This is a genomic window from Lacibacter cauensis, from assembly GCF_007830055.1.
GTDB classification, from domain to species: domain Bacteria; phylum Bacteroidota; class Bacteroidia; order Chitinophagales; family Chitinophagaceae; genus Lacibacter; species Lacibacter cauensis.
The window spans coordinates 402843-516665 of sequence record NZ_VLLE01000005.1; the positions used below are offsets into that span (position 1 = coordinate 402843).

Here is a 113823-nt window from a genome sequence, read left to right on the forward strand (position 1 = left end):
ATGGGCTCCTCGCTGGGCCTTTATCATTTGCTGGTACAGCTTGGTCATACGGTGCAGGTTATTTCGCCCACTAACTGGGCTGCTTTTTTAGACTGGATGCCCGGCTGTGAAAAAGTACTCAATTACGAAGTAACCATCGACAAGAGTAACACCATTATCCGCAATGCAGACTGGATCTTCTGTCTGGACTTTAATGCGCTGAACCGTTTGAAGAAAATGGGGCAGGTGGTTGCAGAGGCAAAAGGGCAAAGGGTATTGATTGATCATCATCGTGAGCCACAAACCGAAGTGTTTGCCTATGGTGTGAGTGATGTAACCAAGAGCTCTACCTGCGAAATGGTGTATGATTTTATTGTACACAGCGGCCATGCAGATAAGTTGAACATGGACATGATGCAATGCCTGTATGCTGGCGTAATTGGCGATACCGGCAGCTTCCGCTTTGCATCGGCTTCGGCAAGTGTGTTTGAAATGGTGGCCGACTTTAAACGCCGTGGGCTGCAGCATACTGCCATTCACGAAAATATTTACGATAACTTCCTCGAAAACCGTTTCCGTTTTATCGGTCATGTGCTCAGCAACCGGATGGAAATTGACTACGAGTTAAATACCGCACTTATTTGGGTTACCAAGCAGGATTTGCTGCGTTACCAGATAAAAACCGGCGATACTGAAGGGCTCGTAAATTATCCGCTTGGCATACAGGGTATAAAACTTGCATGTATTGTGATAGACAGGGACGAAAAAAGAAAATGGAGTTTCCGCAGCAAAGGAGACTTTGATTGCAATACATTTGCCCGGACTTATTTTAATGGTGGCGGTCATTACAATGCGGCGGGTGGCGAAACCGACGATAGTTTGGAAACCACGGTGAAACAGTTTAAAAAAGTAATTCAGCTATACAAAGAACAATTAGAAACGATTTAAATACAAACAATGAAGACAATTCAATCAATTTTTACTGGCTTGTTGGCGGTTGTAATGCTGGCGGGTTGCGGAGGCGGCTCTTTCAAAAAAACCAAGGGTGGCTTGCTCTACAAAATCATTTCCGACGATAAAGGAAAGAAAATTGCACATGGTAAGTTTTTCGAACTCCAGTTTGGCGAAACGAAGTTTACAGGTGCAGGAAAAGATACCTTGCTCTCAGATCCGACAAATGTGATGAGCCAGATCGTTCCTCTCGATTCGCTGCAGTTACCTCCTGATTACTATGCAATCTTCGCTCAAATCAGAAAAGGAGACAGCATCATCATCCGTCAGTCTGCAGACAGTATTATTAAAAGCAGCCAGGGTAATGTGCCTCCGTTCATCAAGAAGGGTGGTTTTATCGTAAGCTCATTTAAAGTACTGGATGTATTAGATACAAAAGAAGATGCTGAAAAAGCAAACATTGCTATCATGGAAAGAGCAAGAACAAGAGACTCTATCCGTGGTATTGAGCAAACTAAGAAAGACGATAAAGTAATTGCTGAATATCTTGCAAAAAACAAGATCACTGCAACTAAAACTGCATTGGGTGTTTATGTAGAAACAATTGCTCCCGGTGCTGGTGAAAAACCTGCAGCTGGTCAGCAGGTGTCTGTAAAGTATACAGGTATGAACCTGGAAGGCAACAAATTTGATTCAAACGTTGATACAAGCTTTGGCCACATCGATCCTTATACATTTGTGATCGGTCAGCAAGGAAGCATTGCCGGTTTTGAAGATGCTGTGAAGCAACTTTCAAAAGGCGGTAAAATCAAAGCGTACATTCCTTCGGCACTTGGCTACGGAGCACAAGGTTCACCTCCCCGTATCAAAGCAAACGAAATTTTGTTATTTGAAATTGAGTTGCTCGATATTACAACTCCGAAACCACAACCAACTGCACCTCCTGCACCACAAGGTGGCAAACAATAAGAAGAAGTATTTCGATATAGAAAAGCCGCAAACAAACTGTTTGCGGCTTTTCTTTTAGTCCTTCATGCATCAAGCTTTTTTGTATGCAGCAAACAGCTTTGCCGTTTCTACCGCTTCTTTTACATCGTGCACACGTAAAATAGTTGCGCCTTTTGTTAAGGCAATCGTATTCAAAACAGTGGTACCGTTAAGTGCTTCATCGGCAGTAATGTTCAGCGTTCGCCAGATCGTTGATTTTCGGCTGAGACCTGCGAGTATAGGTAGCCGGAATATTTGCATTGCTTCCATTTGTTTCAGCAACTGAAAATTATGGGCAATGGTTTTACCAAAGCCAAAACCGGGATCGAGAATAACATCCACAATACCGGCTCCTTTGCATTGTGCAGTTTTCGCAATAAAATAATCCACTACTTCTTTTGCAATGTTTTCGTAATGCGGATTTTGCTGCATGGTATCCGGATTGCCCTGCATGTGCATGGCAATAAACGGAACCCGCAAGCCGGCAACCGTTGCAAGCATAGTTGCATCCAGTTCGCCGGCACTGATGTCATTCACAATATCGGCTCCTGCCATCACCGCTTCTTTGGCTACGGCTGCATAGTACGTATCAATCGAAATAAATACAGCAGGGAACTGTTCTTTAATGGCTTTAATAGCAGGAACTACCCGTGTCGTTTCCTCTTCGGCTGAAATACGTACGCTCCCCGGGCGTGTACTTTGTCCGCCAATATCGAGGATGGCAGCGCCATCGGCAATCATCGCTGCTGCTTTTTGCAACACTTCGTCTGTTTGCTGCACACGGCTACCGCTATAAAACGAGTCGGGTGTAGCGTTGAGGATACCCATTACAAGCGGTTCATCAATGGTCAATAATCTTCCTTTGCAGTTGAGCGTGTACATCTTATTTTTGAGAACTTTGATAGAAGTACGAATTAACGAAACAATTTTCAACCTTTCATGAATACAATTGAGCAATACAGCAAGGCCGTGCAGGAATGTATGGATGTGTTTAAAAAGAAGACGATCGACTATGGCACTTCCTGGCGTGTATACCGTACTATTTCTATTGTTGACCAGATCTACATTAAAGCCAAGCGCATCCGCACCATCCAGGAAAAACAACAACAGAAAATTGGCGACACCATTGCATCAGAATTCAAAGGCATTTTGAATTATGGTATCATGGGGTTGATACAATTGGAATTACCTGCAAGTGAAGGAGAGGAATTGTCGGTTGAGCAAGTGATGAACCAGTACGAACAAATAGTAACGAATGCCAAAGCATTGATGCTGGATAAAAACCACGATTACGGTGAAGCATGGCGTGAAATGAGTCAGGAAAGTTTTGTTGATCTGATTCTGGCCAAGCTGCAGCGTATCCGTCAGATTTTGCTGAACGATGGTAAAACACTCATCAGCGAAGGGATCGATGCCAACTATTACGATATCATCAACTATGCTGTGTTTGCATTAATATTGATTGATGAAGGACAGCATAAAGGATGAGGTAGAAGTAGAAGTAGAAGTAGGTATTCATTACTCAACATTCACCATTGACCACTCACAATTCACCACATGAATAAATCGCTTACAGTTGCCCGTTGGTTTGTTGGGTTATTGTTTATTTTTTCCGGTTTGGTAAAAGCCAACGATCCGTTAGGGCTCAGCTATAAAATGCAGGAGTTTTTTGAAGCATGGAACCTTACGGGTTTTCATGATTATACGCTTGCATTGTCTGTGCTGATGAACGCCTTTGAAATTATTGCAGGTGTTGCAGTGATTATTGGCTGGCGTATGCGTTTGTTCAGCTGGTTACTGTTATTGCTCATTATTTTTTTTACGTTTCTTACGGGTTATGCATGGCTGGCGAAAAATCCGGATGGTATGCCCAAGTTTGCTTCCTGCGGTTGCTTCGGCGATTGTTTACCGTTAACACCGGTACAATCATTTTTAAAAGACTTGCTCTTACTTGTATTGATTGCGTTTATTTTCTTTAATAGCAGTAAAGTAAAGTCCTTGTTTAAAACAGCATGGTTGAATGTATTGAAGATTGCTGCAGCGGTTGTATTTGCTTTTGGTTTACAATGGTACACGTTAAAGCATTTGCCCATTGTGGATTGTTTGCCGTTTAAAAAAGGGAATAATATTGTAGAGCTGCGTAAGCTGCCTGCCGATGCAATACCCGACAAATACGAATACCAGTTTATTTATGAGAAGGATGGCAAGCAGCAGGCTTTTGCCATGACCAATTTACCCGACAGCACATGGAAGTTTATTGACAGAAAACAAACCCTTGTAGCAAAAGGAAAAAACAACGAACCGAAGATCAAAGATTTTGATTTAAAGAATATCGACGGCGTGGATGTCAGCAGCGAAGTGCTTGAGCAAAAAGGAGCGTATTATCTGTTGTTTATTCAACATTTCAATCAACTGAAAACTTCTGATGCATGGGTAAAGCAAATGAGCAATCTTGCAAAAAAGAATAAGCTGATAGTTATTACAAGTGTACCCGATGAAGCCAAAGATTTTTTGGCAGCAGATGTTATCCTCAGCCAAATGCAACTACTCGTTTGTGATGTTACGGCAATTAAAACTGCAGCCCGTGCAATTCCAACCTTGTACAAAATGAAAGGAGCTGTTGTAGAAGCAAAATGGAGTGCGGCCGATTTTGCTAAAGTAAAATAAGGTTGTTCTCTTTTTTGCTGAGCAGCGGAGAGGGTGTTCATCAACCTGAATATGCACTGTGCATCTTTATTTGTGTCCAAAACAAAATAACCGATCTTTAAAACGTGGCAACGTATTTTCTCCGCAAACTGTTTTATGGATTGCTCGTGTTAACGGGCGTAGTAACGGTTGTGTTCTGGATGTTCCAGGGCTTTGGCGATCCTGCACGATTGGTGATGGGACAAACCGGCGACAGTGCCACCATCAACAATATCAAAAAAGAATTATACCTCGATCAGCCAAAGTGGAAACAGTTTCTGTTATATGTAAACGATGTATCGCCTATTGCTGTTCATTCGCAAACAGATATTGAAAAGAAGCAACTGAAAGGGTTGTTTGTTGGCGGCGAACATAAACTGGCCTTCAAGTGGCCCTACCTCCGCAGAAGTTATCAAACAAAAAAACAAGTTGGCGAAGTGTTGCTGGAAGCATTGCCGGGCACGATTATGTTAGCAGTAGCTGCGATGTTGCTGGCAACTGTGCTTGGTATTTTTTTAGGTGTTGTTGCGGCTGTTAAAAAAGATACCTGGATGGATACATCTGCTGTGTTCAGCAGCATTATCGGTATTTCTGCACCATCGTTTTTTATGGGTATCCTTATAGCCTATTTTTTCGGATTTGTGTTGAGCAAATACACCGGGTTAAATATGACCGGAAGCTGGTTTGATATTGATGTGCAAACAGGGGAGCATTATTACACACTTCAAAATCTATTGTTGCCTGCGCTTACGTTGGGTATTCGTCCGTTGGCGATTATTACACAGCTTACACGTAGTTCTATGCTTGATGTGTTGAACCAGGATTATGTGCGTACCGCTTATTCAAAAGGATTGAGTAGCCGTGCAGTTATCTGGAAACACGCATTACGCAATGCACTCAACCCGGTTATTACAGCTGTTACCGGATGGTTTGCTGAGCTGCTGGCCGGCGCTTTTTTTGTAGAATATATTTTTGGCTGGAAGGGTATTGGCAAGGTAACGGTTGATGCGTTGGAGAAACTCGATTACCCGGTAGTAATGGGCAGCGTACTGTTGAGCGCATTTATTTTTGTGCTCATAAACATTCTTGCCGATTTGTTGTATGGTATTGTGGATCCGAGAGTGCGGGTAAGCTGAAGCTGTTACGAAATACGAAGTTCGAATTACACACCGTCTATCGCCCTCGTCTGACGGATGATTAAAACAACTAAACCAAATCTATATGCGATTGATTCTTCTTCTGCTGCTTTCAGGTTTCTTCCTGTTTTCCTGCAAGGAAAAACCAACAGCGCCAACTGTTGCAGAGTATTTTAATTACGGCGACAGTGGTGTACGATCTGCAGGAATTAAAATGATTCCTATTCAAACACCTGTTGGTACGTTTAAAGTATGGACCAAACGCTTTGGCAATAATCCACGTATTAAAGTGTTGTTACTGCACGGAGGTCCGGCAATGACGCATGAATACATGGAATGTTTCGAAAGTTTTTTTCCGCAAGAAGGGTTTGAATTTTATGAGTATGATCAGCTGGGTTCGTACTACAGCGATCAACCCAAAGACAGTAGTTTGTGGACGACAGAACGTTTTGTTGAAGAAGTAGAGCAGGTACGCAAAGCCATTGGGGCAGACAGTACAAATTTTTATATCCTCGGTAATTCGTGGGGCGGCATACTGGGCATGGAGTATGCGTTGAAATATCAACACAACATGAAAGCGTTGATTGTTGCCAATATGATGGCCAGTGCACCTGAGTATGGCCGTTATGCACAGGAAGTATTGGCCAAACAAATGGACTCGGCTGTATTGGCTGAAGTACGGGCTATTGAAGCCAAAGGCGATTTCAGTAACCCCCGGTATATGGAATTGCTGTTGCCGAATTTTTACAAACAACATTTGTGCAGACTCGAAGAATGGCCCGACGGTTTTAACCGGGCAATGAAACATGTGAATGGAGAAATTTATACGATGATGCAGGGGCCGAGTGAATTTGGTGTAGGTGGCCGTTTAGCACAATGGGATATTAAAGCAAGATTAAAGGAAATAAAAATACCAACGCTGATGGTTGGTGCCAAGCACGATACCATGGATCCTGCAGCGATGGAAGAGCAGAGTAAGCTGGTGCAGAAAGGTCGCTATCTCTATTGCCCCAACGGAAGTCATTTAGCGATGTGGGACGATCAGCAGGTGTTTATGAATGGCGTCATCACATTCATCAAAGATGTTGATGCAGGTAAGATGTAAACGAAAACAGTACATAAAACCAAGAGCCGCCTGGAAAGGCGGCTCGTTTTTTAAAGATTAACAGCTGACCGAATGCACAGCCAGTTATTTTAAGGATCTACATCCATTTGCTGAGATAGAGCTTGAACTCATCTCTTAATTCGTTGATTACTTTTTCGAAACCATTAAATTCTTCTTTCAGCGCATCGTGGCCAACTACCTGCTGCGTTTCAATATGTCCCGCATGTAACAGCACGTCTCTTGTTACTTTACCTTCATGTTCGTGAATGTAATGCCGTAGTTCGTCGATGGTATTGCGTTGTATAATAAATTGGTTCTGGAAATGCTCTACGCCCTTCATTGCTTCTTCGCCGTTGTTTTTCTTTGCAACTTCTGCCAAACGTTCTTCCAGTATATCCAGTTCGTTATCGTAAAAGTCAATTGCTTTTAACCATTCCTGGTGATCGGTGCCGCAATGGGCAACAGTAGTATAGCTCATGGCAAAATATTTTAGCTGTTTGAAATCTGATTGACAGTTTCAAAGTTTCTTCATTATCAGCTCAAAAAGGATGATGAACGTTAGCAATTGGGATGAGAGTTCTCAGGGCTGTGGAAGATTATTGAAAATAGTTGTATCGGTCTGACCACACTAAGACGTGGGCCGACCTAGGCCTCGTTGTTTGGTAAAATATTGCTTACTTAATGATCACTTCTTTCACCGCATGTTCATTGAACAATTCGTTAATACGATTGCGGATTTTTTCTTTCTGGAAGAGTAATTCCTGTTTCAGCGGAGCAACACTGGTGCTGATGATGAGTTGCTGGTTAACGAGTTTGATTTCATCGGTGTACTTGGCAATGGTTTTGCCCATCAGTTCTTCCCACACGTCGGTGATTTCCAAAGCACGTACCCGTTGTTTGAGTTTGCTTTGGTTGAGGAACTGTTCCATTGCCTGTTGTATACTCATTTCACCCATAGTACGAAGGTAGGAAGAATGATGGAGGATGTCGGGTTTAGGATGTATGATTTGGGATGCTGGTATCTGAAATTATCCAAGTTCTATTAATTGCAACGGAATCTGCATATCGGCAAAAGCATTCTTCATGCGTTCAGGGTGGGTGTCGGTTAAAAATACCTGTCCACCAAACTGCGAACATACATAGTTGAGCAAATTGTGCATTCGCTCCTGATCCAGTTTTTCAAACACATCATCTAACAGCAACAAAGGAGCAAAACCTTTCTGCTGCTTCAGAACTTCAGCTTCGGCCAATTTCAAACTAAACAATAAGCTCTTCCGTTGCCCCTGCGATGCCGTTTGTTTAAAGGGTTCATCATTCATTGAAAAGTACAAATCATCCCGGTGAACACCTGTGGTACTTCGCTGCAACTGGTAATCTTTTTCCCGGCACTGTTGCAGTAAATTTTCAAGCGACGTCTCACGCAATTTACTTTCGTAAGTAACAGCAACAGGTTCGGCTTTGCCGGCAATAGAACTGTAGAACTGCAGTACCTGTTCGTTAAACCCGGGCAAAAAATCGTTACGCTTGGTGAAGATATAAGTACCGGCAGCAATCAGCTGCTCATCCAATACATCCAGCAACGCATTGTTCCGGGTTTGTGTTTGGGCACAGGATTTCAAAAAGCTGTTCCGTTGCTGCAATATTTTGTTGTAGCTAATGAGTTGCTGCAGGTAAACCGCATCCATTTGCGAAAGTACCGTGTCCAGGAACGAGCGGCGCATTTCGCTGCCGCCAATGATCAGCTCCACATCATCCGGCGCAATCATTACACAGGGAAAACGACCGATGTGATGCGAGAATTTTTCGTACAAGGATCCATTGCAGCTCACTTCTTTTTTACCGGTTTCCCGAAGCACAATACTAACCGGTAATGCTTCGCCGGCAAGTGTAAACTGTCCTTCGATCCGGAAGCCCTGCATACCATGCTGTACGTTCATGCCATCGCCCGATTGAAAATAGCTTTTGGTAAAACAGAGATAGTGGATGGCATCGAGCACATTCGTTTTACCGATACCGTTAGCGCCTGTAATAGCTGTAACAGGCCCTTCGAACCGAAAGGTTTGGTGGCTGTAATTTTTAAACTGGACGAGTTGCAGCGATTGCAGGAAAAGCATGCTGCAAGATAAGGCAAGGCAGCTTGTTAAAGCAGGCCGTTTTCTTCACACAAAAATCATACAGGTGGCCCGCTATTTGTTATACCTTACTGATTCATTTTTTATCATTTTAAATGTTACAACTATGGAAGAAAACAACAATACCCAACAGCAGGGCGAAAGCTGGAAAGATAAAGCGGAAGATAAATTGCAGGAGTTAAAAGCAAAGGCTTCGGAATTTGCAGACAAAGCTGAAGATAAACTGGACGAGCTCAAGGATAAGGCCGAAGATAAGTTTGATGAATTGAAAGATAAAGCTGAAGTGAAATTCGATGCGTTGAAAGATAAGGCAGAAGATATCGCCGGTGATTTGAAAGAAAAAGCTTCGGGACTTTGGGATAAGGTAAAAGATAAATTCGACGGCGATGATGATAAGGCCAAACAAAATCCCGGTAATTAATTCAACAGGGCTGCAGACATTGCAGCCTTTTTTCTTTCTTTGTTTGTATGAATGCTGTTTTTTTAGCGTACGATTTAGAAAAAATTGAAAAAGAAATTTGGCAATTGTTGGAGCAATCTGCACAATCGCATAAAGCTCCGTTTCATTCTGGTGTTGTGGCTACAGCAGAAGATGGATTGCCCCAGATGCGCACAGTTATTTTGCGCAGGGCAGAAGCTGAGGTACGTAAACTCTATTTTCATACCGACGTCCGCTCACCAAAGGTTATGCAGCTGAAGCAGGAGCCTCGTATGAGTTGGTTGTTTTACAATGCCGAGCTGCGTGTGCAGTTGCGTTTACAGGCCACTGCAGTTGTACATTATGATGATGAAGTTGCTAACCACGGATGGGAGCGTTCGAGATTGGCAAGCCGCCTGTGTTACACCACTTCATCAGCTGCTGGTACGCTTTTAGCCACGCCCGAACTCATCAATGTTAACAGAACAGAAGTGGAACCGGAATTGATTGAAATTGCCTGGAAAAATTTTTGTGTTATTGAAACGGTTGTACAAAAAATGGACTGGGTGTTTTTAAATAAAGAAGGCAACAGAAGAGCATTGTTCGATTACAGTAATAACAATTATCAATGGATACAAGTGTAAAATTCAGTGCTGAAGAATACGTTCGGCTATTGCAGTTGGAGCCACACCCCGAAGGTGGTTTTTATAAACGAACTTACGAAAGTGAATTGCAACTGAAAGCGTCTGCATTACCCAACTCATTTGCCGGCGACAGGTATGCATCTACTGCGATTTATTTTTTGCTGGGCGGCAACGATTTCTCTGCTTTTCACCGGATTAAAAGTGATGAGCTCTGGCATTTTTATGATGGCGGCGGTTTGCATATTTATGTTATCCCTCCAAATGGCGAGGGCGATGTGCTGAAGCTGGGAAATGATTTGCAAAATGGTTACTCTTTTCAACAGGCAGTAAAAGCCGGTTGCTGGTTTGCATCAAAGCCTGTTGCTGAAAATAGTTTTAGCTTGGTTGGCTGTACCGTTGCACCTGGTTTTGATTTTGCTGATTTTGAAATGGCGGAGAAGGAAGAGATGTTGCAGGAATATCCGCAACATGCAAGTTGGATTATGAGTTTTTGCAGATAAACATGCCAAATTCGATTCGTAAATCGAAACATTGCAAAAAGAGAATACTCAATAGCTCGCAGAGTAGACAAAAAACAGTTTATGTAATTAGAACTGAAGTTTCACAAATTTCAAATGTATTTTTTTGCCTTCCTTGTTTTGAAGTGTAATGAAATACAAACCGGAGATGAGTTGCTCTGTTGCTATTGTAATTTTTGTGGCATTGCGTACCGAAATTGTTTTTAAATATTGTCTTGAGTTTATTCCTGTAATTATACATGTTTCCCATTTGTCGGCTAAATTCAGTGAATCAATAATGATGAAATTGGTAGCCGGGTTAGGATATAATTTTACAAAGACATTACGTAGATTGTTGTTTAAGCCGGTTGCGGTGTTAACAGTAAACAATAATGTATTACTTATTACCGATTGTGGTCGTGCGCAGAATTCATTACTGGTAAGGATACATCGTAATTTGTAGCCTGCGCTGATTGGAGCATAATTTATCGTAGGTGCTGTTGCGTTTGCAATATTTTGCCAATTGCCTGTGCTATAACTTTCCTGCCATTGATATGAGGGTTGTATGCCGCCATTTACTGATGTGGCAGATATTAACGAAGATTGCCCGGCCAAGATCGTAGTGTTGCCGGAAATCTGTATTGAAGGAGTTACAGAAGTATTGGTATTTACCGTAATCAAATTACTATAAGCAGTGGGATCACTTACACAGCGTTCATTATTGATCATTCTTACCCAAAATTGACTTCCGGAGGTAAAATGGCTTGTCGGAACTCTGAATGTAGTAGATGTGCCACTTTGATAAACAACACCGCCGATGATAAGTGTATAAAATGGGTTAGATCCACTGTTTACAGGAGTTGCCACAATAGTTAGTGTATCTCCCGTGCAAATAGGGGATGGTTCGATCTTGATGGAAATTGCAGGGGTAATTAAAGGCGTTACATTTATCTTAATTGTATTGCTTGTAGCAACAGGTGAAGAACAAGTGGAGCTGCTCGTCATTATTACACGCACAGAGTCTCCATTGTTGAGCGTATTGCTGCTGAATGTTGATTGGTTGGTTCCCGTATTAAGGTAATTTATTTGCCATTGATACGATGGAGTGTCGCCGCCATGCACATTTGCTGCTGTGAAGACAATATTGCTTCCCTGGCAAATTGAGGTTGCCGAGGCTGTAATGGCAACGGATGAAGTAAGTGTAGATTGCGGTGTAACAATTATGGTATCTTTTGTTGTTTGAATTCCATTACTTACTTCCAGAAAATAGGTTGTAGCAACTGATGGGTTTACCTTAGGGGTGATTTCAGATGAGGTAAATCCTATTGGATCAGATGACCATTTGTAGGTATGCTTTGGATTTCCGGGTTTTCCAATTTGTGCAAATGTCCCAATACAAATGGAGGTGTCTCTACCCGCATTGGCAACTGGCATATTTTGATATTCATAGGCTCCTGCATCTACCGTGTCATTAATTATTCTCTGTGCGAAAGCCAGATCCCAAGGTAAATTCTCTACCGGGGTATTATTCCCAAAATTAATTGCAGCCGAATTGTAATTTGGAATGAGGCCGTCGTCAGCTGTCATCCATTTTTGATCAATCCCTTTAGGATTAAGTGAATCGATAAATATTTCTGAAGCGTATAATATTTTTAAAGGGGAAGTATACAGTCGAGGCTTTTGTAAAATAGTTTGCGATACAGTGTTGTAATTTCCATTCCAATCCATATCGGGGTAGGAGCCTTGGCCAGGGCTGCCTGTACTATTTCCGCTGAAAATACAATTCTTAACAACCGTTTTCAAAATTTGATTTGTATACAAACCGCCTCCGTAAGCCAGGGTGTTTTGGGTTTTGTTTTCACGAAAAGTACAATTATTGATTGAGCCGAAGCTTAGATTAGACGCAGCCCATACAGCACCGCCAGCCCCAAGTAGATTTGTGCCAATTGTAAAATTTTGATAGAATACCGAATTACTGATATTGAAAATGCCGGAAGTTAATTTAATGGCGCCACCCTCTCCAAAACTGTTGTTTTTCTCAAATACAGCGTTTGAAACAATCAGTGAGTCGCCCGAAAAATGAATGGCCCCGCCATAGTTTGAAGCGTTGTTATTGAAAAAGAGGGAACCTGTTATTTTACAGGTAGTATAGTCCTCTACTGCAATTGCGCCACCAAGTCTTCCGGTATTATTTAAAAAGTTGCAATTTCGTATAATAGTGTGGTTGTTATAAGTATAAATACCCGCACTGCTGCCAGTTCCAAAAAAAATGCCGCCATTGCTGTTAAATCCATTTTTAAAAGTAAATCCATCAATAACCACACTATCCTTTGTTCCAACTATTACCAGCAATGTTCTTGAATTGTCGGTTGAATCATTCTGACTTCCAATATTGCCATCAATGATAGTAGTATTCAAATTAGCATCTCTTAAATCTTCAGCTGGGTTACCGAACGAAGGGTAGCCGCCAAGCATTGTAATTGGTCTGTCAATATAAAATGAACTGTCACGTGTTGTGGTAGCAGGATAGTATGTTCCTGCGGCAACACGAATAGTATCGGCACAAACATTACATACCGCAGCTTGTAAGGTGTTGTACGAATTTATCCAGTTTACACCTGTGTTATCTCCGGTAGCAGTTGCGTTTACAAAAAAGCTATTATTTAAATTCACCTGACCTTGAAATTCGTATGCTCCAATGTCAATGCTGTTGCCGAAAATTCGTGGTTGGTTTAGAATATCTCTGGATAAGATTGTACCTGCATCGGAAGTTCCGCTATTTATAGCAGGGGAGCAGTTGGCCAGCCTGATGCCATCGTCTGCTGTAAACATTATATTATCCGGGCCATCCGGATCTGTGAGCTGTACAAACCTGGGGTTCTCTCCAACGATATTGCCATTAATACCGTTAGTGCCATATGTTCTCGTAATACAGTTTGTTAAAATAGCTTCTGACGTGCCTTGTAAAGTTTCATTTAATATTTCCTGTTTGCCAAGAGTTTGCTTGAATGTCCAGAAAATGGTGTTGTTTGCTCTTACTGTTGTGCTGTCGTTACTGGTTATTAATTCTTTCTCTGATCTTTGTTGTGATCCTGCAATAGAGCTGATAAATGTGTTGACAATAGTTGAGTTGTTAATGGCAGGAAAACTTTTCGTGTTTTTCATGAACTGCCCATTTATACTAACACAATTATTAAAAGTAGGAGCTGATCTGTTTATGTTTTCGATCATCAGTCCTGAACTATCGAATAAGCAACGGTTAAATATAATACTGCTGTTGTCATTGTAAATTAAAGCTTTGCTCGAGAATACATTGTAATTTTTAAATATACAATTACTAATTACACCTGTTGTTTTACTGTTGTTTTTAATCAGTATATCAGAATTAGTCTGAACATCTCTGAATATGCATGTATTTATGTCTAATAAACTATTATTGCTGACGATAAAATTGCCGCTGCCGCTATAAGGAATTTTCCAAAATTGCGTACTATCCATTATTAGCTGACTATTTGTTAAGCTAATAGAAATTACAGGGGTTTGATTTATAGTTGTTCTAATACCGGCTGTATCTCCCAAAAAAGTACAGTTTCTTATTGTAAGTGTCGATTCGTAACATGAAAGAGCTGTGCCACCCCTGTAAGAATTGTAGGCACTAAATCTGTTGTTAAAAAATGAAGGAGAGCTTTCTCCTCTTACGGTTACGCCTGTTCTGGTGATGCCTTTTGATGGAGCGATAACGAAATTGCAGTTTTGTATTATAGGGTTCGAACGGTAATTAATAAGCAATGCATCAGGATTGGTTCCTCGTGTTGGATCGTTTTCTCCATTATTAAACGAAATTCCATCAATAATTGTAGTGCTGTCTGTATAATACATTTTGATAACAGGAGAACGGGTTGTTTGATTAAGGCCGGGAAATTTACCTTGCAGAATACTTAAATATAAAAATGGATTTCTTTCGTTGTCAGACGGGTTTCCAAATGATGGGTAGCCGCCTAAAAGCACCTTTTTATTTTCAATATAAAAGATACTGTCGCTGTTTGAGTTTGATGTTTGATAAATCCCTTCCGCAATTTTAATTGTGTCGGCACAATAAAGCAAAGCTTCTTGCAGTGTTGGAAAAGCATTTTGCCAAGAACTGCCATCATTTGTACCTGTATTGACATTGCTTTTAACATAAACGGTTTTGAATGTAGTTCCGGGTATAGCTTGTCTTTCATATGCTCCCATATCTACTGTACCATTATTATATACTCTTGACTGTCCGAGGATATCGGTTGTAATTGTATCTAAAAATGAATTGCTTCCGCTGTTTAAAGCTGGAGAACACGGTACGGATAGTTGTAGTCCGTCATCTGAAGTAAAATATCGGTTATCGGGTCCGGCAGGGTTAGCAATATTTACGAATCTTGGATTAAATGCGGTTAATAATCTTCCGCTAGAGGCGTTAGTGAATGTTTGCGTAATGCAGTTGCTGATAAGTAAATTATGACCATTGGTTTCTATGTCTGTGTCTTCGGTATAATTATTTATTGATAAGTTGCCGGCGAAAATACAATTTCGAATGTTTGAAGTGCCAGTCCCATTTCCATAAAAGACTGTTTGTCTATTACCAACAAGTGTACAATTTATAAGTGAAAGATCGCTGTTTATATTACTAATAACACGCACATTGTATAAACCGTTATAAGTAAATAATGAATTGGTAATTGTTAATTTCGAATTGAGGCTGTTTAAAACAGCGCTTCCGTTGTTAGTAAAAACACAATTGATAAATGAAACAATGCTGTTAGTAATTTGAAGGGCTGTATTGCGATGGTCTTCAAAAACTGAATTCCTGACAATAAAGTTTTTTGTGTTTTCAATTCTTATTCCTGCATAAGTGGAAGAGTTAAACAAAAAGCCATCTATTAAAGTCATGCCGATGAAGTCATTTACCGTCATCAAATAATCTGTGTAAATACCTTCTCTTCTGCCACTAAGTATCGTATGATTTGCTGCCCAATTTCTTTTTGCATCTGTAGTATCTCCTTTCAAAAAGGAATATCCTCCCAATAGTGTTATACTGTCTTTGTAAAATTGTGTGATGTAATAGACGCCTGCCCCAACTTTTATCGTGTCTCCAGCTTTTGAAGAATCAATAGCAACTTGCAGGTTATAGAATGCATGTTTCCATGAAGTGCCATTGTTTAATCCTTCAGCCGAGTATTCACTTTTTACATGTAAAATTTCTGAAAAACCAGTTGTGAAAAAACAAAGGAAAATGATTAAAAGTAACAGGCGCATACAGGTGTAAAAGGCTTATTGTTGATTGATACTTTGAATTAGTGGTAAAAATATGTTGCTCTTTTATATTGCAATGCAAACATGATATAATCTTTTCAATATTATTTACGTGAAATTGAAACCGTTTAAATCATAATTATAAACAGGTGAGAAGAATTGAGTATAGGTGTGAATTATAGCAGGATAAGTGCAGCGCATTCGTAAATTGCTCCAAAGAACTAAGTTTTAGTAAAATTAAGAAATAGCCGATTCGGTTTAAAAATGATGTCGGAGCTTGTTTTTTCTGAACATAGCAGCAGCATTTTTTTTGACCTCATTTTTTGACGAGAATTCTGTTATTCTTGTAAAGAGTTATAGGGCTGCGCAATATGCTTATAAAAATGGAGAAAAGAATGTATAGCTATTCGTTTTTTCCCTTAGTGATACATGTGTCAGAAACGTGAGAATTTAAAAGAATGGCATCATAGTCTTACTGTCCATTCCTCATCTTATGAATCACCAGGTAAGCCAACACTATCAATACCAAAACCAGAAATGTAGAGATGATCACCAGCGAAAGATTAGGGATTGGTTTGTGTTTGCGTTTGCGACGTTGTTGTTGCAGCTGCTGCGCAAGTTTGCGGTTAATATCGTTAACAGCAAAGGTTGTTTTGGCAGCATCGGCCATACGTAAGCCTTCTTCAGCATCACTCATCATTTCACTATCGGCCAGTTTTTCTTCAACTGCACGGCGTTCTTCGGGTGTAAGATTTCCCTGCAGGTAATTGAGTAATTCCTGTTCAGTGAGGTCGTCACGCTGTTGCAATATGTCGAGCAGGTTATCGCTCATGTTTTTGTTGTTTCAGCAAAATCATTTTCAAGTTACGCTTTCCATTCTGAATATAACTTTTCACCTGCATCAGGGAATATCCTGTAACATCAGCAATTTCGGTATAGCTTTTCTTTTGCAGGTAAAACAGTTCTATACAGATGCGTTGTTCCGGTATCAGTTCGGTTACTGCTGCGGTTAATTTTTCAAGCAGTTCATCTTTCTGCAGCAGCTCTGTTTTGTTGGGCTCTTCCGCAGGTGTTGCAAGCATTTGCTCACTTAATTCTTTCGGAAGCTTGCCTTTATCCCGCAGCTGCATCAGGCAATAGTTTTTGGCTACCATATACAGCCAGCTCTTCACATAATCCACTTTGTATTTGCCCAGCTCTTTCAGAGCTTTTTCAAAAACCTGTTGTACGGCATCTTTGGCCTCCTCCTCATTTTTCAGGTATTTCATACAAACACCAAACAGCAACAGAGTATAACGTTGGAACAAAATGCCCAGCCATTTATTATCGCCGTCATTGTAAAAGCGTTTGAGCAGATCCTGATCGGGTATGGTGGAGTAAGATGAATTCACAAACAGGGTTCGTTGGGCAAGTTAGTTATTTTACACCTGAGATGCACAGGCAATGGAAATTCCATATATTCATAAAAATGTTTTTTCTGTATGAATAATGCATTATGTATTGTTCCGGTTGCACCTCTCCGTAAGGAACCCCGTCATGAAGCAGAAATGACCTCGCAGTTGTTGTTTGGTGAGGCTGTTGAGTTGCTGGCCAATCATGGCGATTGGGTGGAGTTGCTTTGTTTGTACGATGGTTATACCGGTTATTGCATGCGCAATCAACTGGTAGAAGTAGAAGAAGGGATTGCCTTACTGGACCAGGTGCCGCTTGTGAATACATGGAGTGGTGTGATGCTTGTAAACGATGTGCCGATGCATGTACCTTTTGGAAGTGCGGTACCGGGCTTACAAAACGGTGAAACGGTTTGGAACGACCAGTGGATTAAAAGCAGCAGCAAGCTGGTAATGGAAGGTGCTTATGTGTTTGATGAGGAAAGTTTGCTGCAGGTTGCGTTTTCGTTTTTAAACACATCTTACCTGTGGGGAGGACGTTCGGTTTTTGGTGTAGACTGCAGCGGATTTACACAAAACCTGATGCGGTTTTTTGGAAAGAAACTACCACGTGATGCGGCCAACCAGGCAATGGTGGGTGAAGATATTGGCTTTTTACAGGAAGCCCGTTGCGGCGATCTTGCTTTTTTTGATAATGAAGATGGAAAGATTATTCATGTTGGGCTGTTACTGAACGATCATGAAATTGTGCATGCTGCAGGTAAAGTGCGCATCGATCATATTGATGGCGCAGGAATTATTCATCGCCGAACAGGAGAGCGAAGCCATCGGCTACGAACAATTAAAAGACTTTAAATAAAAAAGGTGATCGTTATCGATCACCTTTTTTATTGCTGCGCTTACAATTTATCTCTAAACTTGTCTTTATATAAATCGATTGCTTCATTGATAATTGTAAACGCTTCTGCCTTGCTTTGGAAGTTATCGATCTCCACTACTTTATTCTCCAATACTTTGTACTCTTCAAAGTAATGCTTCAGCTCGTGGAAAAAATGCTCGGGCAATTCATCAATATCTTTGATGTGCTTAACAGTAGGATCGTTACTTGCAACTGCAATAATCTTATCATCATGCTCGCCCTGGTCAATCATTTGCATATTGCCGATTACGTTCGCTTCCACCAAACACAATGGTTGTATCGCTTGTGAGCAGATGACTAAAATATCCAGCGGATCACCATCATGTCCCAACGTTTGCGGAATAAAACCGTAGTTAACGGGATAGATGAATGAAGAGAAAATAACACGGTCGAGTTTAAGCAAACCAGTGTCTTTATCAATTTCATATTTACTGCGGCTGCCTTGCGAAATTTCAATTAACGCATTTACTGTTTCAGGTGCTTTCGGGCCAAAGTGGGCACCGTGCCAGGGGTGAAGTACTGTAATCATATCTTTTAAATAAAGAATTCTGCACCGAAGGTAATAAGATTTGCCTGAGGCTGTAAAAAAGAAAAGCAGCGGAGAAGAATAGGCTAAACGATTAGGAGCTCTATTCGAAATCTTTATACAGAAGGTATTTTTTTCTCAGCGTTTTAAATTTCTTTAATGCAGGCTCCCAGCTTCTGCGTATTTCGTCTTCTGTTTTTCCGTCTTTAAGTTGTTGCATAAGCGTACTGTTGCCTGCCAGTTTATTAAAGAAAAAATCAGTAGGCTTGCCACTGGTAGCCGGTAAAAAGAAAGCATCCTTCTCCGGAAAAAGTTTGTACGCATCCAGCAGCCATTTTAACTGAATGCGGTTGTTCACTTTTTTCAACACTTCTTCTTTGGTGCCGCTTACATCCCAGCCGTAACAAAGTTTATCCTGCAACTTCGGTGTTTTGGCACCTTCCATACTTACAGGCGTAAAAGCTGTTAATGTTTTGGGTAAAGAGGGATGGCCAAAAATCTGGAATTGTTTGTTGGTACCTCTTCCTTCGCTCAACACAGTTCCTTCAAAAAAACAGGTTGATGGATAAAGCCAGATCGATTGTATGTTGGGTAAGTTTGGCGATGGCTTTACAGGCAGTTCATATTTTGTTGCGTGCGTGTAGTTGTTACAGGGAACAACCGTCATTTCAAATTTCCCATGCTTGCCGGCAATTTCATAATAACGTGCATCAATCCACTCTTCTTCATATATCATTTGTGCATATTCACCAATCGTCATTCCATAAACAATAGGAACAGGTTGCATGCCTACAAACGATTTGTACGGTGTTTCTAAAACAGGCCCGTCAACATAATGTCCATTCGGATTAGGTCTGTCGAGGATAATAAGGTATTTACCAAACTCCATTGCGGCTTCCAGGTAATATTCAAGCGAAGAAATAAACGTGTAAAAACGCACACCCACATCCTGTATATCAAACAACATCACATCAATACCGGCCAAGTCTTCTTTTGAAGGTTTGCGTTTGCTGCCATACAGCGAAATAACCGGAATGCCTGTTTTGCTGTCGGTATAGTTGCCCACTTTTTCGCCGGCATCGGCAGTACCACGAAATCCATGTTCGGGTGCAAAAATTACTTTGATGTTAACGCCCATTTTCCGAAGCGTATCCACCAGATGTGTTTTTCCGATAACAGAGGTTTGGTTTGCAAACACAGCAACGGTTTTGCCCTGCATCAGCGGAATATATTGCGCCATATTTTCTGCACCGGTTTTAACCCTTTCGCCATTAACGGTGCCACGGTTATAACCTGCACGTTTGTGTTTTATTTGCGTGTTGGCCGAAAGTGTTAAAAGAACAAAGCTTAAAAACAGGACGAGTCGCATGTGTTATTGGGTTTTGTTTGTCAAAATTGCACAAATACCGTGGTAAAAAAAATTATTGGCAGGGTTGGCATTTGCGGGTAATTTTGCTTCAAATTACAAATTATGCAACAGGCAAAAAAAGGTGATACCGTACGTGTGCATTACACCGGTAAGTTAACAACAGGTGAGCAGTTTGATTCAAGTGCGGGTCGTGAGCCGCTTGAGTTTGAAGTGGGAGCCGGTATGATGATTAAAGGTTTTGATGATGCTGTGGTAGGTATGTCAATAGGTGATAAAAAAACAATCAATATTCCGCCACACGAAGCGTATGGCGAACGCAACGACCAGATGGTGATTGATTTCCCCCGTGCAAATTTTCCTGATGATATGACTCCGGAAATTGGTATGCAGTTGATGATGAACAATAGTGCCGGTCAGCAGTTTCCGGTAACAATTGTTGAGGTAAAAGAAGAAGTGGTTGTACTCGATGCCAATCACATGCTCGCAGGTAAAGAACTGGTGTTTGATATTGAAATGGTAGAAATTGATTCGAAAGGATTGATCATTGTTCCTTAAGCGATTGAAGGTTATGGTTTGTAGTTTTTCGTTACAAGCCACGGAAGCAAGATTGGCGGCAGTAGAGTTCTATTCTTGTACAAAAAGTTCGATACGCAACATAAAAAACGGTTCGCATTTTTGCGAACCGTTTTTGTTTTATAACAACAAACCGGAAACTTATTTTCTGTTCATCCACCATCCCAGCCACAGGCCAACCAATCCCCATGAAACAATGGCGTCCATGAAGTATGCAGCAATATCGTGCTTGGGATACCAGATATGACCGGTATAGGGTCCGTTTGTAAAAGCAATAATACCAACGATGAGGCTTGCGATGATGTAGGTACTGAAGCTGCTATTCGTCATTTTTGCAAAGATCCAACAGAGACCGATTATGATGATCATGTTTGCAAGAAGTCCCCGCACCATGTTCATTCCCATGTTCAGATTCCAGGCTTTGTAGTAGCTTATCTGTGCCCATGGTTTACCATCCACTTCTTTCATAAACTTTTCCATTTCTTCCGATGAGCCTTCGTTTTGAAGACGAGGCATAAAATAAGTGCCTTCTTCTAAACCGGAATTGTTTAAGAACTGGAGAATTGTGTCTTGTTTAGGTGTATACGCCTGCCCTTTATCATGAAGATTAGCAATTGCAAAAGAAATTGTTTGCCATGCAAACAGTAACAAGCCGCCAACGAGGCCGCCGATAAGAATCTTCTTCATGTTGTTGGTTTTAGTGAAACAGCAAAGTAGAAAAACTGTTCAGCATTCGCAAGCCCTGCGAGTACAATTATTCAACAATGCTGTACTTACGCTGAAACAGGAACAAGAGAATAAGCGTTGTAATACTTAACACAAATGTGGCAAGCCAGGAGGCTTCCAGCCCGAATGCACCGCCTGTAAGTAATGTTGAGCCACGCAGGTTTTGCTCGAGCATTACAGGTAAATCAAGACCGCTTATTTCAAACCCCAGTACCGGCCCCTGAAAAAAGTTCCAGCTGAAATGAAAGCAAATGGAGAACCACAGGTTACGGGTAAAAATATAATTGCTGCCCATCAACACACCGGCGATAAAAATATTCAGAAAAGCAATGAGCGACATGCCCGGGTTTAATGCGTGAAAACCTGCAAACAAAATTGCCGACACAAGTAGTGCAGGAATTTTGGGCATCGATTGTAAAAGGTTGTTGAGTATATAACCACGAAACACCAGTTCTTCAGAAAAACTTACTAGGATTAAGATGAGTGATATTTGTATAATTTCAATCCAGTTAATGTTGGCAGTAAACCATTGCAGCAACTGCATGGCCCATAAAACAGTCGCAAGAATGGTAATGGTTACAATGCCTGTTAACATACCTGTGCTGCGCTCGCTGGTATAGCCCTTCCAGCGAAAACCAAGACTAGCAAATGTATCACGGTCAATAGCTTTTCTAAAGATCCACACACTTAAAAAGGCTGCAAGAAAAATTAGTACCGTGCCGCCATAGAATAATGCTGTATCAGCATTGGGTAAACCCAACATCAGCAAAACAATGCCTGCAAGTGAGCTTCCAAAAAAAGAAAGAAGGATAAAGAAAATAAGAAAGAGTACAACTCTCAGCCAGCCTTTTTTGATTGCAGCAGTGGAATCCATAGAACAGTTTTGGGTTGAGCGATGAAACGCTGTTATTTTACATGTTCAAAAATAAGCGTATGGCAGCAGAATACAAGTTTGGAACAGCAGAACGGTTGATGCGTTATGTACGGATAGATACACAGAGCGATCCGGAAAGTACAACAACACCCAGCACCGAAAAGCAGAAGGAGTTATCGGCAATGCTGGTAAACGAACTGCTGGCAATGGGTATTACGGATGCACAAATGGATGTGTATGGTTATGTGTATGCAACAATTCCTTCCAATACTGACAAAAAAGTACCGGTTATTTGTTTTTGCAGCCACGTAGATACTGCGCCGGATTGCAGTGGCGCTCATGTAAAACCTATCCTGCACCGCAATTATAATGGAAATGATATTGTATTACCCGATGATGCTACACAGATCATCAGCACTGCAAAATATCCTTACCTGCAACAACATATTGGTGGCGATATTATTACTGCCAGCGGTACTACTTTACTGGGTGCAGACGATAAAGCAGGTGTTGCCATTATTATGAGTTTGGCAAATTACCTCCAGCAACATCCCGAAATAAAACACGGTACAATTAAGCTATTGTTTACGCCAGATGAAGAAGTGGGAAGAGGCACAGATAAAGCAGACTTGAAAAAATTAGGTGCCGATGTTGCTTATACGTTAGATGGAGGCGAGCTTGGTACGTTGGAAGATGAAACATTTAGTGCTGATGGGGTAAAGATTGTTGTACATGGTGTAATAGCGCATCCAGGTTATGCAAAGGGTATTTTGGTAAATGCCTTGAAGATTGCTGCAGAAATTATTGAAGCATTACCAAAGCATGAGTGGAGCCCCGAAACAACTGAAAAGCGGGAAGGCTTTGTTCATCCCGTTGCTGTTAACGGCATAGCCGAAAAAGCTACGATTGAGTTTATTGTTCGTGATTTTACAACGGAGCGTCTGCAGCAACACGAAGAGCGTTTAAAAGCCATCGCAGAAAAAATAGTACAGAAATATCCGGCATGCAGCATGGAGTTTATTGTAAAAGAACAATACCGTAACATGAAGCTGATTCTTGATCAGCACCCGCAAATTGTAGCAAACGCTGTTGAAGCATACAAACGTTGCGGCCTCACTGTTGTAAAAGAGCCTATTCGTGGCGGTACCGATGGAAGCAGGTTAAGTTACATGGGCTTGCCTTGTCCAAATTTGTTTACGGGTATGCAGGCCATTCACAGCAAACACGAATGGATTGCAGTAAACGATATGGAACAAAGTGCAACGATGCTGGTAGAGTTGGTTCAGGTTTGGGAAGAAAAAGCCAACCATTAAATTCCTGCTCCGTATGCTGCAATGATAATGATAATGTAAAGTAGCAATACAAGCAGGTACACAAAGCCAACGATGCTTAGTATCAACCCAACTTTTGCAAGTGTTTTGTTGGTACTGTCTAATGTACCCGGTGCCAGTTTTTCTTTGTTGAGTGCAGCATTTGAAATGAAAAAGCCTGGAATCGATAAAAGAGGCAGGATAACTATGCTGCACAAACCAAGTATAAAACCGGTTATTGCTTGGTTATTGGCTTTCTTGGAATCAAACTCCGGTTCGGGTGTAATTTTTGTGTAGTACCATAAACCAATGCGTTCAAACAAACCCAGCTTACGGCCAATCTTCTTTTCTGTTGCTTTGCGAAAGCTTTTAAACGAACTGTGTTTTTCTTTCACGGTAACTTCTGTGGGGTCGTTATGTACAGGTAAAATTGGTTCCGCAGCGTAAGTAAGATTAGTGGCAGAAAAAATCAGTGCAAGTAAAACGGTTAGTAATGCATTCTTCATAAACGTAGTTTGGTATTCGGGATAAAGTTAAACGGAAGAAAGTTTACATGCGAATAAAATTGCTGTCGGTTTTCTCTTTTGGCCAAATGCGTAGCCCCCAATAAATAGGGAAGGCAATGCTGTTTACAAAAATGAATAACAGTACCCAGATGATTCGTTCTTCGGTTTTTACCTGGTTGTTGTTAATAGCGTGAATAATGAAAAAAACCATCAGCCCAAGATGTATAAGCCCCAGCACAACAGCACTAATGATAAAACCCGTCATGTTAAAAAAGAATGCCTCCGGCGGAATATTTCCATGGTATTCACTTTCTAACCGAAGCATTTCGGGCAAAAAGCTAATGAGCATGTAAATGATGAGAACAGCTGTGGAAATAATTGGTAAAAAGGCCAGGATGCCAATGAAGATTTTTTTACTGCGAGACATAAGCGTCGTTTCCCAGAAAGATACAAAATGTGTCAACAGATTCCTTCCTTTTATCGAAAGGAAAGTGCTACTTTGTATAAAAAATTAAACTGTTATGGCTGTCTTACTTAGTTATTGGTTTGTCTTCGTCATCATCTTTATCATCTTCAGCGGATTATTTACCGTAAACCAGGGAACAATGGCTGTTATTACCATGTTTGGAAAATACCAGCGTACAGTTGGGCCGGGTTTGAAGTTTAAAATTCCGCTTATTGAGCAGGTGTACAAGCGTGTTAGTATTCAAAACCGTTCGGTAGAGCTGGAGTTTCAGGCGGTAACCATCGACCAGGCGAACGTGTATTTTAAAAGCATGCTGCTGTACAGTGTGCAGAACTCCGAAGAAGAAACGATTAAAAAAGTTGCATTCAAATTTTTTAGCGATAAAGATTTAATGCAGGCATTGGTGCGTACTATTGAAGGGAACATCCGCAGTTATGTGGCAACCAAAAAGCAGGCAGAAATTCTTGGTCAGCGCAGAGAAATTGTTGATTATGTAAAAGCCGAAATCGATCATTCGCTCGAAGAGTGGGGTTATCATTTACAGGATCTGCAGATCAATGATATTACGTTCGATCAGGCAATTATGGAAAGCATGAGCAAGGTGGTAGCAAGTAACAACTTAAAAGCGGCTGCTGAAAACGAGGGTCAGGCTTTGCTGATTACAAAAACAAAAGGTGCAGAAGCAGAAGGTAATGCCATTAAGATTTCTGCTGAGGCAGAACGTGAAGCAGCCCGTTTACGTGGTCAGGGTGTAGCCTTGTTCCGCCAGGAAGTTGCAAAAGGTATGACGGAAGCTGCAGAGCAAATGAAGCAGGCCAATCTTGATACGAATGTTATTCTATTCAGTATGTGGACAGAGGCTGTTAAGAACTTTGCCGAATACGGAAAAGGAAATATTATTTTCTTAGATGGAAGTGCCGATGGTATGGAAAAAACAATGAAGCAGATACAGGCGCTGATGGTGAAGCAGGCAGGCAAATAAAATCAATAGATTTGAGCAATAAAAAACGACCACACTTGTGGTCGTTTTTTATTGCTGTCATGTAACGTATTGCTTAACTTTTTGCAGGTGGCGGAGGCGGGTTAATCTTTGCTTGTGGTACTACATTCTTCACCGGCTTGGTTGATTTGAGATAAGCGAAAATGGCACTTATTTCATCGTCCGTTAAATGCTTAAATGCTTGCCAGGGCATGGGCGGTAAAATAGGTCTTGTATTATCGAGGCCTTTGTATTTACCTTCTCTCAATACTTTTTTAAATTGTTCTTCTGTCCACATGCCGATGCCTGTAGAATCGCTGCTGATGTTTGCAGCATACGATTGTCCCCATGGCCCAACAACAGATGTAAAGTCGGGAGCAAACAAAACCCAGCCGGCTTTTAATGCATCTTCGTTGGCAGCAGGTAACGTTGCAGTAGACGGATGACCGCTTAAACGTAACTCAGGAATAATTTCCGGGCCTTGCGGTCCCATACGTTTGGGCGAATGGCAAATATCACAGTCGTGAACAGTCACCAGCCGTTCACCTTCTTTAATAATGTCTTCTGGAGATTTAGCAGCTGCTTCTTTAGAGGTGGCCTCGGGAGCCTGCTCGTTACAGGCATTCACGAAAAACATGAATAGCAGCACAGCACATAGCAATGGCAATGAATTACGCATGGTTGGTTGATTTGGGTTAAAAAATAAAAAGCAGTGAAAAGGATAGGAAGCGGTTGGTTGACAGGGGTATACGAACCTGTCAGAAATGTAGAGAGTTTCTGCGGTAATTCATAGCTTATTGCCAGATATTCACTAAATGATTTTAGCCGTTTGTGCGTATAACTTCCGGTTGCAGTAAGATTTCTTTTACAACATTGTGCAATTGCTGTTGCAAATCGTCGGCACTTTTGTAAATAACACTGTAGTCGCTAACACCGGAAAGTGTTGTAGAATGTTCCGATTCTTTATGCCGGAGATAAACAACCGGTTTTTGTTTGGCTTTTGCATAACCTGCTTCTATACCAATGCCAATGCCTTTGTGTGATGTTTCTGCAATGAGAATGTCGCATTGTTCAAGCGACGCAAGTGCTGCCTGCATCATTTCCCGTTCCTGTTCCGGCTCAAATTTGTGTTGATCAACAAAAACCAGCGATTCGATCTGGTGTTCTTCCAGCACCGTCATGATAGCTGTAATGGCGGTGTTTAAACTGCGGCGTTTTTGGTAACTGATAGAAATATAGGCTCTCATACACCTGCAAAATACGATTTGAAAAGTAAGATAGGGGAATCCCAACGGTTCTTAGCGAATAAAAAGTTAATCACATTTATGGGGAAAAATTTATGTACTTGTTAACTGCTTCGGTTACAACTAAAATGGCTTTTTGAAGCCTGCTAACACCTATAAGTTGTATTTGCCGATGTAGAAATTTTCTGTATAAGAGGGAGGGGCTGCCCGTTTATATTTCATTTTCTTTAAATGAAAGTTGCAGGTTTTCCAGATCCGTTTTTACTTTCCTGTAGGTAACGCCGGCTGTTTGTAACATGCGTTTCGAAGCCAGTGAAGAATCGGTTGAGCCATATTTATCTGAAAGAAAAATAACTTCCGTAATGCCGGCTTGTATAATTGCTTTGGCACATTCGTTACAGGGAAACAATGCGGTGTAAATTCTGCAACCATGCAAATCCATACCAATATTATTGAGTATGGCATTCAGTTCGGCATGGCATACATACGGGTATTTAGTTTCAAGAAAATCGCCTTGCTTATCCCAAGGGAATTCATCATCATTACAGCCGGCGGGTAAACCATTGTAACCCGCTCCTACAATTTTGTTTTTACTGTTTACAATACAGGCGCCCACTTGTGTTGAAGGATCTTTACTTCGCTTTGCAGAAAGCAATGCTATACCCATAAAATATTCATCCCAGGAAATATAATTGGTTCGTTTACTCATAATAGAATTTACAGGTGGTGAAGGTAATGTGAAACAGGCACTTAGAGGCAAATCGTGTTTTTACGAAGTAGTTTGTCTATTTACTTCATTACGAAGATTACTAATTTTACATCGAATTAGTAAGTGTTTTTGTCTATCCGATCCCAATGAAAATGAATAGCTGACTGCTGGTTACTCTTAATTCAGTTTCATAAGTATTTGCGGGATTTGATAGAAATGAATAAACCGAAGGATTGCTGATTACGTAAAGTTAAGCGTAAAAAGGCCAGGTGTTCATCGTATCAACACGTAACAATTCAGTTAATCTAATCTGTACTTATGAAACATTTTCTACCCTTAACAATTTTTCTTTTCATTAACGGCACCTATGTTAATGCGCAACTATCGAACGGTGGAACGCTTGCCAATTTTACAATTGATGCCGATACCAAAGTTGGCTATGCAAAATTTGGTACCACCACCTTACTTGCTTATAACAACGACGATTGGTTTTTACCCGGCTCCTATGCAGGAACCGGTAAGCCTGTTATTGATACAACAGGCGCTGCTGCTTTCAGAACACGATTGATGGCCGGTGATAACATCTCGTTCAGCCGCAGAATGAATGTAGTAAACAACACCATCGTAAACGGCAGAATTTGGGTAGATGGACTATATGTTAGAGATTATACGGGCAGTACGGTAGGTGCAAGTTATACTTATGATAGTACAACGTTTGGTAATGCGGCAAAAAACGCCGACAATCCTAATACCGGTTGGAATGTGAGTACACAAACTATTCCGGGAAAAACTGACCTGGTAGATGGGTTTGCGCATTTGCGCAGAGATGGTAGTTCACCTGGTGATTCTTTATGGATGAATTTCGGCATCAGTACGCTCGGAGTGTTGGGTACACGTTATTTTGATATTGAGCTTTTTAAAAAAACATGCGTTTATAATACCACTACAGGTTTATTTAGTACAGGTGGTACTGAAGCTGGCCATTCAGAATGGAAATTTAATGCCAGCGGGCAAATTATTCAAACGGGCGATCTGATTATTTCTGCTACATTCAGTCCCGGTTCAGCTCCTGTGCTGGATATAAGAATATGGGTATCGGCCACAACCTATAATAACGTTAATCCTGCTTTTTTTAATTTCAATTCAAATTTCGACATGCCTTCAGGAGGTAGTTACGGGTATGCACAAATTGTTTCAAATGCAAATACTACGGCCTTTGGTGCAGGTACGTCTAACTATAGTGGAATTGCTCTTACAGATACAACTTATGCTACACCTTGGGGAACTACAACGTACAATTCCTCCAATACGCAGCGTATCTGGTCGGCAAATTTTGATCAATTGCAGTTTGTTGAAACAGGTCTTAATCTAACACGTATCGGTTTAGATCCATCTTTATACACAGCATTAGGTATGGGCCAATGTTCGCCGTTATTTAAATCTGTATTTTTTAAGTCTCGTTCATCTGCCTCATTTACAGCAAACCTTCAGGATTTTATGGGACCATATGATTTTGGTGCATTACCTGCTGCATCAACTGTAGCTGCTTCATCTAATTTTCCCACATTGTGTCCCAACAATCCTGTAAGTACACTATTTGTAAATAATGCTGTCACTTCATCAATCTACGAATGGAGTACATCTAATGGTAATATCGTAACGAATCCTGCCATTGGTACATCAATTGACATTAACAGTGCAGGAACATATTATGTAGCGCAACGATTATTCAGCGGATGTGAAGTATACGCCATCGATACAATTCAGATTGTATACGCATCCGCAAGTTGTTCTGTTTTGCCCAGCAACAAAATAACAATCGACGGTAACAGAAAAGGTAGTGAAGCTGTTGTCAAATGGAAAGTGACACAGGATATGCTATCATCGGCTAACAGGTTTGTGGTTGAACGAAGCGCAGATAACAACGCTTTTGAAACAGTAACAGAAATAAAAGCAGATGTAAATAATGCGGTTTATTCTATTGAAGACAGGCTTTCAGCGCAGGCCGTAGGATACAGTTACAGAATCAGAGTTGTTATGAACGATTATTCTGCTGTTTATTCTCCATCCTTATTGTTAAAAGCTAGCCATACCGCCGGTGTGCTGAAGTTTTACCCCAATCCCGCCCGAAACGAATTGCGGTTATACACCGGTACAGCATTTAAAGATGCCAAGGCATTTATTTACGATTTATCGGGCACTGTAGTGCAACAAACTGTTTTCTCCGGCAGTGAGCTTCAGCTGAATATTGATTTATTGAAACCAGGCACTTATTATCTGCATGTGCAACCCAAAGCAGGAGGAACAAAACAAGTGCACAAATTTGTAAAACTCTGATGAGCTTGTTTGCTGGTGTATACAAAAACAGCCTTGAGAAATCAAGGCTGTTTTTGTATGGAGTATACTATTTGTTATCGTTGCATTTGCACCGGCTTGGGCATTTCTTTGCGTGGTAGCAGCCCATCACGCTGCGCAGTGTTGTACACAAAGCTGGCAACAATTACCGCCATCTGTTTCAAATCATCTGCAACCAGGTGATCGTAGCTGTCCATTGTTGTATGGTGTGTACGTGTGTCATATTCAATTTCATCCTGGATGAATTGAAAACCGGGAATACCCAATTCGTTAAATGAAATATGATCGGTACCTCCTGTATTTTGAAGGGTGAGGGTAGAAGCGCCCATTTCTTTAAACGGTTCCAACCATTTTGCAAAGATGGGTTGCACACCTGTGTTGCCTTCTAAATAAACGCCTCTTATTTTACCAGTACCATTATCAATGTTATAGTATGCAGAAATTTTTTGTTGCTCGGGTTTTACTTCTTTTGTTACACGATCGCCTACATAATTTTTAATCCAGCCACGAGAGCCAAGCAAACCCTGTTCTTCGCCGCTCCACAATGCAATGCGGATCGTACGTTTCGGTTGCAGGTTCAGTGCTTTAAAAATGCGCATCACTTCCATCATCACGGCACAACCTGCAGCATTATCCGTAGCGCCTGTTGCACCATGCCAGCTGTCGAGGTGTGCACCAATCATCACCACTTCATCTTTCAGTTTGGGATCGGTGCCTTTAATTTCACCAATTACATTGTAGCCTTTTACATCTTTATCGGTAAACTCCGATTGTACATCCAGTTCCATTTCCACTTTTGTACCCATGTTTACCAGGCGGTTGATGGTTTTCAGATCTTCATACGCCACAGAAATTTCTAAAACAGAAGGTTTGCCGTTTACAAAATCGTTACGGTTGCCTGCAGGGTTTTGTACAAAAATGGTTCCGTCGTGCGATGCTGTACTTGCCGTTAAAAATGCAGCAGCACCTTCGCTTGTAATGAGTTCTTTAATGAGTGTATTTAAACGTTGTGCACCTGCAAAACGTGCCATGTTTGGATTGCCACCCTGGCGTGGACCTTGCGGTTGCGTAGGAGGTTGATAGGCAGCCATTTTTTGCAACTCTTCTTCGGTATAACGGGTAGCATCGGGTTTAAAGCTGTGCTTGTACTCATCAGTTCGATTTACCAACACTACTTTGCCTGCAAGTTTTCCTTTGTATTGCATTAACTCTGTAGAGTCTTTTACGGTAATCACCACTACCTCTGCTTTTTGCAAACCCTTTGTACTTTGTGTCCATGTTTTCGGATAAGCCAGAATGGGTTTGTAATAAGGTGCGGTCATCGCCACATAACTTTTCTTCAGCTGCCAGCCTTGTCCAAATTCGCCCCATGGGTCGAGTGCAGCTTTGCTTAAGCCCCATTTTTTCATTTCGGCAATGGCATAATCAGCTGCACGGTAATAACCAGGGGAGTTGGTTAAACGTGGACCACTTACATCGGTTAAATGAAACGCAATATTCATCACCTGCGAATTAGTGGTACCTTCTTTAATGATTTTGTTAATGATGTCTTGATCAACTTTTTCCTCTTGTGCAAAACCCGAAAGGCTCAGCAACAACGAGGCAGATAACAGAAGCTTTCTCATACTGGTTGTTTAATTGGTTTGATGCTGAAAGTAAAGAACTCACAGAAAAAAAACAATGCTTTCTTGGCAGCGGTTGATAAGGTGGTTGTGTGGTAGCAGGAGCATTATTCCTGCTTTGTATAGGGAATGGCGGCCGGCGATTGATTAAACAATATCAGCACCTGGAACAGCTGTGTGGTTGTGGCTGTTTCAGGATCTTCGCCAAGCGTAAATGCATTTGATTGATGAAACGGAGATTCTTTTTTATTGAGCAGAAACAATACTGCTTTACTTGAGTTGAAATAAGGTTCCATTAAATCATAGTGGGTTACAGGTCCGGATAAAGAACCATTGCTTACTTTAAGATTGATGTATGCATTTGTTTTGCCGCTGCTGTCTGCCTTATTATTCCTGTTTGGAATCATGGCTTCGCCGCCATTGTAAATACTCATGAGCGATACCACACCTTTTACAGCATTTGCTTTAACAAGAATGGCTGCAAATCTCGGATCGCCGGGTACATCAAACTGTTTTACATGAAAACTGCCCATCAAGCCGATGATCTTTTCATCTTGAATGCCGTAGCGCTTTTTAGCGTATAAGAAATTATGGTACATCACCGAATCCCGCAGATCGTTGCGTTTACTAACGGCAATCTGTAGCCGTTGATTAATGTTATCGAGCAGGTGTTCGATATCTTCAAAATCTTTTCCAAGATGCTTTTTGTAAATGCGATCGTTCTTAATAAAACTGCTGTAAGCATTATTGAACTTTTGTATAAGCAGCGCAGCTGTATCCTTCACGGGATTCATTGTTGTAAATGGATTTTTCAAAGTGTCGGGTAATGCAGCAGGCAGGTTCCGCTGTATATACAGCAATGCATCACGGTAAGCAAAATCAAGATCAACAGTAATGATCTGCAGTTTGCTTTTTGCAGGCAGTTGCAGGTTGTAGTTGTACAGCTTTTGAAAAAACTGCAACAGCTGTTTGTTGTAGTAAAAGGTGTTGGGATGAAACTGAAAGAAACTGTCGAGCACCTGTTCATTACCTGTATGCAAATAACGGTTGAGGTAGAGTTGATCGAGAAACCCCAGCTCCAGTAGAATATACTTCAGCCCCACGGTTTGCTGCAGGTGTTTAATCAGATCGAACTGCAGTTCATTGTTGTACTGCGTGCCATGTCCTTCGCCTACGAGGAATAACTGGTTCTGCAAAATAGTTTTGGTAAAAACTTTTTCTGCGTTAGCAAAGCCATTGTTCCAGGTTGCATGGTTTTGCTGCAAATAATCCTGTGACTGTTTCGTATTCTGCGCAGATGCAGCTCGACATACGAGCAATGCACAAAGCAGGAGAGTAGTAAGCTGTTTCATTGTAAGGTTTAAGCGATAAGGTTTAAGCGATAAGGTTTAAGTGATAAGGTTTAAGTGATAAGGGTTATTCCGCTGCTGCGGCTATGTAAACTTACAATGATGTTTCTGACATGTTTATGTGGTTTGTATCAACGGCCTTAGAAGCGGTTTTCAGGAACGGAAATGAAAATAATCTGTCGGTATTATGCATACGTATTATCATAGCATGTATTTGGTTGCTACATAATTCTGTAATCTTCACATTTATGCGTAAGAGGATAGCATCAGACATAACCTTATTAAAAACAAAGCCCCGACATTTCTGTCGGGGCTTCTTTATCTTGTAGTCCGTAAATCGTTTTAATCACGGTTCAGACTGGTTAAATATCAATCGCTTCACCGTAAGCAGCAGCAGTTGCTTCTTTTACGGCTTCACTCATGGTTGGGTGCGGATGCACCGAGTTGAGGATTTCGTGGTAAGTTGTTTCCAGCTTACGGGCAACAACCACTTCCGCAATCATATCGGTAACACCCATGCCAATCATGTGTGCACCGAGGAACTCGCCATACTTTGCATCAAAGATTACTTTTACAAAACCTTCGGTAGCACCGGCAGCACTTGCCTTACCACTTGCCATGAACGGGAACTTACCAACCTTTACTTCATAACCCGCTTCCTTCGCTGCTTTTTCGGTATAACCAACGCTTGCAATTTCAGGTGTGCAATAAGTACAACCGGGGATGTTGTTGTAGTCCATTGCTTCCGGTGTGTGGTGGTATTTCTTTTCTAAATAAGCAATATGTTCTGCGGCATTAATACCCTCTTTACCTGCAACGTGTGCCAGGGCCTGACCCGGAGCCACATCGCCAATAGCATAAATACCCGGTACAGAAGTTTGCTGGAATTTATCTACAACAATCTTTCCTTTTTCTGTTTTAATACCGTTTTCTTCCAAACCAATGTTTTCGATGTTGGCAACCACACCGGCAGCACTTAGCAGAATGTCTGCTTCAAGTACCTGCTCGCCTGCAGCTGTTTTAACGGTTGCTTTTACACCTGCACCTGAAGTGTCCACTTTGGTTACTTCAGCGCTGGTCATAATGGTAATGCCTTTTTTCTTGAACTGCTTTTCCAGTTCTTTCGAAATATCTTCATCTTCTACAGGCACAACACGTGGCATAAATTCCACGATGGTAATTTTTGTACCCATGCTGTTGTAGAAATCGGCAAACTCCACACCAATGGCACCGCTACCAACCACAATCATCGATTTTGGTTGTTCGGGCAATACCATTGCTTCACGGTAGCCAATGATTTTTTTACCATCCTGCGGCATAGCAGGTAACTGACGGCTGCGGCCACCTGTAGCAATCACAATATATTTTCCTTCAACAATGCTTTTGCTTCCATCGGCAGCAGTTACTTCCAGTTTGCCTTTGCCGGCAACCTTACCGTAACCCATAATTACATCAATCTTGTTTTTCTTCATGAGGAAGGTAACACCCTTGCTCATTTTATCGGCTACACCACGGCTGCGTTTTACCACACCACCAAAATCGTGTTGTACACCTGTGGCAGCAATACCATAATCGGCACTGTGCTTCATGTATTCATATACCTGTGCACTTTTCAGCAGGGCTTTTGTAGGGATACAACCCCAGTTTAAACAAACACCACCAAGGCTTTCTTTTTCTACAATTGCTACTTTAAGACCAAGCTGTGAAGCACGGATAGCGGCAGGATAACCACCGGGACCACTACCAAGAACAATAACGTCGTATGCCATAGAAAGAATTTGAAAATTTGAAAATGCAGTAATTTGAAAATTATCGGCTGCGAAGGTAACTGAAGAACGGGAAACGGCAAAGAGGGAAGGCAAGGTAGAGGGTATAGGGTGTAGGTTGTAAGGAAGGAGGTTGAAACTAAGGACTTTTCTTCTTCCTTATGCCTTTTGTCCTCAACCTTCTGTTTTAGCTTTCCTCTAACACAAATCGTTAAAACATGGCTGCATATTTGACTGTGGAAAATAAACAGCAGCACAACACGTTCAATTGCTGTGCAAGATTTACATTTGACCGTCGGGAACGTTTGCGTTTCCGCATTACTAAAACCATTTGAACCGTATGAATTTTTTTCTTCTCCAGGTGCAGAATGCAGTTGATACATTGGTAAATGCTGCAACAACACAGGCCGTTCCCAAAAAAGAAATGCATTTGATTGATCTGCTGATGCAGGCAGGATGGATCATGATTCCCCTGTTACTGTTAAGCGTTGCCACTGTATATGTATTTGTTGAACGCTGGATGGCGATTAAAAAAGCAACCGAAGTGGATGATAATTTTATGAACATCATCCGGGATAATATCTTAAGCGGTAATGTAACGGCTGCCCGCAACTTTGCCCGTAACACGGCCAACCCGGTTGGACGGATTATCGACAAAGGCTTGCAGCGTATTGGCAAACCCATCGATTCTATTGAAAACAGCATGGAAAATGTGGCGCAGCTGGAAATGTATAAACTGGAACGGAACGTAAACATTCTTTCAGTGATATCGAAAGTTGCACCCATCTTCGGTTTCGTGGGTACACTGGTTGGTTTGATGCAGTTGTTCTTTAACATCAACGCCACCGGTGAATATGAACTGAGTACCATTGCTGGTGGTATCTATACCAAGCTCATTACTTCTATCAGTGGTCTGGTCATTGGTTTGATCGCTTACCTGTTCCACAATATTCTTTCTACACAGGTTGAAAAGGCAGTGAACAAAATGGAAGCATCTGCTGCTGATTTTCTTGATGTATTACAGGAACCTACACGTTAAAACAAGAACCCATGAAGCTGAGAAAGAAAAGAACAGAGTCGAGTGAAGTGTTTACAGATGCGTTGAATGATATCCTGTTCATCCTGTTGATGTTTTTCCTGATCGTATCCACGCTGGCAAACCCTAACGTGCGCAAAGCATCGTTGCCCAAAGCCAAAAGTAATACGACTGCTAAACAATCAGTGGCGGTAACCATCGATTCACTCAATCGTTTTTATGTAGAAGCAAAACCGGTCGATCCGATGGCGATGGACAGTGCACTGGCCCGCATCATTAATGCCAAAAGAGCGAACGGTGAAGAACCAACCATTGCCATTAATGCCGACCGTAACTGCAAGCTGGAAAGTTTTGCTGCAGTACTGCGTGCTGCAGATCGTTTAGGCGTAAAAGCTGTGATGAATGTAGATAAGAAAGGATTGCAGTAAATACAACGTTAGAAGTACGAAGTACGAAATACAGCCCGTCTGACGCCCTCGTCTGACGGGTTTTTAGTTTATGATTTGAGGTTTATTATTTTTTGTTGTTCAGCAATTGAACAGGTATCAACAGCATTGGCGTTGCAACCTTGTACAGCAGATAAATATTCTACAAAAGCAGGCAAACCAGAAACAATAAACTATAAACGATAAACAGCCTTGACCATTCGTTCATTACCACTCATGTCTTTCCGTAATTCAACCGTAAATCCTTTTTGCTGAAACAGCTCAACGGTTTCTTTGCCTAACTGTTGATTGATCTCCACATACACTGCTCCGCCGGGATGCAGATGCTGCAGTGCAAAATCAGCGATCTTGCGATAGAACAGTAATGCATCTTCATCGGGAACAAACAATGCTTTATGCGGCTCATAGTCCAGCACGTGTTTGCTCATGGTATTGGCTTCGGTTGTTTTAATGTAAGGCGGATTGCTGACGATGATATCGAATTGGCCAAGTGTGTTCCATTTGCTTTCATCTAAGAAATCGAGTAACAGAAAGTTGATCTCAGCTTCATTATTCACCGCATTGGTTGTTGCGGTATGTAAGGCTTCGCTGCATACATCAATAGCCGAAACTTCGGCATCAGGTAAGTTCTTTTTTAGAGAGATGGGAATACATCCGCTGCCGGTACCAATGTCGAGCAGGGTGAGTGGTGAGTGGTGAGTGGCGAGAGCTGCAGCCGTCCTTCGTACTTCGTACTTCTTACCTCGTACCTCCTTCACGATCCAATCTACCAGTTCTTCTGTTTCCGGTCGGGGAATCAACACACTTTCATTTACTTCAAACTTCAATCCGTAAAACCAGGCTTCGTTTAATACATATTGCAGCGGACGATGGGTGAGCAGTTGTTGCAGAATTTGTTGCAACTGCAGAGTTTCTTCAGTACGTACTTCTTCCTGCTTCAGTTGGCTGATCTTTTTTTTGCCTACATGTTCCACCACCAAAGCAGCAATGGCTTCGGCTTCGCCGGCTTCATGTACAGCGCTTAAGCTTTGCCGTAAGAGTTGATATTGTTCCTGCCAGTTCATTTATGCAAAGCTAATTCAGCAGGCGATAGGTATGCCATACTTATTGAATCCCTCCTGAAATTTATCAGACAACGGATGTGCGGCATACTTTTCACTCGCTCCGAAACCGTTACTTTTGCAGCCTTGCACACACACGAAACATATATGCTGCGTTGTATTGAGCTGGCCCGCAAAGGAACCGGTTCGGTAGCCCCCAATCCAATGGTGGGTGCTGTGTTGCTGTATAATAACGAGATCATTGGCGAAGGCTGGCACCAACGGTACGGCGAAGCACATGCCGAAGTGAATTGTGTAAGTCAGGCCGTTCAAAACGGCCAGACCGGTAAACTGCAAGAATCAACTTTGTATGTCTCACTCGAACCCTGTGCCCATTTCGGCAAAACACCGCCCTGCAGCGATCTCATCATCAAACATAAAATTCCGAAAGTGGTGATTGGTTGCAGGGATCCGTTTAAAGAAGTTGATGGCAAGGGCATTGAAAAATTAAAAGCAGCAGGCGTGGAGGTGGTTGTGGATGTATTGAAGGAGGAATGCATCGAACTCAATAAACGCTTCTTTACATTCCATCAGCAGCAACGGCCCTATGTGATTTTGAAATGGGCACAGACTAAAAACAACATCATCGGTTCGAACACAACTGAGCGATTGTTGATAAGCAATGAAATCACTAACCGTTTGGTACATCAGTGGCGCAGCGAAGAAGCAGCAATGCTTGTTGGTTCTAAAACGGCTTTGCTTGATGATCCGCAATTAACCAATCGCTATTGGTCTGCAGACAAACAACCGGTGCGTTTGGTAGTAGACCGGCAACTGCAATTGCCTCATTCATTAAACTTATTTAATGGTGAAGCAACAACTATTGTGCTGAATGAATTGAGGCAAACAAACGAAGGAGCAGTACAGTATGAACAGTTGAGTGGAAACGGATCGGTTGTGCAACAGGTATTGCAGGCATTGTATCAACGCAAATTAGACAGTGTGCTGGTAGAAGGTGGTGCCGAACTGTTGCAGCATTTCATCAACGAAGGATTGTGGGATGAAGCACGGATTATTACCAATGAAGCATTGGTTGTTGAAGCCGGTGTTAAAGCACCGCAACTGCGAAACGAACTACTGACAAATGAACAACAGCTCGGTAGTGATAGTATCTGCTGGTATAAAAATTCAACACCTGTAACTCATCACTGATTACTCATCATTCATTATGTTATTTCTCATCGGCAGTATCATCCTCAGTTCCTGGCTTACACTTTCATTCAAGTTAGTGGAACGGTTTGGTATCAATACCTTTCAGGCAATTGTATTCAACTACATAACCTGTGTTGTTACGGGCTCATTTGTAAACGGTGCTTTTCCTATGAATGCGTCGGCAGCTCAGGAGCCTTGGTTCAAATGGGCGATGCTCATGGGATGTATGTTTATTGTACTGTTTAATGTAATTGCAAAAACAGCACAAACAATGGGGGTGGCTATAGCATCGGTTGCCAATAAATTATCCTTGGTTATTCCGTTTTTATTTTCCATTGTATTGTATAAGGAAGCAGCTACAGGTTTAAAAATTGCAGGTGTATTACTGGCGCTTGTTGCAGTTGTATTTACCTGCTGGCCTTCTGCAGTACATACGGAGCCTTCGGGCAAAGTAGTAAAGTCGGCTTTTTTTCTTTTGCCTTTATTTTTATTTGTAGGTAGTGGCTTGCTCGATACGATCATTAAATACGTAGAAACAACTTTTGTAAACGACGCTAATCAAAACGCTTATCTCATCAGTTCTTTTGCTGCTGCGGCAACAATCGGCTCTGTTCGATTACTCATCGGTTTTACCGGCGGCAGTTTAAAGTTTGAACCCAAGGCTGTACTTGCAGGTATCATCATCGGTGTACCTAATTATTTTTCTATCTGGTGTTTAATGCATGTATTGAAAGCCTATGCAGGTAACAGTTCGGCTATCATTCCCATCAACAATATGGGCATCGTGCTCTTCAGTACGCTTGCAGCCTTTTTATTATTCAACGAAAAATTAACGAAGCTCAACTGGCTGGGTATTGTATTGTCTATTACAGCCATTGCATTGATCGCTTACGGTTAAACCTCATTACTATTTATAACATTTAATGAACGAAGAATTTTACTATACCATTTCACAGCCCGTTGTAGCCGAGTTTAAAGACCGTGGCAGCCGTTTCCTTGCACATGCTTTTCCCATTACAACAATTGATGAATTTAAAGAAAAGCTGAAACAGCTGAAAGAAGAACACCCGAAAGCAGTGCATCATTGTTTCGCTTATCGATTAGGAACAGATGGCAATACCTATCGTGTAAGCGATGATGGCGAACCATCGGGCAGTGCCGGTCGTCCAATACTCGGACAGATCGATAGCAAACAGGTGACCAATGTACTGGTGGTGGTAGTGCGTTACTTCGGCGGAACATTGTTGGGTGTGCCGGGTTTGATCAATGCATACAAAACCGCAACCACATTGGCGCTGCAAACAACACCTATTGTTCAAAAGCAAATTGAAGTGAATTATTTACTCCACTTCGATTATACCCGTATGAACGATGTAATGATGATTGTGAAGCAATACAACTGCAGCGTTGTACGGCAGGAACAAAATCTGTTTTGCGATGTGGAGATCAGCATTCCTAAAAACCGTTTGGAAGAAGTGCTGTTTAAGTTAGGAGAGATGCATACGGTGGAAACAAGGAAGAAGTAGGTTTTGGTTCATGGTTCATTGTTCATAGTGAAGAAGCTCTAAGTTACTAACCGCATCTCACGTCGTACTTCCAACCTCGTACTTTGTACTTGCTCTCACGCTTTTCCTGTCAACTTGTACACCAACAAGCCCACAACCTCTTTCAAGTAAATATCCCAGCCTGTAAATGCATTGTGCGAAGGGGTAATCGAACTGAGAAATTCCTGTGGGTTATCAATTGCATTAAAGTTGCAGGGGTAGGCAACCGTAGTAATGCCTGCTTTTGTAAATACCTCCTGCGAACGTTTCATGTGTATGGCCGATGTAATTAAAAGGTACGGTCCTTTTTCATGTGCACTGTCGAGCAGCTTTTTGGAGAACAATGCATTTTCGTATGTATTGCGACTTTGATTTTCCGTAAGAATATCCTGTTTGGGCACACCCATCTCCTGCAGTTGTAGCGTTACAAAATCGGCCTCCTTGTATTCCTGCCGTTTAATGCTGCCGCTGCCACCGGCGATGAGTATTTTTTTGATATGCCCCAACTTGTACAAACGCACAGCTTGTATAAAACGATCGGCTGCTGCACCATAAAAACCCTGCTTCGAACTGAATTCAAATCCAACAAATCCACTCAGCAAAATGCCCACATTGTATTGCTCGTTTGGCTGAAAGGTTTTTTGTTTTGCCTGCCAGTTAATGGTGAGTTTGTGAATGAGGTAGGGATTGGAAAAAAGCAAAAACCAGCAGCAGGTAAACATGATCCAGCGCTTTTTTCGTTTGGCGTCTTTCACAAAAAAACAAACAAGTACAAGCAAGAGCAGCCAGTTAAACGGCGATAACAGGAAATACAGCATTTTGGAGACGAAGAAAAACATGGGCCGAAGATAATTAACCGCCGTATTAAATGGTTTTGCAATTTGAAAGTTTAGCTTGAATTTTGCTGCTATAGCTATTGTGCCTGCTACAGTACGCTTAAAACATGATCATATGAAACAAACGCTCGTCCTTTTCTGCTTTCTTGCTTGCTCTCTTGCAGTTTCTGCACAGCTTAAAACCAAACCCGACTGCGGTTTAATTACAGTAGATATTCATAAAGGCTGGATCAACGAAGCCAAGCCCAATGCCGATCCCGAACAGATCAAAGCCAAGCTGCCTTGCTTTACATCGTTCGAAAAAGAAAGCAACGAATCGGCTTGTGGCGGCGGTGTGTATTACGATGACAAAGGCATCTGCTTTTACATACAGCGTGATTATGTAGTGATCACCGAAGCGTTCAAGGGAAAGTTTACCGTACCGGTGATGGGTGCTAAGTCAGACGATCTGTTTGTGAAATTCGGAAACCCCAAAGTGAAAGATGCCAATTGGGAAGCTTATCAAATGGCGTTTGGAATTATGATTGTGTATTACAACGCCAAAGGAACGATCAATAAAATTATCCTCAGTACAAAAGGGGTTGATGAGATTGACCTCTGCAACATCAACTGATGTCCGGTCATTTTTGAATAATGACTGTTGTACCTGCTTTCACATAAACGGCCAGATCATCAATGTGTGCATTCTTTAACGAAATACAACCGTTGGTCCAGTTGTAATAGCGATCAATAAAATAATCGTTACCGGTTTCCACACCATGTATGCCAATACCGTTGCCAATGCTGGCATTGGCAGGAACCTGTCCGTTTATTTTACGACTGTTGAATTTGCTGTAGCTTTCTTTTGTAGGATAGTCGAGCATGAGCATTTTACGCCATAGTTTGTGTTGTTTGTTGTACACCACTTTAAATATTCCCTCCGGTGTTCGGCGATCGCCCTGCATGAATTTATCTTCCAGTGGTTTTAAACCGAATACAACGGGGTAAGCAGCCAGTAAACCTTTACTGTCGTACACCCGCAATTCAAAATCCGATTTGTCAATTACAATTCTAACCGGGCCTGTTACCATGCCCTGTGGCCGGTTAAATTTCTGCATTGAACGTATACCCGATTTACTGGCAGTTGCAGGCGCTGTTGTTGTTTTCTTAACAGCTGTGGTTGATGTTGAAGAAGAAGAGGAACTATCGGAGTTAGAGTTGGCCGAACAGGAAATAAGCGAACCTGTCAGCAGAAAAGAAGCCGCAATAAAAAGTTTCATAGCATATTGTTGTTTACAGAAACAGTTGAAACATTTTTACAACAGCGGAGTTGGGTAAAGCTGCAGTAGTAACGTTGTGTTGTAAATGCTTATTGCGTCATGGTTAGTGAATTTGGAAAGACTGTGAATAGCAACAAAACAACAGGTAGTTCTACCTGCCGGGAGAGGGCGTGTTCGAATGCAGCAGTGCCTATAATTCCAGCAGCATGTCCTCATTCAGTCCATTGTATTCAAAAAAGCCCAGCAGGCGAAAACCGTTCTTGCGGTAAAAACGCATAGCTTTTTCATTGGAAGACTGTACGCCTCCCCACAAAACAAGCTGCCGGATATTTCTTGTCTGCATATTGGAGCATACAAAATTCAACATCAGCTGGCCAATACCTGTACTCTGCCAATCGTCTCTTACCGATGGCGCAAATGTGTAGGCTGCGTCGTACTGTAGTGGATAATGATACTGTTGTAAACGGGGCACATCGTGTTGCAGCAACCCTTTTTGTAAAACAGTATAACCAATCATTTCACCGGTTGTGGTATCAATGGCAACACAGGCTTCCGTTCCCTGCTGCGCATAAAAAGCAAGTAACTCCTGTGGATGAAAAGAGTGGGGTTGAAAGCGCTGTACCGTTTCCTGTTGCAGACTGTACAGGTAACGCATTAACCTGTCGAAATCGCTGTTGTTGAGTAAGCGGATCTGTACTTCTTTGTTGTGTTTTGTTAGGGCAAGCATCTTGAAAAAATGAAATTAGTTATTCATGATTGTGCTTTCCATTTCAGAAAGCGACTTACGGAATAAATCATCAAAAGAAAAGTCCAGACAATCCTTATAAACGAATTAAAACGATCTGCAGATGCGAATTGCCGGGCAGTGACAATAAGTAAAAAGATTGCCGCACAAAATGTAAATAGTGAAAGAAACAGCAAAGAAGTTTTTGACTTGAACACAGGTGTTGTTTTTGTAAAAATAACGAAAAGGCTGCAATCATTTTTGTTGCGTTGATTCCGGTCAGCGACACTAAGCAACCGGATGTTTTTGTACATGGAACTAAGGTTTGCAGGTTATGTAAAATAGTTGCTGAGCTTTGTTATTGTAAAGTACATAACCGGCCATTTGCCCGGGTATGCCTGTTGCTTTCTGTTGCATAATAAGTTGCATTTACATTTGCATTAATAGTTGCAGCAACAAAAAAAACAGCAGCATAAATTTCGTGGAAGTGCAAGTTGTGTTGTATTCTGTCGTCTGTAAATTGTATTTTTCAACTCTTCATTAACTATTAAAACAACTTGTCATGAAAATTTTGTTCAGCCTTTTATTTGTTATTGGCTTTGTTGCCGCCAGCCACGCACAAACCGGTATCGACGGTAACTGGAAAGGAAGCCGTGAAACGCCCAACGGCGTCATAGAAATTACGTACACGTTTAAAGTAGAAGGGAATGTATTGAAGGGTACCTGGAAAACCCAGTTTGGCGAGCGTGAACTGGAAGAAGGAAAAGTGGATGGTAAGAAATTCAGCTTTAAAGTTTCGTTCAATGAAATGAAAATCGAAAACACAGGAGAGCTGCTAAATGAAAATGAAATTGTATTGAAAAGTACAAGAGGCGAAATGAAGCTGGCCCGTGTAAAATCCTGATAGCAGTAAAGCTGTTAAAAAAAGCCTATGCTGCATGTATAGATGCAGCACAGGGTTTTTTATTAGTTATTTTTTCAGTACTGCATTCTTTGAAAGTGAATACCTGTTCAGTTTTTTGAAATCACTTTGCTTTTCGTTGTTTCCGCAGCTTCCACCACTCCCAAAGATTATCGGCGCCCAGAAATGTAAATGCTGCAAAGCCGAGTACTGTAAAGGTCTTTTCGTTTGCACTCATTGCATCGCTTTTATAAATGATTTCCGTAATTTTTAGTGCAATCCAAAGCAGGCAGAGTATTCCAAAGACTAATTTTTTAATTTCTGCTTTCATTGTGTAGCTGGTTGTTTCTGATTTTACTTTTGATTGAATTGTGGTATGTAAGCGAATCCTGCAATATACAGAAGGATGCTGGCTAAGTAAGTACTGCCGGCGGGCAGGTATCGCCGATGGTGGGGAAATAGAATTCCGTCCGCTGAAGACCGCTGCCTGACTTTTTGATAAAGTTAAATATTAAGAACTAAGGATGGGCTTTCTTCGTCGAACCCCTTCTGCTGTTATTGGCGTCCCCGCCAACTAACTTGATTTTTTAAAGTTGATGTCAATATAAGCCTGAACAACACTAAACTAATAAAAAAAGGACCTCTCAAAAAAGAAGTCCTTCTCTATTTATTTTTTAACAATCAATTACTCGAAAATCCTGCTTCCTCTGCTACTGTTACATCGCTGTAATCTTTTACAATGTTGTACAGTGTATCACGTTCAACCGGTTTGCGGTTTACCTGTTTAATGAGCGCTACGAGTTGTTCGGTTGTCATGGTAGGCGTTTGTTCTTCGCTGCCCGCCATGCTGTAAATTTTTGTTGTATCATCAATGGTGCCGTCAATATCGTTTACACCAAAGCTCAAAGTCATTTGTGCGTTGTGCCTTCCCAGCATGGGCCAGTATGCTTTCAGGTGCGGGAAGTTATCGAGGAACAAACGGGCCACTGCATACATCTTCATGTCTTCAACAATGGTGCTTTCGGCAATATTGCTCATATCGTTATCCTGGTTGCGGAACTTGAGCGGAATAAAAGTCTGGAAGCCTTTCGTTTCATCCTGCAAATTGCGCAAGCGGTTCATGTGATCAATACGATGTTCGTATGTTTCAATATGTCCGTACAACATGGTGGCGTTACTGTGCAAGCCTAATTTGTGTGCAGTAGCATGAATGTTGAGCCAGCCATCACCATCTACTTTGTCGGCACATATTTTTGTACGCACATCTGGGTGGAAAATTTCAGCACCACCACCGGGTATCGAATCCAGTCCGTGGCTGATCAATGTTTTCAAACCTTCTTCCACACTCACTTTCGCTTTGCGGAACATGTAATCGTATTCAACAGCTGTAAATGCTTTGATGTGTAAACCGGGGCGATGTGTTTTAATGGCCTTTAACAGATCGGCAAAAAACTGCAGATCCATTTTCGGGTGTACACCACCAACAATATGCACTTCGGTAACAGGTTGTCCATCGTACTTCTGTACCATGTGCAGCATTTGGTCAATGCTTAATTCCCAACCTTCTTCACGCTTGGCGTAAATTTTTGAATACGAGCAAAAGTTACAGCTGAACACACACAGGTTGGTGGGTTCAATATGAAAGTTGCGGTTAAAATAAGTGGTATCGCCATGTAAACGCTCACGCACAAAATTGGCTAAGGTGCCAAGAAAGGGGATGCTGCCCTGTTGAAACAAAACCAATGCATCGGCTTCGCTGATACGCTGGTTGTTATAAATTTTATCGGCAATGGTTTTTAATTCGGCTGAAATACGGTTACTGTTCAAAAGTTCAACAATTCCTGATTGCATATGCTGGTATTTAGTACTGGCGCTGTTATAAAAAAACAGCGTAACCTTGCAAAGTTACGCTGCGAATCGGTTCAATGTTGTGCCGTTAACTGCTAATGGGCAGATTAATTGTTGATCTTGATCACCTTAAATGTGTCTGTTTTTCTGGAGCGATAAACAATCTGCACATGATAAATGCCGCTGTTCAGGTTCCCTAAGTTCACTTCAATATAGTTGGGCGCCGTTCTGTTACCAGGCAGCTGGTAGGCTAAACGTTTTTGCCAAACCAGTTGACCAACCTGGTTGTACACGTTAATGTATTCGAGGTTTTGCGGTGCTTCGTAATACTGTATGGCAAAACTTTGTACAAACGGGTTGGGCGTAACCATTACACCTTTTCGTTTCAGATTCGGGTTTACATCTTTTGCGTAGATGTTGATATCGTCGATGTACAAATTGTTTTCGAAATTGGTTGTATTACGGAAAACGACCTGTGCATATTGAGCTGTTGCCGATGAAAAACTACCCAGGAAAACACTGTCTTTGCGCCATTGATTGGCTTGCGGCACAAATGCATCCTGCGTGGCAACCGCACCGGTTGTAATTAAATCGGTGCCCCATTTTTTGTAAACCGAACGGAGCGTTTGGCCGCAGTTGTCGGTTACAAAAATTTCCAGCGTATCAACAGGAACACCTACTGCATTTAACGGATCGGTATACATGGCTGCTGCCACCTGGAAAATAAGAAAGGCCGAATCTTTTCCTCTCAGTTCAAGTAATGGCGAAACCATCTGGTCCTGGCTGCCGTTAACATCGTATTCGTAATTGTTGATGAACAGTGATGCCAGTCCGGTTTTTGCGGCTGCTGTGCTGCGTTCCCATGTAAAGCCATTATCGGGGTTATTCCGTTGCCAGTTTGTTGGCGGGAAAGTTGTTGCTTCAAGCCCTTCGGTTAACGGAAGCGATGCTACCGGAAAGATGACTGCCGCTAACTTTCCGGTATCGTTTGCTACCCGTTCATCGGCACTGCCATTGGGGTTTGCTGTGTAAACAACCAGGTTGGCATTGGTGCCGGTTGCAAGTGGCATTGTTGTAAGGGTAATATCCGTTGTGCCCAGCGATGCAAGATTACCCGTCCAGTTGGTAACAACTGCAGCGCCTGTGCCAAAGCGTGCGGTAATCGTTAAGGCAGTAATGGCCGTTGTGCCGGCGTTCCTGATGCGTACAACAGGTTGGTATGTATTAGTACAGGTGTAAACAATGGTCTGGCTGTTGGTGCAAGGCCCTGCACTCGCATCAACAAAACGTACAAAACGTGCATCTCTGCCGGCAGCAGTTACAGGTGTGCAGCCATCGGATGTAGCCAATGTTTGCATCCATGTTATGGCAGTAAGGCTTGCTTCCATCTTTGCATGCTGTTGGGGTGTGTACATCACCATTGCACGGTCATCAACATAATCCATATAATTCATCCACATTACACCGGGAGCAGTGGGGGTGCAGATGTCGGTAATAATGCTATCGGCAGCAGGTGCGCCAAATGTGCAATCGAGTTGAGGGGGAGTATCTGCAACGCCATCATCATCACTGCAGCTTTGTGCTCCATCGCAGTTGTTGGGTCCCCAGATATGATCGAGGTCGAAGAAGTGACCAATTTCATGCGTAGCTGTACGGCCAAGATTGTACGGTGCCTGTGCTGTGCCGGTTTTACCAAAGGCCTGGTAGTTGTTTACAAAACCACGTTCGGCCAAGGGAACATCGTTTAGCGATAGCGAAGCCTGGTAAGCATAACCTAAAAAGCCATTTTCCATCTGGCATACCCAAATGTTGAGGTATTTGTTGGGGTTCCATGCATCGCTTCCGCCCTGGCAGGTATATTTTACCGGATCGCCATCGCCCGGTACAGATGCGGTAGATGATGCAACACGTACAATGCCGTTGGTGCCTTCGCCTGAGGGATCTCTCTTTGCTAAACAAAATTGCAGGTTGCCTTTTCCAAAACGGCTTTTAAAAGCAGCCGGTATACGGATGGAGTCGGCATTTTTTCCACCATAATCCGCATTCAGCGCATCTATCTGCGATTGAATTTGAGCGTCGGTTACCAACGAAGGATTTGACAACACCACATGCACCACCACCGGAATGGTTATGGTTGCCTGGGTTTGTAAAATGCGTTGCTGCTGCAGGACGGTAGTAAGCCGTTGATTGATGAGCTCTCGGCTTGCTTCCATCCGCAATTTTATTTTGGGGTCTTTGCGCACAGCTTCATCAAGAATAAACTGTGTACCGCAACGGTGAAAGGTTTTTACTCTTGTGGACGGCTTTTGTTTTTGTGCCGTGGCTGAAAAGAAAAAGGTGCTTACACAAAGCGCAAACAGAACGGGCTTCAACAGATGCATAGAAATAGTTGTACAGTGAAAATACGAACTCGGGCTGAAATTAGTTGTATCTGTTGGACGAACAGGACATTTTACAGTTTAAACCAGAAGAGGGGATGTTACAAAAACAGTTATCTTTCGTCTTTAATCCATTTTATTCAACTAAAACTATTGTTGATGAATCTGAAGTTTCGTCTTACAGTATTAAGTTTTCTGCAATTCTTTATATGGGGCTCGTGGCTTATTACCATCGGAGCTTACTGGTTTCAAACAAAACAATGGTCGGGTACTGAGTTTGGTGCCATCTTTTCTACCATGGGTATTTCTGCTGTGTTTATGCCAACGATTGCCGGTATTATTGCCGACAGGTGGATTAATGCCGAACGTTTACTTGGTATTTTTCATTTGTGTGCAGCCGTTGTGCTCATTGCATTACCACAGGTTGGCAGCCCTATTGCTTTCTTTTGGGTAATGCTGCTGAATATGATTTTTTATATGCCCACTATTGCATTGGGCTACACCGTTTCATACAATGCGTTAAAGAATAATGGCGGTCATGTGGTGAAAGATTTTCCGCCCATTCGTGTGTGGGGCACTATTGGTTTTATTGCAGCGATGTGGATGGTGAGTTTATTACACATTGAAACATCGGCCAGCCAGTTTTATGTAGCTGCAGCCGCATCGGTTTGTTTGGGTGTTTATTCATTTACCTTGCCGAAATGTGCACCCGGTTTAAAAATAAAACCGGGAAGCCCGTTGGTGGATGTGTTAGGTCTTCGTGCGTTCGGATTATTCCGTCAATGGAAGATGGCCTTGTTCTTCATCTTTGCCATGTTGCTGGGTGCAGCGTTGCAGCTGACCAATGCGTATGGCGATACCTTCTTACACGACTTTGCAAAAGTAGATGCATACAAAGATGCTATTGCAGTGAAGTATCCTGCGATCATCATGTCTATTTCACAGATTTCAGAAACAGTCTTCATCCTGGCTATTCCGTTTATGCTGCGCCGGTTTGGTATCAAGCAGGTAATGCTGTTCAGCATGGTTGCGTGGGTATTGCGTTTTGGATTGTTTGCGTATGGTAATCCTGGTAGTGGTTTATGGATGATTATTCTTTCCTGTATTGTTTATGGCCTTGCGTTCGACTTCTTTAATATCTCCGGTTCGTTGTTTGTAGAAACACAAAGCGAACCTGTTATCCGTGCAAGTGCGCAGGGTGTATATATGATGATGACGAATGGTTTTGGTGCATTGCTCGGCAGTTCGGTAAGCGGAATTGTCATTGACAAGTATTACACACTTGCCAATGGCGAAAAGGATTGGCATAGCATCTGGATTGCATTTGCAATATATGCACTGGTTGTGGCAGTGTTATTTGCAGTATTGTTCCGGCACAAACATGATCCGAAATCTATTACCAATATTGGACATTAAAAATAAACCCCGCCAACGGCGGGGTTTATTTTTTTGATGATTGCTCATTAATCGTATTCTTTGGCGCAGAGAAAGAACAACGCTGAGGTTTCGCAGAGTCAAGCGCTGCGCAGGATATCAACAGCTGTATTAACTCGTATTTCGACTTCGCTCAGGATTTCAGCATTATCCTTTCTTCACTTCTTTCGCCCAGGCATCTTTCAATGTTACAGTGCGGTTGAAGATGAGTGTATCTGCAGTGGAATCTTTATCCAAACAATAATACCCTTTGCGTAAAAACTGAAAACGATCGGTAAGTGTTGCAGTGCTGATTGATGGCTCTGCATAACCCTTCACCACTGTTAATGAGTTGGGGTTGATATAGTCTTTAAAATCGCCTTCCTCACTGGCCGGATTTTCTACCTGGAACAAACGGTCATACTCTCTTACTTCCACTTCAACAGCAGTTGAAGCATTCACCCAATGCAAGGTTCCTTTTACACTGATGCCGCTTGTATCGCTGCCACTTTTACTTTCAGGAATATACGAACAGTGAATAGCGGTAATGTTACCTGCATCGTCTTTCAGTACTTCATCGCACTTGATGATATAAGCGCTTTTCAACCGCACCATTTGTCCCGGTGCCAAACGGAAATATTTCTTCGGCGGATTTTCCATGAAATCATCTGCCTCAATAAATATCTCCCTGCTGAAAGGCAGTTCACGTGTACCACCGTTTACATCTTCAGGATTATTTTCTGAGTTAAGTAACTCCGTTTGTCCTTCGGGATAGTTGGTGATGATGAGTTTGATGGGGTTGAATACCACCATACGACGCAAAGCCACTTTGTTCAAATGTTCACGTACACAAAACTCAAGTAAACTGAATTCAATTAAGTTGTCACGTTTGGCTACACCTACACGCTCTGCAAAATCACGGATGCTCTCCGGTGTATAACCTCTGCGGCGCAAACCACTGATGGTAGGCATACGTGGATCGTCCCAACCACTCACATGCTTTTCGTTTACGAGCTGCAACAGTTTACGTTTACTCATTACCGTATAATTCAGATTGAGACGTGCAAACTCATATTGGCGTGAAGGGAAAATTTCTAATTGTTCAATACACCATTCGTACAACGGACGGTGCGGAATAAACTCCAGCGTGCAAATAGAGTGGGTGATTTTTTCAATAGAATCACTCTGGCCGTGTGCAAAATCGTACATCGGGTAAATGCACCACTTGTCGCCGGTGCGGTGGTGGTGTGCATGCTTAATCCGATAGATGATCGGGTCACGCATGTGCATGTTGGGCGACGTCATATCGATTTTTGCACGCAATACCTTTTCACCATCTTTATATTTACCGGCACGCATATCGGCAAACAGTTGCAGGTTTTCTTCAACTGTACGTTCGCTGTATTGGTTACGTGTGCCGGGTTGTGTGGGTGTACCTTTTTGTTTAGCAATTTCTTCACTCGTGCTGTCATCAACATACGCCAAGCCTTTTTCAATCAGCTTTACAGCAAAGCCATACAGCTGCTCAAAATAATCGGAGGCATAGAATTCATTGGCCCAGTTAAAGCCCAGCCATTGAATATCTTCTTTAATACTGTCTACATATTCCGTGTCTTCGGTAACAGGATTGGTATCATCGAAACGAAGATTGGTTTTGCCGTTGTATTTAATGCCCAAACCAAAATTTAAGCAAATACTTTTTGCATGACCGATGTGCAGATACCCATTCGGCTCCGGCGGAAAACGGGTGAGGATGCTTTGGTGCTTTCCGGTTTTCAGATCTTCTTCAATAATCTCTTCAATAAAATTCAGGCTTTTTTCTTCGCTCATGTCTTTCTTCAATTGAGGTGCAAAAATAAGGTTTCTAAGGCAGCCGATAGCCATAAGTAAAAGCCGATAGTCAGTTGCCTGCTGTATTTAGCGACCGACTATCGGCTACCGGCTAATGGCTTTGTTATTGAAGTACCTGTAAACTTTTCGCAATAATGCCCACGCATTCATAAATCTGCTCTTCGGTAATCACCAGCGGCGGTGCAAAGCGGATCTTGTCGCCATGTGTTGGTTTCGCCAGTAAACCGTTTTCTTTCATTTCCATACAAAGGTCCCATGCCGCTTCGGGGTTGCTGTGTTTAATCACAATGGCATTGAGCAAACCTTTACCACGAATAGTAGCAATAAAAGGGGAGTTGAGTTTTGCCAGTTCATTCCTCAACAACTGACCGAGTTTTTCGGCACGTTCTGCAAGCTGTTCATCTTTCAGCACCTGCAGCGAAGTCATGGCAACAGCACAAGCCAATGGATTGCCGCCATAAGTGCTTCCATGTTCGCCCGGTTTAATGTTGAGCATAATTGCATCATCGGCCAACACTGCACTTACAGGCAATGTGCCACCGCTGAGCGCTTTGCCCAAAATCAAAATATCCGGACGAACGTTTTCATGATCGCAAGCCAGCATTTTGCCGGTACGGCAAAGACCGGTTTGTATTTCATCGCCAATGAACAGCACGTTTGCATCTGCACAATATTGTTTTGCAGTTGAGAGATAACCTTCGGTTGGTACAACCACACCTGCTTCGCCTTGTATAGGTTCAACTAAGAAGCCACATACATTTTTATCTTCCAATGCTTCTTTCAATGCTACCAGATTATTGTAAGGAATAACAACGAACCCCGGCATGTAAGGACCAAACTTTGAATACGAAGAAGGATCGGTGCTGAAAGAAATGACCGTGCTTGTTCTTCCATGAAAGTTTTCCGCACAAACGATGATCTTGGCTTTATTGTCTTCAATGCCTTTTACTGCATAACCCCAACGGCGTGCAAGCTTAATGGCTGTCTCTACAGCTTCCACACCTGTGTTCATCGGCAACACTTTATCATAGCCGAAATAATGTGTGATGTACTCTTCATACTCACCCAGCAAATTGTTGTGAAATGCACGTGAGGTGAGTGTGAGTTTTTGCGCCTGCTCAATGAGCGATGCTACAATGCGTGGATGACAATGCCCCTGGTTTACAGCAGAATAACCGCTGAGAAAATCGTAATAACGCTTGCCGTCAACATCGTACATAAATACGCCTTCGCCACGTTCCAGCACCACAGGTAATGGATGATAATTGTGTGCACCAAACTGTTCTTCTTTATCGATAAAGTATTGTGTATTGGCAGAAACTGCTGCAATAGAAGTATGCATAGAAATGAATAATTAAAAATGGGGAATGAGGAATGAAAAAGGGTTGATCAGCGTTGCTGATCAGGAACAGCGGTACAGTACTCAGTGATTGAGCAGGTCGAGATTTTGTTTAAGAAAGGGAAGTTGCTGTTTCATTACGAAACAAATTTACTCTTTACCCTTTACATAAAAAAAAGAAAGAGCCAGCAGCTCTTTCTTTTTTGGGTTATTACAAACGGTTGTTATGTTATTTGTCTGTTTTGGGCAGTGCCTGCTCCCACAAAAGCTTACCCTTGGAATCGAAAAATTTAATACCGGAGAATACCTCTTTGTTCTGAAAAAAGGAACCGTTTTCTTTTGACATGCCAATGAGTAAATGGCCATTGTTGCCGGCGATCATCAGGCCTTTTGTTCCATCTTCAAGTGCAACAAGGTGCACCGCTTCTCCATTATCATCATCCAGTCCAACTACACTTCTCGATTGGCCATCTTCGGTGGTGTTAACGCCTGCACCGCCTCTTTCCCAACCTTCACGATCGTTCCAGAGTAAACCCGATGGTTCAAACATGCGACGGCCTGTATTGGGGTCGGAGAGTTTATCGCCCAGTTGCAAACGGTCGAACCCGTTTTCATTCATAATCACAATACCTTCTGCACCGTGGTAATAATCTTTATACCATTTCATGTATTGATCGGGGTTGCCAAAATTCTTTGCCCAGTATTTTCGTACCAAAGCTGTATCGGTTCGTACACGATTTTTTGAATATGGTATGGGCGAACCAATAAGAATACGATCTCTTCCAATGCTGTCTTCAATAATAATTCCTTTTGCCCTGATGATGCCAAATACTTCCTTTTGTTTAAAAGAAAAGCTAAGTGCACCTATAATAATCAGTGAAATAAATGCAAGAAAGCTGATGCGAAGTTGATGATAACGTTTCTCCATTTTCTTTAGACGGAGTTCTAATGCGGTGTTCATATTTTTAGTTTTCTATCGTACGGTTCACGGCAGTATTTGTTACAATCAGCTCAAAACTTTTAAAAGCTAAAAAGGAGCACAGGAGCCGATTGGTTATCTTTAAACTGATTTAAAATAATCTAAACAACAATAACATGCGTTACACTGTTCCTGCACAAACACGTATTGGACATGTGCACCTGAAAGTAGGTGACCTTGATCGTTCATTGGCGTTTTATCACGAACTGCTGGGCTTTGCAATAACACAACGTTATGGTACGCAGGCGGTGTTTGTTTCTGCAGGAGGGTATCATCATCATATTGGTTTGAATACCTGGCACAGCAAAGGGGCGGGACCTGCACCGGTGAATGTGCCGGGCTTGTATCATACAGCCATTCTATATCCAACACGCAAGGATCTGGCGGTGATCTTAAAACGTTTGCTGGAAGCGAAATATCCATTGGCCGGTGCATCGGATCATGGTGTGAGCGAAGCGTTGTATTTAGATGACCCCGATGGGAACGGTGTGGAGTTGTATTGGGACAAACCAAAAGAACAATGGCCGGTCGATGCAAATGGAAATTTGGAGATGGTAACGAAGCGATTGGATTTGGAAGGGTTGTTGAGGGAGGCGGAGTAACTACAGTTACGGATTAGGAGTTAAACGTTATGAGTGAAACACCGATAACAGTTGAAGAAGAATTGTATCAGATTAGTTGCAGTAAACATTTCTCATCAAATTTCAATTCCGGTTCTTTCTCAAATATCCCAAACACTGTACTGCCGCTGCCCGACATACTTGCATACACTGCACCTGCATCATATAACTGTTGTTTGATAGTAGCAATCTCCGGATGAGCTTTGCAAACGGGTGCTTCAAAATCGTTGGTGAGTTGCTGTTTCCAAGTGGAGATGGGTTGTTGAATGATTTGTTTCAAATTGGGGCGCTGCTCACTGTCTGGCCGCTTGGAACTGTCTGATTGTTTGTTGCTATCTGCTGAGCGGCCTGACAGATTCGCAAATGCCCATCCTGTGTTTACATGTATACCGGGATTCACAACAGCAAATTTGTAGGCCGATAAATCTAATTGAATTGGCTCCAATAGTTCGCCTCTGCCTGTTGCATAACAAGGCTTGTTGTGAATAAAGAACGGACAATCGCTGCCTAACTGTAACGCATAAGCGATCAATTGCTCATTGGTTAAGTTCAGCTGAAATTTTTCATTCAGCAGTTTCAAAGCGAATGCACCATCGGCGCTGCCGCCGCCCAAACCTGCACCCATGGGTATCGCTTTGTGCAAATGCATCAGCACAGGTGGGAGTGAAGGGAAATCTTTTTTTAATAAGTGGTAGGCTTTAACGCAGAGGTTGTTCGCTTGGTCACCTGCAATTTCTAAACCTGTTGAGGAAAAGATAACGTCGTTCTCTCGACTGCGCTCGATAACTCCAGCCGGCCCTTCGACTCCCGCCTTCGCTATCGCTTCGGAGGGCAGGTCGCTCAGGGTCTTGCTATCGTCTGTCGTCCATCGTCTGTCGTCTCTCCGCACTAGTTCCAATGCATCTTTTAACGGCAAGGGATAAAACACCGTCGCCAGGTTATGATAACCATCTTCCCGTTTGTTGAGGATCTGTAAACCGAGATTGATTTTGCAGTTGGGAAACGAAAGCATTCAGGAAATGAAAAATAAAAAATGAATAATGTGGAATGAAAAAGTAATGGAACCCAATTATCATTTATCCATTATCCACTATTTTTTTCTGTTCGAAAGTTCATCACGGATGGCGATGGCCTTGATGTAATCTTCCTGTTCCAGTACTTCGTTGAGCAGGTTTTGCAGTTCTTCGATGCTCATCTTTTTCAGGTCATCTTTTTCGCCGGGCTCGCCAGTGCTGGTTACAGGCACTTCTTCTTTTTTCTTCTCCTCATCTTCCATTAAAATACCGGCGCTTTCCAAAATGTGCTCGTAGGTATAAATGGGGCAGCCGAAACGAACAGCCAATGCCAACGCATCGCTGGTGCGGCTGTCAATTTCAACCGTATCATGATCGGTAGAGCAGAGGAGTTTGGAATAGAAAATGCCTTCCTGCAAATCGTTGATCACAATTTCATGCAGCTCTACATTAAAGGCCATCATGAAATTTTTCATCAGGTCGTGGGTAAGGGGGCGACTGGGTTGCATGCGTTCCAACGCCACAGCAATAGCCTGTGCTTCAAAACCACCAATTACAATCGGTAATCGGCGCATTCCGTTTACTTCTCCCAGCACCACAGCGTAGCTGTGCGTTTGGGTAATACTGTGCGAAAGGGCAACTATTTCCAGTTCGATCTTTTTCATAACCTGTCCGCAAATTTAAGGGCTTTGGGTTGAATAAATAGCTAAAAGCCGATAGCCTTTAGCCGATAGTCGTCAGTAAAATTCTAACAACTTTCAACCAAAGGCTATCAACTATAGACTATTAACTATCGGCTATCTTAAGCAACTCCTTTCATCTTCTTCACTTCTGCAATCAGCTTTGGTACCACGTCAAAGGCATCGCCTACAATACCGTAGTCGGCTGCTTTAAAGAATGGGGCTTCCGGATCTTTATTGATCACCACAATTACTTTACTGCGGTTAACACCGGCCAGGTGCTGAATGGCACCACTGATGCCAATGGCGATATACAGATTTGGCGCTATGGCTCCACCAGTTTGTCCCACGTGCTCATGGTGCGGACGCCAATGTGCATCGGCCACCGGGCGGCTGCAGGCCGTTGCTGCACCAAGCAGCGAAGCCAGTTCTTCCACCATGCCCCAGTTTTCCGGTCCTTTCAATCCACGGCCACCACTTACTACCAGTTCGGCTTCACTTAACGGAACCTGTCCGGTTACTTTATTGGTAGCTGTTACTTTTACTTTTGGTGCATCAACTGTTACGTTTGCAGCAACCACTTCTGCTGTACCACCAACTTCGGCCGTCTGGAAAGAGTTGGGGCTGAGTGAAACGATTTTGACAGCTGTATTGATGGCCACATTGGCAAATGCTTTTCCGCTAAATACGGCTTTCTTTACAACAAACGAACTGCTTGTATCGGGCAAGCCAACTGCACCGGTTATAACACCTGCTTTTAAGCGTGCACTCAGGCGTGGCGATACTGCTTTACCTGTTACATTATGCGAAAGAACGATCACTGTTGCACCTGCAGCAGTTGCCACATCGGCAATCGCTTTGGTATATACCTGCGCATCGAACCGATTCAATGCATCATTTGCAACATGATGAATTTTTGTAACACCATATTTGCCAAGGGCAGCGATATCATCACCCACTGTTCCCAACAGAACGCCTTCTGCACTTGTGCCTAATTGTTTTGCTAACTGTGCACCATATGTCAACGCTTCAAACGAAGATTTTTTTACATGGCCATCAGCAGCATCGATGAATATTAAAACGCTCATAATTGATAATTCTTTAATTGATAAATGATAATTACTTTAATCTCGATTTTGAAGTTTTTACACTTGCAGTCAGCAGTTTTAAAAGTTCTTCGCAATCTTTATTTATTGAATCAAACATCTTTTTGTTTATAAAATCGGTAGCAAAGAGTAAGTCCAGCCAGTATTTCGATTCGTTCGCTTCTTTTAGTCCAATCGTCAACTTGTGAATAAAGTCTTTCAAACTTTCGCCGTGTTCTGCTTCTCTTATTAATGCCCCGATTGAAGTTCCGCTTCTTACGATCTGCTGAGATAAAATAAACTCGTTATGTTCTTTTTTCAGAAACTTGTAGAGTTTTACAATCCGAACAGCAAAATCGAAACTTTTTGTTTTTAAGATGTTTTCTTTCATGGCTTGTTGATTTAATGGAAGTAAATTATAAATTATCCATTAAACCATTATCCACTATCAGATCACCTTGGCTTCATCATGCAGCAACTTAATCAACTCACCTGCATTTTCTGCATCCACTAGTTTCACCCCGGCTTTCGCAGGTGGTAATTCAAACGATGCAACAGAAGTGAGTGCATCAGCAGCAACCGGTTCTACTGCTTTCAATGGTTTGGTACGTGCACCCATAATACCTTTCATGTTGGGAATCCGTTGTTCCGCCATTCCTTTCTGGCAACTAACTACCACAGGCAGACTAACTTCGCAGGTTTCTTCACCACCTTCAATCTCACGATTGATGATAGCAACCGTTCCATTCAAATCAAATTTTGTTGCAAGGGAAACATAAGGTTGGTCGAGGAGTTCTGCTACCATGCCACCAATAGCTGAGCCATTGTAGTCGATGGTTTCTTTACCGGTGAACACTAAATCGTATGCACCTTGTTTGGCTACTTCTGCAATTTGTGCGGCAATGTAATAGCTGTCGTTGCTGTCGGCGTTTACACGAATGGCTTCATCGCCACCCAATGCCAATGCTTTTCGGATGATGGGGTCTGCATCAGCAGTTCCAACGGTTACAAGATGAATTATAACAGACGGATCTTTTTCTTTCAGCTCAATCGCACGCACCAGAGCATACCATTCATCGTAGGGATTAATGATCCACTGCACGCCATCCTGAGCAAACTTTGTGTTGTTATCGGTGAAAGCTATTTTTGCCGTCGTATCAGGCGTTTTACTAATACAAACTAAAATCTTCATGCAAGCAATTTTTGTAGAAGGTTAAAAATAGTTGTTTATGCAACTATACAAAGATAAAGGTTTGCAGTTTTCATTCCCTAATTTGTAACAAAAAATATTCATAAGAATGGAGCGGATTGAACAATTGCGGAAGTTTTTACAGGAAAGCCCCAACGACAGCTTTCTGAAACATGCATTGGCGCTGGAACATGTGAAGCTGGGCGATGATGAAACTGCCCGGCAGTTGTTTGAAGAATTACTGGCAGCCAACCCCGGCTATGTGGGCTCGTATTATCATTTAGGAAAACTATTCGAACGGATGGATGATTCTGAAGCGGCTGTTGCGTGGTACGAAAAAGGCATGCAGGTAGCAAAAGAAAAGGGGGAGCAACATGCGTATGGTGAGTTGAGAGGGGCGTTGGAGGAATTGACGTTTTAATAAAATTCCCTAATTTTGGGAATGTAATTTGGATGGAAGTTTATTTTGCAAATACTAACCTTGAAAAATTATATGCGGGCTTACATGTTGCCGGTAAGTTGAAGTATAGTAGGGATGTGATTGCAAAATTTCAGGCGAAAGTAGAGATATTAAAAAATGTAGAAAGCACAGTTGAGTTGCGATTGTTCAGGAGTTTAAATTTTGAAGCGTTAAAAGGTGATAAAAAGGGGCTGTATTCGATTCGTGTAGATCTGAAATACAGGCTTGAATTCCGTATAGAGAAAAACAGGATTACTGTGAGTGAGATTATTTTCATTGAAGACCTTTCAAATCATTATAAATAATGGGAACCTATAAAGTGATTGCAAAAAATGGAAAAGAACTTGTGAGCGATGTGTTACTGCATCCCGGAACTGTTCTTGGTGAAGAAATTGCAGCAAGGAACATTTCGCAGAAGGAATTTGCTGACTCAATTGAAATGCGCCCCTCACATCTGAATGAAGTAATTAAAGGGAAACGACATGTGTCGGCCTTACTTGCCTTAAAGCTTGAACAGCAGCTGGGAATCGGCGCTGCCTTCTGGATGCGCCTGCAGGTAGATTATGATTTGAAAGTAGCAAAAAAGCAACTGAAAGTTGCCTGATATTTACGCTATGCAGTTGTTACGACATTCCATATTAAAGGTGTCCGCAATTATCTTCTTTTTGGCGGCAGTGATTTTCTTTTTCTTGAACCCTTTTGGCTACGAAGAGTTTGAACTTTTGTTTTTACCTGCAGTTTTGGTTGTAGCGGCAGTGATAGTTATCGTTTGCGATATAATTATTCGTAAGTTGACCGATAAAGGGGGCAAGGGGTCTTATTTATTTGCCCAAATACTTACTTTGGAAATTGTCTTAGGCGCAATTTTCTTTCTTTTATTTTAAATTGGCTTGTTTTGATTCTTTCCCGTTTTCAACAGTACATTCAACAGCACAATCTTTTTCAACCCAAAGACCAACTGCTCCTTGCCGTTAGCGGTGGTGTAGACAGCGTAGTGCTGGTTGATCTTTGTGCAAAGTCAGGATATCACTTCAGTATTGCACATTGCAATTTTCAGTTAAGGGGCGAGGAGAGCGAAGGCGATGAACAGTTTGTTCGGTCACTCGGACAGAAGTACAATGTGGAAGTATTGGTGAAGAAATTTGAAACAGCCAAATACGCAACTGAAGAAAAACTTTCCATCCAGGAAGCAGCACGTGTGTTGCGGTATGAATGGTTTGAAGAATTGATGTTTCGTCAGACGCCCCCGTCGGACGAATTAACTGAGAACAAGTTTTTGTCCCGTCCGACGGGGACGTCTGACGGAGTGGCCATCACTCACGACTCACCACTCACGACTCAGGTTTTCACCATTCACCTTCTTACTGCCCACCATGCCGATGATAATAACGAAACATTATTAATGAACTTCTTCCGTGGCACAGGTTTGCATGGCTTAACAGGTATTCCGGTAGCTTACGGACACATCAAACGTCCGTTGCTTTCGTTTACAAAAGAAGAATTGCTGAATTATGCTGCAGCAAATAATTTGCAGTACAGGGAAGATTCTTCGAATCAATCATCGAAATACACCCGCAATTTTTTCCGCAACGAACTTATTCCGGCTATCGAAAACGTATATCCGCAGGTAAAACAAAATCTGCAGGATAATATTGAGCGCTTTAAATCTATTGAAGCTTTATACAAACTTTCAACACAGCAACTCATCAAAAAACTGTGTAAAGAAAAAGGAGCTGAAGTGCACATCCCCGCAAAACAGTTGTTGCAGTATCATAACCGGGCATTGATCTTTGAGATCATTAAACCCTATGGCTTTACCGAAAAGCAAATTGCAGAAGTGGAAAAGCTGGCCGTTGCAGAAACAGGAAAATTTATTACATCGCCTGTTCTTGCATTCCGCATCATTAAAAACCGTGCATGGCTGGTAATTGCACCGGCAGAAGATGCAGGGGTTGGACATGTAATTGTAGAAGGCCCGGGAACAATAGGATTTGTATTGGGACTGCTGGAAGTTAAGCAAACGTCAGTGTCCAATGAACAAACTCCAAATTCCAAACTCCAAATTCCAAACTCCAATACAGAAGCATTACTCGATGCCAAACACATTGAGTTTCCTCTGCTGCTGCGTAAATGGAAAACAGGCGATTATTTCTATCCGCTTGGTATGAAGAAGAAAAAGAAGCTGGCCCGTTTCTTTATCGATCAGAAATTATCAAAGACCGAAAAGGAAAATGTGTGGGTGTTGGAAAGCAATAAAAAAATAATCTGGGTTGTTGGTCACCGCATTGATGATCGGTTTAAACTGACCAACAGTACCACAACAGCGGTAAAGCTATCATTAAAAACGGGGATGCGTTAACTGCTCAATAAATCCTTGTAAGAGATCGGGTCTGGCAATAGCGGCAAATATGAAACCATACACGCCGCCCCACAGGTGAGCGTTATGCCCAATGTTATCGCCGCCACGTTTATCCATGTAGCTGGAGTAAGCAATGTAAGCAATACCGAAAATGATGTTGGGTAAACACAATGCCCTAATACCAAACAGGCAAATGTTTCTTGCCCATGGATCGACAATGATGGTTACAAACAATACGGCAGATACTGCTCCCGATGCGCCAAGGGAACGGTAATAGTAGTTGTCTTTATGTTTAAAGAAATCAAACATCGAAGATGCAACCAGGGCTGTAATGTAGAGGATAATAAAGGCGAATTTTCCGAGAATAGCCCCTTCAACATATGGTCCGAAGAAGTATAGGGTGAGCATGTTAAAGATGAGGTGCATATAATCGCCATGCAACACACCGTGTGTTAAAAAACGATAGAGTTCTTTTCCGTTTTTCATACGAGCTGGATAGAACACCATATTGTTGGTCATCTTTTCGTTGCCGAAAGCTGGTATCGAAACTAAACAGGTAAATGCAATTATGAGATAGGTAACAGGAATATCCATTTCGTTAATCGTTTATGTTCAAATCTAAAGAGAAATAGTCAATGGTGAATGATTTGAAGGTTATAGTCTCTGTGTTTTACATCAGACATCCTACATCAAAAATTTTTTCGTACCTCGTACTTAACTATGGTGGTATTTTTCATTCCGGTTAATACTGCATGCCCTGTAAACCTGTTCTGCTAATATTAGTCGTACCAGCTGATGTGGAAATACCAGCTGCGATAAACTCCATTTGTAGTTGGCCCTTTGCATCACTGCTTCATCAATACCATACGCACCACCAATCAGGAATACAAGATTCTTTGTGCTTTCGTTGGTGCGTTTCATCATAAACTCGGCCAATCCTTCGCTGCTCAGTTGTTTGCCACGTTCATCCAACGCAACCAGGTAATCATCTTTTTCCAGCATGTCCAGCAACACTTCGCCTTCTTTCTTTTTTAAACCGGCTTCACCAAGTACCGATGCATTTTTCGGCACCGGAATAATCGTCCATTCAACAGGATAGTAATTAGAGATGCGTTTCGTAAAATCTTCCACACCTGCTTTTACATATTGTTCATGCGGCTTACCAATACTCCAGAGTTTAATTTTCATATAACGTTATCTGTTTGGGCTGTAAATGTCGGAAGAACAAAACGTATTTCACCTGTTGTAAATGAAAAAGCCCCGGTTATAAAAACAGGGGCTTTGTGGTTGATAATAAAGTATGGTTATTGTGGCAAAAAGTCTTTACGGAATGCGTCGAGTGTTTTTTGATACAATTCAAGTTCAGGATTTAATTGTGCTGCTTTTTGATAATAGCGATAGGCATCAGCATAAAAACGGGCCGACTCGAGTAAGAATCCAACTCTGAAAAATTGTTCAGCTTCGGTTTCCGGTGCTTTTTGCAAATCACGCAGCTGTGTTGCAAAGTTTTCAAAAGCTGCTTTTTCCCAAACATAAATAACCTTACGTTTTTCAGGGTCTTCGTTTTTAACAGTTATCTGCCAGTAGTAAGGCGTGTTCGGTTTCAGCTTCGATGCAAAATCGGCAATAGGTACTGCTGTTTTCTTTACGGTTTTACTGTAAATGGCTTTGCCGCCTTGCTGTTGTTCGTATACTTCAAATAAAAACTCTTCGGTATCGGAGTAGCTCTTCCAGGAAACAGGGAAGGAGCCGGAGTAATAGTTGATGGTATCAAGCCTCGAATCAATCCAGATGCTCATATTGCCACGGCTTACTGCACCAACATTGTTCATGTAGCTTTTCCTGTTTTTTTCCGGACTGCCTTTGGGCGTTGTTAATTGGTTCCAGATAAACTTGAGGTAGTTGGATGTAATGGAGCTTTTGTTGGTTAAGCAGGAATCTTTAAACTGCTCCATAGAATATGTACCGGGCTTGGTAACAGAAAACAAACTGTTTTCGTTACAAATAATACTTACAAGCGAGTTGGCGCCAACTGTAAGTTTCGATTGATCGGTTAGCAGTTTGCCAATTTGTGCTTTGCCGGGTTTGTTGTTTTCGGTAATGGTAACAGATCCTTTCACAGAGTAAACAAGATAAGAGTTTGCTTTCTGCGCATTTACCGTTAATGTAAATACACATGCGAGAAGGAAGAGTTGTGTCGATTTCATATTTAGTGTGCTTTTGAGTGAAAATTGGTATGAAACCCGAATTTGGTATGCAGCCAAACAGCGAGCGCTTCATAGAAATAAATGATGTCGATTGCCAGGATAATTACAATCAACGAAATCTTGGTATCAATTTTTATACTGAACCAATCGAAGAACACGATGCCGATATAAACCGATAAAATGGCAAAGAAGATCTGGGCAAGTTTTGCCACCAGGTGAAACCAGATATGATCTTCAATATAGTATCGCATAAATAACGCAACGTGTAACCACGCAATAAGTATGGTAATGATCCAGAACAGCCAGGTTGGTATTTCACGGATGTAATTTGCATCCAGTATCATTGAAATAATGTTGGCATGTATAATAATTCCATACATATCGGGTGTTGACTTACCTGCAAACTTTTTATTTAAAGGTGTATAATGTTTGTCTTCCACATTGTAAGGATCGGCATTGATGTATCCCATCAAGATGATTTTATCCTTGAGCAACTCCGGTGCAATGTTGTCCTGTATTACATCTTCGCCGTCGAGCACCATGTATTGTTCAATAGTGCGGGTGTAATGAATGACCTCAAATGCACGCTTGCGCTGCAGTAAATGTTGGAATGCTTCTTTATTGGCTTTTTCTGCAATTGCTGCAGGAAAACTTTTGTACAGTCTATCGTTTGCTTTTTCAAAGGGAGAGAAATAACGGATGGTGCCACCATCTTCGCCAATCAGGTTTACGTACCCTGAGTTTTTTGTAAATATACCAAAGTATCCAACATCCAGCGGTTCTGTTTTATTTTTCCAGTCAAGCCGACTGGCCAACACCAATTCGGGAGTATTGCTAACCACGTAACGCATCAGCGAATCTTTCTCGGGTTCACGAGGGCCATTAAACTCCACATCAAGCCCAATGGCTTTTGGTTTGGCTGCACGGAGTTTTTCAATCATTAGAGCAAGTCCCATACGGTCGGCGTTGCCAATGTTTACAATAATGATGCGGTTGTCGATTGGGGTGCCGGCGTTTTTTTTAAGAACCGAATACGAAATATCATTAAAGTCGAGATCCTTCAACGCTGTTTTAAACGGGTTAAGGATACCGGTGTTGATGGGAATAAGGCCGAGCAAACCAATTACAAGAAACACCGAAATGGTTGCCAGGATGGTATCCCGTTTATATAAATACCGCAGGTAAAAATGATGCAGCCAGTGGAATGCTTTGCGGATAAGTTGGTACAGCTTTGTAAAAAACTTCCTGAAAACACCCGGAGTGCTTTTTGTTTTTTTTGTGGTTTTGGTTGGATGCATTTGAGTAGATGCTTGTCTGCTTAGAACTGAATTGCTAAATTAGTGCCCGAATATATGAGAAATTATACTGCTTTGGTTGTTCTGATCTGTGCATTTGTACTATTTCATCCACATTTAATACAAGCACAAACATCCTCCTCAAACGATACAGCAAAAGCCGTAACAGGTAAAAGCTATGCCATGATCATTGGCATTTCCAACTACAAACATATCCGTCCGCTTTCTTTTGCTGATAGTGATGCCGGTTTGTTTAAAGAATACCTGCAAACAAGAGGCGAGGCCAGTATACCCGACGACCGGATGTTGTACCTCGTTAACGAGCAGGCAACATCGGCTAATTTTTGGGTAAAAGGCATGGCCTGGCTGCGTTCGAAAAATCTGGGGCCTGGTGATCGCTTATATATTTACCTCGCTGGCCATGGTGATGCAATCAATCAGGATGAGTACTTTTTTCTTACCTACGATTGTAACCCCGCAGGTGATAAAAACAATTACATTGTAACAGGTAGTATTCAGCTGTACAATCTTAAAAGCCGTATTGGCGAACTGAGCCGTAAAAATGTTGAGATCTATTTAATCATGGATGCCTGTCGTACCAACGAATTGCCGGGCGGACAGGATGGGCAGCAGATTTTAAACTCAGCTATTTCCGAACGAAAGGCGGGCGAAGTAATTATGCTGGCAACAGGTGCCGGACAGGAATCGATGGAAGATGCAACCATCGGTTCGGGGCATGGATTATTTACCTATTACCTTATTGATGGATTAAGCGGTTTGGCTGATGGGTACGAAGGAAAGGATGGCGTGATAACATTGGTTGAACTACGTTCGTATGTGTTGGATAAAGTACCCCAGCTTGCATTAAAAAAGTATAAGCGAAAACAGGAACCTTTTATTTGTTGCGATGATAACGGGCAAAAGAATGTAGCTGTTGTGGACAGTGGTTTTCTGAAGAAATGGGAGATGGGAAAGAATGTGAGCAATGTTGCTATGGAAGGCGGCGATGTAAATGCGATGATGCGGAATGCAAGAGGAAGAGGCGCATTACTGGCCGATAGTAATATTGTACAGATCTATAACGAATTCAATCAGTCGATAAAAAAACTGAAGCTTACCGGCGACAGCTCGGCCGATTTCTTTTACGAGAAAATGCAGCGGCTTTATCCCGATGATGTGTTGACTGTTGATGCACGGCAAACATTGGCTGCAGAGTTCATCAACTTTGCTCAACGTAAAATAAATCTGTATTTGAGCGGTAAAGATGCTGCAGGTATTCAGCAGATACGTACGCAGTTAGATGATAACAGCCGCAGCGAAGAAATACAATCGGGTATTCAACGACTGGAATACATTGCCAGGCTCGATTTCAGTAAAGTAGCTGCAATGATGACAAAGGCCATCAATCTGATTGATCCATCGGATGAACCATTGATCAGGAGTTTAAGAGGTAAGCTGCTGTTTTTTAAAGCACGCAGTTTATTTGATGAAAAGAATAAAGTGCTGGATGTACAGGAAGCAAAGAATCTTATTTACCAGGCGTATGCACTCGATAGTAATGCTGCTTATATTCTGCACACCATCTCATCGCTGCACCTGCAGTTAAAACGCTACGACAGTGCAGTGTACTATAGCCTGAAGGCAATTAATAAAGCGCCACGCTGGCGTTATCCGTATACAACGGTAGCTTATTCGTATTTACAGCTGAAACGATTTGAGCAGGCAAGAGCGTATTACGAAAAGGCGATTGAAATTGATCCGAAGAATGCGGATGCGTATGTTGATTTTGGTTACTACGAATTTCAGCAAAACAAAACAGAACGTGCATTGGGTTTATACCAGAAAGCCTTGCAACTCGATCCCAATAATGTGTCGGCACTGAACAATGTTGGCTGGCTAATGAAAGAAAAGGGCCGGTACAAAGAAGCCATCCAATTCTTTACAAGCTGCGTAGAGAAAGATTCGTCTTTTGTGTCGGCTTACAATGGTCTTGCACGTGTATACGGTGCCATGAAGCAATACGATTCGGCACGGAAGTTTTATCTGCAGAGTGTACAGTATTATCCCGACCAAGCCTATGTATTCGATCTGTTGGGAAACTTCTTTAAAGAAATCAATCTCGGCGATTCTGCTTTGAGCTATTATCACCGTTCCATCAAGCTCGATTCGTTTTATATGCAGCCTTATCTTGATCTGGCACGGTTGCACGAGCAGGGGCGGAGAGTGGATTCAGCTTCTTTCTATTTCAGGAAGATCATCAGCATGAACCCAACGTCGAAGAATGCTTACATCAGCATGGCCACGTTTTACCAGAATGCACGTATGGCCGATTCAGCTAATATTTATTTCAACAAAGCCATTTCGGTTGATGCAGGTGATGGCAGTACCTATAATTCAATTGGCGTATACTACTTCCGTAAAAACCAATACGACTCTGCTGTAAAATATTTTCGTTCGGCAGTGCAGTACGATCCGCTTAATGCATCGTTCTTCAGCAATCTTGCATCGGTATACGAACGTAATAAACAATACGATTCTGCATTTTATTGTTTAAACAAAGCGTTGGCGTTAAGTCCTGGTAATGCGCAGATCTATAACAGCATTGCGTTGTTGTACAAAAAGCAAAACAAGCTGGATTCTGCACTATACAACTATCGTCTTTCTTATCACTACAACAATGAAAACATTTCGGTGCTGATTGATATGGCGGATCTGTTCAGGGATATAAGTGAACCGGATTCTGCTGTAAAAATGCTGCACGAGGCCATTGCGTTGCGTCCGGAAATGCCCGACTTGTACAACAGCACAGGTGTTATTTACCTGCGTTATAAAAAGTACGATTCGGCACAGTATTATTTCTTAAAAACAGTGGCATTGGATCCGGAAATGATCAGGGCTTACAACAACCTCGGCAGTATGTTCTACACACAGCAGAACTATACCGAAGCGTTACAGTATTATGAAAAAGCATTGGTTATTAACCCGGCTTACGAAAATCCCTTATTGTTTATCGGCCTAATACACATCAATACCAATCAATACACAAAGGCCATTACGTACTTAGAGCGGTTGGTTAAAGCGAATGCAAAGGCCGCATCAGGTCATTATTATCTTGCAGTAAGCTATGCTGCAACCAATAACAGTACGGCTGCATTAAACAGTCTTGAAAATGCATTAAAGCTGAAGTATGGCGATGCAGATGAGGTGTGGAGTCAGAAAGAATTTGCGGTACTGAAAACTAACCCGGCGTTTAAAGCCTTGCTGGAAAAATATTTCCCCGGTCATAAGTTTAATTGAAAGTTTGATGAATGGCTGCTTACACAGTTTGTAAGCAGCCATTTGTTTTGTTGAATAGTTGTATTTTCAGGTACAACTATTTGTTATGAGATTATTGACTACAACTATTCTTGCTGTTTGTCTTACGTTGTCGCTTAATGCACAGGTTGCGAAAGCGCCTGTAAAAAATGAAGGCGATGGACCCTACACACAACTAATCCTTCGTGGCGTTATCATGATCAACGGAACAGGTGCACCGGCAATGGGGCCTGTTGATATTGTGATTGAAAAGAACCGCATTGTGCAAATTGCCAATGTGGGTTATCCCGGTGTGGCGATCAAGGAAAGCAGTCGCCCAAAATTAAAAGAAGGTGGTAAAGAACTGCAGCTCGATGGACATTATGTACTGCCGGGCTTTATTGATATGCACGGGCATATTGGGGGTACAGGCCAAGGCGCCAATGCAGAATATGTATTCAAGCTTTGGATGGCACATGGTATTACAACTATTCGGGATCCTTCCTGTGGTAACGGATTGGATTGGGTGCTGGAAGAAAAGAGATTAAGTGCCGAAAATAAAATCACTGCTCCACGCATTTTTGCTTACACTGCTTTCGGACAGGGAAGTAAAACACCCATCAGCACACCCGAACAGGCAGTTGAATGGGTGCGGCAGAATGCAAAGAATGGTGCCGATGGGATTAAGTTTTTCGGAGCAGCTCCGCAAATCATGGATGCAGCCATTCGTGAAAATAAAAAGCTGGGCTTACGCAGCTGCGCCCATCATGCTCAAATGGATGTGGCACGTTGGAATGTGTTGAAATCTGCAGAGGCAGGCATGACATCCATGGAGCATTGGTATGGATTACCTGAAGCATTGTTCACCAAACAAACCATTCAACAATATCCGCTCAGTTATAATTACAGTAACGAGCAAGATCGATTTGAAGCAGCAGGTAAACTCTGGAAACAGGCTGCAGCACCCTACAGTGATCATTGGAATAAAGTAATGAACGATTTGCTGCAACTCGATTTCACCATCGATCCTACCTTTAATATTTACGAAGCCAACAGAGATCTGCATCGTGCACGCAGGGCCGAGTGGCACGAAGAATACACCTTGCCATCGCTCTGGAAGTTTTTTGAACCAAGCCGTGTATCGCATGGCAGTTACTGGCATAGCTGGGGAACCGAACAGGAAGTGGAGTGGAAAGAAAACTATCGGTTATGGATGGCCTTTATTAACGAATATAAAAATCGTGGCGGGCGTGTAACTACCGGAAGTGATAACGGATTCATCTATCAAACCTATGGCTTCGGTTATATCCGTGAGCTGGAGTTATTGCGTGAAGCTGGTTTTCATCCGCTGGAAGTGATCCGTTCTGCAACGTTGTACGGTGCACAGGCTTTGGGTATGGAAAAAGACCTTGGTAGTATTGAAGTGGGTAAGCTTGCAGATTTAGTAGTAATAGATGTGAACCCTTTGGAGAATTTACAGTTATTATATGGTACAGGTGCCATTCGTTTAAATGCAGAGAATAAAGTAATACGTGCAGGTGGTGTGAAGCTGACCATTAAAGATGGTATTGTGTACAATGCAAAACAATTACTGGCCGATGTAAAAGCAATGGTGGCAGCCGAAAAGAAAAAAAACGGATGGCAGTTAAAGCAACCGGGAACAGAATAAATTTTGTTGCTTTCAACAGAAGTCTTTTTTTCGTAAAACATATAAACTAACAAACTATGAAATTGAAATTCGCTTTCGCAGCAGTATCTATGCTGTTTTTTGTTGCAGTAACCAACGCCCAGTTGCCAAAAGTTAATGGAGGAGCAAACATCGGCAGTTTGCTTTCGCAATTTACAAATGCCATTAAGCCTGCATCTTTTACCGATCAATGGACCGGTACAAAAGGAAATTTTTTAAGTACAGCCGGAAAAGTGAAAGACGCCGTTGGTGTTGGTAAATCCATTGCTTCGTTAGCAGGCTTTATTAAACCCGATATGTTCAAGCAAGGCTTCAACGTGCAGAATTTAATTTCTACTGCTAACACAGTGAAAACAATGGCACAGGCAACAGGTGTTTTAAAAAACCTGGAAGGTGGTTTAAAACCCGAAGCCTTTTTAAGTGGCTGGAGTACAAAACGCACTGGATGGTTAAGTGCATTAAACCTCATCAAATAAAAATACTGATGTGTATTATAGAGAAGGGCTGCCTTTGCAGCCCTTCTTTTTTGTTGCAAGCCTGTGTTGGCATAATCTTTGGCAAGGAGCATGCAGACAAAAATTAATGACCATGAGACAAGGAACAAAACTAATGTATGCAGTTGTAGCTATTAGTATGCTGCTGGCTGCCTGTAAGGGTATGACAAAAACACAGAAAGGTGCCATTATAGGTACCACTAGTGGAGCCGCTATTGGCGGGGTAATTGGCCGGGCATCGGGCAATACCGCATTAGGAACAATTATTGGTGCCGCAGTTGGTGGCACAGCAGGTGTACTTATTGGCAAACAAATGGACAAACAGGCCGAAGAAATTAAAAAGCAGGTGCCCAATGCGAAAGTAGAACGGGTAGGTGAGGGCATTGAAATTGAATTTGAAAGTAAAGTGCTGTTTGATTTTGATAAAGCCGGGTTAAAAACAGAAGCAAAAAACAGTTTGAATGAACTGGCAGCCGTATTGAAAAAATATCCGGATACGAATATTGAAATTCAGGGGCATACCGATAATAAAGGAAGCGATGCCTACAACGAATCGTTATCGCAGCGCCGGGCAAATACGGTGATGATGTATCTGATTGATAAAGGCATTCAGTCATCACGAATGAATCCGAAGCCAATGGGCGAAAATTATCCAAAGTACAGCAACGATACAGAAGAAGGTCGTGCACAAAACCGCCGTGTGGAATTTTTAATTACTGCCAACGAAAAAATGAAATCGGATGCGCAGAAACAAGCGGGATCGTCTAACTAATCACTCACATAAAAATGGAAGACAATGAAAGGAATACAACTTTTAGCAGCAGGACTTTTGTTTGCAGCAGCAGTAAATGCGCAAACAGCAAAAACAAATGGCGTAAGTTTTGGTATCAGGGCCGGGGTTAATTTTCAAAACATCAACGGCCGGAGCTTTACAGATAGCAAACTGGAAAATAAACTGGTTCCCCGTTTACAGGCAGGCGTAGTTGCCGATGTGCCTTTAGCGGATGATTTTTATCTGCAACCCGGTTTACTTTATTCAGGCAAGGGCACAAAGTTTAAGGGGTCGAATGATGTATTGAATATTTCGTACCTGGATGTGCCTGTTACTTTTTTATACAAACCTGTGTTAGGTAAAGGAAAAATGATGTTGGGTGTAGGCCCGTACGTAGGTTTTGCCTTAAACGGGAACGTAAAACAGGAAGATGGTGATAAGAGCAAGGTGAAATTTAAAAATACGATTACAGCTTCCGAAGCCATTTCCGACTATTATTTACGCCGTATGGATGCTGGTGCCAATCTTTTATTTGGTTATGAAATGAGCAGCAGGTTAAGTCTGCAACTCAATGCCCAGCTGGGTTTACAGAAAATAAATCCAACTATCGAAGGGGTGAATAATGACAATACGATTTACCGGAATACCGGTTTTGGATTGTCGGTTGGATACCGTTTTTAAGCTTTTACAGGTTCATTAATCCCCCGTTTACAGCGGGGGATTTTTTTTATTTAAAAAACTGAGTAATAAAGATTTCGGAAATTAAATGAACCGCCCTATATTTGCAGCCCGTTAAGCGGAATGGCTCCGTAGCTCAACTGAATAGAGCATCTGACTACGGATCAGAAGGTTTCAGGTTTGAATCCTGACGGAGTCACTAAAGTAAAATCCTTTGCATCCTTTTGCAGAGGATTTTTGCTTAAAAACGAACAGTTCTGCACACATAGGTTACATGTTGAGTTGGTATTACGGGGTTTGGATGCGTAAAAAACGTAGCCAAAATAATAGCCAACTTTAAACCGATTGTGCAATGAATTATCGTTTCCATCTCCGTTCCAACAGGACCAATAAAAAAGGTCTTGCCAACTTGTCTATTATCATCCGGGCCGAAAATCCAATTTGGATTGGTACCGGCATTTCTATGCCTGCTATCTACTGGAACCAGGAAGAGCAGGAACTTACCCGATTTGCAGATCCTGTTACCAGGATTAAGTTTACCGAAGTCCGATATAATGCCGACCGGTATTTCCAACTAATCGCATTTGAAAACAGGCCATTCAATGCACAGGATTTTCTTACTGCAGTAATTAAGTCGGATATCGATGCAGTAAACAATCCGTTATTATCTGCACTCTTCGACCGGTACATCAATGAAAAAAATGTTGGTTATGCCCGGTCGCAACATTACATCACCATAAAAAAAGAACTGCAGAAGTTAAACCGGGATCTTCGGGTAAAGCAAATCACATTCGATTGGGGGAATAAAATCTACAAATATTATCTCGACAAATCTGCAGACAACACGGCCACCGGCAAAATGAAAATGATTAAAGCCGTAATCCATTATGCAATGGATTTAGGCTACATCAAAGAGGATCCATTGCGGCCGGTGAAACTAAAATCGTTCGAAGGAAAAATTGTATTTCTTAACCTGCAGGAACTGCAGGAGCTGCAGGAGCTGTACGATGTTGCAACATTGCCCGATCACCAAAACAATGTACTAAGGCATTTTCTTTTTTCCTGTTACACCGGTTTACGCCGATCGGATATTCGAAATTTTAAAGATCATGTTGTACAAAACAATTGCCTGTACTTAACTACACTGAAAACGAAAGAGCATATTATTATTCCTTTGTCCGATCCCGCAAAGAAGTTGATGGATAAACCATTTAACAACTTCACCGGTGAGTACATTAACCGGGAGCTGCAAAAGATTATTGCAAACACCGGCATCAAAAAAAATGTAACGATGCATGTAGGGCGCCACACATTTGCAACAATATCGTTGCGGCTCGGAATGCAGCTGAAAGTGCTAAGTAAAATACTCGGGCACAGCAATGTAAAACAAACAGAAAAATACGTGCACCTGGTAGAAGATCACCTGCAGGAACAAATGAACGTATGGAATAACCTGAAAGTTGTACACCGGGCTGCAGCAGTTTAATGCTGCAAGTGTGCACGGATCATGGCACGTTTTAATTGCTTCATCAGCTGCAGCTGCTGTAGCAATTTTTCTTCGTGCTGTGCCATGGCCTGCACTTTGGTTACTGTGGCGGTGTACGCTTCCTGGTTAATACGTGCAGCTTGTTTCTGCAGCAGGTCCAGCAGCTCCTTTTTGCGGATGAACATTATTACGGAGCCGGTTAAAAAATGATCAAACGCTTTAGCTTGCCACAGGCCCCAGCACAACCAGTAATACATTTCTTTTTCATTCTCACTGGAACAGATGGCCATAAAACAATTTGCACACGGTGCAGTTAGTGGTTTGCCACTGTTCATGCCTTTGTTGAGAATGAAAAATGTAAACGCAGGTTGTTGCTGATTGGGGCGGTGGGTTACAAGCTGAAGCATAGTTTGATCATTTTTTTTTCCGATCAAACCAGCTAAAAGAAAGAAAGCTCTTTCCTTGGATGCATGGCACAGATTCCAAAAGGAAACGGAATAAAAGAAGGGGCTGTGTATGGCCTTGTGTTTATGCCGTAGTCTTTTGGAATCTGTGAGCGATGGCCATGTGCATAGCATCCTAACTTCGCTGTATTTTCTTGTGTTGGTACCAGGTGCAACGGTTGTTGCAATTGAAACGGAACGTAGCCCAATGCTGCGGCTTGGTAAAACAAGTAACAGCGAAGGGGAGAAAAGCCGTGCGGGAAGTGGTTTCATTTCGACTGGTTGGGCAAGACTGGAGGAGAGGAGCAACCTTGACGAAGTATGCATCAGCATACGAAGTTTGTTGCGGATCGCTCGGAAGGCTTGGCCAACCGGGAACATTCGAAATGTTTAGAAAACCTCTTACCGTACGGCTTTTGTGTGCAGGCTTATTTGTTTTAACGGCCGTATGCATTGGGCGGCCACCTGTAACGAAATTTCCTGAAAACGGATGATTGTTGCCTGTAAGTGTAATAAATGGAACGGATAGCGTATTATTTTTCCATTTCCTGCAGTTTCTTGTAGAGTGCCGATACAATTGCTTCTTTGATGGAACGGTACCGCAAATCGCCTTTAATGAGCTTCCACGATGGTTGCCGGTGTTTTAAATGCCGGCGTTTAAATACAGGCCAATTATTTTGGAAGGTAACCGTTTTGCCGGCATAGGCAACTTCGTATTGTTCTGCAGCTGCTGTTTCCAGGATCTTCTTTACCTGCAGCTGATAACGTTTCCGTTCATGTGCTATTTCGATTGTAAATTCCACCACACAAAGTAAGCTGCTTTTTGCAATACAGATGAAAGGATTGCGTCGCAACCAGGATGCTATGGTAATACTGCAGCTGGTACTATCGATGCATTACTTTCTTCATCACTTCCAACACAAAGCTGCTATGCTTTTGGAAGATGTCTTTTTGCACTGCAGTAATCTCCTCCGGTCCATTCAAACGTACCTGCAGCAGGTAATTAGCAGTAATATCTTTGAGAATAAAAATCATCTCTTTTAGTTTGTACAAGTTCAACACGTCTTCCATGTTGTACTGCAGTACCAGGCTTTTCACCTGCGGTTTTCGCCAATCCTGGAAGATGGAAAATATATTGGCCTTGTACTCGTTCCTGCTCCGGGGGATGTGAAACATTTTTTCCATGGTGGCCAACTTGTAGTTTTTGCAACCGGGCATATAATCTTTAAACACCTTCAGCAGGTTTACACAATGGTAGCGGCCACGAATATCAATATCGAAATGCTTTTCAATAATGCCAATGTCCGGGCCATAAAAATAGATGATGCCGGTGGTACGTTTCAGCAACGCATCAAACTCATCGTGTGTAAGGTTGTCATCGTACAGCTGTCCGAATTCGGTAGCGCTCCGGCACCAACCCAACAGGAATATTTCGCCGCCGATAAACCATTCTGCATCGAGGTAAAGATCTTTCATAAATAAAGTTTTAAAAATAATTGCCCCGGATAGACATCCAGGGCACAACCAAAACTAACTGCTTATGAGAAAACTGTTTAATTTGCTTTAAAGTTTGGACCCGGGAAAATTTGATACCCGGGAGTAAGTGTAATGCCAGGCGGGTATGTACCACTTCGTAAGAGAAATCCACTTACTTCTACCTTTTTCACTTCTGTACTTCTTAATACCTCATATAATACGCCATCGATTACAATGAAACGAATAGCCTTATCGTAAATCGTAAGTGTGTCGTTTCTTCTTTGCAATTGATTTACGCTTTCAATTGTAAGGTTATAGCAACTTGGGCTAACCGAAAGCCATTTCATTTCCTTTGGAGAAACATTGATTCTTAAAACACTATCTGTTTTTATTTCAATGTTTCTTATACTTTGCCCCAATGTTGCTACCGATAAAAGAATTGCGATTGCTGTAAATAATGATTTCATGTTGTTATGTTTTAGTTGATTGATTTACCTACCTGATACCAAACGCCGCTAACAAGTTTCAGTTTTAATATATCATCTGCAGTTGCTGCAAAGTCAACACCACCTTCCAGTTTAATTACAGCGGTACCAGCACCGCCTGCAGTATTATTTTTTACTGTTAATGATCCTGTAAACAAAAGAGTGATTTCGCTACCGTTTTGCCAGTTGATTGTTGTAATAGCGTTAATCTGTGTTGTACCTGTTACCCGAAAATCGTTTCCGTCATTCGGAAGTGTTAGGTCATTTGCACTGGCCACATCTGTTCCTTGTGTTATTTGAAACCTTGAAGCTCCTAATGTTATTCTTTGGCGTTCAATTGTTAATTCAGTTCTTGCTACAGTTTGTTGTGTTGTTCCGCTTGCTGCCGGCGCCCATGTCTGAAAAATGAACTTACCGCCACCACCAGTTCCACGGCCTGACGAACTCTGGAAATACCAGTTGCTACCATCTCTGTTTGTTGCTGAATAAGTGGGGGATACACGGAAGTAGTTATTATCTGCACCGCCTGCACCGAAGTAAAACTTTTGATCGAATGCTCCATTACCGCTCGATATATAAACTTCCTGATTAGCAGGAGTGTAAGTTTGCGGAAAATCACCAATGATAACCGAACCTGTTAATGAATTTGGTAATGATAATGCAGCGGGGTTACGCATGATTGCGTGAAAGTTATTTGAACCAGTGGTAATACCAATTCCGCTTTCGTAACTTAGGAAAGTATTGTCACTACCAGACAATGTTCCAGCATCGCCAACTCTTCCAGAAAAACTTACAATTCTCGACGCACTGATAGATGGAACTGCATTCCCGAAGGCTGCAACAAAAATATCATTACCAGAATAATTTCCGCTATTTCCAAAAAATGATCGAGTTGTTGGCTCAAATACAACTTGTCGAATACCAGTTTGTATCGGAAATACAAGATCATTAGGGCCACCACTTGTGAATCTTGCACTTGTAAATGCAAAATTTGAACTATTTCCCAAGTGTATTCTTTGTTGCGTAACAATAACACTATCTGTGCGAATAAAAGAACTCGTATGTATTGCGCTGCGTGATTGTGCGTATGTTCCTCCTGCACTTGACGCACCGAATACATTTTCGATTCCGTTAAACTTTTTTTCAGGGTATTGAAACAGTTCACCTTTTCTATTTACTCGAAGAACTGGCATATATTCATTGCCAGACGGAATATTATAGAATTTAACAGGTGAAGTTGAATCTGAAAATAAACTACTAACGTTAACGCCTAAGGCTTTTATAATTTCATTGGCAACAACAAGATGCCCACTGTCTGACAAGTGTACATTGTCCCAATTAAGATAATTGACTTTAATGTTAACATCAGAACTACTTTTTCTAAGCACTGTATCAATACGGATTACCTGTAAATTATTAGCAGCACAATAGTTTAAAATAGCTGTATTAAAATTATTGTTTGTACCCGCATATTTAGGAACAAGTGTTCCAACTACAACTTTTAAACCAGCTCTTATGAGAGGCTTTGCAACACTATCGAGCCTTACCTTGAAAACAGTAGTATCTGTAACAATTCGATCCCTGTCGTTATACCCCCCCATGATCAAAACAGGATTACCCAATGCAATTGCGTTGTTTACCATTGTGTAACTCTGATCTAATAAAGCCGTTCCGTTTGCAGCTAATGTTGTAAACTTGCTTAAATTTCCCCTGAAAACTAAAGAAGGGAAAGTTTTTTCTTGTGTACTTGCTCCTTCGCCTGCGGTGTGCGAATCGCCAATAATTGTCCATCCAAAACCTTTATTAGCTGTAGATGAAATTTGAAACTTAGTTATGTGCTGTGTACCTCCCAAAACGCCCATGTACATTTCTCCGCCCGTTGAAAATCCTGCTGCATAGTTGTACACAATATCAACAGATTTCCCTGTCCTCTTATTGGTCATTTTGGCTAAAATATACCAGTACTCACGATCTATACTTATCTCTAAAGTATCTGTTGCTATGTGTGATAATGAAGCGGATTTTGATATTATACCTGTTATGCTTTCTGCAACAATAATTCTTCCACTATCAGAATTTGTAGATAAGTCAAACATGAATGAACGTGCAGACGGGAATGCATCTGTTCCACTTTCAAAATGAAAGCTTATTCCATTGGATGAACTATTTCTATCTTGTGGTACGATTGTAACTTTTACAGACAGATCCTTGTAATTTAAATGGGTTAAGCGAAGTCTGTTTGCCCAAACCGTAGAGGCTCCTGTTATCGAGTTGTAAGATGTTGTTGCTGTTGTACCTCCGCTAAGAATAAGTTTATTGTTAACCGTTACCGTTGCAGCAGGCGTTACATCGGTGAACCCAGCAGGTAACGATGTGCCAGGGAATGTAGTGTTATAAATGTAACCTAATTGATTTGGCTGTATTCCTGTTTCTGTGCTGTTCCAGGATGAATCAGCACCACCACCAGTCACCGTACCTGGTTGCCATCCGCTCAATGTCCATACCGGTACTTGCCCTAATGCAGCTCCACTTTGGGTTAAATCGTTTAATGGATGAGTATGAACAATAGGAGCGTAGAAAGAAGAATAATCACTAGCATTGGCCACTACAGCACCGGTACGGCCAAATACAGAACCTACAGCGCCTCCGCCGCCACCACCGGCACGTGCACGCACAAAATCGGCTACAGCTTTTGCAGTAGGTATTTTTGTATCACTGCTACTATCTGTAGAAAAAAGACTAATGCTGAAATCTGTAATGGAACGGGTTTTTAACTGCAGCTTTTCACTTGCCTGCAGATGCTTTGCATATACACGTGTTGATTGTGATTTCGCCACAGCAGAACTAACACACACTGCAGCAATTAATATAAGATGTTTCATTAAGCGAAATTTGGATGAACGTAATAACGGAAACTAAGAACAGCTGTAGGAGGTAAGAACAATACCTGGATGCGCACATACGATTCGCCATTGCCAAATATTTCATTATACAATCCTAAACTGCCACACAAAAAATCGAGCTGATCAATTGCATATTTTTTCGGATCAGTAGAACCGGCGTTCAGCGTTGATATTTGCGTAGTAGTAACAATTGGATTGGGGAATGCAATTTGGCGGCTTACGTTGTTAATTACTACATCAACATCGGTTGCATTTGGATCTGTTATTGTAATCCGTTCAATAATGGCGCCCGGAGGAAAACGAACGAAATCCAAACCATCAGAACCACCGATGGTGTAAATTTTAAGAAACGAACCAACAGCATCCTTTGCTGCATTTGATGTAGATCCGGTAAGCCTGTACCCCATAGCAGTTACTTTTTAAGTTCGAAATATTTGCCTTGTACTAACAAATCGTACGTGCGTTGCGGCAATTTTGCACCATTGAGATTTTTGGTAATCAATGCAGCCAGTTTAAACAGAACAGCATCCCGGCCGTCTGCAGGTAGTTTCTGTAGCTCTGCAACAATGCAGCGGAACTTATCTGCATCGCTTAAACCTTTACAGGCATCTACAATACCTAAGGCTGTTACAGATACCTTTGTTGCCTGCAGTAATTGTTGTCGTACAATACGATCGATATCGCCTGGTATAATGGCTTCTATTACATCGGCCACCGGGCTTTCTAAAAATTTCTTCAACCCGTTGGTAACAGCTAATGCATATTCTACATGTTGCTCCAGGTAATCATCTACTTTGTTCCAAAGGCTGCTGATGGCCCTCCAGATGCGTTTTAAAAACTTCATTTGATGTAAGGTTTATATGAGTGAATTAATCGCTAGTGAGCAAAAAAAAAGCACTACTGCAGCTGCAATACCACCCGCTGCAGGTGCAGCTGCTTTTATTGCACCAAACACAATATCCCGGTGTGCAGCAAGTACACTATTGAAAACGTACTGCTTAAATTCTTTTACCGTAATCTGTGCATCTTTATTGATGTTCACGACCGGGTTTTGTTTTGCAATTACTGCAGCTGATAATTTACTTGTCTGCAATACCCAGGTATCGGGCTTGCCAATTAAGGCAGGGAAGAACACAACTGAATACACATCGTAGTAGCTTTTCATTTTGCCTTTGTATGGCAGGAAGTAACGACGAACATATTCCAGCTGATCTACCGGGTTCATCACTTTTAAAGCCTCTACAGAGGTTTTTAGCCCACGTGCAGTATCGGGCATAAACTGTATTAAACCGGTAGCGTTTGTTTTGGGGTTTACTGCAGCTGCGTTTAACCGACTTTCAGACCACATTACTTGCATTAACCAGTGTGGGCTTATAACCAACTCGTTTGCAATAGCAACTACTCGATCGGCAAAAGCTTTTTGCAGATCTGCTCTGATTGTGCTGATTCTAAGTAAACTCATGATTTTATGCTTTGCCAGGGTAATGTGAATGATGGAAACTGTAGCGTAGTCTTCGTAGCTGCAGGGAATTTATTTACCCGGTCACGAATGAAAGCATCGGCAAGTTGTTTGCTGAAACTTTTAATACTTGTGCCTGGTATTGATTTTGGACTTCTGTAATACAACTCTCTGTTACGACGAAGCAGGTTGTAGAAAGCTTCCTGTGCATTATTAGCCACAGTTATTACTGCAGCAGACAGTTTTGCTTTACTAGCAGCAACATTTTTCTGCAGTTGCTTTGCGGTGTAATTGATGACAGCAACAGCATCATTTTCTTTGTGTAGCAAAAAATCATAAACAAAATTTGCAATATCCTGGTTGCGGAAAAGGTTGCCGCTCATTAATCCATTCCAGTAACGGTTAAAGTAGTAATCAGCTATTAACTTATTCAGCTGTTCATCATCAAATTTTGCATAGCGTGGCGTACGTGTAATGCTTCCGTATTTGGAAGTAGCTAATTGAAACAATCGTTTCCATCCCGGCCAATTCGGATTGTACTTGTAAGTAATACCGGCATAGGTATGCCCGGCGCTGGGATCGTTCCAGTAGCCACCCTCTAAGTCTTTTGTTTTTTCTTTTGCTATGGTAAACTGTACGGACATGCGCAATTATAGTTCTGATAAAAGGCTGCGATAAACAACAATTTTGTTATTCTTATCGGGTACAGGATCTACACCAAACGTGTATAAAAACGGACCAGGCACTGCACCTGCTCCCGGTGCAACTGTAATAGGATCGTTTGCCTTATCAAACAAAACAGACAGTTCCGAGTAATCAACGATATCCGGGTTTTCATTGTCGAATCCAAACCCTTCACCGGGCTTCAAGACATGGCTGGTTCCGATTGTTGCATTGGTGTTGCCGGCATTGTATAAAAACCAGCAATGACAACCATTTGCTTTGAACGTTTCGTTTTGCAAAATGGCGTCCTGTTCTGTAATACGTTTGTATTTTGGCTTCATCACTTGCTACCTCCTTTGTTGTTACTGAATAATGACGGCAATACTTTAGCGGCTACAACAGCTATTCCTGCCCACATAATCACCGATTTAATTTCTCCAAAGAAACCGGCATTGCTTCTGTTATCGATATTCTGTTGCTCTGTGCGAGCCTGCTCATTACTTTTCTTTACTTCATTGGCAACATTGTCACGGCCTTCCTTTGTAATTTTTCCACCGGCATACAATTCTTCAGCCTTCAGCAATGTTTCAATATTTTTTTGCTGCGATAACAGCAGGTTACGATGCTTCACCGTATCCGTAATAAGCTGCGTAATTTTTGTTGCGGTGTACAGCGTTGCACCTGTACCAACAATTGCAAGCACAACCCAAACAATAACAGGGATAACACCAATATTTACAACCTCGCTAAGCTGTTGAATGTTAAGTGTGCGTACCTGCAGCTGAATTTCCTTTGGAAGTTTTTTTGCAAAATCCTGCACAGTGTAATTGTGCGTTACAACCGCTTCCTGCAGTTTTTGTTTTTGCGATGCAGATAGGTTTTTCTTTTGTGCATCGTAAATGAGTTTAGCATTTTTTTGTGCCTGCTCTGTAAATGATTTCAACTCTTTCTCCAGGTTTGCAACCTGTTGATACTTATCTGCAACTTTCTTGTCAGATGTAAATGTTACAAACGCAAACATTTCATTTGGCTTGTAACGGGTAACATACCTTGTGTTGTTATGGAAGACCTCTACATTAAACTGCATCGACTGTAGGTATTTGTTGATGTCTGATGTTTTCATCAGATCATTTACTGTAGAGGGTTGAAAGCGAATTTCCAGCTCCGGGTTCTTTACAATGTCAATGTACTTTGCCTTTGCATCATTGTCTGCGTTGGCCATTAACTCCTTAAAGGAATTAAATACCCGTAACCTGTTATCGGATGGTTTTTTTGCAACGAATGTTTTGCCGCCAATTGTAAGGCTTTTGCCCATTACAATTTTACTGGTAAGTAAATAACGCTTTATCTTGTTTCCACCGGACAAGATAAATTTTCCTACTTCCAAAAAATAAGGCGGCAACATCATAGCTTTAAAATTTTCTTTCCCATGCTCCACTGCTTGGGATTGTTTATTTTGATATCAGCTAACTTCTCCAGTTGTTTTGCTACATCGGGGTTATCCTTACAGAGAAGATCTACTGCTTTCATAACCCTGTCTTTATCATCCTGCGATAATTTATCGTAGGAGAGTGTAAGTACATTACTCATCGCTCATGCCTTTTAGGTAATCGAGCCCCATACTGTACGTATCAGGATCGTTCTTTTTTGTACGTGCCAACAGTTCCAGCTGTTCGGCCAATTGCTGCTGTGCTGCAGGATCATCGGCCTGCTCACCCAACATATCGCTTAAAGCTGCTGCAATGCGTTCCTGCGTGTTTGTAGCCGCATCCTCTACAGTTTCTGTACTGCCAACAGATGATGGAGCTTGTGGCGCTGCAGCGGCTGCAGCTGTTGTTTTAGGCGCTCCTGGCATTAAACCTATGCCGGCAACTGTTTTCATTAAATCCTTTGCGAATTCGCTTTTCTTCAGTTGCGGCCAAAACATGGTACCAATGCTGTACAAACCACCATTGATGCCACTTTCTTTTTCAGCCAGCTCTGCTTTCAGTCGTTTGTTTTCCTCAATCAATTCCTGTTCTTTCTTTTTACGTTCGGCTTCTTCAGTCATCAGCTTGAACTTTTGCTCAATGGCCTGCGTAAAATTTTCCGGCGTTACTTCGCCGATTCCATCTAAATAAAGGGGCTTGCCTGCAGGTTCAGTGGTACTGCCAATGCCGGCCATTGTTTGGCCGCTGCGTTCTACCTCGAACGTGCAATCGATAATACCTTTACTAATGCCTGGCTTTGTACTTGCGGTTAAGTAATACATGCCGGGTGTTAACCGGTTTAAGCAACCACGCAGATCCTGCAGCGATGCTTCCAAACCAAGATTCTCAATTTCGAAATCTGATTTAGCAACAAAGTTGCCTTGCTCTTTTGCAGTTTTACTTTCGCTGATTTTCCAGTACGGCGCTTTCATTTGCCGTACCATTTCCAGCACGTTATCTTTTCCGTAAATAGCCACAGTTATTTGTTTGGTTGATCCTGGTAGAGGAATGTAATGAGGAACGCATGCGTGGTTAACAAACCGGTGCGATCGTACAATGTGATGTAGCTTTTAGATACATCAATCGGAAACGCATCCAGTTCCATTACCCATGTTTGCGAATTAATAAGCGTTTCCAACGGAAGCTTTTTTATTTCTTCCTGTCCGGTTTTTTTATTTACCAGTGTGAGGAAAGCCTTTTTTTGAATGGCATCCGGAACAATTGTCTTTCCTTCAGGTGTTGTACCAATTGCTGCAGAACCAATGATGATACCGGTAACAAACATGTTATCCAGCATTTTTTCATTGTCGCTGAATTTGAAACGCTCACTGTTTACATTGATGACAGGTAATTCGAACAGCGTAGTTTTCTTAACAGGAAATTTTTGTAAACTCATATACTGCTTTTGAAAAACCATCCCGCACCGGCGGGATGGTTTTATTAATCAAATCGGTTTGCTTATTACGCTCCTTTAGAACCTTGTAAAACTTCGAAGCCGAAGAGTTCCATTACCAGGAAGTGTTCAAAACCTGCAGTTGCAGATGTACCACCGGCAAATGCTGCATAAGTTGGGAATACCACTTCAATTTCATTCTTCTTATCACCATCAATGATGATATGCGGAGTGAGGTTAACAATACCTGCTTCGGGGCTACGCTGGTCGTAGTTGGTACCTGCAGTTTGTTGCGTTTCTGGAATGTGCAGGAAGCGACTCATTGGGAAACCTTTCAGCTCATCCTTATCATCGATGTTCATACGCAATGCACCTTGGTAGATTGCCAACAGATCTGCAGCTGCAGCTGCACCAAATGCAGTAATGTTTGGATAGGTATGCACCAACCCATTTGTTTTAGCATTGGCAGTATCTTGCTTTAATAAGCCAATACGAACACCGGTTGCAATAAACGCATCGTTACGATCGAGACGGCGTTCTGTACTCTTTACAGTTGCACCATCGCCGAGGAACGTACGGAAACGAATGACAGGCTCTGTATTTTTAATCGGCGCTTCCAGTCGTAAATACCCGGGAACAACTTTTTTACCTTTAAAACGTGGGCTCGTGCTGTTTACTAAATAAGCTGCACGTTCAGGATCTGTTACTAAAGCTTGTACCAGTGCCTGTCCTTCTGTACCGGTACCGCTACCAACATACATACCCAATACACCGTTTTGTTGAGGAATAAGAGAACCAGCCAGGTTAACAGCAACACCGGCAATTAAAGAAGCTTCTACACCTGCACCGAAGTACACACATACTGCAGCAATAAGCAGGGAGAACACAGAAAACGTTAAGATTGTTTTCAAACTTTTCATCGTGAATAATTGAAAATGAGATAATACTTTTTGAATGATTTTTACCAGAACATTAATCGGTTACCGATTACGATTCGCTGCCTGCCATGGTAGCAGATGCTTCTTCATAATTCATGTAATCTTCCTCTGCACCGCTAAGCGTATCATCTGCTTCGCCGATACCAGGAATGTTCAATGCTTTAGCCAATTGTACAGCACCCTGTGCCATCATACCATCGGCTACGGCTTCCATAAAGCCTGCTTTTTTGCCACCGCCTAAGAAAGCGGGAACCAGTGCACCGGCAACGATTTGCGCCCCGGCAACAACCATAGGAGCAGCTTTACCGTTGCTCATTTTGGTTACCTGTGTAGCAACCACGTTGCTTACAACAGAACCAACTACCAGACCGGGCGCTTTATCAATAACACGCTTCACGATCTTTTCAAAATTTAATTTTGCCATTGTGAATAATAAAAGAATGAGATAATAAGGTTTAACGGTTATGCATCACCGAAAGCGTTTTATTTTCTGCGTTTGCCTGCAGAGCGGCAGCCCATACGCTTGAGCTGATTCTTTAAAGCAGCGAGCTGTTTTGCTTTTTTAGCAGCTCTCTTCTTTTCAGACTCTTTGCGTTTGATTGCAGCGATCTTACTACGGGTGCTTTTAATTGCACGATCGATTGCTCCAACACCCGCTTTTTTCTTTGTTGCCATTGCTTAAAAATGGTTTCGTGATGTAATAATGATTAACTATGTTTAGCAGTTGCACATGTTACGGCCACCACCACCCGTTACCGGATCAATAGTGCCATTGGGCACACTGCGTTTAATTTCTGTTCCAAGTGTTTTGCCTTCGCTTTCATCCAGCGCCTCCGGACCTTCCTCAATTTCTTCCGCTATTTCTTTAACCTGCTCATCTTTGAGGTAAGGCAGTTTTTCCTTCACCTGCATTTCAATTTTCTCTATTGTTTTTGCAACAGGAGGAAGTGCTTTAATTGTTTCGATGATATCGGTAGCAACTTCTTTTGTTTCTTTCTTCTGCTGATCGTTCAGGTTGCTAAAATCATTTTCCAGATCCTGGTAACTGAATGCATCGCTTGCATCACGCTCGATATCGGGCATATCATCTGCAGTAAACTTTTCGGCTTTTTCTCCCTTAAATACACTGCTGATTTTTTCAATTAACCAGCTGATGGCGCTTAATGCGGTACCAACCAAATCACCACTTCCTGCTTTGCTCACTACATCCGTAAGCTTCGTGTTTTCGTTTTGCGAGGAGGTTAATTTTTTGAAGAAACCTTTCTTCTCTTTTTTATCGCTGGTAGGTGCAACCGGGCTAAGGTTGGTTACTGCAGTAGCTGTTTTTGGAAGTTGCTGTTTTAAAATTTCTGCAGCTTGCTTTTTTACAATTGTGGCGGGTGCAGTTTTTACAACCGGGGCTTTTACAGGCGCATTAGCGGCCTTCTTAACAGCTTTGGCAGTTTTCTTCGCTGCAGGTTTTTTAGCAGCTGCTTTGGCCTTTGCCTTGCCAATAAGTGTACGCATTTCATGCTTCCGGTTACCTGCAATACCACTTACACGTTTTGCCAGGCGTTCGGCTAAATAACTTTCGGGGCTTTTACCAAAACGTTTGGTGAGGTTGTTACGGATAATGGCCATAAAGTGAGGATCCTTCATACCAATTCCGTTAACAATAAATTTGCGGAGCTTTTCTACTTTGGCTTTTTTACGTGCCATCAAATCGGGCAACTTTGCACCGGCCGGTGTAAACAGATACAGAAACATTGGCGCTGCTTTTGGCAGGTATATTTCCAGCGCACCTTTTGCAACTAAGCGTACCGGTGCTGTAACCACCTTGGCAACCGTTTTAGCAGCCTTTTTTAATCCGGTGCCTACTTTCTTCAGTAACTTACCTGCACCGCTCTGTTTGCCCTTTGCTTTGGCTTTACCGATCATTTCATCGGCCATACCAATAATTGCATCCGGGTTATCAATGTTTTCAATCGCACGGTTAATGGTTGCAAGCGATGCATCGTACCGGCTTGCATAAGGACTGCCAATTGCCTGCGCATTTTTCTTTTCAATTTCAATGCGCTGCTTTGCCAGGTACAATTCAAATTCTTCATCCGTCATATCATGGTAATCCTTCGGGAGAGAAAGAACACCCGGAATATTTTTTTGTGCTGCAGCAGATCCTAAGTAGGCTATCCTTGTCATAAAAAATTATTTGATCAAATACTGTTTCTTGTGCTTATAGGGCTTTTCGGAATTAAACGGACCACTCCACACTGCATCGAGTATAATTTGTTTGCCACCATCGAGCGGCACATATACATACACATGCGTTGCAGTAGGATTACCGGCTTTGTAACTCACAAAACGATAACCGTAAGGAATACCAAGATTTTTTAAACAGCTTCCGATGAACAGCGAGAACGATTTACAATCGCCGCTTTTATCGGCAAACAAACGGCCGGGGCTTTTAATCCACTGGTAACCCAGCTCATCAACCTTATACGGGATTTCATTTTTTACGAACTCCCAAATATTCCTGCAGGTATCAAAGAGCGATGCACCTTTTAAAGTGGGTGCAAACTTTTTTGTAAATACAGCGGCTTTGTCATCAGCTGCAAGCAGTACATCAATAATATCCTGCGTGGTACCGTTGGTATGCTTCAAATCGTTTTCACCGGTAGCAGGCAGTATTAAATCTGTTCTGTACTTCAACTTCACGCAGCTAATTGTTTTAATCGTTTAGCGGCGGCGTTTACAACACCTGCACGAGTATCGGTACCGGCCAACGCATTTACTTCCTCAACAGTAGCTGCAGCTGTAATTTTTGCAACCAGGCTTTTTACTGTTTCAACAACAGGTTTGCCTGCAGCTGCTGCTTTCCCTTCACGCTCACCGGGCAAGTAACTTGCATGGTTGTGTGAGCAACCACATTGGCGTTCGAAAACTGCTAACAGATCTGCATCATCCTGTGCAGGAAATTCGCCGCTTACAAAACCTGTACGTGGCTTGCTTACATAGAAACCTGTTTCTGTTTTGCAGATGAACACAATCCGGTTTTTCGGGTCGTGACGTTCTTGAACAGGTGTGAACACTTTATCCATGATTAAAAATTATTGACGTTAAGAAGGTTGCCAGTTGTATTTGATTGGTACATCGAAATAGGCAGTACGTATAAGCCCATCAACAACGGCTTGTGCATCTGCAGTTTTATTGATGAGTGCAGCAACAAAACCACCAAGCGACAGGCGAACCGTCATATCTACTGCAGTAGAACTTTTTGCCGCAATGTTTATGGCTGTTTGATTAAGGAAGGTTGCAACGGCCGCATTTTTAAAATAGATCTTACCGCTCACTTGCTGTACTGGTATACTCTCTGCATTCGGGTTAAAGATGTTTAACTTAAAGTTGAGCATGGGAGTGAGGCCATTCCAGCGTAACGCAATATTGCTAACGCCATACGTTAGTAAATCGAACGCCTGTTTTTTTGCAGCGGCCCGTATACCTAACCAGGCTAAACCAACACCGGCTGCAATAATTAAACCTTTACTCATCTGTACCTCGTTTTTTATCAATCCATTTTTTCAGGTAAGAAAAACCAAGTTTGATTGCTTCGCCTACAGCTGCACCAATCATTGCATATACGGCCACCTCAAACATTTTTCCTAAGAAGGGCCCGGGTACCGTTTGCAGCAGTGTTCCTTTAAACCAGGCGAAGACTCCGCCTCCTGCTCCACCTATCACAGGTGCGTTGTCTTTATTCATCTTACCGTGTGAAATTGAAATTGAGTACAAGCATAAAAAAACGCTCACCATGTGGTGAGCGTTTTGACTGTTATTGCAGGATTTGATTGGAAATGATATCCTTTTATCAGCTGCTTTTTATCAACCTTTGAGCAGCTTCTATACATTCTTCACGTAGCGAACTGCTATGTACAAGTTCAACATCTAAGTAACCGTAATTGTCAATTTTTACTTTCCCATCTTCACGTACTTCCTTATAGTCTGTTAAGTACACAATTGCTTGTTTATTTGTGCTTCTTTTATCTTTCCACAAGTAGTACATACAGTTTTATTTACAATAAGTGTTAGTGAAAATATTATTTCCTAGTACTCTGCACCCGGGTATGGTTGGTTGATGGCCGCTAAAATTTCGTACGTATTACGATAATGTTCAACCACCAACTTTTCAGTTTTTGCCAATGCTGTTTTTAAATTATCCCGGTTCATTTCTTCCGGAATAAAACCACCAATTTTTGATAGTTCAGCAATGGCTTCCAACTCATCATCGTTTGCAGTTGCAATTGCTTCCAGTGCTTTGTGCCATTGCTGCAAGGCAACAATAATTGTTTCGAACTGTGATGGTGTAATACCAACAATATCTCTTGTGCTTGAAGGATCGGCGTAATGGCCGTTAACGATTCTTTCCATAAACTTTTACAACACGGATGAAGCCCGTAACTTTTTTGTAAGCAAATAATTTTTGTCCAAACCGTTTCCCCAACAAACCAATAACGTAATACCACAACCATGCTTGCCAGGCATACAGCAAACAGTCTGTTGTTACACCATGTTTCACATAAAACTTTTTATTGCGCCGGTACAACACAACAGGTACGCCATGTTGCAATTTGTTTTGGCCATAGTGTTTATCTAACACCAACACATATTTGCGTTGCAGCAAATGCTCAATGTATGTTCTCATATCAGTTCCAGGTATTGTAAAGTTTCAACGTAATCCAAACCGTGCACCGTACAAAAGTCTTTGATGGTAACGGTTTGCTTTTCTGTTTTTGCAAGTACATCACGCACCAATTGTATTTTGCGCCTGGCTGTACTTTCGCTGCAGGCATACAGCTGCACAATATCTTTTGCACAAATGGCAATGCGTTGAGGCTTTACATTGTTCGTCATGGTGAAATAATGGATTGTTTCGTTTTTATGGTGACGAGGAATTGACGAAGTTTTAACGGCTATTTTACGGGGGAGTGTGGTAAGGGTATTGTACAGGTTATTTATGGGTACCTGTACCATGCTTTTAAGCAGTATTACCGTAAAAAAAATAAGACGCAAGGCCATTAATTGAATGGTTGTTTGCGTCTGTACATGCAATATACATTATCTTTTTAAATCCTGCATCGATTTTCCGCTGTTGATGATTTGATGTTTGATTAATTCTTTATCCAACACATCAACCAAATAGCGGCACAATTGCAACAAATGCCACTGATCTGCAGTTACCGGATACTGTATTAACAACCGGTTAAAGATCACAGCCTGTGCATCGCTCAACTTCAAATTAATTTTTGCGCCTGAAGTGTTGATGAGTTTTTTATTTACACACAACATCACTTCATCCATAATGCAGTTAACAGCAACAACGGTTAAAAATTCTCCGCATTGTACAGATAGGTGAGCAACGTTAGCCAGGTTGCTCACCTTTAACTGTTTGAAGTAAGGGAAGAAATATTGCTGCAGATCTTCTGCCTGTTGCCGGTAAAGAGGAATGGTTACCATTACTCAATGTCTTTTACGTTAATCATTCCGTTTTCATCAAACCTGATTAATTTGTTTACAGGCATTGGACCCGTGCAATCAATTACAGGAATTTCCATTGGTGAATGTAATACACACATAAGCGATAGCGTAATGTTTGTATCTGCAACAATTGCTTTAAATGCATTTTCTTTTCGTGTGTAACTTTCGCTGCTTTTGGTAATAGCTTCACCATTGCCTGCGTACTTAACAAAGTAGAATTCGCCGTTACTGTCTTTGTGCAGTTCGATTTTTTTTAAGCCCATATTTTTTGTTTTAGATGATGAGTTTAGAAAAATGTCTGTTACGATTGTTGCAATACCTGCAGCTGCATTCCTTGTAATGCCGATTTTTCGTAACTGAACGTATGCAACAGTTTTAAAGATGCTACTGTGTAGCTTCTGCAGCAGCTTCATTTTTCTTTTTCTTTTTGGTTGATGCTTTTACTGCAGGTAATTCTTTCTGCAACTTCTCAATGCGTGCAGTGGCGCTAAGGCGTTTCTTTTCCAGCTCTGTGTTCATTTCGAAACGCAGGTGGCTAAGATCCATGCCAATCCAACCAGCGAATTGTTCTAACATGTAGGATCGATGTGTTTTACTTGTTGGACGACCAATTTGATCAAAGAAGCATTTCGCAAACAGTTCCAACTGTTGTTGCTTATCGAGCATTAATAATTTTATATACAGCTGCTCGGGGAACTTTGCATAATTTTCTTCTTCTTTTTCCGTAAGCCCAATGCTTTCTAAAAACTCATCATCCCATTTATCAACAGTCAAAAACCACAGGTACCTGGTAAGGACATCAAATTGTGTACTTAATTCAAGTTTCCACTCACTGCCTAGCTCTGCTTTATTGTTAATAAATTCATCGGTAAACTTGTTCACCTTTTCCATGTACTTTTCATACAATAATTCTTCTGATCGTTCCAGGCGTTGATTAATAGCTGCTATCTGCATTTCGGTGCTTACTTCCTCATTGCTGCCTTTTCCTTTTTCTTTGGATTGGAAGTACACGGTAACAATCTTTCCTTTCTTACTCCCATTCAGCATGAACACTTTCCGGCCATCGGTAAACTTTCCCCACTTATGATCGTAATATCCGTTTGTATATACCGGTACCTTCATTTTCTTAGCTTCATCAATAATGCGCTTTGGCGGGTTATCGCTGTACTGTTCTACTGCAAATGCAATATTGGGTTCGTGTGCAATAATGTCGTTTGCTTTTTTCACCAGGTGCAGATCTATCTTCATGCTGAAACATTTACCATCGAGGCAATGATCTTCTTTGGCCACATCTTCAAACAACAGTGTACGGCATGCTGTACGTTTTTGGCAGCTGCTGCAAGCACCTGCTTTTGGTAACAGCGTTGCATCGTTTTTATCGAACGGGGCTTTACCAAGATCGTGCAGGAACAGGCGGTTAATTTCATCGTGCAGATCTGCAACGGATGATGCATACCTGGTTCCATACTGTGTTTCCGCCTTCATCAATTCTTTTTGCTGCTCCGGGTTGAGCTTTGCAAATACTTCGGCCTGTGCAATGGTGAGCTGCTTCTTTAAAAAATCTTTCTGCAGCTCCGGGATGAGTGTTGTTAATGCCAGGCGATGTGCAATGTAACGTTCGGGCTTGCTGAACTTTGCAGCCAGTTCTTTTACATCGCAACCGTTTTTTTCTTTATAGGCTTTATACGCTGCTGCTTCATCCATGGGATGTACATCTTTGCGCTGCAGGTTTTCAATTACCTGTACTTCCAGTATATTATCGTCGGCCACTTCTTTTACCTGTGCAGGTATTGTTTCCAATTGAGCCAGCTGTGCAGCTGCAAAGCGCCGGTTGCCAAAAATAAGTTCGTACCGGTCCGGCTCTGTTTTATGTGTACGAACTAATACCGGTTGAAAGATGCCGTCTTTTTTAACTGATGCAACCAATTGCTCCAGCTCTGCAGGATCTTCATCAATTTGGCGGTAGTTGGGGAGTGCGGTAATGTTACCGATGGGGATGTTTAAAAGCATGTTGTTAAATTTTATTTTGGTTGTTAAGAAGAAAATTAAACGATGGGCACGTGTGCAAGTTTGTACAGTGTTCGTTTGCCAAGCTTCACCGGCTCCGGAAGTACTTTAAACCGTAAGCTGCTTTCTTTTTCACGAAAACTTTCGAACAATGCATCGGTTGTAATTTTGTTTTGGAAAACAAGGCTGCTCGATTGCGTATTAAAAAGTTTCAACTCAAAACCTGTATCGCTTTTCTCGATGTACCATTCTCCCAAATCTTCTTCATCCTGCAAAAAGGAAATACGATCGCCTAACTTTAAGTTTAATTTTTCGCAAATCATTGGCGTAAATGATACACGTCCTTTGCGGTGTACAGCAATAATGCTTAAGCTGTGTTTGCCACCTCGTTTGCTGGTTGCTGTGGCCATGCTGAATTCTTTCAATTTCATTTGTTTAAATTTTGGTTGACTAAATTTTTGAAGTCGTGTGCTGCAGGATCTTCTGTTTGTACCAACACACGGCCGTTTTGAACAATGTAGTAGAGTGTATACACAGGATCGGTTATTACCGGGTCGTTAATTTCAGTTGCTTCGCCTTTGTAATAATTGCGGCAAACAGTATTGAAATCTTTTTCGCCGGGGTTGCGCATGTAAATAGTTGCTGCAGTGTACTTGCCTTTGTACGATCGCTCGATGAGGTTTATAAGATCGGTGTAGCCCTTTTCTTTATCCATGCGGATGTTTGGGTAAATGCCTGCCTGCAGCTGATTGTAGGTGCACTGGTGCTCGTTACCGTAGAAATGCCTGGCTTTGCCATCTTTAAATTTTACATAAGCACGGAAGGAAAAGTATTGCTGTAACAGCCATTTGATGTTACGCTTCATGTGGGCCTCTTGGTCGGGGTCTAACGGGTTTGTAAGTTTTGCCATGGGTTGTGTTGAAAAAATCGTTTTAGCGCAATTCTGGAAATTCTTGCAAGTTTCCAGTACAATACCGGAGACTGGTAATACTGGAAAAGAATTCAAACTCTAACATGTGACCACATGTGTAGTTACTAATTTTAAAAATGGGGGCGGGGCGGCGGCCGCCCGGGCCTGCCGGCGGGCCTCGCTACGCTGCTTTCTTTCTCGTTTCATCGTCTTCTTTTTTTGTTGGGGTTATTTGAATGCTTACCTGGTCGCAAAGCCGCCATGCGGTTCTTTGTGCCGTCTTATTCCATTTGTAACCTTCGTGTTTGTTACCACTTTTATCAACCCAATACAAGCGGCTCTTATCGTTACTGTTTATACAGTGCTGTTCAATTACAGCAATACCCAGCTTGCGGAATTTCTTTTTGATGTAGGAAGCACCTTGGCCACTTTGGTAACCATGTTGCCTTGCCCATGTGGTAACAGACCGGTTAACATCAGCACGAAGAGAAAAGGCCACAGCTGTCAATCCTGACTTATCCCTGAATACAATTTTCTGCAGGCGTAACAATGCCTGCTGAAATTGTTTTGCTGTTTTAAGCTTATCATCAGTATAGCCTAACTGTCGAAGCTCGTTCAGCAATTCAGTTGCGTTTCCGGATAAATTTTTTTGGAACTTTCTGTATAACTCTTGTAACTGGTTATCCTGGTTACTCTGCACTTCCTGTGCAACTAGGATGTATCGAAATACTTGTCGTTCATTTTCATAATCGAATGGTTTGTATTGTACGGCTGTTGTGCCTTTGTAACTGATGCCCATTATCTGTGCAGCTTCTTTATAACTGCACAGTGTAATGTTGCCGGTTTTCTTATAGTCTTCTGTAATGAGGTTGAGGCGTTGTAATGCATTCAGCTGCGATCGGAAGGTGCAATCGCTTATACGCAGGTAATCGAGCAGCGTTCGTTTCTGTTTATTCCATTGCTGTATAACACCACTGGTGGTAAAAGATTTTAGCAGGAACCATGTTGCCCAATAACGCAGGTGTGGATTGATCATGTAACCTTTTGCACTTTCCTCACGCAGCGTTACTAAATGATCTGCAGCGCCGATGAGTACCGGCACAGCATATTCCTTTTTACTGTTGATGGATAATATAGGTGCTGCAGTACTCACTACCTGGCTAAAAAATTATTGAATGCGCTTTGGCGAAATGCAGGTTTGCTTTTTGGTTTTACCTGCACCATCATGTGCAGGGCTATAGCCTGGTCAACTTCCTTTTCCTTAACAGTAATGGCATGATCGAGCAGATGATTTTTTTCTACCTTTCTACGATCCTGCAGGCGGCGAAGCTCCTGCACCATCACAACAAAGTTGTGAAGCTCCTGTACCGGTGTGAGTGTTGATTTTTTAGGCATGGGTTGTATGTTGTTTGGTTATTCCATGTTCCTGCATCAGCTGTTCAACAGCTGCTTTTAATTCTGTAAAGCCGATTGCTTTTGCAGTTTTATTGCAGTAGCCAAGTGCTGTTTCAAACTCACTCATTTCGCTTTGCATTTTTGCAAGATGAATTTTGCAGCCATCTTTAAAACCATACTCACCAAGCTTAAAGCTCAATGCGTAACTGTTGTAGATGCGGGTCCAGTCTACAATCATTGCAATGGTGTACAGTTCGAATGTGTTGAGTTGGAGTACGTTCATATTCTTTTAATTAACGGGTTGGTATTGCTTCCATGAATTGTGTTATAATATCTGAAGCCTTGAAGAACTCTTGTGAAAAGCGAACAAGATCTATTACCCTGTATACACTAAACAGTTTTTTAAAGCTGTCAATTACATTGCTGCTCGTAGCAATAGTTATAACAGTTTCATCTTTCTCACGCAAAACCATAATTGCATACGAAGCAGAAACTGCAAACACAAAAGCTTTTTCGCTTGCGTCTGTTGTGCACAGAGGAAATGTTGTTGCTGTATCGCTCATAATGAAATTTTAAAGTGCCGGTCTTTCCCGGCTGTCAGCAGATAATGTTACCTTATTTCGGGTCTGCTGTTATCCTTTTGATAACCTCCGGCATCAACACTTTTACTTCACCTTTACGTTAAGGTTACTGTGATGCAAATAGTAATGTGATCGATACAGGATTCGAACCTGTCAACCCAAGTCAACACTTCGCTTATTGCACGTAAGGCTCAGCTCATCATGTCATATTCAAGGTGCGATACCAACCCGCCAATCGATCCCAACTATTTTTCGGATAGCTCCGACTGGTTACTTAACCAGCTGCATCTTACATATCGCTTGTAAGAGTAGCGCCGTGCCTTTCCACGATGTCAACAAACTGGCTGTCGCCTCCCGAAGGATGAAAGTTGTGAGCGTAGCAGGCTTCGAACCTGCAAGGAGGCCGGTTAAGGTTGTCTCCGGACAAACTGAACGGACAGTCTTTGTCGGTGTTTACCAATTTCACCATACGCTCTTGTGTGGTTGATACGTGTAAGTTTTATGTAATTATCGAAGGCCGCTGTATAGACATACAGCGGCGATCTGTATCTGTTAAATCAAAACCGAATCATCAACAACAGGCGATGCCGATTATCATTGCCATTGCCGTTGCTATTTGCAGCATCCATTCCTGTTGTTGATGTTTCATACGACAATTATTTATTATCATGGTTCAGTGCCCAAAAGCGTTTTATCTCTGTTATACCACCATCAGGTTCTGTTTGAACCCATAATCCTGTTTCTTCGTTTCGAATAACTACACCATCCTGGTAATGTGATGTACCATCAACCTCAACCCATGTACCATATACACGATCACCCTCACGAAATTCTTTTCCGCCAATACGTGCTACATCTTTCCAGTTCTCCATTTCGTTAGCTATTCTCCCGAAGGATTGCAGAGGATTTTGCATTTCACTCATATCTAAAAAATCGATTTTAATTTTACCGCTGCATAGACATGCAGCGGGTACTTACCTTAACCGAACCCTATGCACCGTATGCATGTTAAACCAATAAATAAATCCTGCACTGAACAACACATGTTGTTTTGTTGCTGTAACAGCTACATATACACTTCCATCTTCAACAGCAGGTACCCAGCTTTGCGCCGATACTGTTACGATGTAGCTGTTACTGTTTTTTCGTTTATCATCTGTGCTAACCATGTAACGGCAATAACCACCCATTACCTGCAGCGAAAAATTATCGGGGAGTGCATAATAGTAACCGGCTTTTGTGTAAAACAACACCGGCTGATCTGCACGTACAATTGAATGAAAGCCTGCCTGCACTTGCCAGGCTGCGTATTTATAACCTACAGCCAGCTCACCCGTTAAACCACCGGGTGCAGCTGCACCGGCACCAATGCTTGTGTATGTTTGTGCCGCTGCACCGTATGTACACAACAACACAAGTACAAGCATCAAAGCTTTGCTTAGTTTGTGCAGCATACTGTTGTTATGGAAAAGGCGTTTGTTGTAATAATCCGTTAATGCTTTTTTTGCAGTATCAGTTGTTTGCAATGTTTGCAAACTCATCAGGCTTTTTGTAATATCATCGTTGGCATCACGTATGCAAATAACACCTGCAGTAATTTCTTCCTGCGTAAGTGTTACTGTAATTTCAGCAGGTAATTGTTGGCCGTCCATCGCTTGTATTATTTACATCTGTTAACAATGATTGTACCTGCAGCTTTGCAACTTGATTCTCGTAATGCTGTTTACTTTGCATGAGGTAATTGTATTCCTGGTCGCTGCAGAAGCAAACACGTTTTTCTAAACGCTGTTTGTAATGCTCCAGCATGGCCATGCAGAATGCTTCGTTTGAAGGTGTGAGGTGCATGTGGGTTAAGATTTTTGGTTTATGCGGTTTCGATAATTTTTCGCATCGGCTTCTAAGGCATTAACAACTCTCTTCAACATTTGCGCAACTTGTTCTACAGTAGCCAGCAACTGTTCATCTGTTTGCAATGCATTTTCAAGCTGTTCCATTGCATCACGGTTAAACAGGGTTGATGTAACCTTCACATCATTTTTGAATCTTTCGTAACTCATATTGCTACTTTACTTTTGAGTTTGTAATTGATGCTTACCACTGCAGCACGTACACGGTGATCTTTTATGAACTGCTTTAAATCGCCTGCAGTAATGATGTAGTCTTTGCCTGGCTTACTTGCCTGCAGCTTACCGGTGCGTATATAATCGGCAACGGTTTCTTTTTTGCAGGTAAGCAATGCCGCTGCTTCTTCGGTGGTGAAGCACTGTAGTTCATCAAAAAAATAGGCGGGCAGCAATTGCTGCACCGCCTGGTACACTAACCCAGTGTAATCATCGGTATTGAATTTCGAAACCGGTACGGGCACACATGGGTTACATGTATTATTGTTGGTAGAACGGGGCGTGGTTGACTTGCGCATGGCTTTAACAAATTGTTGGCTGGCAGTACCCGGTTAGTGGTACAACCGAACTTTTTATTTTAAGTCTTATATTTAGCCGGAAATAAAAAGGCTTCTCCCGGTGGAACGGGTAGAAGCCTAGTTGGAGAGTTGCCAAGTAAATTTGTGAGACTTTACTTATTGCCAGCGGCGGTGCAGACGCAAGTTTGAACCGACCCGCTAACTATTTTAAAGCATGAACTGCTTTTAAGAACTTTTTCGAACGTCTCACTTTTCGATGCCTGACCACTCTCCAGCGGCTTGACAGGACAAATATTGGAAACTATTTTCATAATTATCAAATTTTTGATGAAAATTTTCTTCATTGAATGAATTCTACAAGAGACAGAATATTACAATTTATTGATTTTAAGAAGATTAGCAACAGGAAGTTTGCCGAAAAAATTTCTGTTAGTCATGTCTATTTTAGTAAAACCGGAGCCATGGGAAGCGATGTGTTGGAGAAAATAAGTTCCAATTATCCTGAATTGAACATGGATTGGATTATTTCCGGACGAGGCGAAATGATTGTAAAACCTGAATCAAGACATCTTTTAAACGATACTGAAGAGAAATACCCAATTGCTAACTGGAAGGATAAATATTACGACTTGATGGAGCGATATACATCGCTCCTGGAACAACTAAACAAGTTAAAAAACACAGGCTAAAAGCAGTTTGGGTAAATCCTGCACAACAGCAACTTTTTTAGTAACCAAAACATAAACACTCACATGAAACCCTTGATCTTCATCTTTGTAATTTTTCTTATTTCGTGCGGCAACGCCAACACCAATTCAGGTACAAGAGACACTGTTGTTATAATACAACAAACACCGGTAAATGATTTGAAAGAAACATCTAACACTAATCAATCGATAGTAGATTCATCAGCACCTCCACCAATCGAAAGCAACACACAACAAGTTCCTGATAATGCAATCGAAGTTGGCTTTGACGAATCAAATTTCATTGGTTCAAAAACAATACAGTTGCAAACTTTTGGAAGCTCATGCGAACATGCTGGCAAAGGTGATATGCGTGAAGAGGTTTGGACCATTTCAAAAAAAGGCAATACATACACGTTAACAGCAAAGGCTGAACAACGTACAATTTCGAAGTATACAGGTACACTTAACAATAACAAACTTTATTTGACGGGAACATACAGCGATTATCTTTCAGGATTTATAAGCAAAGGGAAGCTTACACTTGAACTAAATTCTGAAAACAAAATAAGTGGCGAACGTCACATTATTACAGAAAATTCTGACAATTCTCCTTGTGAGATCCATCAAATGATCTTTCAAGTTTCACAATAAAAAATCAGTGTAAATGGTTGAAGTATTAACACCTGCACTTAAAGATAAACTGCTCGAATACATTGTAAAGAATGCAGAACTGGAAAAGCATGTATTTGGCCATAGAGAACAGTTTGTAAAGGAAACAGAATTGTCGATTTCACTACTGCAGGCAGCATTATATCAATTTGAAAGATTGGGATTGCTTAAAGATGTTGGAATAGGCTCTTTATCTGTTGAGTTTACAGCAACAGCCGAACTGCATGATTTTTATTTGCGTGGAGGCTTTACAGTGAAAGAAGAAATTTTAGAAAAGAACATCGAAAAACTAATGTTTGAAATTGATCATTTGAAAAAAAGTCTTACACCTGATCAGCTCGATACCGCCAACAGGCTTTCATCGATTGCACAGGGAATAGGAGCTGCAGTACAAATTTTAACAACAATTAAGTAGCCAATAACGTAGCCAATTCCGCTACAACTCAATACAGGCAAAGATTTTTACAATCCTGACGGAGTCACAAAAAAGGGTTTTACAGCAATGTAAAACCCTTTTTTCTTTTTTGTAACGCCCTACACTCTTTCTCCGTTGTAATTGCGGTAACGTCTGCCCCGCTTTAAGAGAAAGGAATCTCTCGGCTCGAAGCTTGAATTACTACAAATACCGGGTGCCATCGGGTAAGCGCCAGAGCAGACGAAACGCCGAACCAATCTCCCGTTACGAAGTGGGAATTATTCGCAGCAGATTGCTTCGGTATAAATCAAAGCTAAAAGACTATATCCGCAGATGCTGCGGCCGGAGTTATTCACTCGAAATAAAGCTTCGGTTGTGGCATACAACAGGTAAAAAACAGTTTCTTCAGTTCTGTCTTACTACATTTTTGTCTTTATTACTAACTTCCTTTTGAAGTGGAACCAATGTTTTTACCAAACGATCCAATCAAAATCTTTCAATTCATTTCTGGTAGTAGGTTTTTGCAGGCCATTTGTTAATTGTTCTACCCGTTCGCCTACAATTTGTTTAAGTTGCGACACTTTGATGTTGTTTTGCTTTTCCAACGCTTCAAGCAAACAAAATGTAAATACGCCGTTTTCCAGATCGTTCCGTTCCTGTGCAAACTGTACGCCTCCTGCCGCAGAAATAATAGTAGCTCCGGTGCCTTTACCAACATTTATAAACAGCGATTGCATCAATTCGAAACTGTTTTGTAAACCCAGTGTTTTCGTTTTGGGTATAGTTGCATCTTCTCCTTCTTCTTCTGATCCACGATTCATGATGAGGCCTTTATTGCCTGTTTTGTTTTTTGCCTCCCTGATGGCCAGCATTTCGTCTTTATCTACTTCACCGCTATGGCAGGCATCTATTAACAACAACTTCTTTCTTGCCGGAATCGAATCGAGTAATTTCTCGATTTCTTCATAAACGATACCTCCTTCTGCAGGATTCCTGAAGTTGACATTATACGACGATAAATAGTAATCGTATTGTTTTGATAACAATCCGTGACCTGAGTAAGCTATAATTACTTTGTCGTTGATATTCGTCTTAAGTAGTTTTTGTTTCAGCGCCTGTACATTTTTGAGTGTAACATTTTTATTGAATAATGTGTCAATCACAATCGCATCACCATACTTTTCTTTAAACTTCAATGCCAAATCACGAATATCTTTTACACACCACTGCAGGTTTCTTTTGTTGTCGGCAAACTCATTAATACCAATACCAATAAAGTGAACGGTATCTTTAATTGGTTTGGCTGCCGTGAATTTTACATACAAAGGCATCCGGTAACTTTCTGTTCCGTTAACATTGGCAACAGATGTTTCAATCCGGTTTTCACCTTGCGATAACCGGATGGTAAGGGTAGTGTCAAACGTATTGCTCTTCCGGTTTCGGATACTAATTCCTTTCATACCAAACAAAGGCACTTCGTTGATCCAGATATTAAAATGGTCAAGGGTATACATACTGTCTGCACCCTTAATACGCAGCGTCAGTTGTTCATTGGGTAGCTCGTAACCAATTTGCGTCCGGTTGCCAAAATCTGCTTCCGGAACACTATATCCATCTGCAAACTGTGTGGTATCAATCCCCAGTTTTTTTATTCGTTTGTTGTAGGCCTGCCTGTAGGAGGCTATAAGTGCTGTGTCACGAAAGCCGATTGCTTCCAGTACTTTATCCGGTCGGTTGAATTTTACATCCAGCTGTTCAAACGTAATAATCTTAAGATCTTTGCTTACGTAATGCAGTAAACGGCTCGCCGTTTTATCGGCCATATAAAAGCCTGAAGGCAGTACACGCAGCGAATAATTTTTATCGAGCATGATGTATGAGTAAAGCAACTGCCCGGTAGTAATGTTCCAGATCTTTGCAGTATTGTCTTTCGATACGGTAAGTACTTTTGTTTGATCGGGTAAAAGTATGGTAGCGGTTACCTCATTGGTATGGCCCACCAGTTTCGTAACAATTCGGTAATCGCTTGCATCATATATCGCTACATCATCTTTATAATAAGCAAACAGCAAACGGCCATCTTTACTTAAAACTAATCGGGTAGCAAATGCAGAAAACTCATTCATCTGTTCGCCTGTAAGCGCATCAAGCACAAGAACTCGACCATTGTTTGTTGAAATAAAGAGCCTGCTTTCATCGGCCGACCAGCATACGTCCCATCTGGCTTCATACTTTTCGGTAAAAAGTATTGCTTTTTTCCATAACTGTTTTAATTTATCCAGGTCCCATAACGAAAATCCATTGCTGTCGGAGAAATGCGAAACAAATACACGGCTGTTGTTGCTGTTAAAGAAAGGCAAGCCTGCGGGTATGGTTAAGATGGGTTTTTCTTTTTGTTCATCGTATACATGCATATTGTCTGCACCGCCGGTTATGAAGCGGTTGCTCATTCCAACAAAGTGAAACCGGTTTAGGTGTTCGGTAGTTGCCCAGGAGCGGATAATTTTGTTTTCGGGTATATTTTTTAGCGTTATTTTATTTTCTGTAAAAGAAACAAAGCGCTGCATGGTTGTATTTACGGCCGATTGCCATATTCTTTCATGTTCAATGCTGTACTTTAATTTTCCTGTTGCCGCGTCCAGCACATACGATCCCCAATCGTTATTGCCGATAAACAATTGTTTACTATCTGACGAAAAAGTAAAGCTGCCCTCTGCATTTTGTGTTAAGCTTTGCATGCCTCTTTTTTGTACATCAGCATCAACCACCGTAAGCGAGGGGGCCTGCCAAATACTAACTTTTTCATCATTTGCGAACACATCATTATTGTTGTCGTTCTTTTTTCTGATCTGTACCAAAATACTATCGTTAGGGCTATAGCGAAGAAACTGTACATCCTCGTTAACAGGATGCATAAACGGCGAAATAAGATTACCCTGCAATTTCCAGAAGGTTGGATTTTTATCCGGATTGGTAACCAGTAACGCAGGCTTATTAACCAGAAAAGCATCATCAATAGTTTGCGTAATTGTTTTCATTTGTACAACCAGTTTGCCGGTTTCTGTATTCCAGATTGCGAGACTTCTTTTACTGTTATACGTGCCTGCCAGAAACTTACCTGATGTGCTGAAAACGGGAATACTTAAGTTGTCAGATTCTTCAAACTCAATAACTGTATGCTTTGTGTCAAGATTAAAGCGTTTGCCTTTGTCGTCATGTTTTAAAAAAAGCTCCTTGCCATTGTTGGTAAAGGCTGTTTCGTTAAACCGGCCTAACCCTGTTTTTATTTCCATTCCGGTGGCAGCATCCCACACCCGTGTGCCGCCGATAGCAGTGGTCATTAAATATTTTTCATCGGCACTGAAAACTGCTGTTTGCAACGAACTGTAATCCGAAACTTTGAGAGTAGTAATTAATTCGCCGGTTTGTACATTCCACAAACGGGCGTCTTGTTCAAATGGTGAAGCTGACAGCAGTTGTTTACCACCGGGGCTAACGGTTAAAGAGGTAGCCGCAGATGTGTGACCGGATAGTGTATACTTAATTTGATTGTTCTTTACGTTCCAGATATACACCTGTTTGTCGTAAGAAGCTAAGGCAACAGTTTGCCCATCGGGAAACCATTGCGCAGCTGTAATAACAGTATTTGGTACGTCGAGCTCTGCAACCCGTTCACCCGTTTTGGTAGTATAAATTTCCGGTTTGTCCGAGTTGAAAACGACCAGCAGCAAACTGCCATCAGGACTGTATGCTGCTGCCTTAGTGGAATATTTCCAATTTGCTTGTAATTGTACAACCGGCAATCCTGTTTCCGAACTATACAAAGCAGGTTTCAGATCGGATGAATTATTTTCAACCGTAAACGTATTCCCGTCCGGACTAAACACCGCATACGCTATATAGTAAGGCCCTGTGGAAACGCTACGAAGGCTTTCGCCTGTTTGCACATTCCAGAGTATGGCGGTTGTGTCTAAATCGGCGGTTGAAAGCAATCGGGTACCCTGCCGGTTAAACTCAATCGATAAAATATCATCTGCATGACCTTTTAAGTCGGCCAGCAGTTTTCCTGTTTGTACATCCCACAACTTAATCGTCTTATCTTTTGAACCGGATGCCAGTATGCGGCCATCGGGGCTGAATTTAAGAAGCGTAATATCATCTGTATGTCCAACAGGTAATACCATGCGTGGTGTTTGCGCCCAACCGGTAAACGAAGCAATAAACATCAATAAAAAAAACAGCTGCCGTTTCATAAGTCCAATGTAAGCATCATTTTTTTTGCAGCTATACCTCGAAAGATGTATTTTTTCGTATTGTTTGTTATCGTTACTAATCGAAATAGAATGCCTGTAACATCAGCAAATGGTCAGCATTGACTCAACAACTGCTGCCTGATTTTATATAAACATAAACTTTTCTTCGTGTACCTTAACCTCTTAGCCTCAAACCATTTTTATTTGTTTTAGCGATGCACCAAGTGCAGCCGAAAACCACCGGAACAGCCTGCGCTAACAACCCAAACTTTATGCTTCCTCCGGAATAAAATTTTGAATGCTGAAGATACAAACTCCGGTAGCCTATACGTGAGACACCGGGTGTACTTACACAAACGAAGAGACTACGGCTGAAACAAATCATACAAATCATCTTTTAAAAATATTTTTTTTCTTGTTGGCATTCACATCGTCAGCAGTGCTGTGTGCCTAGAAACTTCACTGTAAAACCAGTATTGATTACGGGAACAATGCTGCGGCTGGAAAAGAAGGAAACAAAACACCGGCGAGTACCTTACAGGAGACTCGCATGCGAAAAAGAATTACTTTCAATTATGGAGAAACCTTATAACGGACAAGCAATTCTTAACGACACGTTTAATGAGCTTGAAATTATTATTCCAACAAAAAAGAATTGGTTGATAATCGTTTTTCTTGGCGCCTGGCTTGGCGGTTGGACAATGGGTGAATTTCTTGCAATTAGGATGCTGATAGGTTCTATAGCAGAAAGCATGGGTTTTGTAAATCTCTTTTTGCTTTTTTGGCTTTGTGGGTGGACTGTTGGCGGCTTCTTTGCATTAAAGACGCTTTTATGGAATTTGATCGGAAAAGAAATTATTACAGTTGGTGAAGGACGGTTAACAATCGTAAAAATGGGTTCACTGCTTTCGAAACCGAAAACTTACGACTTACATGCTGTGAAGAATTTAAGGGTTAACGAAGAAGGACAACAGGATTACGGTGCTTTCTTTGGTGGGCGTAATAGTTTTGCAGGAATGACCTCCTCAACCGGAACAATCCGGTTCGACTATGGTTTCAAAACAATAAAGTTTGCAAGTGGTATAGATGAAGCAGAGGCAAATTTTATTATCGGAAAATTAAAGTCCAAGAGATTAATATCCGAAACTAATTTATAATCGAAATAAGGAAGGAGACAATTGCTGTAAGTTGCCGTTGCTTGTGCTTTAACAAATACAAAAACTTATATTGGAATGAAACCTGATTGTTCGTGACGGACGGATTCAGAAGATGCAAATCCTGATGTCTACTGTATGAAACCCAGGACAGGTATAAGAATAAGTTTTTTTCTTACTACAACATTTACCTGTTTTTAAAAGCAGTTGGTTTTGCTCAAACGGTTGCATCTGATGTTCAGGAATGTTTTTTTTATCTTCATAGCTACAGTGGCTTCGGGAATGATAGCTTCGAAATAGCCGATATTCATCCTTCAACTTAAACTATTAACAATGCGTTTTTGTACTGTGCTTTTGATTGGTTTTTTATGTACAGCTGTTGATACTTCAAAAGCACAGCAGGTTTCAAAGAAAGCGCCCAATATTGTGATTATTATTTCCGATGATCATTCTTTTCAAACCATCGGTGCGTATGGAGGCAAATTCATGCAAACGCCCAATATCGATCGCATTGCAAAAGAAGGCGTTGTTTTTAATAAAGCTTATGTTACCAATTCAATCTGTGGTCCAAGCCGTGCAGTAATGCTAACAGGTAAATACAGTCATAAGAACGGATTTAAAGATAATGAACACTCCAGCTTCGATGGTTCGCAGAATACATTTATTAAAGAGCTTGGCAAGGTTGGTTATCAAACGGCATGGATTGGCAAGTGGCATTTGGAAACACAGCCGCAGGGATTTTCGTTCTGGCAAATATTGCCCGGTCAAGGAAGTTATTACAATCCGGATTTTTTAATGATGGATGGAACGAAAAAAAGAGTAGAGGGGTATGTAAGTACTGTGGTAGAAGATGTGGCAGAAAACTGGTTGGATAAAAGAGATCCTTCAAAACCTTTCTGCCTGGTGATCGGTCATAAGAACACGCACCGTACCTGGATGCCCGATCTGCAGGATCTGCGTACGTTTAACAACGTTACATTTCCATTGCCTGGTAATTTTTACGATAACTATCAAAACCGTGCGGCAGCAATGGTGCAGGATATGACCATTGATAAAACGATGCGCATAGGGTACGACTTAAAAATGTTCGACAGTAAAGAAGCTGAGGGAAAGGAGGGGAGTATTAATCGTATGAATGCAATGCAGCGGCAACAGTTTATGCAGTATTACGATTCCGTATACAACGATTTCAAAACTAAAAATCTTTCCGGTAAGGCATTGGTTGAATGGAAGTACCAACGGTACATGAAGGATTACCTGGCAACGGCTGCATCTCTCGATCGGAGTATTGGCCGCACACTTGCTTATCTCGATCAACATCAGCTCACAGAAAATACAATTGTTATTTACGTATCAGACCAGGGCTTTTACATGGGCGAACATGGTTGGTTTGATAAGCGTTTTATGTATGAGGAATCGTTTCGTACACCTATGCTCATGCGTTATCCCGGTAAGATTAAACCGGCAACTGTAAACAATAACCTGGTGATGAATCTTGATATTGCGCCAACAGTACTCCATGCTGCAGGAATAAAGCCACCGTCCGATATGCAGGGGAAATCTTTTTTGCCTTTGATTACAGGCGAAAAACAAAAGGGCAGGGGCGTTATGTATTATCATTATTACGAAAATGGAGAGCATGCAGTGTCGCCTCATTTTGGCATCAGTAATGGACGGTACAAATTGATCAGGTTTTATAAGCGTGTTGAAAGCTGGGAGTTGTATGATCTTGTAAACGATAAAAGTGAAATGAAGAATGTTTACGGAATGAAAGGTTATGAAAAGATTACAGTACAGCTGAAGAAAGAGTTGTTGAAGCAGATTACAATGTATGAAGATGTGGAAGCAAAACAGATTATGGAAGCAGGGCTTACTTCAAAGTAACAGATCAGGTCAATATTTCTTCATCGGGTAGTGGTTATGCAAGGCTCTTATTTTAGAATAACCGGTATAGCATGATTTAAACGTAGTTAATCAGCTTTTTCTTTTAAAGCACGGTTGAGGAAATTTAGTGCAGACGTTTGCACAGAATGTACACAAGATTAATAGCTATTTTAGCAATCATCAGTAGTTGAAAAGAATACCCGTTCCGGTTCTCCGGGATGGGCATTTTTTTATGGCATGACAAAAATGTATTTGACAAAGATGGTTTTGTAAAACGCAGAGATGCCAATGGTAATTTTTTACCCTATGCTGATCTGATGAACGGTGGTGAAATTGTGTTTGTGATGACGAATAAGCATGCAAAGTAATGTAATTGCTTTGCATGCAATTGTATAAGATAGTGTCTTTTCGAGCAGTAGTTTTGAGTTGAACAGCAACAGTTAAAGTAAACGGCAACTTTCCAGTTGCCGTTTTTATTATTCAAGTGCTCTTGCTTTCCTGTTATTTTTTTATTCTTCTTGCTTTTACTCCTTCATTCGTTATCACAACAGGCTTAATAAAGCCATTCTCATCAAACGATAGATACTCAATACAGGTTTCTCTTGAATTGCCGTCTTTTTCTGTTAACGGCCGGCGATGATAGATGGTATAGTATTCATCAGTGCCCGGTACATTGATCACTGAATGATGTCCGGCTCCGGTTGCAATCTTTGGATCCTGCTGCAAAATTTTTCCAACACGCTTAAATGGCCCGAATGGTGAATCACCAATAGCATAAGCCACACTGTAGTTAGGGCCAGTCCAGCCACCTTCCGACCACATGAAATAATATTTACCATTGCGGATAAACATGAAAGGTCCCTCCACATAACTTTCAGGTGTAATTTCTTTAAAGGTTGTGCCATCATTAAAAGGAACAAAGCCCGTGAAGTCGTCTTTTAATTGTGCAATATTGCAATGACGCCATCCGCCATAGATGAGATAGTACTTGCCGTCTTTATCATGAAACACAAACTGATCGATAGGCTGTGCACCATTGTAAAATTTATCAACCAGCGGTTTGCCTAAATGATCTTTGTACGGGCCTTGCGGTTTGTCTGCAACAGCAACACCAATGCCGCCGTATTCGTTGTTGTTTTGAATATCATTTGCGCCAAAGAACAGGTAGTACTTATTCTTCTTTTCAATGATAGATGGTGCCCATACTGCACGCTTCGCCCATTTAATAGCAGCGGTATCTAAAATGCGTTCATGCTTTGTCCAAGTAACAAGATCTTTTGATGAGAACGCATCAAAGAAAACCTGTTTGTTGTAAGGCGCAGAATAAGTAGGGAAGATCCAGTACTGTTTGTTAAAAATGATGGCTTCCGGATCGGCATACCAACCCTTGAACAACGGATTGCCCGACCATGCAGTATCTTTTGTAGTTTGTTGCGCACCTGCAGTAGCTGTACATGTAACGGTGAAGAGTAAGGGCAGCAACTGCTGTGCCATTAATTTGAATAAATGGGAAGTCCTGTTTGTTGTCATATACCGTTTCTTTAGCTGTTAATGTAGGAAAATAAAAGATTCCTCAACCGCCTAAAATTAACGCTCTACAGGCAAGTCAAAACTTAATGAAAATTAAATGAGCAACAAATGCCGTTCTACTGCTTTATTTTTACAAGGACTGTAAAATGGATTCGATACAGATTATGGTCGTTACAGACTGCTTATTTTTATAAACACATTCATATGAAACAATTGCTTGCAGGAGTACTGCTTTTTCTCTTCAGTCAACTACATGCTCAAAACACATGGAGCATTGTGCCCGGAAAAATTACAACCCCTTGGGCCGAGAAAGTAAACCCTGCCAACCCCTTGCCGGAATATCCCCGGCCACAGTTTGTACGTAGTAACAACTGGGTTAACCTGAATGGTAGTTGGGAATATGCTATTCTTTCAAAGAGTGAGCAAAGTATTCCTGCAGTAACACAGGGAAAAATTCTTGTACCGTTTGCTGTAGAATCTGCATTGTCGGGCGTAGGTAAAACAGTGGGTAAGGACAGTGTATTGTGGTATAAACGAGCTGTATCTGTTGCTGCTGCAAAAGGTAAAAATGTATTACTGCATTTTGGTGCGGTTGACTGGCAGTGTACTGTTTTTGTTAATGGTAAAGAAGTTGGCTCGCACCAGGGTGGTTACGATCCGTTTTCGTTTGATATAACCACTGCATTAAAGAAGGGCAATAAACAGGATATTGCTGTTCGAGTGTGGGATCCTTCTGATGATGGTCCGCAACCAAGAGGCAAGCAGGTGAAAAATCCGCACGGTATCTGGTACACACCCGTAACCGGTATCTGGCAAACGGTATGGGCCGAAACAGTTGCATCCACGTACATCTCAGAAATAAAGCAAACGCCGGATGTAGATAAAAGAGCAATTCATGTAAGTGCAAAAATCGAAGCGGTACAGCCCGGTGATGAATTGGTAGTAACTGTATTTGATGGAACAACAAAAGTGGCCGAACAAACTGTTGCCGATAATGGGCAAGCAATATTATCAATAGCAAATCCGAAACTATGGTCCACAACCAATCCTTTTCTGTATGATATAAAATATGACATTCTCCGTAAAGGAAAAGTAATTGATGAAGCGAAGAGCTATTTCGCTATGCGCAAAATTTCAATGAAAGCCGATGCAAATGGTATACAGCGGATGTTGTTGAATGATCAGTTTGTATTTCAGTATGGTCCGTTGGATCAGGGCTGGTGGCCCGATGGTTTATATACTGCACCAACAGATGAAGCATTGAAGTTCGATATTGAACAAACAAAAGCAATGGGCTTTAACATGATCCGTAAGCATGTGAAAGTGGAGCCTGCACGTTGGTATTACTATTGTGATGTAATGGGGATGTTGGTTTGGCAGGATATGCCGAGTGGCGACTTAGGCAATAACTGGGAAAGTCGTCCGGGTATTTATGGCCGTGCAACCGACAAGCAACGTACTGCAGAATCAGAATCGATCTTCCGTACAGAGTGGAAAGAAATTATGCAGGATCTGCACAACTTCCCGAGTATTGTGGTTTGGGTGCCGTTCAACGAAGCATGGGGGCAATTCAAAACAAAAGAAATTGTGGAGTGGACGATGCAGAAAGACCCCTCACGATTAGTGAACACAGCAAGCGGCGGCAACTTTGAGGCTGTAGGGCATATCACCGATCTGCACAACTATCCTGAACCATTAATGCCGCATCCTGATCTGTTTGGTAAAACAACCGTGTTAGTGTTAGGTGAGTTTGGTGGTTTGGGTTTGCCGGTAGAAAATCATACATGGCAAAATAAAAACAACTGGGGCTACCAGAGTTTTAAAAACAACACCGAGTTATGGAACAGGTATGCCGAATTTATTAACCGCATTCCGGCGCTTATTACAAAAGGGTTATCGGCAGCGGTGTACACCCAAACAACCGATGTGGAAGTTGAAACAAACGGGCTGATGACTTACGACCGCAAAGTAATAAAGATGCCTGTTGAGCAACTGAAGGCATTGCATCAGCAGCTTTACACAAACCAGGTGAAGTAAAACTTTGTGTTTAGTATAGAGATGCATCCTTAGATTGTTGTTACTGAAAAACAAAAGCATCATTTGAAAACGAATGGTTATACCGTTGATGTGCAGTAAACTTGCTTATTGAAATTTACACAATGAACAGAAAAGCGTTTATCCGTAATACAGGCATTGCAGGTGCCGGTGTTTTCTTTAGTCAACAGATATCGTTTTCCGGTACTTTTACCGATTATCCTGTGGTACGTGTTGCTGCAGAGAAACGTCATTTTCAAAGTGCAGCCATTGAGAAGGCGATTGCAGAATTTTCAGCGAAAGTAAAGAACAAAGAACTGGCCTGGTTATTCGGCAACTGTTTTCCCAATACATTGGATACAACCGTTTATCCCGGTACAAAAAACGGAAGACCAGATACGTATGTGATTACCGGTGATATTGATGCGATGTGGCTGCGTGACAGTACTGCGCAGGTATCGCCTTATCTGCCGTTTGTAAAAGAGGATAAGGCATTGCAGGAGTTGATTGCCGGTGTAATTAACAGGCAGGCATTTTGTATCAATAAAGATCCGTATGCCAATGCATTTTATAACGATGAAACAAAGCAAGGCGAATGGAAGACCGATTATACCGACATGAAGGCAGGTATTCATGAACGTAAATGGGAGATCGATAGTCTTTGCTATCCTGTACGCCTGGCATACAAGTATTGGAAAACAACCAATGATGTTGCTGTGTTTGATGAAACATGGAACAAAGCTGCAAAGTTGATTGTGCAAACATTTCGTGAGCAGCAACGTAAAACCGGTAAAGGCCCTTATAAATTTGAACGCAGAACAAGCTGGGCAACCGATGGAGTACCATTGGGCGGTTACGGTTATCCGGCAAAACCAGTGGGGTTAATCTTCTCGATGTTCCGGCCGAGTGATGATGCGACTATTTATCCGTTGTTTATTCCTGCTAACTTTTTTGCAGTTGTTAGCTTAAAGCAAATGGCTGAAATTTTTACTGCCGTGTATAAAGAGGCTGCTTTTGCAAATGAATGCATGGCATTGGCAACAGAGGTGGAAACAGCTATTAAACAATACGGCATTGTTACACATCCGCAATTTGGAAAAGTGTATGCGTACGAAGTTAACGGCTATGGTAGTTTCAATATAATGGACGATGCCAATGTGCCGAGTCTTTTATCGTTGCCTTACCTGGGAGCTGTTGCAGCAAATGATCCGGTGTATAGCAACACACGAAAATTTTTGTTGAGCGAATACAATCCGTTTTACTTTAAAGGAAAAGCGGGTGAAGGTATCGGTGGTCCGCATGTAGGTGTAGATATGATCTGGCCGTTGAGTATAGTTATGCGTGGGCTGACCAGTACAAGTGATCTGGAAATGAAGAAGTGTGTGGAAATGTTACAAAGGTCGCATGGCGGTACCGGGTTTATGCATGAAGCGTTTCATAAAGATGATGCAAAGAAATTCACCCGTTCGTGGTTTGCCTGGGCCAATACCATCTTCGGCGAATTTTTATGGAAAGTGTATAAAGAAAAGCCGCATTTGCTGAATGCATAGAAAATAGTTGAAATAGGGTGAGCGCTGTTTTAGAGGCTGCTGTTATATGCTGCTATCATACAGTATCTGGTACTGGTGTGCTGTTTACATACGTTTTGCAAAATCGAAAAGATGTTCTTGCCATTGCCTTTTATAAGTTTTATTTTTGATGTATTACCCAAACGCAACGAATGCATCAATTACCACCTGATTTTACCGGAATCTTTTATGTATTGAATAACCTTCATCCACAACCTTCATTTGTGTCTGCATATTTTCAGCAACATCTTGAAGCAGTTACTTATACCAAAGGGAGCTTGTTGCTGGAAGCCGGTTCAATGAATGAGTTTGTCTATTTTATCGAAAAAGGAATTGTGCGAGGTTTTATACGAGATGCAGGCAAAGACATTACGACATGGATTTCCTGCGAAAATGAATTTGTAACCTCCATTTCAGGTCTTGTGTATAATGCGCCTGCGCTTGAAAGCATTGAAACTATTGAACACTGTAGTTTGTATCGTATGCCCGTTGCTGCATTAGATAAGTTGTACAGCGAATACCCCGAATTTAACATTACAGCCCGCATACTCTATCAACGATATTACGGTGATGCAGAACGCCGTGCATTTATAGCACGACTTTCGGCTGCGGAAGACCGTTATCGTTTCTTTCTTGATTATTATGCGCACCTGGCTAACCGTGTTCCTTTAAAATTCATTGCATCTTTTCTTGGTATTACAGTCGAAACCTTGAGTCGAGTGCGTAAAAAACTGTCCATTCAGTATTAGTAGGGCAGTTTGTATGTGTAGCTGTATAGCTATTGCTAAGTGCTTACACGGATGGCTTTGACGAATGTCAAAAAAAGCGTTGGTAAGTGTTTGCTATTAGTGTAATATCGGTTTTAACATGATAGTTTTACAGTGTAAAATCATCCTCATTACCCTTTAAAATCCATTATCATGTATGCCGTTATTTCCCCTCCTTAGTTTTAATTACTTCGTTTGTTTATTGCCGTCAGGCAGAGCAAATCAATTCTGATTCATTTAAGGTATGGTGTCTGCTCTTTTACCTCCGCATTACTGGTAAAGAGCTGTAGCACCTGCAATATTCCGGCAGCTACTGGCAAGATTCGTATTGCCAACAGCACAGTTATGTTTTGTCGGAAAACTTTAAAAGGTCAACAATATCCATTACAAAAAAACAACAACTTATGAGTATGCTTCTTAAACGACTGCTCTTCGTCTTTTTTCTTTCTGTTCTGAGTCAGATCGCCTCCGCACAGTTAACAAAAATCTATTACATTAACAGTCCTTCGCAGCTAACAAAGTCGAACCATGTTAACTGCGGTGTTCATTATACGGATTGGGATAATCCCGAATTTGGTTTCAAATGGACTGATAATTTACCGGCGGGTGTTACCATCAACAGTGTGCAGATAGAATTGAATATGGGCCTGAATTTCGGCTATATGTCAACATCCACCAATCTTAATGGCGCTTCACAAGGAGATATGATGGGAATGACGGACTACTGGGATTGTATGGACCGTACAGAAATCATCAGCCCATCGATTACAACCGGAGATTATGTAAGGGGTGGATTGAATACGTTTGTGTTTGATGCCGGATGGGGTAGTCTTTACCTTTGTAAAACGCCATCACTCAACAACAGTTTTGCAAAAGTAACGGTGTCGTATACGCCGGCTTTTCCGGGTGGTGCAGCCCCAACAATCAGTTCGCTGAGTACGGGCAGTGGTTTACCCTGCAGTCAGGTAACAATATATGGCACAAACTTTACTAATAGTGTAAACTATGTAGTGTTTAACGATGCATTGGCGACTGATTTTACTGTTATCAGCGCAACCGAATTAGTGGCAACGGTACCTGCAGATGCAACAAGCGGCCCCATTAAAGTATTAAATAATGGGGGTATGGCAACTTCAACCGATTTGTTTACGGTAAACACGCCGGCTGCTCCCGTTATTACAGGCATCAGTGCAACCAGTGGTACTGTTAATAATACATTGGTTATTACCGGTACCGATTTTTCGTGCGCTACTGCGGTAACCATAGGTGGTACAGCTGTAAAATCGTTTACTGTAAACAGTACAACACAAATAACGGCCATTGTTGGTTATGGTACAACCGGTTCGGTAGATGTAACCACACCCGGAGGAACAGGTAGTTATGGTACTTATACCTATGCAAGCCCCTCAGCTGCAGGCCAGATGAACATCAGTGGCAGCAGCAGTTTGAATAATACCTCTGCCAATACTGCAACCATCGTGTCGCCCGAACTAACGGTAACGTCTAACGGCTTAATTGATGGATTTACCGTTTCTATTTCAGAAGGCTACACAGCAGGTGATGAGTTAGGTTACAGCGGTGCATTGCCATCAGGCATCAGTACAACGGGTTTTAACAGTACAACCGGTGTACTTGTATTTACCGGTTCAATGCTGGCAGCCGATTGGCAGGAGTTTTTACGTAGAGTAACATTTCAGTCAACATCCAGTATTTGTTTTCCTGAAAGAAGAAAGGTAAGTTTTACGGCGGGAAACCGTTTTTATAATCCACTTACCGGACATTTTTATGAATACGTAAATGCAAGTATTGATTGGCCCGATGCAAAAAATGCAGCTGCCGCCCGTTCTTTCTTTGGCAGACAAGGGTACCTGGCAACGATTACTTCGCCTGCCGAAAATAATTTTATCTGGAAGATTATGAACTCCGATGCATGGTTTGGAGCTTCAGACGATTACATGCAGATTAATGAAGCCGTAGGTTCTGTGCTGTATGCAGATCAGTCAGCTGCAGAAGCTAACTATTACTGGATTACCGGACCCGAAAAGGGACAACAGTTCTCGATCAATAATACTCCAAATGTAACTTCGTTTAACGGTCGGTATCAAAACTGGGCACCCGGCGAACCTAATAACTGCTGCGGCGGTGAGCATTATGCACAAATTTATTCATCAGGTTCCGG

124 protein-coding genes and 2 tRNA genes (2 of these 126 running past the window's edge) are annotated in these 113823 nt (G+C 41.8%); 45 read left to right on the plus strand and 81 right to left on the minus strand.

The window, feature by feature from the left end; all coding sequences use genetic code 11:
* Both IQ13_RS15380 and IQ13_RS15385 read left to right on the plus strand, forming a co-directional pair.
* Window positions 1-927: the 3' portion of a DHH family phosphoesterase gene (locus tag IQ13_RS15380; protein WP_144887374.1), read on the plus strand. Its footprint begins 87 nt before the window's first position; the window shows 927 of its 1014 coding nt (coding positions 88-1014); its start codon lies off the left edge, out of view; the stop codon is at window positions 925-927.
* Between the two features lie 9 nt (window positions 928-936).
* On the plus strand, window positions 937-1899 hold the full coding sequence (locus IQ13_RS15385) for an FKBP-type peptidyl-prolyl cis-trans isomerase (protein ID WP_144887375.1): 963 nt from the start codon (window positions 937-939) through the stop codon (window positions 1897-1899).
* Between the two features lie 69 nt (window positions 1900-1968).
* Here IQ13_RS15385 and folP read toward each other — a convergent pair whose 3' ends face one another.
* A complete protein-coding gene (folP, locus tag IQ13_RS15390; RefSeq protein WP_144887377.1) occupies window positions 1969-2799 on the minus strand; it encodes a dihydropteroate synthase in 831 nt (276 codons plus the stop codon).
* 57 nt (window positions 2800-2856) lie between these two features.
* Here folP and IQ13_RS15395 point away from each other — a divergent pair, with 57 nt between their 5' ends.
* From IQ13_RS15395 to IQ13_RS15410, 4 genes are all read left to right on the plus strand, one after another.
* Window positions 2857-3405 carry a DUF1599 domain-containing protein gene (locus IQ13_RS15395; RefSeq protein WP_144887379.1) on the plus strand — a complete coding sequence of 183 codons (549 nt, stop codon included), beginning with the start codon at window positions 2857-2859 and terminating at the stop codon, window positions 3403-3405.
* 69 nt (window positions 3406-3474) lie between these two features.
* Window positions 3475-4584, plus strand: coding sequence for a BT_3928 family protein (locus IQ13_RS15400; protein WP_144887381.1), 1110 nt, complete (start codon window positions 3475-3477; stop codon window positions 4582-4584).
* 104 nt (window positions 4585-4688) lie between these two features.
* A complete protein-coding gene (locus IQ13_RS15405; RefSeq protein ID WP_144887383.1) occupies window positions 4689-5738 on the plus strand; it encodes an ABC transporter permease in 1050 nt (349 codons plus the stop codon).
* 85 nt (window positions 5739-5823) lie between these two features.
* The gene (locus IQ13_RS15410) at window positions 5824-6843 is read left to right on the plus strand and encodes a proline iminopeptidase-family hydrolase (protein WP_144887385.1); all 1020 of its coding nucleotides are present in this window, start codon (window positions 5824-5826) and stop codon (window positions 6841-6843) included.
* Window positions 6844-6940: 97 nt separating this feature from the next.
* On the opposite strand, the gene IQ13_RS15415 is transcribed toward IQ13_RS15410, so the two are convergent.
* The 3 genes from IQ13_RS15415 to recF all read right to left on the minus strand — a co-directional run bounded on the left by IQ13_RS15415 (window position 6941) and on the right by recF (window position 8957).
* On the minus strand, window positions 6941-7321 hold the full coding sequence (locus tag IQ13_RS15415) for a hypothetical protein (protein ID WP_144887387.1): 381 nt from the start codon (window positions 7319-7321) through the stop codon (window positions 6941-6943).
* A 196-nt stretch (window positions 7322-7517) separates the two neighbouring features.
* Complete coding sequence (locus IQ13_RS15420) at window positions 7518-7790, minus strand: DciA family protein (protein ID WP_242009567.1); 273 nt, start codon at window positions 7788-7790, stop codon at window positions 7518-7520.
* Between the two features lie 81 nt (window positions 7791-7871).
* Window positions 7872-8957: a DNA replication/repair protein RecF gene (recF, locus tag IQ13_RS15425; protein ID WP_144887391.1), complete on the minus strand. Its 1086-nt coding sequence runs from the start codon at window positions 8955-8957 to the stop codon at window positions 7872-7874.
* Here recF and IQ13_RS15430 point away from each other — a divergent pair.
* Genes IQ13_RS15430 through IQ13_RS15440 form a run of 3 tightly spaced genes read left to right on the plus strand, consistent with a single transcriptional unit; the run spans window position 8956 to window position 10537 of the window.
* Window positions 8956-9396, plus strand: coding sequence for a YtxH domain-containing protein (locus IQ13_RS15430; protein WP_199758282.1), 441 nt, complete (start codon window positions 8956-8958; stop codon window positions 9394-9396). The two genes, recF and IQ13_RS15430, sit on opposite strands and share 2 nt — an antisense overlap.
* 47 nt (window positions 9397-9443) lie before the next feature.
* Complete coding sequence (locus IQ13_RS15435) at window positions 9444-10037, plus strand: pyridoxamine 5'-phosphate oxidase family protein (protein WP_144887393.1); 594 nt, start codon at window positions 9444-9446, stop codon at window positions 10035-10037.
* Window positions 10022-10537: a cupin domain-containing protein gene (locus IQ13_RS15440; RefSeq protein WP_144887395.1), complete on the plus strand. Its 516-nt coding sequence runs from the start codon at window positions 10022-10024 to the stop codon at window positions 10535-10537. The genes IQ13_RS15435 and IQ13_RS15440 overlap by 16 nt, the downstream gene beginning before the upstream one ends.
* Window positions 10538-10624: 87 nt before the next feature.
* Here the strand turns inward: IQ13_RS15440 and IQ13_RS15445 are convergent, their stop codons facing one another.
* From IQ13_RS15445 to IQ13_RS15455, 3 genes are all read right to left on the minus strand, one after another.
* Entirely contained in the window at window positions 10625-15823 is a 5199-nt protein-coding gene (locus IQ13_RS15445; protein ID WP_144887397.1) for a choice-of-anchor Q domain-containing protein, read from the minus strand.
* Between the two features lie 469 nt (window positions 15824-16292).
* The gene (locus tag IQ13_RS15450) at window positions 16293-16652 is read right to left on the minus strand and encodes a hypothetical protein (protein WP_144887399.1); all 360 of its coding nucleotides are present in this window, start codon (window positions 16650-16652) and stop codon (window positions 16293-16295) included.
* A complete protein-coding gene (locus IQ13_RS15455; RefSeq protein ID WP_144887401.1) occupies window positions 16642-17211 on the minus strand; it encodes an RNA polymerase sigma factor in 570 nt (189 codons plus the stop codon). The genes IQ13_RS15450 and IQ13_RS15455 overlap by 11 nt, the downstream gene beginning before the upstream one ends.
* 90 nt (window positions 17212-17301) lie before the next feature.
* Here IQ13_RS15455 and IQ13_RS15460 point away from each other — a divergent pair, with 90 nt between their 5' ends.
* A complete protein-coding gene (locus IQ13_RS15460; protein ID WP_144887403.1) occupies window positions 17302-18066 on the plus strand; it encodes a C40 family peptidase in 765 nt (254 codons plus the stop codon).
* Between the two features lie 44 nt (window positions 18067-18110).
* Here the strand turns inward: IQ13_RS15460 and IQ13_RS15465 are convergent, their stop codons facing one another.
* Together IQ13_RS15465 and IQ13_RS15470 are read right to left on the minus strand one after the other, a co-directional pair.
* Window positions 18111-18659 (minus strand): inorganic diphosphatase, encoded by a 549-nt coding sequence (locus tag IQ13_RS15465; RefSeq protein ID WP_144887405.1) that lies wholly within the window; start codon window positions 18657-18659, stop codon window positions 18111-18113.
* Between the two features lie 100 nt (window positions 18660-18759).
* On the minus strand, window positions 18760-20025 hold the full coding sequence (locus tag IQ13_RS15470) for an exo-beta-N-acetylmuramidase NamZ family protein (protein WP_144887407.1): 1266 nt from the start codon (window positions 20023-20025) through the stop codon (window positions 18760-18762).
* Window positions 20026-20127: 102 nt separating this feature from the next.
* Here IQ13_RS15470 and IQ13_RS15475 point away from each other — a divergent pair, with 102 nt between their 5' ends.
* Entirely contained in the window at window positions 20128-20580 is a 453-nt protein-coding gene (locus IQ13_RS15475) for an FKBP-type peptidyl-prolyl cis-trans isomerase (protein WP_144887409.1), read from the plus strand.
* 159 nt (window positions 20581-20739) lie between these two features.
* Here the strand turns inward: IQ13_RS15475 and IQ13_RS15480 are convergent, their stop codons facing one another.
* Both IQ13_RS15480 and IQ13_RS15485 read right to left on the minus strand, forming a co-directional pair.
* Window positions 20740-21285, minus strand: a complete 546-nt coding sequence (locus IQ13_RS15480) for a hypothetical protein (protein WP_144887411.1) — start codon at window positions 21283-21285, stop codon at window positions 20740-20742.
* A gap of 67 nt (window positions 21286-21352) precedes the next feature.
* Window positions 21353-22198: a CPBP family intramembrane glutamic endopeptidase gene (locus tag IQ13_RS15485; RefSeq protein ID WP_144887413.1), complete on the minus strand. Its 846-nt coding sequence runs from the start codon at window positions 22196-22198 to the stop codon at window positions 21353-21355.
* 59 nt (window positions 22199-22257) lie between these two features.
* On the opposite strand from IQ13_RS15485, the gene pepT reads away from it, so the two are divergent.
* Window positions 22258-23511, plus strand: a complete 1254-nt coding sequence (gene pepT / locus IQ13_RS15490; protein WP_144887415.1) for a peptidase T — start codon at window positions 22258-22260, stop codon at window positions 23509-23511.
* On the opposite strand, the gene IQ13_RS15495 is transcribed toward pepT, so the two are convergent.
* The gene (locus IQ13_RS15495) at window positions 23508-24014 is read right to left on the minus strand and encodes a hypothetical protein (RefSeq protein ID WP_144887417.1); all 507 of its coding nucleotides are present in this window, start codon (window positions 24012-24014) and stop codon (window positions 23508-23510) included. The two genes, pepT and IQ13_RS15495, sit on opposite strands and share 4 nt — an antisense overlap.
* Window positions 24015-24057: 43 nt before the next feature.
* Window positions 24058-24441, minus strand: a complete 384-nt coding sequence (locus tag IQ13_RS15500) for a hypothetical protein (protein WP_144887420.1) — start codon at window positions 24439-24441, stop codon at window positions 24058-24060.
* A gap of 94 nt (window positions 24442-24535) precedes the next feature.
* Between IQ13_RS15500 and IQ13_RS15505 the strand changes: the two genes are divergently transcribed.
* Complete coding sequence (locus tag IQ13_RS15505; RefSeq protein ID WP_144887422.1) at window positions 24536-25462, plus strand: SPFH domain-containing protein; 927 nt, start codon at window positions 24536-24538, stop codon at window positions 25460-25462.
* Window positions 25463-25535: 73 nt separating this feature from the next.
* On the opposite strand, the gene IQ13_RS15510 is transcribed toward IQ13_RS15505, so the two are convergent.
* The 3 genes from IQ13_RS15510 to IQ13_RS15520 all read right to left on the minus strand — a co-directional run bounded on the left by IQ13_RS15510 (window position 25536) and on the right by IQ13_RS15520 (window position 27412).
* On the minus strand, window positions 25536-26138 hold the full coding sequence (locus IQ13_RS15510; RefSeq protein ID WP_144887424.1) for a c-type cytochrome: 603 nt from the start codon (window positions 26136-26138) through the stop codon (window positions 25536-25538).
* A 142-nt stretch (window positions 26139-26280) separates the two neighbouring features.
* Window positions 26281-26706 carry a nucleoside 2-deoxyribosyltransferase gene (locus IQ13_RS15515; protein ID WP_144887426.1) on the minus strand — a complete coding sequence of 142 codons (426 nt, stop codon included), beginning with the start codon at window positions 26704-26706 and terminating at the stop codon, window positions 26281-26283.
* 208 nt (window positions 26707-26914) lie between these two features.
* Window positions 26915-27412, minus strand: coding sequence for a deoxycytidylate deaminase (locus IQ13_RS15520; protein WP_144887428.1), 498 nt, complete (start codon window positions 27410-27412; stop codon window positions 26915-26917).
* 318 nt (window positions 27413-27730) lie between these two features.
* Between IQ13_RS15520 and IQ13_RS15525 the strand changes: the two genes are divergently transcribed.
* On the plus strand, window positions 27731-29749 hold the full coding sequence (locus tag IQ13_RS15525; RefSeq protein ID WP_144887430.1) for a T9SS type A sorting domain-containing protein: 2019 nt from the start codon (window positions 27731-27733) through the stop codon (window positions 29747-29749).
* A 74-nt stretch (window positions 29750-29823) separates the two neighbouring features.
* Here the strand turns inward: IQ13_RS15525 and IQ13_RS15530 are convergent, their stop codons facing one another.
* From IQ13_RS15530 to lpdA, 3 genes are all read right to left on the minus strand, one after another.
* Window positions 29824-31392 (minus strand): M20/M25/M40 family metallo-hydrolase, encoded by a 1569-nt coding sequence (locus IQ13_RS15530; protein ID WP_144887432.1) that lies wholly within the window; start codon window positions 31390-31392, stop codon window positions 29824-29826.
* A 104-nt stretch (window positions 31393-31496) separates the two neighbouring features.
* Window positions 31497-32741 (minus strand): TraB/GumN family protein, encoded by a 1245-nt coding sequence (locus tag IQ13_RS15535; protein ID WP_144887434.1) that lies wholly within the window; start codon window positions 32739-32741, stop codon window positions 31497-31499.
* Window positions 32742-33100: 359 nt separating this feature from the next.
* On the minus strand, window positions 33101-34507 hold the full coding sequence (gene lpdA / locus IQ13_RS15540; protein WP_144887436.1) for a dihydrolipoyl dehydrogenase: 1407 nt from the start codon (window positions 34505-34507) through the stop codon (window positions 33101-33103).
* A gap of 337 nt (window positions 34508-34844) precedes the next feature.
* Here lpdA and IQ13_RS15545 point away from each other — a divergent pair, with 337 nt between their 5' ends.
* Entirely contained in the window at window positions 34845-35543 is a 699-nt protein-coding gene (locus IQ13_RS15545; RefSeq protein ID WP_144887438.1) for a MotA/TolQ/ExbB proton channel family protein, read from the plus strand.
* 11 nt (window positions 35544-35554) lie between these two features.
* A complete protein-coding gene (locus IQ13_RS15550; protein ID WP_144887440.1) occupies window positions 35555-35968 on the plus strand; it encodes an ExbD/TolR family protein in 414 nt (137 codons plus the stop codon).
* Window positions 35969-36159: 191 nt separating this feature from the next.
* On the opposite strand, the gene prmC is transcribed toward IQ13_RS15550, so the two are convergent.
* Window positions 36160-37050, minus strand: a complete 891-nt coding sequence (gene prmC, locus IQ13_RS15555; RefSeq protein ID WP_144887442.1) for a peptide chain release factor N(5)-glutamine methyltransferase — start codon at window positions 37048-37050, stop codon at window positions 36160-36162.
* 75 nt (window positions 37051-37125) lie between these two features.
* Between prmC and ribD the strand changes: the two genes are divergently transcribed.
* Genes ribD through IQ13_RS15570 form a run of 3 tightly spaced genes read left to right on the plus strand, consistent with a single transcriptional unit; the run spans window position 37126 to window position 39764 of the window.
* Window positions 37126-38238, plus strand: a complete 1113-nt coding sequence (gene ribD, locus IQ13_RS15560) for a bifunctional diaminohydroxyphosphoribosylaminopyrimidine deaminase/5-amino-6-(5-phosphoribosylamino)uracil reductase RibD (protein WP_262711294.1) — start codon at window positions 37126-37128, stop codon at window positions 38236-38238.
* Between the two features lie 16 nt (window positions 38239-38254).
* Entirely contained in the window at window positions 38255-39136 is an 882-nt protein-coding gene (locus IQ13_RS15565) for an EamA/RhaT family transporter (RefSeq protein ID WP_144887446.1), read from the plus strand.
* Window positions 39137-39161: 25 nt separating this feature from the next.
* Window positions 39162-39764, plus strand: coding sequence for an IMPACT family protein (locus IQ13_RS15570; RefSeq protein WP_144887448.1), 603 nt, complete (start codon window positions 39162-39164; stop codon window positions 39762-39764).
* A 95-nt stretch (window positions 39765-39859) separates the two neighbouring features.
* Here IQ13_RS15570 and IQ13_RS15575 read toward each other — a convergent pair whose 3' ends face one another.
* Window positions 39860-40621 (minus strand): YdcF family protein, encoded by a 762-nt coding sequence (locus tag IQ13_RS15575; RefSeq protein ID WP_144887450.1) that lies wholly within the window; start codon window positions 40619-40621, stop codon window positions 39860-39862.
* A gap of 112 nt (window positions 40622-40733) precedes the next feature.
* Between IQ13_RS15575 and IQ13_RS15580 the strand changes: the two genes are divergently transcribed.
* Window positions 40734-41231: a hypothetical protein gene (locus IQ13_RS15580; RefSeq protein ID WP_144887452.1), complete on the plus strand. Its 498-nt coding sequence runs from the start codon at window positions 40734-40736 to the stop codon at window positions 41229-41231.
* Between the two features lie 7 nt (window positions 41232-41238).
* Here IQ13_RS15580 and IQ13_RS15585 read toward each other — a convergent pair whose 3' ends face one another.
* Window positions 41239-41877, minus strand: coding sequence for a L,D-transpeptidase family protein (locus IQ13_RS15585; protein ID WP_144887454.1), 639 nt, complete (start codon window positions 41875-41877; stop codon window positions 41239-41241).
* Between the two features lie 190 nt (window positions 41878-42067).
* Window positions 42068-42604, minus strand: coding sequence for a GNAT family N-acetyltransferase (locus IQ13_RS15590; RefSeq protein WP_144887456.1), 537 nt, complete (start codon window positions 42602-42604; stop codon window positions 42068-42070).
* Between the two features lie 559 nt (window positions 42605-43163).
* Between IQ13_RS15590 and IQ13_RS15595 the strand changes: the two genes are divergently transcribed.
* The gene (locus tag IQ13_RS15595) at window positions 43164-43505 is read left to right on the plus strand and encodes a hypothetical protein (RefSeq protein ID WP_144887458.1); all 342 of its coding nucleotides are present in this window, start codon (window positions 43164-43166) and stop codon (window positions 43503-43505) included.
* A gap of 121 nt (window positions 43506-43626) precedes the next feature.
* On the opposite strand, the gene IQ13_RS15600 is transcribed toward IQ13_RS15595, so the two are convergent.
* The 3 genes from IQ13_RS15600 to IQ13_RS15610 all read right to left on the minus strand — a co-directional run bounded on the left by IQ13_RS15600 (window position 43627) and on the right by IQ13_RS15610 (window position 47731).
* Window positions 43627-43833 carry a hypothetical protein gene (locus IQ13_RS15600; protein WP_144887460.1) on the minus strand — a complete coding sequence of 69 codons (207 nt, stop codon included), beginning with the start codon at window positions 43831-43833 and terminating at the stop codon, window positions 43627-43629.
* A gap of 350 nt (window positions 43834-44183) precedes the next feature.
* The gene (gene mqnE / locus IQ13_RS15605) at window positions 44184-45353 is read right to left on the minus strand and encodes an aminofutalosine synthase MqnE (RefSeq protein WP_144887462.1); all 1170 of its coding nucleotides are present in this window, start codon (window positions 45351-45353) and stop codon (window positions 44184-44186) included.
* 104 nt (window positions 45354-45457) lie between these two features.
* The gene (locus IQ13_RS15610) at window positions 45458-47731 is read right to left on the minus strand and encodes a M43 family zinc metalloprotease (RefSeq protein ID WP_144887464.1); all 2274 of its coding nucleotides are present in this window, start codon (window positions 47729-47731) and stop codon (window positions 45458-45460) included.
* A 156-nt stretch (window positions 47732-47887) separates the two neighbouring features.
* Between IQ13_RS15610 and IQ13_RS15615 the strand changes: the two genes are divergently transcribed.
* Complete coding sequence (locus tag IQ13_RS15615; protein WP_144887466.1) at window positions 47888-49144, plus strand: nucleoside permease; 1257 nt, start codon at window positions 47888-47890, stop codon at window positions 49142-49144.
* A 165-nt stretch (window positions 49145-49309) separates the two neighbouring features.
* On the opposite strand, the gene IQ13_RS15620 is transcribed toward IQ13_RS15615, so the two are convergent.
* The 3 genes from IQ13_RS15620 to IQ13_RS15630 form a co-directional block, all read right to left on the minus strand.
* Window positions 49310-50971: a glutamine--tRNA ligase/YqeY domain fusion protein gene (locus IQ13_RS15620; RefSeq protein WP_144887468.1), complete on the minus strand. Its 1662-nt coding sequence runs from the start codon at window positions 50969-50971 to the stop codon at window positions 49310-49312.
* Window positions 50972-51095: 124 nt separating this feature from the next.
* Window positions 51096-52334, minus strand: coding sequence for an ornithine--oxo-acid transaminase (gene rocD / locus IQ13_RS15625; RefSeq protein WP_144887470.1), 1239 nt, complete (start codon window positions 52332-52334; stop codon window positions 51096-51098).
* A 226-nt stretch (window positions 52335-52560) separates the two neighbouring features.
* Window positions 52561-53292 carry a hypothetical protein gene (locus IQ13_RS15630; protein ID WP_144887472.1) on the minus strand — a complete coding sequence of 244 codons (732 nt, stop codon included), beginning with the start codon at window positions 53290-53292 and terminating at the stop codon, window positions 52561-52563.
* A gap of 134 nt (window positions 53293-53426) precedes the next feature.
* Here IQ13_RS15630 and IQ13_RS15635 point away from each other — a divergent pair, with 134 nt between their 5' ends.
* A complete protein-coding gene (locus IQ13_RS15635) occupies window positions 53427-53912 on the plus strand; it encodes a VOC family protein (protein WP_144887474.1) in 486 nt (161 codons plus the stop codon).
* Window positions 53913-53979: 67 nt separating this feature from the next.
* Here IQ13_RS15635 and ispE read toward each other — a convergent pair whose 3' ends face one another.
* The 5 genes from ispE to IQ13_RS15660 all read right to left on the minus strand — a co-directional run bounded on the left by ispE (window position 53980) and on the right by IQ13_RS15660 (window position 57900).
* Entirely contained in the window at window positions 53980-54942 is a 963-nt protein-coding gene (gene ispE / locus IQ13_RS15640) for a 4-(cytidine 5'-diphospho)-2-C-methyl-D-erythritol kinase (RefSeq protein ID WP_144887476.1), read from the minus strand.
* A gap of 78 nt (window positions 54943-55020) precedes the next feature.
* Complete coding sequence (locus IQ13_RS15645) at window positions 55021-55608, minus strand: bifunctional nuclease family protein (protein WP_144887478.1); 588 nt, start codon at window positions 55606-55608, stop codon at window positions 55021-55023.
* A gap of 137 nt (window positions 55609-55745) precedes the next feature.
* Window positions 55746-56711, minus strand: a complete 966-nt coding sequence (locus IQ13_RS15650; protein ID WP_144887480.1) for an electron transfer flavoprotein subunit alpha/FixB family protein — start codon at window positions 56709-56711, stop codon at window positions 55746-55748.
* A 31-nt stretch (window positions 56712-56742) separates the two neighbouring features.
* The gene (locus tag IQ13_RS15655) at window positions 56743-57099 is read right to left on the minus strand and encodes a four helix bundle protein (protein WP_144887482.1); all 357 of its coding nucleotides are present in this window, start codon (window positions 57097-57099) and stop codon (window positions 56743-56745) included.
* A gap of 57 nt (window positions 57100-57156) precedes the next feature.
* Complete coding sequence (locus IQ13_RS15660; protein WP_144887484.1) at window positions 57157-57900, minus strand: electron transfer flavoprotein subunit beta/FixA family protein; 744 nt, start codon at window positions 57898-57900, stop codon at window positions 57157-57159.
* A gap of 106 nt (window positions 57901-58006) precedes the next feature.
* Between IQ13_RS15660 and IQ13_RS15665 the strand changes: the two genes are divergently transcribed.
* From IQ13_RS15665 to tilS, 5 genes are read left to right on the plus strand one after another with little or no spacing between them, the layout of a single operon-like run.
* Complete coding sequence (locus IQ13_RS15665; protein WP_144887487.1) at window positions 58007-58318, plus strand: tetratricopeptide repeat protein; 312 nt, start codon at window positions 58007-58009, stop codon at window positions 58316-58318.
* A 32-nt stretch (window positions 58319-58350) separates the two neighbouring features.
* Window positions 58351-58662, plus strand: a complete 312-nt coding sequence (locus IQ13_RS15670; RefSeq protein ID WP_144887489.1) for a type II toxin-antitoxin system RelE/ParE family toxin — start codon at window positions 58351-58353, stop codon at window positions 58660-58662.
* Window positions 58662-58961 carry a HigA family addiction module antitoxin gene (locus tag IQ13_RS15675; RefSeq protein ID WP_144887491.1) on the plus strand — a complete coding sequence of 100 codons (300 nt, stop codon included), beginning with the start codon at window positions 58662-58664 and terminating at the stop codon, window positions 58959-58961. The genes IQ13_RS15670 and IQ13_RS15675 overlap by 1 nt, the downstream gene beginning before the upstream one ends.
* 40 nt (window positions 58962-59001) lie before the next feature.
* Window positions 59002-59241, plus strand: a complete 240-nt coding sequence (locus IQ13_RS15680) for a hypothetical protein (protein ID WP_158637415.1) — start codon at window positions 59002-59004, stop codon at window positions 59239-59241.
* Window positions 59242-59252: 11 nt separating this feature from the next.
* Complete coding sequence (gene tilS / locus IQ13_RS15685; protein WP_242009568.1) at window positions 59253-60716, plus strand: tRNA lysidine(34) synthetase TilS; 1464 nt, start codon at window positions 59253-59255, stop codon at window positions 60714-60716.
* Here tilS and IQ13_RS15690 read toward each other — a convergent pair.
* The 4 genes from IQ13_RS15690 to IQ13_RS15705 form a co-directional block, all read right to left on the minus strand.
* Window positions 60696-61310, minus strand: a complete 615-nt coding sequence (locus IQ13_RS15690) for a rhomboid family intramembrane serine protease (RefSeq protein WP_144887498.1) — start codon at window positions 61308-61310, stop codon at window positions 60696-60698. The two genes, tilS and IQ13_RS15690, sit on opposite strands and share 21 nt — an antisense overlap.
* Before the next feature lie 120 nt (window positions 61311-61430).
* Window positions 61431-61904 (minus strand): 23S rRNA (pseudouridine(1915)-N(3))-methyltransferase RlmH, encoded by a 474-nt coding sequence (locus IQ13_RS15695; protein WP_144887500.1) that lies wholly within the window; start codon window positions 61902-61904, stop codon window positions 61431-61433.
* 116 nt (window positions 61905-62020) lie between these two features.
* Complete coding sequence (locus tag IQ13_RS15700) at window positions 62021-62923, minus strand: hypothetical protein (RefSeq protein WP_144887502.1); 903 nt, start codon at window positions 62921-62923, stop codon at window positions 62021-62023.
* Window positions 62924-62925: 2 nt separating this feature from the next.
* Complete coding sequence (locus IQ13_RS15705; protein ID WP_144887504.1) at window positions 62926-64221, minus strand: CHASE2 domain-containing protein; 1296 nt, start codon at window positions 64219-64221, stop codon at window positions 62926-62928.
* A 54-nt stretch (window positions 64222-64275) separates the two neighbouring features.
* Between IQ13_RS15705 and IQ13_RS15710 the strand changes: the two genes are divergently transcribed.
* From IQ13_RS15710 to IQ13_RS15740, 7 genes are all read left to right on the plus strand, one after another.
* Window positions 64276-67515: a tetratricopeptide repeat protein gene (locus IQ13_RS15710; protein WP_144887506.1), complete on the plus strand. Its 3240-nt coding sequence runs from the start codon at window positions 64276-64278 to the stop codon at window positions 67513-67515.
* Between the two features lie 85 nt (window positions 67516-67600).
* Window positions 67601-69181, plus strand: a complete 1581-nt coding sequence (locus IQ13_RS15715; protein WP_144887508.1) for an amidohydrolase family protein — start codon at window positions 67601-67603, stop codon at window positions 69179-69181.
* Between the two features lie 56 nt (window positions 69182-69237).
* Window positions 69238-69675 (plus strand): hypothetical protein, encoded by a 438-nt coding sequence (locus tag IQ13_RS15720; RefSeq protein WP_144887510.1) that lies wholly within the window; start codon window positions 69238-69240, stop codon window positions 69673-69675.
* A 112-nt stretch (window positions 69676-69787) separates the two neighbouring features.
* Window positions 69788-70465, plus strand: coding sequence for a YiaD family glycine zipper/OmpA-like lipoprotein (locus tag IQ13_RS15725; RefSeq protein ID WP_144887512.1), 678 nt, complete (start codon window positions 69788-69790; stop codon window positions 70463-70465).
* A gap of 24 nt (window positions 70466-70489) precedes the next feature.
* A complete protein-coding gene (locus IQ13_RS15730; protein WP_144887514.1) occupies window positions 70490-71146 on the plus strand; it encodes a porin family protein in 657 nt (218 codons plus the stop codon).
* Between the two features lie 122 nt (window positions 71147-71268).
* Window positions 71269-71342, plus strand: a tRNA-Arg gene (locus tag IQ13_RS15735).
* Window positions 71343-71495: 153 nt separating this feature from the next.
* Window positions 71496-72629: a site-specific integrase gene (locus IQ13_RS15740; RefSeq protein WP_144887516.1), complete on the plus strand. Its 1134-nt coding sequence runs from the start codon at window positions 71496-71498 to the stop codon at window positions 72627-72629.
* Here IQ13_RS15740 and IQ13_RS15745 read toward each other — a convergent pair.
* The 41 genes from IQ13_RS15745 to IQ13_RS15935 form a co-directional block, all read right to left on the minus strand.
* Window positions 72626-73036 carry a DUF6943 family protein gene (locus IQ13_RS15745; protein ID WP_144887518.1) on the minus strand — a complete coding sequence of 137 codons (411 nt, stop codon included), beginning with the start codon at window positions 73034-73036 and terminating at the stop codon, window positions 72626-72628. The genes IQ13_RS15740 and IQ13_RS15745 overlap by 4 nt on opposite strands.
* Before the next feature lie 569 nt (window positions 73037-73605).
* Window positions 73606-73878, minus strand: a complete 273-nt coding sequence (locus tag IQ13_RS15750; RefSeq protein ID WP_144887521.1) for a hypothetical protein — start codon at window positions 73876-73878, stop codon at window positions 73606-73608.
* Window positions 73879-73957: 79 nt separating this feature from the next.
* Complete coding sequence (locus IQ13_RS15755; RefSeq protein WP_144887523.1) at window positions 73958-74548, minus strand: ribonuclease H-like domain-containing protein; 591 nt, start codon at window positions 74546-74548, stop codon at window positions 73958-73960.
* A gap of 77 nt (window positions 74549-74625) precedes the next feature.
* Window positions 74626-75015, minus strand: a complete 390-nt coding sequence (locus IQ13_RS15760) for a hypothetical protein (protein ID WP_144887525.1) — start codon at window positions 75013-75015, stop codon at window positions 74626-74628.
* Between the two features lie 11 nt (window positions 75016-75026).
* Complete coding sequence (locus IQ13_RS15765; RefSeq protein WP_144887527.1) at window positions 75027-77915, minus strand: SGNH/GDSL hydrolase family protein; 2889 nt, start codon at window positions 77913-77915, stop codon at window positions 75027-75029.
* The gene (locus tag IQ13_RS15770; RefSeq protein WP_144887529.1) at window positions 77915-78343 is read right to left on the minus strand and encodes a hypothetical protein; all 429 of its coding nucleotides are present in this window, start codon (window positions 78341-78343) and stop codon (window positions 77915-77917) included. Before IQ13_RS15770 ends, IQ13_RS15765 begins: the two co-directional genes overlap by 1 nt.
* Before the next feature lie 5 nt (window positions 78344-78348).
* Window positions 78349-78780 carry a hypothetical protein gene (locus IQ13_RS15775; RefSeq protein ID WP_144887531.1) on the minus strand — a complete coding sequence of 144 codons (432 nt, stop codon included), beginning with the start codon at window positions 78778-78780 and terminating at the stop codon, window positions 78349-78351.
* A gap of 12 nt (window positions 78781-78792) precedes the next feature.
* Window positions 78793-79398, minus strand: coding sequence for a lytic transglycosylase domain-containing protein (locus IQ13_RS15780; protein WP_144887533.1), 606 nt, complete (start codon window positions 79396-79398; stop codon window positions 78793-78795).
* On the minus strand, window positions 79395-80039 hold the full coding sequence (locus IQ13_RS15785; protein WP_144887535.1) for a glycosyl hydrolase 108 family protein: 645 nt from the start codon (window positions 80037-80039) through the stop codon (window positions 79395-79397). The genes IQ13_RS15780 and IQ13_RS15785 overlap by 4 nt, the downstream gene beginning before the upstream one ends.
* Window positions 80040-80045: 6 nt before the next feature.
* The gene (locus IQ13_RS15790; RefSeq protein ID WP_144887537.1) at window positions 80046-80402 is read right to left on the minus strand and encodes a hypothetical protein; all 357 of its coding nucleotides are present in this window, start codon (window positions 80400-80402) and stop codon (window positions 80046-80048) included.
* Entirely contained in the window at window positions 80399-81373 is a 975-nt protein-coding gene (locus IQ13_RS15795; RefSeq protein WP_144887539.1) for a hypothetical protein, read from the minus strand. The genes IQ13_RS15790 and IQ13_RS15795 overlap by 4 nt, the downstream gene beginning before the upstream one ends.
* Before the next feature lie 89 nt (window positions 81374-81462).
* Window positions 81463-81648 carry a hypothetical protein gene (locus IQ13_RS15800; protein ID WP_144887541.1) on the minus strand — a complete coding sequence of 62 codons (186 nt, stop codon included), beginning with the start codon at window positions 81646-81648 and terminating at the stop codon, window positions 81463-81465.
* On the minus strand, window positions 81641-82504 hold the full coding sequence (locus IQ13_RS15805) for a hypothetical protein (RefSeq protein WP_144887543.1): 864 nt from the start codon (window positions 82502-82504) through the stop codon (window positions 81641-81643). Before IQ13_RS15805 ends, IQ13_RS15800 begins: the two co-directional genes overlap by 8 nt.
* Before the next feature lie 2 nt (window positions 82505-82506).
* Window positions 82507-82923, minus strand: a complete 417-nt coding sequence (locus IQ13_RS15810; protein ID WP_144887545.1) for a hypothetical protein — start codon at window positions 82921-82923, stop codon at window positions 82507-82509.
* Between the two features lie 65 nt (window positions 82924-82988).
* Window positions 82989-83840 (minus strand): hypothetical protein, encoded by an 852-nt coding sequence (locus IQ13_RS15815; protein ID WP_144887547.1) that lies wholly within the window; start codon window positions 83838-83840, stop codon window positions 82989-82991.
* A gap of 67 nt (window positions 83841-83907) precedes the next feature.
* Complete coding sequence (locus IQ13_RS15820; RefSeq protein WP_144887549.1) at window positions 83908-84282, minus strand: hypothetical protein; 375 nt, start codon at window positions 84280-84282, stop codon at window positions 83908-83910.
* Between the two features lie 59 nt (window positions 84283-84341).
* Window positions 84342-84533 carry a hypothetical protein gene (locus IQ13_RS15825; protein ID WP_144887551.1) on the minus strand — a complete coding sequence of 64 codons (192 nt, stop codon included), beginning with the start codon at window positions 84531-84533 and terminating at the stop codon, window positions 84342-84344.
* Window positions 84534-84575: 42 nt separating this feature from the next.
* Window positions 84576-86036 (minus strand): hypothetical protein, encoded by a 1461-nt coding sequence (locus tag IQ13_RS15830; RefSeq protein WP_144887553.1) that lies wholly within the window; start codon window positions 86034-86036, stop codon window positions 84576-84578.
* A gap of 6 nt (window positions 86037-86042) precedes the next feature.
* Complete coding sequence (locus IQ13_RS15835; protein ID WP_144887555.1) at window positions 86043-86546, minus strand: transglutaminase-like domain-containing protein; 504 nt, start codon at window positions 86544-86546, stop codon at window positions 86043-86045.
* A 2-nt stretch (window positions 86547-86548) separates the two neighbouring features.
* On the minus strand, window positions 86549-86935 hold the full coding sequence (locus IQ13_RS15840; protein WP_144887557.1) for a hypothetical protein: 387 nt from the start codon (window positions 86933-86935) through the stop codon (window positions 86549-86551).
* A gap of 18 nt (window positions 86936-86953) precedes the next feature.
* Window positions 86954-87385 (minus strand): LEA/WHy family protein, encoded by a 432-nt coding sequence (locus tag IQ13_RS15845; RefSeq protein WP_144887559.1) that lies wholly within the window; start codon window positions 87383-87385, stop codon window positions 86954-86956.
* Window positions 87378-87596: a hypothetical protein gene (locus IQ13_RS15850; protein WP_144887560.1), complete on the minus strand. Its 219-nt coding sequence runs from the start codon at window positions 87594-87596 to the stop codon at window positions 87378-87380. Before IQ13_RS15850 ends, IQ13_RS15845 begins: the two co-directional genes overlap by 8 nt.
* A 106-nt stretch (window positions 87597-87702) precedes the next feature.
* A complete protein-coding gene (locus IQ13_RS15855) occupies window positions 87703-87888 on the minus strand; it encodes a hypothetical protein (protein WP_144887562.1) in 186 nt (61 codons plus the stop codon).
* Between the two features lie 50 nt (window positions 87889-87938).
* A complete protein-coding gene (locus tag IQ13_RS15860) occupies window positions 87939-88262 on the minus strand; it encodes a hypothetical protein (RefSeq protein WP_144887564.1) in 324 nt (107 codons plus the stop codon).
* Window positions 88246-88536 carry a hypothetical protein gene (locus tag IQ13_RS15865; protein WP_144887566.1) on the minus strand — a complete coding sequence of 97 codons (291 nt, stop codon included), beginning with the start codon at window positions 88534-88536 and terminating at the stop codon, window positions 88246-88248. Before IQ13_RS15865 ends, IQ13_RS15860 begins: the two co-directional genes overlap by 17 nt.
* Complete coding sequence (locus IQ13_RS15870) at window positions 88533-88865, minus strand: hypothetical protein (protein ID WP_144887568.1); 333 nt, start codon at window positions 88863-88865, stop codon at window positions 88533-88535. Before IQ13_RS15870 ends, IQ13_RS15865 begins: the two co-directional genes overlap by 4 nt.
* Before the next feature lie 84 nt (window positions 88866-88949).
* Window positions 88950-89348: a hypothetical protein gene (locus IQ13_RS15875; RefSeq protein ID WP_144887570.1), complete on the minus strand. Its 399-nt coding sequence runs from the start codon at window positions 89346-89348 to the stop codon at window positions 88950-88952.
* On the minus strand, window positions 89348-89632 hold the full coding sequence (locus IQ13_RS15880) for a YegP family protein (protein ID WP_144887572.1): 285 nt from the start codon (window positions 89630-89632) through the stop codon (window positions 89348-89350). Before IQ13_RS15880 ends, IQ13_RS15875 begins: the two co-directional genes overlap by 1 nt.
* Window positions 89633-89753: 121 nt before the next feature.
* Window positions 89754-91379: a ParB/RepB/Spo0J family partition protein gene (locus tag IQ13_RS15885; RefSeq protein WP_144887574.1), complete on the minus strand. Its 1626-nt coding sequence runs from the start codon at window positions 91377-91379 to the stop codon at window positions 89754-89756.
* Between the two features lie 35 nt (window positions 91380-91414).
* Complete coding sequence (locus IQ13_RS15890; RefSeq protein ID WP_144887576.1) at window positions 91415-91807, minus strand: hypothetical protein; 393 nt, start codon at window positions 91805-91807, stop codon at window positions 91415-91417.
* Entirely contained in the window at window positions 91804-92286 is a 483-nt protein-coding gene (locus IQ13_RS15895) for a hypothetical protein (protein WP_144887578.1), read from the minus strand. The genes IQ13_RS15890 and IQ13_RS15895 overlap by 4 nt, the downstream gene beginning before the upstream one ends.
* Before the next feature lie 181 nt (window positions 92287-92467).
* A complete protein-coding gene (locus tag IQ13_RS15900; protein WP_144887581.1) occupies window positions 92468-93439 on the minus strand; it encodes a hypothetical protein in 972 nt (323 codons plus the stop codon).
* On the minus strand, window positions 93439-93681 hold the full coding sequence (locus IQ13_RS15905; protein WP_144887583.1) for a hypothetical protein: 243 nt from the start codon (window positions 93679-93681) through the stop codon (window positions 93439-93441). The genes IQ13_RS15900 and IQ13_RS15905 overlap by 1 nt, the downstream gene beginning before the upstream one ends.
* On the minus strand, window positions 93674-93964 hold the full coding sequence (locus IQ13_RS15910) for a hypothetical protein (protein WP_144887585.1): 291 nt from the start codon (window positions 93962-93964) through the stop codon (window positions 93674-93676). Before IQ13_RS15910 ends, IQ13_RS15905 begins: the two co-directional genes overlap by 8 nt.
* A gap of 10 nt (window positions 93965-93974) precedes the next feature.
* Window positions 93975-94244 carry a hypothetical protein gene (locus IQ13_RS15915; protein WP_144887587.1) on the minus strand — a complete coding sequence of 90 codons (270 nt, stop codon included), beginning with the start codon at window positions 94242-94244 and terminating at the stop codon, window positions 93975-93977.
* Between the two features lie 389 nt (window positions 94245-94633).
* Window positions 94634-94737, minus strand: a tRNA-OTHER gene (locus tag IQ13_RS21395).
* Between the two features lie 181 nt (window positions 94738-94918).
* On the minus strand, window positions 94919-95185 hold the full coding sequence (locus tag IQ13_RS15920) for a hypothetical protein (RefSeq protein ID WP_144887589.1): 267 nt from the start codon (window positions 95183-95185) through the stop codon (window positions 94919-94921).
* A gap of 51 nt (window positions 95186-95236) precedes the next feature.
* Window positions 95237-95914, minus strand: coding sequence for a hypothetical protein (locus IQ13_RS15925; protein WP_144887591.1), 678 nt, complete (start codon window positions 95912-95914; stop codon window positions 95237-95239).
* Window positions 95889-96107, minus strand: coding sequence for a hypothetical protein (locus IQ13_RS15930; protein WP_144887593.1), 219 nt, complete (start codon window positions 96105-96107; stop codon window positions 95889-95891). Before IQ13_RS15930 ends, IQ13_RS15925 begins: the two co-directional genes overlap by 26 nt.
* A 5-nt stretch (window positions 96108-96112) precedes the next feature.
* Window positions 96113-96256 carry a hypothetical protein gene (locus tag IQ13_RS21400; protein ID WP_158637416.1) on the minus strand — a complete coding sequence of 48 codons (144 nt, stop codon included), beginning with the start codon at window positions 96254-96256 and terminating at the stop codon, window positions 96113-96115.
* Window positions 96257-96315: 59 nt separating this feature from the next.
* On the minus strand, window positions 96316-96681 hold the full coding sequence (locus IQ13_RS15935) for a helix-turn-helix domain-containing protein (protein ID WP_144887595.1): 366 nt from the start codon (window positions 96679-96681) through the stop codon (window positions 96316-96318).
* Between the two features lie 347 nt (window positions 96682-97028).
* Between IQ13_RS15935 and IQ13_RS15940 the strand changes: the two genes are divergently transcribed.
* The 3 genes from IQ13_RS15940 (at window position 97029) to IQ13_RS15950 (ending at window position 98454) form a co-directional block, all read left to right on the plus strand.
* Window positions 97029-97370: a hypothetical protein gene (locus tag IQ13_RS15940; RefSeq protein ID WP_144887597.1), complete on the plus strand. Its 342-nt coding sequence runs from the start codon at window positions 97029-97031 to the stop codon at window positions 97368-97370.
* Window positions 97371-97433: 63 nt separating this feature from the next.
* Window positions 97434-98021, plus strand: a complete 588-nt coding sequence (locus IQ13_RS15945; protein ID WP_144887599.1) for a hypothetical protein — start codon at window positions 97434-97436, stop codon at window positions 98019-98021.
* 13 nt (window positions 98022-98034) lie between these two features.
* Window positions 98035-98454 (plus strand): hypothetical protein, encoded by a 420-nt coding sequence (locus tag IQ13_RS15950; protein WP_144887601.1) that lies wholly within the window; start codon window positions 98035-98037, stop codon window positions 98452-98454.
* Window positions 98455-98924: 470 nt separating this feature from the next.
* On the opposite strand, the gene IQ13_RS15955 is transcribed toward IQ13_RS15950, so the two are convergent.
* Window positions 98925-102707, minus strand: a complete 3783-nt coding sequence (locus IQ13_RS15955) for a WD40 domain-containing protein (protein WP_144887603.1) — start codon at window positions 102705-102707, stop codon at window positions 98925-98927.
* Window positions 102708-103282: 575 nt separating this feature from the next.
* Between IQ13_RS15955 and IQ13_RS15960 the strand changes: the two genes are divergently transcribed.
* The 3 genes from IQ13_RS15960 (at window position 103283) to IQ13_RS15970 (ending at window position 106113) form a co-directional block, all read left to right on the plus strand.
* The gene (locus tag IQ13_RS15960; RefSeq protein WP_144887605.1) at window positions 103283-103864 is read left to right on the plus strand and encodes a hypothetical protein; all 582 of its coding nucleotides are present in this window, start codon (window positions 103283-103285) and stop codon (window positions 103862-103864) included.
* Between the two features lie 330 nt (window positions 103865-104194).
* Complete coding sequence (locus IQ13_RS15965; protein ID WP_144887607.1) at window positions 104195-105745, plus strand: sulfatase family protein; 1551 nt, start codon at window positions 104195-104197, stop codon at window positions 105743-105745.
* 218 nt (window positions 105746-105963) lie between these two features.
* A complete protein-coding gene (locus tag IQ13_RS15970) occupies window positions 105964-106113 on the plus strand; it encodes a glycoside hydrolase family 92 protein (protein WP_144887609.1) in 150 nt (49 codons plus the stop codon).
* A gap of 133 nt (window positions 106114-106246) precedes the next feature.
* Here IQ13_RS15970 and IQ13_RS15975 read toward each other — a convergent pair whose 3' ends face one another.
* Window positions 106247-107275 carry a glycoside hydrolase family 43 protein gene (locus IQ13_RS15975; protein ID WP_242009569.1) on the minus strand — a complete coding sequence of 343 codons (1029 nt, stop codon included), beginning with the start codon at window positions 107273-107275 and terminating at the stop codon, window positions 106247-106249.
* Window positions 107276-107479: 204 nt separating this feature from the next.
* Here IQ13_RS15975 and IQ13_RS15980 point away from each other — a divergent pair, with 204 nt between their 5' ends.
* The 4 genes from IQ13_RS15980 to IQ13_RS15995 all read left to right on the plus strand — a co-directional run.
* The gene (locus IQ13_RS15980) at window positions 107480-109312 is read left to right on the plus strand and encodes a glycoside hydrolase family 2 protein (RefSeq protein ID WP_144887611.1); all 1833 of its coding nucleotides are present in this window, start codon (window positions 107480-107482) and stop codon (window positions 109310-109312) included.
* 122 nt (window positions 109313-109434) lie between these two features.
* Window positions 109435-110859 carry a glycoside hydrolase family 125 protein gene (locus IQ13_RS15985; RefSeq protein ID WP_144887613.1) on the plus strand — a complete coding sequence of 475 codons (1425 nt, stop codon included), beginning with the start codon at window positions 109435-109437 and terminating at the stop codon, window positions 110857-110859.
* Between the two features lie 170 nt (window positions 110860-111029).
* Window positions 111030-111626 (plus strand): Crp/Fnr family transcriptional regulator, encoded by a 597-nt coding sequence (locus IQ13_RS15990; RefSeq protein ID WP_144887615.1) that lies wholly within the window; start codon window positions 111030-111032, stop codon window positions 111624-111626.
* Window positions 111627-112048: 422 nt separating this feature from the next.
* A protein-coding gene (locus IQ13_RS15995) for a DUF8696 domain-containing protein (protein ID WP_144887617.1) crosses the window boundary here: on the plus strand, window positions 112049-113823 show its beginning. Its footprint extends 2116 nt past the window's final position; 1775 of the gene's 3891 nt are visible here — the first part of the coding sequence; it begins with the start codon at window positions 112049-112051; its stop codon lies off the right edge, out of view.

Coding starts and splice junctions, on each gene's coding strand:
- IQ13_RS15385 (WP_144887375.1), top strand. CDS start 937: ATGAAGACAATTCAATCAATTTTTACTGGCTTGTTGGCGGTTGTAATG.
- folP (WP_144887377.1), bottom strand. CDS start 2,799: ATGTACACGCTCAACTGCAAAGGAAGATTATTGACCATTGATGAACCG.
- IQ13_RS15395 (WP_144887379.1), top strand. CDS start 2,857: ATGAATACAATTGAGCAATACAGCAAGGCCGTGCAGGAATGTATGGAT.
- IQ13_RS15400 (WP_144887381.1), top strand. CDS start 3,475: ATGAATAAATCGCTTACAGTTGCCCGTTGGTTTGTTGGGTTATTGTTT.
- IQ13_RS15410 (WP_144887385.1), top strand. CDS start 5,824: ATGCGATTGATTCTTCTTCTGCTGCTTTCAGGTTTCTTCCTGTTTTCC.
- IQ13_RS15415 (WP_144887387.1), bottom strand. CDS start 7,321: ATGAGCTATACTACTGTTGCCCATTGCGGCACCGATCACCAGGAATGG.
- IQ13_RS15420 (WP_242009567.1), bottom strand. CDS start 7,790: ATGAGTATACAACAGGCAATGGAACAGTTCCTCAACCAAAGCAAACTC.
- IQ13_RS15430 (WP_199758282.1), top strand. CDS start 8,956: ATGCTGCAAGATAAGGCAAGGCAGCTTGTTAAAGCAGGCCGTTTTCTT.
- recF (WP_144887391.1), bottom strand. CDS start 8,957: ATGCTTTTCCTGCAATCGCTGCAACTCGTCCAGTTTAAAAATTACAGC.
- IQ13_RS15435 (WP_144887393.1), top strand. CDS start 9,444: ATGAATGCTGTTTTTTTAGCGTACGATTTAGAAAAAATTGAAAAAGAA.
- IQ13_RS15440 (WP_144887395.1), top strand. CDS start 10,022: ATGGATACAAGTGTAAAATTCAGTGCTGAAGAATACGTTCGGCTATTG.
- IQ13_RS15445 (WP_144887397.1), bottom strand. CDS start 15,823: ATGCGCCTGTTACTTTTAATCATTTTCCTTTGTTTTTTCACAACTGGT.
- IQ13_RS15450 (WP_144887399.1), bottom strand. CDS start 16,652: ATGAGCGATAACCTGCTCGACATATTGCAACAGCGTGACGACCTCACT.
- IQ13_RS15460 (WP_144887403.1), top strand. CDS start 17,302: ATGAATAATGCATTATGTATTGTTCCGGTTGCACCTCTCCGTAAGGAA.
- IQ13_RS15465 (WP_144887405.1), bottom strand. CDS start 18,659: ATGATTACAGTACTTCACCCCTGGCACGGTGCCCACTTTGGCCCGAAA.
- IQ13_RS15470 (WP_144887407.1), bottom strand. CDS start 20,025: ATGCGACTCGTCCTGTTTTTAAGCTTTGTTCTTTTAACACTTTCGGCC.
- IQ13_RS15475 (WP_144887409.1), top strand. CDS start 20,128: ATGCAACAGGCAAAAAAAGGTGATACCGTACGTGTGCATTACACCGGT.
- IQ13_RS15480 (WP_144887411.1), bottom strand. CDS start 21,285: ATGAAGAAGATTCTTATCGGCGGCCTCGTTGGCGGCTTGTTACTGTTT.
- IQ13_RS15485 (WP_144887413.1), bottom strand. CDS start 22,198: ATGGATTCCACTGCTGCAATCAAAAAAGGCTGGCTGAGAGTTGTACTC.
- pepT (WP_144887415.1), top strand. CDS start 22,258: ATGGCAGCAGAATACAAGTTTGGAACAGCAGAACGGTTGATGCGTTAT.
- IQ13_RS15495 (WP_144887417.1), bottom strand. CDS start 24,014: ATGAAGAATGCATTACTAACCGTTTTACTTGCACTGATTTTTTCTGCC.
- IQ13_RS15500 (WP_144887420.1), bottom strand. CDS start 24,441: ATGTCTCGCAGTAAAAAAATCTTCATTGGCATCCTGGCCTTTTTACCA.
- IQ13_RS15505 (WP_144887422.1), top strand. CDS start 24,536: ATGGCTGTCTTACTTAGTTATTGGTTTGTCTTCGTCATCATCTTTATC.
- IQ13_RS15510 (WP_144887424.1), bottom strand. CDS start 26,138: ATGCGTAATTCATTGCCATTGCTATGTGCTGTGCTGCTATTCATGTTT.
- IQ13_RS15515 (WP_144887426.1), bottom strand. CDS start 26,706: ATGAGAGCCTATATTTCTATCAGTTACCAAAAACGCCGCAGTTTAAAC.
- IQ13_RS15520 (WP_144887428.1), bottom strand. CDS start 27,412: ATGAGTAAACGAACCAATTATATTTCCTGGGATGAATATTTTATGGGT.
- IQ13_RS15525 (WP_144887430.1), top strand. CDS start 27,731: ATGAAACATTTTCTACCCTTAACAATTTTTCTTTTCATTAACGGCACC.
- IQ13_RS15530 (WP_144887432.1), bottom strand. CDS start 31,392: ATGAGAAAGCTTCTGTTATCTGCCTCGTTGTTGCTGAGCCTTTCGGGT.
- IQ13_RS15535 (WP_144887434.1), bottom strand. CDS start 32,741: ATGAAACAGCTTACTACTCTCCTGCTTTGTGCATTGCTCGTATGTCGA.
- lpdA (WP_144887436.1), bottom strand. CDS start 34,507: ATGGCATACGACGTTATTGTTCTTGGTAGTGGTCCCGGTGGTTATCCT.
- IQ13_RS15545 (WP_144887438.1), top strand. CDS start 34,845: ATGAATTTTTTTCTTCTCCAGGTGCAGAATGCAGTTGATACATTGGTA.
- IQ13_RS15550 (WP_144887440.1), top strand. CDS start 35,555: ATGAAGCTGAGAAAGAAAAGAACAGAGTCGAGTGAAGTGTTTACAGAT.
- prmC (WP_144887442.1), bottom strand. CDS start 37,050: ATGAACTGGCAGGAACAATATCAACTCTTACGGCAAAGCTTAAGCGCT.
- ribD (WP_262711294.1), top strand. CDS start 37,126: ATGTGCGGCATACTTTTCACTCGCTCCGAAACCGTTACTTTTGCAGCC.
- IQ13_RS15565 (WP_144887446.1), top strand. CDS start 38,255: ATGTTATTTCTCATCGGCAGTATCATCCTCAGTTCCTGGCTTACACTT.
- IQ13_RS15570 (WP_144887448.1), top strand. CDS start 39,162: ATGAACGAAGAATTTTACTATACCATTTCACAGCCCGTTGTAGCCGAG.
- IQ13_RS15575 (WP_144887450.1), bottom strand. CDS start 40,621: ATGTTTTTCTTCGTCTCCAAAATGCTGTATTTCCTGTTATCGCCGTTT.
- IQ13_RS15580 (WP_144887452.1), top strand. CDS start 40,734: ATGAAACAAACGCTCGTCCTTTTCTGCTTTCTTGCTTGCTCTCTTGCA.
- IQ13_RS15585 (WP_144887454.1), bottom strand. CDS start 41,877: ATGAAACTTTTTATTGCGGCTTCTTTTCTGCTGACAGGTTCGCTTATT.
- IQ13_RS15590 (WP_144887456.1), bottom strand. CDS start 42,604: ATGCTTGCCCTAACAAAACACAACAAAGAAGTACAGATCCGCTTACTC.
- IQ13_RS15595 (WP_144887458.1), top strand. CDS start 43,164: ATGAAAATTTTGTTCAGCCTTTTATTTGTTATTGGCTTTGTTGCCGCC.
- IQ13_RS15600 (WP_144887460.1), bottom strand. CDS start 43,833: ATGAAAGCAGAAATTAAAAAATTAGTCTTTGGAATACTCTGCCTGCTT.
- mqnE (WP_144887462.1), bottom strand. CDS start 45,353: ATGCAATCAGGAATTGTTGAACTTTTGAACAGTAACCGTATTTCAGCC.
- IQ13_RS15610 (WP_144887464.1), bottom strand. CDS start 47,731: ATGCATCTGTTGAAGCCCGTTCTGTTTGCGCTTTGTGTAAGCACCTTT.
- IQ13_RS15615 (WP_144887466.1), top strand. CDS start 47,888: ATGAATCTGAAGTTTCGTCTTACAGTATTAAGTTTTCTGCAATTCTTT.
- IQ13_RS15620 (WP_144887468.1), bottom strand. CDS start 50,971: ATGAGCGAAGAAAAAAGCCTGAATTTTATTGAAGAGATTATTGAAGAA.
- rocD (WP_144887470.1), bottom strand. CDS start 52,334: ATGCATACTTCTATTGCAGCAGTTTCTGCCAATACACAATACTTTATC.
- IQ13_RS15630 (WP_144887472.1), bottom strand. CDS start 53,292: ATGAACACCGCATTAGAACTCCGTCTAAAGAAAATGGAGAAACGTTAT.
- IQ13_RS15635 (WP_144887474.1), top strand. CDS start 53,427: ATGCGTTACACTGTTCCTGCACAAACACGTATTGGACATGTGCACCTG.
- ispE (WP_144887476.1), bottom strand. CDS start 54,942: ATGCTTTCGTTTCCCAACTGCAAAATCAATCTCGGTTTACAGATCCTC.
- IQ13_RS15645 (WP_144887478.1), bottom strand. CDS start 55,608: ATGAAAAAGATCGAACTGGAAATAGTTGCCCTTTCGCACAGTATTACC.
- IQ13_RS15650 (WP_144887480.1), bottom strand. CDS start 56,711: ATGAGCGTTTTAATATTCATCGATGCTGCTGATGGCCATGTAAAAAAA.
- IQ13_RS15655 (WP_144887482.1), bottom strand. CDS start 57,099: ATGAAAGAAAACATCTTAAAAACAAAAAGTTTCGATTTTGCTGTTCGG.
- IQ13_RS15660 (WP_144887484.1), bottom strand. CDS start 57,900: ATGAAGATTTTAGTTTGTATTAGTAAAACGCCTGATACGACGGCAAAA.
- IQ13_RS15665 (WP_144887487.1), top strand. CDS start 58,007: ATGGAGCGGATTGAACAATTGCGGAAGTTTTTACAGGAAAGCCCCAAC.
- IQ13_RS15670 (WP_144887489.1), top strand. CDS start 58,351: ATGGAAGTTTATTTTGCAAATACTAACCTTGAAAAATTATATGCGGGC.
- IQ13_RS15675 (WP_144887491.1), top strand. CDS start 58,662: ATGGGAACCTATAAAGTGATTGCAAAAAATGGAAAAGAACTTGTGAGC.
- IQ13_RS15690 (WP_144887498.1), bottom strand. CDS start 61,310: ATGGATATTCCTGTTACCTATCTCATAATTGCATTTACCTGTTTAGTT.
- IQ13_RS15695 (WP_144887500.1), bottom strand. CDS start 61,904: ATGAAAATTAAACTCTGGAGTATTGGTAAGCCGCATGAACAATATGTA.
- IQ13_RS15700 (WP_144887502.1), bottom strand. CDS start 62,923: ATGAAATCGACACAACTCTTCCTTCTCGCATGTGTATTTACATTAACG.
- IQ13_RS15705 (WP_144887504.1), bottom strand. CDS start 64,221: ATGCATCCAACCAAAACCACAAAAAAAACAAAAAGCACTCCGGGTGTT.
- IQ13_RS15710 (WP_144887506.1), top strand. CDS start 64,276: ATGAGAAATTATACTGCTTTGGTTGTTCTGATCTGTGCATTTGTACTA.
- IQ13_RS15715 (WP_144887508.1), top strand. CDS start 67,601: ATGAGATTATTGACTACAACTATTCTTGCTGTTTGTCTTACGTTGTCG.
- IQ13_RS15720 (WP_144887510.1), top strand. CDS start 69,238: ATGAAATTGAAATTCGCTTTCGCAGCAGTATCTATGCTGTTTTTTGTT.
- IQ13_RS15725 (WP_144887512.1), top strand. CDS start 69,788: ATGAGACAAGGAACAAAACTAATGTATGCAGTTGTAGCTATTAGTATG.
- IQ13_RS15730 (WP_144887514.1), top strand. CDS start 70,490: ATGAAAGGAATACAACTTTTAGCAGCAGGACTTTTGTTTGCAGCAGCA.
- IQ13_RS15740 (WP_144887516.1), top strand. CDS start 71,496: ATGAATTATCGTTTCCATCTCCGTTCCAACAGGACCAATAAAAAAGGT.
- IQ13_RS15745 (WP_144887518.1), bottom strand. CDS start 73,036: ATGCTTCAGCTTGTAACCCACCGCCCCAATCAGCAACAACCTGCGTTT.
- IQ13_RS15755 (WP_144887523.1), bottom strand. CDS start 74,548: ATGAAAGATCTTTACCTCGATGCAGAATGGTTTATCGGCGGCGAAATA.
- IQ13_RS15760 (WP_144887525.1), bottom strand. CDS start 75,015: ATGAAATCATTATTTACAGCAATCGCAATTCTTTTATCGGTAGCAACA.
- IQ13_RS15765 (WP_144887527.1), bottom strand. CDS start 77,915: ATGAAACATCTTATATTAATTGCTGCAGTGTGTGTTAGTTCTGCTGTG.
- IQ13_RS15770 (WP_144887529.1), bottom strand. CDS start 78,343: ATGGGGTACAGGCTTACCGGATCTACATCAAATGCAGCAAAGGATGCT.
- IQ13_RS15775 (WP_144887531.1), bottom strand. CDS start 78,780: ATGAAGTTTTTAAAACGCATCTGGAGGGCCATCAGCAGCCTTTGGAAC.
- IQ13_RS15780 (WP_144887533.1), bottom strand. CDS start 79,398: ATGAGTTTACTTAGAATCAGCACAATCAGAGCAGATCTGCAAAAAGCT.
- IQ13_RS15785 (WP_144887535.1), bottom strand. CDS start 80,039: ATGTCCGTACAGTTTACCATAGCAAAAGAAAAAACAAAAGACTTAGAG.
- IQ13_RS15795 (WP_144887539.1), bottom strand. CDS start 81,373: ATGGGCAAAAGCCTTACAATTGGCGGCAAAACATTCGTTGCAAAAAAA.
- IQ13_RS15800 (WP_144887541.1), bottom strand. CDS start 81,648: ATGAGTAATGTACTTACACTCTCCTACGATAAATTATCGCAGGATGAT.
- IQ13_RS15810 (WP_144887545.1), bottom strand. CDS start 82,923: ATGAGTTTACAAAAATTTCCTGTTAAGAAAACTACGCTGTTCGAATTA.
- IQ13_RS15815 (WP_144887547.1), bottom strand. CDS start 83,840: ATGAAAAGTTTGAAAACAATCTTAACGTTTTCTGTGTTCTCCCTGCTT.
- IQ13_RS15820 (WP_144887549.1), bottom strand. CDS start 84,282: ATGGCAAAATTAAATTTTGAAAAGATCGTGAAGCGTGTTATTGATAAA.
- IQ13_RS15825 (WP_144887551.1), bottom strand. CDS start 84,533: ATGGCAACAAAGAAAAAAGCGGGTGTTGGAGCAATCGATCGTGCAATT.
- IQ13_RS15830 (WP_144887553.1), bottom strand. CDS start 86,036: ATGACAAGGATAGCCTACTTAGGATCTGCTGCAGCACAAAAAAATATT.
- IQ13_RS15840 (WP_144887557.1), bottom strand. CDS start 86,935: ATGGATAAAGTGTTCACACCTGTTCAAGAACGTCACGACCCGAAAAAC.
- IQ13_RS15845 (WP_144887559.1), bottom strand. CDS start 87,385: ATGAGTAAAGGTTTAATTATTGCAGCCGGTGTTGGTTTAGCCTGGTTA.
- IQ13_RS15850 (WP_144887560.1), bottom strand. CDS start 87,596: ATGAATAAAGACAACGCACCTGTGATAGGTGGAGCAGGAGGCGGAGTC.
- IQ13_RS15860 (WP_144887564.1), bottom strand. CDS start 88,262: ATGGAAAGAATCGTTAACGGCCATTACGCCGATCCTTCAAGCACAAGA.
- IQ13_RS15865 (WP_144887566.1), bottom strand. CDS start 88,536: ATGAGAACATACATTGAGCATTTGCTGCAACGCAAATATGTGTTGGTG.
- IQ13_RS15870 (WP_144887568.1), bottom strand. CDS start 88,865: ATGGTACAGGTACCCATAAATAACCTGTACAATACCCTTACCACACTC.
- IQ13_RS15875 (WP_144887570.1), bottom strand. CDS start 89,348: ATGGTAACCATTCCTCTTTACCGGCAACAGGCAGAAGATCTGCAGCAA.
- IQ13_RS15880 (WP_144887572.1), bottom strand. CDS start 89,632: ATGGGCTTAAAAAAAATCGAACTGCACAAAGACAGTAACGGCGAATTC.
- IQ13_RS15885 (WP_144887574.1), bottom strand. CDS start 91,379: ATGCTTTTAAACATCCCCATCGGTAACATTACCGCACTCCCCAACTAC.
- IQ13_RS15890 (WP_144887576.1), bottom strand. CDS start 91,807: ATGAAATTGAAAGAATTCAGCATGGCCACAGCAACCAGCAAACGAGGT.
- IQ13_RS15895 (WP_144887578.1), bottom strand. CDS start 92,286: ATGGCAAAACTTACAAACCCGTTAGACCCCGACCAAGAGGCCCACATG.
- IQ13_RS15905 (WP_144887583.1), bottom strand. CDS start 93,681: ATGCCTAAAAAATCAACACTCACACCGGTACAGGAGCTTCACAACTTT.
- IQ13_RS15910 (WP_144887585.1), bottom strand. CDS start 93,964: ATGAACGTACTCCAACTCAACACATTCGAACTGTACACCATTGCAATG.
- IQ13_RS15915 (WP_144887587.1), bottom strand. CDS start 94,244: ATGAGCGATACAGCAACAACATTTCCTCTGTGCACAACAGACGCAAGC.
- IQ13_RS15920 (WP_144887589.1), bottom strand. CDS start 95,185: ATGAGTGAAATGCAAAATCCTCTGCAATCCTTCGGGAGAATAGCTAAC.
- IQ13_RS15925 (WP_144887591.1), bottom strand. CDS start 95,914: ATGGACGGCCAACAATTACCTGCTGAAATTACAGTAACACTTACGCAG.
- IQ13_RS15930 (WP_144887593.1), bottom strand. CDS start 96,107: ATGCACCTCACACCTTCAAACGAAGCATTCTGCATGGCCATGCTGGAG.
- IQ13_RS21400 (WP_158637416.1), bottom strand. CDS start 96,256: ATGGAACAGCTTGAAAATGCATTGCAAACAGATGAACAGTTGCTGGCT.
- IQ13_RS15935 (WP_144887595.1), bottom strand. CDS start 96,681: ATGCGCAAGTCAACCACGCCCCGTTCTACCAACAATAATACATGTAAC.
- IQ13_RS15940 (WP_144887597.1), top strand. CDS start 97,029: ATGAATTCTACAAGAGACAGAATATTACAATTTATTGATTTTAAGAAG.
- IQ13_RS15945 (WP_144887599.1), top strand. CDS start 97,434: ATGAAACCCTTGATCTTCATCTTTGTAATTTTTCTTATTTCGTGCGGC.
- IQ13_RS15950 (WP_144887601.1), top strand. CDS start 98,035: ATGGTTGAAGTATTAACACCTGCACTTAAAGATAAACTGCTCGAATAC.
- IQ13_RS15955 (WP_144887603.1), bottom strand. CDS start 102,707: ATGAAACGGCAGCTGTTTTTTTTATTGATGTTTATTGCTTCGTTTACC.
- IQ13_RS15960 (WP_144887605.1), top strand. CDS start 103,283: ATGGAGAAACCTTATAACGGACAAGCAATTCTTAACGACACGTTTAAT.
- IQ13_RS15965 (WP_144887607.1), top strand. CDS start 104,195: ATGCGTTTTTGTACTGTGCTTTTGATTGGTTTTTTATGTACAGCTGTT.
- IQ13_RS15970 (WP_144887609.1), top strand. CDS start 105,964: ATGGGCATTTTTTTATGGCATGACAAAAATGTATTTGACAAAGATGGT.
- IQ13_RS15975 (WP_242009569.1), bottom strand. CDS start 107,275: ATGACAACAAACAGGACTTCCCATTTATTCAAATTAATGGCACAGCAG.
- IQ13_RS15980 (WP_144887611.1), top strand. CDS start 107,480: ATGAAACAATTGCTTGCAGGAGTACTGCTTTTTCTCTTCAGTCAACTA.
- IQ13_RS15985 (WP_144887613.1), top strand. CDS start 109,435: ATGAACAGAAAAGCGTTTATCCGTAATACAGGCATTGCAGGTGCCGGT.
- IQ13_RS15990 (WP_144887615.1), top strand. CDS start 111,030: ATGCATCAATTACCACCTGATTTTACCGGAATCTTTTATGTATTGAAT.